The organism is Empedobacter sp. UBA7252 (assembly GCF_002472765.1).
GTDB classification, from domain to species: domain Bacteria; phylum Bacteroidota; class Bacteroidia; order Flavobacteriales; family Weeksellaceae; genus Empedobacter; species Empedobacter falsenii_B.
The window spans coordinates 1-115,343 of sequence record NZ_DKSQ01000076.1; the positions used below are offsets into that span (position 1 = coordinate 1).

The 115,343-nt window shown below is 32.2% G+C and carries 105 protein-coding genes and 5 tRNA genes (1 of these 110 running past the window's edge); 50 read left to right on the forward strand and 60 right to left on the reverse strand.

The features are described 5' to 3' along the window. Window positions 1-6 precede the first annotated feature (6 nt). Window positions 7-474, reverse strand: coding sequence for a (d)CMP kinase (cmk, locus tag B2X73_RS10605; protein ID WP_291096399.1), 468 nt, complete (start codon window positions 472-474; stop codon window positions 7-9). A 51-nt stretch (window positions 475-525) separates the two neighbouring features. Beyond that, the gene (gene porQ, locus B2X73_RS10610; RefSeq protein ID WP_291071098.1) at window positions 526-1,551 is read right to left on the reverse strand and encodes a type IX secretion system protein PorQ; all 1,026 of its coding nucleotides are present in this window, start codon (window positions 1,549-1,551) and stop codon (window positions 526-528) included. 117 nt (window positions 1,552-1,668) lie between these two features. Here porQ and B2X73_RS10615 point away from each other — a divergent pair, with 117 nt between their 5' ends. After that, on the forward strand, window positions 1,669-3,939 hold the full coding sequence (locus B2X73_RS10615; RefSeq protein WP_291096401.1) for a DUF2339 domain-containing protein: 2,271 nt from the start codon (window positions 1,669-1,671) through the stop codon (window positions 3,937-3,939). 15 nt (window positions 3,940-3,954) lie between these two features. Here B2X73_RS10615 and B2X73_RS10620 read toward each other — a convergent pair whose 3' ends face one another. Then, window positions 3,955-5,250, reverse strand: coding sequence for a mechanosensitive ion channel family protein (locus B2X73_RS10620; protein ID WP_291046380.1), 1,296 nt, complete (start codon window positions 5,248-5,250; stop codon window positions 3,955-3,957). Between the two features lie 159 nt (window positions 5,251-5,409). Here B2X73_RS10620 and zupT point away from each other — a divergent pair, with 159 nt between their 5' ends. Then, window positions 5,410-6,192: a zinc transporter ZupT gene (zupT, locus tag B2X73_RS10625; RefSeq protein ID WP_221856744.1), complete on the forward strand. Its 783-nt coding sequence runs from the start codon at window positions 5,410-5,412 to the stop codon at window positions 6,190-6,192. A gap of 55 nt (window positions 6,193-6,247) precedes the next feature. On the opposite strand, the gene B2X73_RS10630 is transcribed toward zupT, so the two are convergent. After that, the gene (locus tag B2X73_RS10630) at window positions 6,248-7,726 is read right to left on the reverse strand and encodes a glycosyltransferase (RefSeq protein ID WP_286496152.1); all 1,479 of its coding nucleotides are present in this window, start codon (window positions 7,724-7,726) and stop codon (window positions 6,248-6,250) included. Window positions 7,727-8,081: 355 nt separating this feature from the next. On the opposite strand from B2X73_RS10630, the gene B2X73_RS10635 reads away from it, so the two are divergent. Further along, the gene (locus B2X73_RS10635; protein ID WP_219034235.1) at window positions 8,082-8,405 is read left to right on the forward strand and encodes a hypothetical protein; all 324 of its coding nucleotides are present in this window, start codon (window positions 8,082-8,084) and stop codon (window positions 8,403-8,405) included. Between the two features lie 37 nt (window positions 8,406-8,442). Here the strand turns inward: B2X73_RS10635 and B2X73_RS10640 are convergent. Together B2X73_RS10640 and B2X73_RS10645 are read right to left on the reverse strand one after the other, a co-directional pair. After that, window positions 8,443-8,523, reverse strand: a tRNA-Leu gene (locus B2X73_RS10640). Between the two features lie 60 nt (window positions 8,524-8,583). Further along, window positions 8,584-9,366: an MBL fold metallo-hydrolase gene (locus B2X73_RS10645; RefSeq protein ID WP_291046347.1), complete on the reverse strand. Its 783-nt coding sequence runs from the start codon at window positions 9,364-9,366 to the stop codon at window positions 8,584-8,586. A gap of 42 nt (window positions 9,367-9,408) precedes the next feature. On the opposite strand from B2X73_RS10645, the gene B2X73_RS10650 reads away from it, so the two are divergent. Continuing rightward, window positions 9,409-10,851: a TonB-dependent receptor gene (locus B2X73_RS10650; protein ID WP_219034246.1), complete on the forward strand. Its 1,443-nt coding sequence runs from the start codon at window positions 9,409-9,411 to the stop codon at window positions 10,849-10,851. A gap of 243 nt (window positions 10,852-11,094) precedes the next feature. Here B2X73_RS10650 and B2X73_RS10655 read toward each other — a convergent pair whose 3' ends face one another. The 3 genes from B2X73_RS10655 to scpA all read right to left on the reverse strand — a co-directional run bounded on the left by B2X73_RS10655 (window position 11,095) and on the right by scpA (window position 16,611). Further along, a complete protein-coding gene (locus B2X73_RS10655; RefSeq protein WP_291096403.1) occupies window positions 11,095-13,833 on the reverse strand; it encodes an outer membrane beta-barrel protein in 2,739 nt (912 codons plus the stop codon). 59 nt (window positions 13,834-13,892) lie between these two features. After that, entirely contained in the window at window positions 13,893-14,402 is a 510-nt protein-coding gene (locus tag B2X73_RS10660) for a hypothetical protein (protein ID WP_038334805.1), read from the reverse strand. 76 nt (window positions 14,403-14,478) lie between these two features. After that, entirely contained in the window at window positions 14,479-16,611 is a 2,133-nt protein-coding gene (gene scpA, locus B2X73_RS10665) for a methylmalonyl-CoA mutase (RefSeq protein ID WP_125350662.1), read from the reverse strand. 173 nt (window positions 16,612-16,784) lie between these two features. Between scpA and B2X73_RS10670 the strand changes: the two genes are divergently transcribed. Next, entirely contained in the window at window positions 16,785-17,828 is a 1,044-nt protein-coding gene (locus B2X73_RS10670; protein ID WP_219034248.1) for a hypothetical protein, read from the forward strand. A 58-nt stretch (window positions 17,829-17,886) separates the two neighbouring features. On the opposite strand, the gene B2X73_RS10675 is transcribed toward B2X73_RS10670, so the two are convergent. Further along, window positions 17,887-18,156 carry a hypothetical protein gene (locus B2X73_RS10675; protein WP_038334819.1) on the reverse strand — a complete coding sequence of 90 codons (270 nt, stop codon included), beginning with the start codon at window positions 18,154-18,156 and terminating at the stop codon, window positions 17,887-17,889. 222 nt (window positions 18,157-18,378) lie between these two features. On the opposite strand from B2X73_RS10675, the gene era reads away from it, so the two are divergent. The 3 genes from era (at window position 18,379) to B2X73_RS10690 (ending at window position 21,491) form a co-directional block, all read left to right on the forward strand. Continuing rightward, window positions 18,379-19,266 carry a GTPase Era gene (gene era, locus B2X73_RS10680; RefSeq protein WP_038334822.1) on the forward strand — a complete coding sequence of 296 codons (888 nt, stop codon included), beginning with the start codon at window positions 18,379-18,381 and terminating at the stop codon, window positions 19,264-19,266. Between the two features lie 108 nt (window positions 19,267-19,374). Then, a complete protein-coding gene (locus tag B2X73_RS10685) occupies window positions 19,375-20,163 on the forward strand; it encodes a universal stress protein (RefSeq protein ID WP_125350660.1) in 789 nt (262 codons plus the stop codon). Between the two features lie 83 nt (window positions 20,164-20,246). Then, on the forward strand, window positions 20,247-21,491 hold the full coding sequence (locus B2X73_RS10690; protein WP_286496155.1) for a DUF445 domain-containing protein: 1,245 nt from the start codon (window positions 20,247-20,249) through the stop codon (window positions 21,489-21,491). 52 nt (window positions 21,492-21,543) lie between these two features. Here B2X73_RS10690 and B2X73_RS10695 read toward each other — a convergent pair whose 3' ends face one another. From B2X73_RS10695 to B2X73_RS10715, 5 genes are all read right to left on the reverse strand, one after another. Further along, a complete protein-coding gene (locus tag B2X73_RS10695; protein WP_291096405.1) occupies window positions 21,544-22,014 on the reverse strand; it encodes an ecotin family protein in 471 nt (156 codons plus the stop codon). Between the two features lie 121 nt (window positions 22,015-22,135). Beyond that, window positions 22,136-22,209, reverse strand: a tRNA-Asn gene (locus B2X73_RS10700). Window positions 22,210-22,344: 135 nt separating this feature from the next. Then, window positions 22,345-23,019 (reverse strand): TIGR02117 family protein, encoded by a 675-nt coding sequence (locus tag B2X73_RS10705; protein WP_291096407.1) that lies wholly within the window; start codon window positions 23,017-23,019, stop codon window positions 22,345-22,347. Between the two features lie 57 nt (window positions 23,020-23,076). Next, window positions 23,077-24,648 (reverse strand): Rne/Rng family ribonuclease, encoded by a 1,572-nt coding sequence (locus B2X73_RS10710; RefSeq protein WP_291078042.1) that lies wholly within the window; start codon window positions 24,646-24,648, stop codon window positions 23,077-23,079. Window positions 24,649-24,861: 213 nt separating this feature from the next. Further along, window positions 24,862-25,158 (reverse strand): HU family DNA-binding protein, encoded by a 297-nt coding sequence (locus tag B2X73_RS10715; protein ID WP_019975652.1) that lies wholly within the window; start codon window positions 25,156-25,158, stop codon window positions 24,862-24,864. Window positions 25,159-25,262: 104 nt separating this feature from the next. On the opposite strand from B2X73_RS10715, the gene mutY reads away from it, so the two are divergent. The 7 genes from mutY to B2X73_RS10750 all read left to right on the forward strand — a co-directional run bounded on the left by mutY (window position 25,263) and on the right by B2X73_RS10750 (window position 29,713). Next, complete coding sequence (gene mutY / locus B2X73_RS10720) at window positions 25,263-26,282, forward strand: A/G-specific adenine glycosylase (RefSeq protein WP_291046325.1); 1,020 nt, start codon at window positions 25,263-25,265, stop codon at window positions 26,280-26,282. A gap of 38 nt (window positions 26,283-26,320) precedes the next feature. Beyond that, the gene (locus tag B2X73_RS10725; RefSeq protein ID WP_038334855.1) at window positions 26,321-26,773 is read left to right on the forward strand and encodes a single-stranded DNA-binding protein; all 453 of its coding nucleotides are present in this window, start codon (window positions 26,321-26,323) and stop codon (window positions 26,771-26,773) included. Between the two features lie 15 nt (window positions 26,774-26,788). Then, window positions 26,789-27,397, forward strand: coding sequence for a gliding motility lipoprotein GldD (locus B2X73_RS10730; RefSeq protein ID WP_260391997.1), 609 nt, complete (start codon window positions 26,789-26,791; stop codon window positions 27,395-27,397). Window positions 27,398-27,472: 75 nt separating this feature from the next. Continuing rightward, complete coding sequence (gene rseP, locus B2X73_RS10735; protein WP_221854425.1) at window positions 27,473-28,783, forward strand: RIP metalloprotease RseP; 1,311 nt, start codon at window positions 27,473-27,475, stop codon at window positions 28,781-28,783. Window positions 28,784-28,848: 65 nt separating this feature from the next. Continuing rightward, a tRNA-Asn gene (locus B2X73_RS10740) sits at window positions 28,849-28,922 on the forward strand. Window positions 28,923-28,980: 58 nt separating this feature from the next. Continuing rightward, window positions 28,981-29,054: transfer RNA gene (locus B2X73_RS10745), tRNA-Asn, on the forward strand. Between the two features lie 233 nt (window positions 29,055-29,287). Further along, the gene (locus tag B2X73_RS10750; protein ID WP_286496160.1) at window positions 29,288-29,713 is read left to right on the forward strand and encodes a lipocalin family protein; all 426 of its coding nucleotides are present in this window, start codon (window positions 29,288-29,290) and stop codon (window positions 29,711-29,713) included. A gap of 56 nt (window positions 29,714-29,769) precedes the next feature. On the opposite strand, the gene recA is transcribed toward B2X73_RS10750, so the two are convergent. Together recA and bcp are read right to left on the reverse strand one after the other, a co-directional pair. Then, on the reverse strand, window positions 29,770-30,831 hold the full coding sequence (gene recA / locus B2X73_RS10755) for a recombinase RecA (RefSeq protein ID WP_038333157.1): 1,062 nt from the start codon (window positions 30,829-30,831) through the stop codon (window positions 29,770-29,772). An 11-nt stretch (window positions 30,832-30,842) separates the two neighbouring features. Beyond that, window positions 30,843-31,298, reverse strand: coding sequence for a thioredoxin-dependent thiol peroxidase (bcp, locus tag B2X73_RS10760; protein ID WP_286496165.1), 456 nt, complete (start codon window positions 31,296-31,298; stop codon window positions 30,843-30,845). Between the two features lie 287 nt (window positions 31,299-31,585). On the opposite strand from bcp, the gene nth reads away from it, so the two are divergent. Then, window positions 31,586-32,206 (forward strand): endonuclease III, encoded by a 621-nt coding sequence (nth, locus tag B2X73_RS10765; RefSeq protein ID WP_286496167.1) that lies wholly within the window; start codon window positions 31,586-31,588, stop codon window positions 32,204-32,206. A gap of 34 nt (window positions 32,207-32,240) precedes the next feature. Here nth and B2X73_RS10770 read toward each other — a convergent pair whose 3' ends face one another. Both B2X73_RS10770 and B2X73_RS10775 read right to left on the reverse strand, forming a co-directional pair. Continuing rightward, on the reverse strand, window positions 32,241-32,693 hold the full coding sequence (locus B2X73_RS10770; protein ID WP_286496161.1) for a lipocalin family protein: 453 nt from the start codon (window positions 32,691-32,693) through the stop codon (window positions 32,241-32,243). Window positions 32,694-32,781: 88 nt separating this feature from the next. Beyond that, window positions 32,782-33,228: a lipocalin family protein gene (locus tag B2X73_RS10775; protein WP_221855703.1), complete on the reverse strand. Its 447-nt coding sequence runs from the start codon at window positions 33,226-33,228 to the stop codon at window positions 32,782-32,784. 52 nt (window positions 33,229-33,280) lie between these two features. Between B2X73_RS10775 and B2X73_RS10780 the strand changes: the two genes are divergently transcribed. After that, entirely contained in the window at window positions 33,281-33,805 is a 525-nt protein-coding gene (locus tag B2X73_RS10780; RefSeq protein ID WP_291078491.1) for an alpha/beta fold hydrolase, read from the forward strand. A gap of 141 nt (window positions 33,806-33,946) precedes the next feature. After that, window positions 33,947-34,126: a hypothetical protein gene (locus B2X73_RS10785; RefSeq protein WP_291078493.1), complete on the forward strand. Its 180-nt coding sequence runs from the start codon at window positions 33,947-33,949 to the stop codon at window positions 34,124-34,126. A 34-nt stretch (window positions 34,127-34,160) separates the two neighbouring features. Here the strand turns inward: B2X73_RS10785 and B2X73_RS10790 are convergent, their stop codons facing one another. After that, the gene (locus tag B2X73_RS10790) at window positions 34,161-36,299 is read right to left on the reverse strand and encodes a TonB-dependent receptor (protein ID WP_286495439.1); all 2,139 of its coding nucleotides are present in this window, start codon (window positions 36,297-36,299) and stop codon (window positions 34,161-34,163) included. 206 nt (window positions 36,300-36,505) lie between these two features. After that, on the reverse strand, window positions 36,506-37,447 hold the full coding sequence (locus tag B2X73_RS10795; protein WP_286495440.1) for an endonuclease/exonuclease/phosphatase family protein: 942 nt from the start codon (window positions 37,445-37,447) through the stop codon (window positions 36,506-36,508). Window positions 37,448-37,509: 62 nt separating this feature from the next. Between B2X73_RS10795 and B2X73_RS10800 the strand changes: the two genes are divergently transcribed. From B2X73_RS10800 to B2X73_RS10810, 3 genes are read left to right on the forward strand one after another with little or no spacing between them, the layout of a single operon-like run. After that, on the forward strand, window positions 37,510-38,640 hold the full coding sequence (locus B2X73_RS10800; protein ID WP_286495441.1) for a 5-(carboxyamino)imidazole ribonucleotide synthase: 1,131 nt from the start codon (window positions 37,510-37,512) through the stop codon (window positions 38,638-38,640). A 5-nt stretch (window positions 38,641-38,645) separates the two neighbouring features. Continuing rightward, entirely contained in the window at window positions 38,646-39,149 is a 504-nt protein-coding gene (gene purE, locus B2X73_RS10805) for a 5-(carboxyamino)imidazole ribonucleotide mutase (RefSeq protein ID WP_286495442.1), read from the forward strand. An 18-nt stretch (window positions 39,150-39,167) separates the two neighbouring features. Continuing rightward, window positions 39,168-39,455 (forward strand): hypothetical protein, encoded by a 288-nt coding sequence (locus B2X73_RS10810; protein WP_286495443.1) that lies wholly within the window; start codon window positions 39,168-39,170, stop codon window positions 39,453-39,455. Window positions 39,456-39,532: 77 nt separating this feature from the next. Here the strand turns inward: B2X73_RS10810 and B2X73_RS10815 are convergent, their stop codons facing one another. The 3 genes from B2X73_RS10815 to B2X73_RS10825 form a co-directional block, all read right to left on the reverse strand. Further along, complete coding sequence (locus tag B2X73_RS10815; RefSeq protein ID WP_291096410.1) at window positions 39,533-41,692, reverse strand: SurA N-terminal domain-containing protein; 2,160 nt, start codon at window positions 41,690-41,692, stop codon at window positions 39,533-39,535. A gap of 114 nt (window positions 41,693-41,806) precedes the next feature. Further along, the gene (gene lptC / locus B2X73_RS10820; RefSeq protein WP_286495445.1) at window positions 41,807-42,391 is read right to left on the reverse strand and encodes an LPS export ABC transporter periplasmic protein LptC; all 585 of its coding nucleotides are present in this window, start codon (window positions 42,389-42,391) and stop codon (window positions 41,807-41,809) included. A gap of 17 nt (window positions 42,392-42,408) precedes the next feature. Next, window positions 42,409-43,692 (reverse strand): OmpP1/FadL family transporter, encoded by a 1,284-nt coding sequence (locus B2X73_RS10825; protein WP_286495446.1) that lies wholly within the window; start codon window positions 43,690-43,692, stop codon window positions 42,409-42,411. Window positions 43,693-43,939: 247 nt separating this feature from the next. Between B2X73_RS10825 and B2X73_RS10830 the strand changes: the two genes are divergently transcribed. Beyond that, window positions 43,940-44,012: transfer RNA gene (locus B2X73_RS10830), tRNA-Phe, on the forward strand. 140 nt (window positions 44,013-44,152) lie between these two features. Here the strand turns inward: B2X73_RS10830 and B2X73_RS10835 are convergent. Together B2X73_RS10835 and B2X73_RS10840 are read right to left on the reverse strand one after the other, a co-directional pair. Next, window positions 44,153-46,417 (reverse strand): aconitate hydratase, encoded by a 2,265-nt coding sequence (locus B2X73_RS10835; protein WP_125349916.1) that lies wholly within the window; start codon window positions 46,415-46,417, stop codon window positions 44,153-44,155. A 204-nt stretch (window positions 46,418-46,621) separates the two neighbouring features. Beyond that, window positions 46,622-49,384: a bifunctional aconitate hydratase 2/2-methylisocitrate dehydratase gene (locus B2X73_RS10840; protein ID WP_286495447.1), complete on the reverse strand. Its 2,763-nt coding sequence runs from the start codon at window positions 49,382-49,384 to the stop codon at window positions 46,622-46,624. 718 nt (window positions 49,385-50,102) lie between these two features. Between B2X73_RS10840 and argH the strand changes: the two genes are divergently transcribed. Both argH and B2X73_RS10850 read left to right on the forward strand, forming a co-directional pair. Next, window positions 50,103-51,404 (forward strand): argininosuccinate lyase, encoded by a 1,302-nt coding sequence (gene argH / locus B2X73_RS10845; protein ID WP_219034266.1) that lies wholly within the window; start codon window positions 50,103-50,105, stop codon window positions 51,402-51,404. 225 nt (window positions 51,405-51,629) lie between these two features. Beyond that, on the forward strand, window positions 51,630-51,848 hold the full coding sequence (locus tag B2X73_RS10850) for a hypothetical protein (protein ID WP_219034267.1): 219 nt from the start codon (window positions 51,630-51,632) through the stop codon (window positions 51,846-51,848). Between the two features lie 76 nt (window positions 51,849-51,924). Here B2X73_RS10850 and B2X73_RS10855 read toward each other — a convergent pair whose 3' ends face one another. Beyond that, window positions 51,925-53,790: a GNAT family N-acyltransferase gene (locus tag B2X73_RS10855; protein WP_219034268.1), complete on the reverse strand. Its 1,866-nt coding sequence runs from the start codon at window positions 53,788-53,790 to the stop codon at window positions 51,925-51,927. Continuing rightward, the gene (locus tag B2X73_RS10860) at window positions 53,791-55,032 is read right to left on the reverse strand and encodes an aspartate kinase (protein ID WP_219034269.1); all 1,242 of its coding nucleotides are present in this window, start codon (window positions 55,030-55,032) and stop codon (window positions 53,791-53,793) included. Window positions 55,033-55,225: 193 nt separating this feature from the next. Here B2X73_RS10860 and fbp point away from each other — a divergent pair, with 193 nt between their 5' ends. After that, window positions 55,226-56,242, forward strand: coding sequence for a class 1 fructose-bisphosphatase (fbp, locus tag B2X73_RS10865; RefSeq protein WP_114998305.1), 1,017 nt, complete (start codon window positions 55,226-55,228; stop codon window positions 56,240-56,242). Between the two features lie 70 nt (window positions 56,243-56,312). Here the strand turns inward: fbp and B2X73_RS10870 are convergent, their stop codons facing one another. From B2X73_RS10870 to B2X73_RS10890, 5 genes are all read right to left on the reverse strand, one after another. Continuing rightward, the gene (locus B2X73_RS10870; RefSeq protein ID WP_286495448.1) at window positions 56,313-57,884 is read right to left on the reverse strand and encodes a G-D-S-L family lipolytic protein; all 1,572 of its coding nucleotides are present in this window, start codon (window positions 57,882-57,884) and stop codon (window positions 56,313-56,315) included. 7 nt (window positions 57,885-57,891) lie between these two features. Continuing rightward, the gene (locus B2X73_RS10875; protein WP_221854422.1) at window positions 57,892-59,124 is read right to left on the reverse strand and encodes an OmpP1/FadL family transporter; all 1,233 of its coding nucleotides are present in this window, start codon (window positions 59,122-59,124) and stop codon (window positions 57,892-57,894) included. Window positions 59,125-59,262: 138 nt separating this feature from the next. Next, window positions 59,263-60,474: an NAD(P)/FAD-dependent oxidoreductase gene (locus B2X73_RS10880; RefSeq protein WP_286495449.1), complete on the reverse strand. Its 1,212-nt coding sequence runs from the start codon at window positions 60,472-60,474 to the stop codon at window positions 59,263-59,265. A 69-nt stretch (window positions 60,475-60,543) separates the two neighbouring features. Beyond that, window positions 60,544-61,380: a universal stress protein gene (locus tag B2X73_RS10885; protein ID WP_291046264.1), complete on the reverse strand. Its 837-nt coding sequence runs from the start codon at window positions 61,378-61,380 to the stop codon at window positions 60,544-60,546. Between the two features lie 107 nt (window positions 61,381-61,487). Next, window positions 61,488-62,315 carry a universal stress protein gene (locus tag B2X73_RS10890; protein WP_114998314.1) on the reverse strand — a complete coding sequence of 276 codons (828 nt, stop codon included), beginning with the start codon at window positions 62,313-62,315 and terminating at the stop codon, window positions 61,488-61,490. 165 nt (window positions 62,316-62,480) lie between these two features. Between B2X73_RS10890 and B2X73_RS10895 the strand changes: the two genes are divergently transcribed. The 3 genes from B2X73_RS10895 (at window position 62,481) to B2X73_RS10905 (ending at window position 64,836) form a co-directional block, all read left to right on the forward strand. Beyond that, entirely contained in the window at window positions 62,481-62,987 is a 507-nt protein-coding gene (locus B2X73_RS10895) for an acyl-CoA thioesterase (protein ID WP_114998316.1), read from the forward strand. Between the two features lie 4 nt (window positions 62,988-62,991). Then, window positions 62,992-64,047 (forward strand): thiamine-phosphate kinase, encoded by a 1,056-nt coding sequence (gene thiL / locus B2X73_RS10900; RefSeq protein ID WP_125349928.1) that lies wholly within the window; start codon window positions 62,992-62,994, stop codon window positions 64,045-64,047. 198 nt (window positions 64,048-64,245) lie between these two features. Then, window positions 64,246-64,836 (forward strand): hypothetical protein, encoded by a 591-nt coding sequence (locus B2X73_RS10905; RefSeq protein ID WP_038334889.1) that lies wholly within the window; start codon window positions 64,246-64,248, stop codon window positions 64,834-64,836. A gap of 73 nt (window positions 64,837-64,909) precedes the next feature. Here the strand turns inward: B2X73_RS10905 and rpmA are convergent, their stop codons facing one another. Then, entirely contained in the window at window positions 64,910-65,167 is a 258-nt protein-coding gene (gene rpmA, locus B2X73_RS10910) for a 50S ribosomal protein L27 (RefSeq protein ID WP_038334883.1), read from the reverse strand. A 43-nt stretch (window positions 65,168-65,210) separates the two neighbouring features. Further along, a complete protein-coding gene (rplU, locus tag B2X73_RS10915) occupies window positions 65,211-65,516 on the reverse strand; it encodes a 50S ribosomal protein L21 (RefSeq protein ID WP_019975660.1) in 306 nt (101 codons plus the stop codon). Window positions 65,517-65,693: 177 nt separating this feature from the next. Here rplU and B2X73_RS10920 point away from each other — a divergent pair, with 177 nt between their 5' ends. The 5 genes from B2X73_RS10920 (at window position 65,694) to meaB (ending at window position 70,097) form a co-directional block, all read left to right on the forward strand. Continuing rightward, window positions 65,694-65,933, forward strand: coding sequence for a FeoA family protein (locus B2X73_RS10920; protein WP_114998322.1), 240 nt, complete (start codon window positions 65,694-65,696; stop codon window positions 65,931-65,933). Beyond that, a complete protein-coding gene (gene feoB, locus B2X73_RS10925; RefSeq protein WP_286495452.1) occupies window positions 65,933-68,032 on the forward strand; it encodes a ferrous iron transport protein B in 2,100 nt (699 codons plus the stop codon). Before B2X73_RS10920 ends, feoB begins: the two co-directional genes overlap by 1 nt. Window positions 68,033-68,036: 4 nt before the next feature. Then, on the forward strand, window positions 68,037-68,201 hold the full coding sequence (locus tag B2X73_RS10930; RefSeq protein ID WP_114998326.1) for a FeoB-associated Cys-rich membrane protein: 165 nt from the start codon (window positions 68,037-68,039) through the stop codon (window positions 68,199-68,201). A 134-nt stretch (window positions 68,202-68,335) separates the two neighbouring features. Beyond that, a complete protein-coding gene (locus B2X73_RS10935) occupies window positions 68,336-68,950 on the forward strand; it encodes a helix-turn-helix domain-containing protein (protein ID WP_114998328.1) in 615 nt (204 codons plus the stop codon). A gap of 169 nt (window positions 68,951-69,119) precedes the next feature. Next, a complete protein-coding gene (gene meaB / locus B2X73_RS10940; protein WP_125349934.1) occupies window positions 69,120-70,097 on the forward strand; it encodes a methylmalonyl Co-A mutase-associated GTPase MeaB in 978 nt (325 codons plus the stop codon). 59 nt (window positions 70,098-70,156) lie between these two features. Here meaB and B2X73_RS10945 read toward each other — a convergent pair whose 3' ends face one another. Beyond that, on the reverse strand, window positions 70,157-70,879 hold the full coding sequence (locus B2X73_RS10945) for a GLPGLI family protein (RefSeq protein ID WP_291096412.1): 723 nt from the start codon (window positions 70,877-70,879) through the stop codon (window positions 70,157-70,159). 84 nt (window positions 70,880-70,963) lie between these two features. After that, a complete protein-coding gene (locus B2X73_RS10950) occupies window positions 70,964-71,806 on the reverse strand; it encodes a siderophore-interacting protein (protein ID WP_125349936.1) in 843 nt (280 codons plus the stop codon). A gap of 176 nt (window positions 71,807-71,982) precedes the next feature. Between B2X73_RS10950 and B2X73_RS10955 the strand changes: the two genes are divergently transcribed. Further along, window positions 71,983-72,738: a tyrosine-protein phosphatase gene (locus tag B2X73_RS10955; protein ID WP_280050893.1), complete on the forward strand. Its 756-nt coding sequence runs from the start codon at window positions 71,983-71,985 to the stop codon at window positions 72,736-72,738. 28 nt (window positions 72,739-72,766) lie between these two features. On the opposite strand, the gene B2X73_RS10960 is transcribed toward B2X73_RS10955, so the two are convergent. The 3 genes from B2X73_RS10960 to B2X73_RS10970 form a co-directional block, all read right to left on the reverse strand. Then, window positions 72,767-74,701 carry a heavy metal translocating P-type ATPase gene (locus tag B2X73_RS10960; protein ID WP_286495453.1) on the reverse strand — a complete coding sequence of 645 codons (1,935 nt, stop codon included), beginning with the start codon at window positions 74,699-74,701 and terminating at the stop codon, window positions 72,767-72,769. A gap of 58 nt (window positions 74,702-74,759) precedes the next feature. Next, window positions 74,760-75,176 carry a Fur family transcriptional regulator gene (locus B2X73_RS10965; protein WP_291096414.1) on the reverse strand — a complete coding sequence of 139 codons (417 nt, stop codon included), beginning with the start codon at window positions 75,174-75,176 and terminating at the stop codon, window positions 74,760-74,762. 82 nt (window positions 75,177-75,258) lie between these two features. After that, the gene (locus tag B2X73_RS10970; RefSeq protein ID WP_286495456.1) at window positions 75,259-77,991 is read right to left on the reverse strand and encodes a GH92 family glycosyl hydrolase; all 2,733 of its coding nucleotides are present in this window, start codon (window positions 77,989-77,991) and stop codon (window positions 75,259-75,261) included. 89 nt (window positions 77,992-78,080) lie between these two features. Here B2X73_RS10970 and B2X73_RS10975 point away from each other — a divergent pair, with 89 nt between their 5' ends. From B2X73_RS10975 to B2X73_RS10985, 3 genes are read left to right on the forward strand one after another with little or no spacing between them, the layout of a single operon-like run. Then, complete coding sequence (locus B2X73_RS10975; RefSeq protein WP_114998363.1) at window positions 78,081-79,082, forward strand: isoaspartyl peptidase/L-asparaginase family protein; 1,002 nt, start codon at window positions 78,081-78,083, stop codon at window positions 79,080-79,082. Continuing rightward, window positions 79,079-79,756 (forward strand): copper homeostasis protein CutC, encoded by a 678-nt coding sequence (locus B2X73_RS10980; RefSeq protein WP_221854122.1) that lies wholly within the window; start codon window positions 79,079-79,081, stop codon window positions 79,754-79,756. Before B2X73_RS10975 ends, B2X73_RS10980 begins: the two co-directional genes overlap by 4 nt. Before the next feature lie 18 nt (window positions 79,757-79,774). Next, window positions 79,775-80,899 carry an ATP-binding protein gene (locus tag B2X73_RS10985; protein WP_221854121.1) on the forward strand — a complete coding sequence of 375 codons (1,125 nt, stop codon included), beginning with the start codon at window positions 79,775-79,777 and terminating at the stop codon, window positions 80,897-80,899. Between the two features lie 55 nt (window positions 80,900-80,954). Here the strand turns inward: B2X73_RS10985 and B2X73_RS10990 are convergent, their stop codons facing one another. Continuing rightward, on the reverse strand, window positions 80,955-81,209 hold the full coding sequence (locus B2X73_RS10990) for a hypothetical protein (protein ID WP_038334756.1): 255 nt from the start codon (window positions 81,207-81,209) through the stop codon (window positions 80,955-80,957). Between the two features lie 331 nt (window positions 81,210-81,540). On the opposite strand from B2X73_RS10990, the gene serS reads away from it, so the two are divergent. Next, complete coding sequence (gene serS, locus B2X73_RS10995; protein ID WP_038334750.1) at window positions 81,541-82,809, forward strand: serine--tRNA ligase; 1,269 nt, start codon at window positions 81,541-81,543, stop codon at window positions 82,807-82,809. 68 nt (window positions 82,810-82,877) lie between these two features. Here serS and rfbD read toward each other — a convergent pair whose 3' ends face one another. The 8 genes from rfbD to B2X73_RS11035 all read right to left on the reverse strand — a co-directional run bounded on the left by rfbD (window position 82,878) and on the right by B2X73_RS11035 (window position 90,708). Then, window positions 82,878-83,732 (reverse strand): dTDP-4-dehydrorhamnose reductase, encoded by an 855-nt coding sequence (rfbD, locus tag B2X73_RS11000; RefSeq protein WP_038334743.1) that lies wholly within the window; start codon window positions 83,730-83,732, stop codon window positions 82,878-82,880. A gap of 54 nt (window positions 83,733-83,786) precedes the next feature. Next, window positions 83,787-84,302 (reverse strand): OmpH family outer membrane protein, encoded by a 516-nt coding sequence (locus B2X73_RS11005; RefSeq protein WP_114998374.1) that lies wholly within the window; start codon window positions 84,300-84,302, stop codon window positions 83,787-83,789. Window positions 84,303-84,328: 26 nt separating this feature from the next. Further along, a complete protein-coding gene (locus B2X73_RS11010; RefSeq protein ID WP_286495463.1) occupies window positions 84,329-84,916 on the reverse strand; it encodes an OmpH family outer membrane protein in 588 nt (195 codons plus the stop codon). Between the two features lie 61 nt (window positions 84,917-84,977). Beyond that, window positions 84,978-87,500, reverse strand: coding sequence for an outer membrane protein assembly factor BamA (gene bamA, locus B2X73_RS11015; RefSeq protein ID WP_286495464.1), 2,523 nt, complete (start codon window positions 87,498-87,500; stop codon window positions 84,978-84,980). Between the two features lie 20 nt (window positions 87,501-87,520). Further along, on the reverse strand, window positions 87,521-88,264 hold the full coding sequence (locus B2X73_RS11020; protein WP_221854130.1) for an isoprenyl transferase: 744 nt from the start codon (window positions 88,262-88,264) through the stop codon (window positions 87,521-87,523). An 11-nt stretch (window positions 88,265-88,275) separates the two neighbouring features. Continuing rightward, complete coding sequence (locus B2X73_RS11025) at window positions 88,276-89,049, reverse strand: DUF6089 family protein (protein ID WP_221854116.1); 774 nt, start codon at window positions 89,047-89,049, stop codon at window positions 88,276-88,278. Between the two features lie 118 nt (window positions 89,050-89,167). Beyond that, entirely contained in the window at window positions 89,168-90,052 is an 885-nt protein-coding gene (locus B2X73_RS11030; RefSeq protein WP_280049239.1) for an NAD kinase, read from the reverse strand. Then, entirely contained in the window at window positions 90,052-90,708 is a 657-nt protein-coding gene (locus tag B2X73_RS11035) for an HPP family protein (RefSeq protein WP_291096416.1), read from the reverse strand. Before B2X73_RS11035 ends, B2X73_RS11030 begins: the two co-directional genes overlap by 1 nt. A gap of 243 nt (window positions 90,709-90,951) precedes the next feature. Between B2X73_RS11035 and B2X73_RS11040 the strand changes: the two genes are divergently transcribed. From B2X73_RS11040 to B2X73_RS11050, 3 genes are all read left to right on the forward strand, one after another. After that, entirely contained in the window at window positions 90,952-91,869 is a 918-nt protein-coding gene (locus B2X73_RS11040; RefSeq protein WP_280049240.1) for a mevalonate kinase family protein, read from the forward strand. A 25-nt stretch (window positions 91,870-91,894) separates the two neighbouring features. After that, window positions 91,895-92,830 (forward strand): UbiA family prenyltransferase, encoded by a 936-nt coding sequence (locus B2X73_RS11045; protein ID WP_291096418.1) that lies wholly within the window; start codon window positions 91,895-91,897, stop codon window positions 92,828-92,830. Then, entirely contained in the window at window positions 92,827-93,771 is a 945-nt protein-coding gene (locus tag B2X73_RS11050; protein WP_038334708.1) for a pseudouridine synthase, read from the forward strand. The genes B2X73_RS11045 and B2X73_RS11050 overlap by 4 nt, the downstream gene beginning before the upstream one ends. A gap of 54 nt (window positions 93,772-93,825) precedes the next feature. Here the strand turns inward: B2X73_RS11050 and B2X73_RS11055 are convergent, their stop codons facing one another. The 3 genes from B2X73_RS11055 to rluF form a co-directional block, all read right to left on the reverse strand. Next, window positions 93,826-94,548, reverse strand: a complete 723-nt coding sequence (locus B2X73_RS11055; RefSeq protein WP_291059439.1) for a GLPGLI family protein — start codon at window positions 94,546-94,548, stop codon at window positions 93,826-93,828. 84 nt (window positions 94,549-94,632) lie between these two features. Further along, on the reverse strand, window positions 94,633-97,077 hold the full coding sequence (locus B2X73_RS11060) for an alpha/beta hydrolase family protein (protein WP_291046205.1): 2,445 nt from the start codon (window positions 97,075-97,077) through the stop codon (window positions 94,633-94,635). Between the two features lie 114 nt (window positions 97,078-97,191). Then, complete coding sequence (gene rluF / locus B2X73_RS11065) at window positions 97,192-98,106, reverse strand: 23S rRNA pseudouridine(2604) synthase RluF (RefSeq protein WP_038334704.1); 915 nt, start codon at window positions 98,104-98,106, stop codon at window positions 97,192-97,194. 110 nt (window positions 98,107-98,216) lie between these two features. Between rluF and B2X73_RS11070 the strand changes: the two genes are divergently transcribed. Both B2X73_RS11070 and B2X73_RS11075 read left to right on the forward strand, forming a co-directional pair. After that, entirely contained in the window at window positions 98,217-98,564 is a 348-nt protein-coding gene (locus tag B2X73_RS11070; protein ID WP_038334703.1) for an arsenate reductase family protein, read from the forward strand. Between the two features lie 9 nt (window positions 98,565-98,573). Then, a complete protein-coding gene (locus B2X73_RS11075; protein WP_291096420.1) occupies window positions 98,574-100,712 on the forward strand; it encodes a S9 family peptidase in 2,139 nt (712 codons plus the stop codon). Window positions 100,713-100,803: 91 nt separating this feature from the next. Here the strand turns inward: B2X73_RS11075 and B2X73_RS11080 are convergent, their stop codons facing one another. The 8 genes from B2X73_RS11080 to B2X73_RS11115 all read right to left on the reverse strand — a co-directional run bounded on the left by B2X73_RS11080 (window position 100,804) and on the right by B2X73_RS11115 (window position 109,564). Next, a complete protein-coding gene (locus B2X73_RS11080; protein WP_291096422.1) occupies window positions 100,804-103,005 on the reverse strand; it encodes a M1 family metallopeptidase in 2,202 nt (733 codons plus the stop codon). A 201-nt stretch (window positions 103,006-103,206) separates the two neighbouring features. Then, a complete protein-coding gene (locus B2X73_RS11085; RefSeq protein WP_114998393.1) occupies window positions 103,207-103,818 on the reverse strand; it encodes a DUF4254 domain-containing protein in 612 nt (203 codons plus the stop codon). 81 nt (window positions 103,819-103,899) lie between these two features. After that, window positions 103,900-104,082, reverse strand: a complete 183-nt coding sequence (tatA, locus tag B2X73_RS11090) for a twin-arginine translocase TatA/TatE family subunit (RefSeq protein WP_038336575.1) — start codon at window positions 104,080-104,082, stop codon at window positions 103,900-103,902. Window positions 104,083-104,119: 37 nt separating this feature from the next. Beyond that, window positions 104,120-105,787 (reverse strand): murein hydrolase activator EnvC family protein, encoded by a 1,668-nt coding sequence (locus B2X73_RS11095; protein ID WP_291096424.1) that lies wholly within the window; start codon window positions 105,785-105,787, stop codon window positions 104,120-104,122. Then, window positions 105,787-106,587, reverse strand: coding sequence for a DUF4292 domain-containing protein (locus B2X73_RS11100; RefSeq protein WP_291096426.1), 801 nt, complete (start codon window positions 106,585-106,587; stop codon window positions 105,787-105,789). Before B2X73_RS11100 ends, B2X73_RS11095 begins: the two co-directional genes overlap by 1 nt. Before the next feature lie 5 nt (window positions 106,588-106,592). Then, window positions 106,593-107,615, reverse strand: coding sequence for a sugar nucleotidyltransferase (locus B2X73_RS11105; protein WP_291046185.1), 1,023 nt, complete (start codon window positions 107,613-107,615; stop codon window positions 106,593-106,595). Between the two features lie 93 nt (window positions 107,616-107,708). Further along, on the reverse strand, window positions 107,709-108,143 hold the full coding sequence (gene dut / locus B2X73_RS11110) for a dUTP diphosphatase (RefSeq protein ID WP_038336568.1): 435 nt from the start codon (window positions 108,141-108,143) through the stop codon (window positions 107,709-107,711). Between the two features lie 2 nt (window positions 108,144-108,145). Beyond that, window positions 108,146-109,564: a lipopolysaccharide biosynthesis protein gene (locus B2X73_RS11115; RefSeq protein WP_125349197.1), complete on the reverse strand. Its 1,419-nt coding sequence runs from the start codon at window positions 109,562-109,564 to the stop codon at window positions 108,146-108,148. Between the two features lie 96 nt (window positions 109,565-109,660). On the opposite strand from B2X73_RS11115, the gene B2X73_RS11120 reads away from it, so the two are divergent. The 7 genes from B2X73_RS11120 to B2X73_RS11150 all read left to right on the forward strand — a co-directional run. Further along, the gene (locus B2X73_RS11120) at window positions 109,661-110,662 is read left to right on the forward strand and encodes an NAD(P)H-dependent glycerol-3-phosphate dehydrogenase (protein ID WP_038336564.1); all 1,002 of its coding nucleotides are present in this window, start codon (window positions 109,661-109,663) and stop codon (window positions 110,660-110,662) included. Between the two features lies 1 nt (window position 110,663). Continuing rightward, entirely contained in the window at window positions 110,664-111,077 is a 414-nt protein-coding gene (locus B2X73_RS11125; protein ID WP_038336563.1) for a hypothetical protein, read from the forward strand. Window positions 111,078-111,201: 124 nt separating this feature from the next. Next, complete coding sequence (locus B2X73_RS11130) at window positions 111,202-111,624, forward strand: hypothetical protein (protein ID WP_286495472.1); 423 nt, start codon at window positions 111,202-111,204, stop codon at window positions 111,622-111,624. Window positions 111,625-111,774: 150 nt separating this feature from the next. Next, a complete protein-coding gene (locus tag B2X73_RS11135; protein ID WP_125349219.1) occupies window positions 111,775-112,650 on the forward strand; it encodes a bifunctional 5,10-methylenetetrahydrofolate dehydrogenase/5,10-methenyltetrahydrofolate cyclohydrolase in 876 nt (291 codons plus the stop codon). Between the two features lie 4 nt (window positions 112,651-112,654). After that, window positions 112,655-113,302: a 7-carboxy-7-deazaguanine synthase QueE gene (locus tag B2X73_RS11140; RefSeq protein WP_291096428.1), complete on the forward strand. Its 648-nt coding sequence runs from the start codon at window positions 112,655-112,657 to the stop codon at window positions 113,300-113,302. A gap of 96 nt (window positions 113,303-113,398) precedes the next feature. Further along, on the forward strand, window positions 113,399-113,920 hold the full coding sequence (locus B2X73_RS11145; protein WP_125349193.1) for a plastocyanin/azurin family copper-binding protein: 522 nt from the start codon (window positions 113,399-113,401) through the stop codon (window positions 113,918-113,920). A gap of 234 nt (window positions 113,921-114,154) precedes the next feature. Continuing rightward, a protein-coding gene (locus tag B2X73_RS11150) for a thiamine pyrophosphate-dependent enzyme (protein WP_291096430.1) crosses the window boundary here: on the forward strand, window positions 114,155-115,343 show its 5' portion. 545 nt of this gene lie beyond the right edge of the window; only the first 1,189 of its 1,734 coding nucleotides appear in the window; the start codon lies at window positions 114,155-114,157; its stop codon lies beyond the right edge, outside the window.

Genomic DNA, 115,343 nt, shown 5'->3' on the forward strand with positions numbered 1-115,343 from the left:
ACGAACTTAAGGTGAAGCTGTAACAAAAATTTTGATATCTGCATTTGGAAAAACTGTTGTCCCAATATCGCGACCATCCATCACAATACCTCCTTTTTCTCCCATTTGCTGTTGAAGCGCTACACAATAATCGCGAACAGCAGGAATCTCAGAAATTGGACTAACCATTTTAGAAACTTCCATCGTACGAATATCAGCTTCTACATTTTCACCATTCAAAAAGCTAAGATTCTTTTGAGTTATAAGATCTTGTTTAAATTCTATCTTAATGTCAGATAAATTGATTATTAATGCTTGCTCATCAATTTTATTATCGACAATATACTGATGTTGAAATGCATACAAAGTCACAGCGCGATACATTGCGCCACTGTCAATATGTGTATAACCAAGATTTCTTGCAATAATTTTTGACATCGAACTTTTTCCTGTAGAAGAATATCCGTCGATTGCAATAATTAAATTTTCTTTCATCTATATAGAATTGAAGACAAAGATAAGATTTTATAGTTGTTTGAAAAGTTTTTATAACCAAGGATTACTTCTCCAATAATCTCGACCTTGAATAATTCGGTCTAAATTGAGAATCAAACCAAAGTGATTAGAACCTCCAGATTTGTGGTAATTCGCATGACTAAACTCGAATCGAAAAGCATTTATACGGATTCCAAAACCATACGTTAAACCAGATAAAGAGCGAATTCCTTCGGCTGCTAATTCATTTCCACGTTTGAAATTATAACCTAAACGCATATTAAAATCTGATTCTGGAAATAATTCTGCTCCAACCGAAAGGTGATCAATCATTTTTCTTCCAGCAGAAACTTCTTGTCCGTTTTTATTATAAGGTTGGGAAATATCAAACTTCTGTAAATCGTGCAAAGAAAACGTAAATTCTAACGGAACATGTTCTAATCGATGAGAAATTCCCAAATTAACTTGCGTTGGCATGTCTTCTTTTTTGCCATTATACGTTTGAATTTGTTGACCGATATTGCGCACAACCAACGAAACATTGATATTTTTATCGAAATCGTGGTACGAAAGACCTATATCTCCAGCAATTGCCGAGGATTTATATGATTCTATTGTAGAATTAATGTATTTTAAATTTGCTCCTACTGTCCAATAATCGCCCAAAACACGTGCATAACCAACTGTAATTGCGGCATCATTTGCTTTGAAATTCCCTGTCACATTTCCATTTTCGTCAGTTCCAATTAATTTTCCGTAATCAACATATTGACCATGAACAGAAATAAAGTTTTCTTTATCGGTTTCATAAACCGTCGAAAATGTTCCAAAATCTACATCCGCAATATAATTGACGTAATTGATTCCGAATTGACCATGCATTTCTCGATTCATCAAGGCTGGATTCCATAAAGCAGAATTGGGATCAGCATCCCAAGAAGTTGCTGCATTTCCTCCCAAAGCCGCTTGACGTGGAGAAGTTGTAATGTTCAAAAACTCGTAAACACGCGTTCCATCTTGCGCAAAAATCGAAGTCGATAGCGCGATAAACAATAATGTACTTAGCTTTTTAAACATTTAGCAAAAATAAAGATTTTGTAGAATAACGAAAACAGAATGATTTTGGTATGTATGAAACAAAATTTTAGGCTTTCTGAAAAAAAGCTTAACTTCAATTTACCTAAAAAACACTTTATGGAATTTTTAATTGCCATTATTATATTCGTATTGATTGTGATTTTGTTTAATAAAGTTTCGCAACTAAAAAAACAACTTGATTATCAAGAAACTAAGCTAAAATATTTGCAAGAGCAATTGGATGCGAAAGAAATTAAAACTGAATCAAAACCAATTGTTGAGCAACCAAAAATAGTTGAAGAGAAAAAAATTGAACCTCAACCAGAAGTTGTTTCCTATCATAAAGTTGAAATGCCAAAAGGTATTTTTGACAAAATTCCACCAAAACAAACAACTGAAATCAGTTTTGATAAAAATCTCAACAGCGCAATTGCATTTATCAAAGACAATTTCTTGACGATTTTCGGAATTGTAACCTTAGTTCTAGGAATTGCTTACTTCGTAAAATATGCAATTGATCAAAATTGGATTAACGAAACTTTTCGCGTGATGATTGGAATTGGAGTTGGTTTAGGAATTATTGGAATTGCTCATTTTATTCGGAAAAATTTTGAAATCTTTTCTTCCATTTTAATTGGTGGCGGATTAACCGTTTTATATTTCACCTTAACCATTGCCTTCCGAGAATATCATTTACTTTCTCAAAATACCACTTTTGGGTTATTAACAATTGTGACTATTTTTTCTATCGTGATGGCAATGTTATATAATCGACAAGTTTTAGCCATTTTTTCGATTATTGGTGGTTTTATCGCTCCATTGATGATTAGTACAGGCGAAAGCAATTTTGTATTTCTGTTTGGTTATTTAACGATTCTAAACTTGAGTATGCTGTACATGGCTTGGCGAAAAGATTGGCAAGTTATTTCGTTTATCGCATTTGGCTTTACCTTTATATATAGTATCGCATGGATCGACAATTCTAAAATCTCAACGCAATATCTTTTCTTTGGCTTGCTTTACGTTATTTTCACTATTACAAGTTTAATTAACTACGTCAAAAAAGGAGAATTTTCGGTTTGGAATTGCCTTTTACTAATTTTCAATACCATTTTATCAACCGTTTTAATTTCTTCAGTTTATTATTTTATTGTTGGAAATAACAATGGTTTAATAGCTTTCTTATTTGGATTGATAACCGCTTTCGGTGCATTATACATCTACAAAACACCTAAAAATAATTTATTACAAAATACCTTAATCGGTTTGAGCATTGCGCTTATCACAACTGCGGTTGCCTTACAATTTAAAGCAAATGTCGTTTCGATTTGTTTCGCGATTGAATCAACCTTGTTACTGTTTCTTTGGAAAAAAAGTAAAGAAAACATTTTCAAAATCTTTTTCATTGCGATGTTTCCATTTTTATTGATTGCTTTATGCGCTAGTTGGTTTGATTATATCGATACTAAAAAACATTTAGCCGTAATTTTTAACCATGTTTTTATCACAAGTTTTATTGCATTGATTTGTTCTATTGCAAATATATATTTGATGAAAGATTTCAAAACCGAAGAACAATTTTTAGGTTTTAAGCTCAATCATTCCAAATTTATCTTCATATCAACATCACTTTTATTGATGTACACAGGAATTTTGTTCGAATTAATTTATCAGATCGAACCTTATTTCAACTTTATGATGATTGTAAGTTATGTATTGATTTATACATTATTCTTTATTGCTTTTATTTTAACGCTACGCGAAAAACTAAATTTAGGAAATACCTTGCAATTTGTTTTACAAATTTCTGCGGCTTTTTGCATTCTATTTTTACCAATGTTTGCCGAAATTCCATTATTACCAAACAAAACAAATTATAACATCGGTAGTTATTTTCTTTATTTGAGTTATCTCATTCCAACCGCTTATATTATTTATTTAGTTGTGAAAAGTAGCGATTTCCAAAGCTCCAAAGCAAAACAAATCATCAGCATGCTTGTCTTGGTTTATGTGATTAGTTTCGAGAAATACAATGGTTTTATGTTGATAACACTTGACGAAAGCTCTTCTAATTTCTCGCATCAAGCCGATATTTTCCGAATGATATTATTACCAATTATTTGGGCAGTTTTAGGATTTGTATTGATTTATTTCGGATTAAGAAAACAATTGAAAGGTTTTCCTATTGTTGGAATTATATTATTTGGATTGATTATTCTAAAATTATATTTCGTAGATGTTTGGGAAATGAGCAATATTTTCAGAATAATATCTTTTATTGTTTTAGGAATTTTAATCTTATTAACTTCTTTTATGTATCAAAAACTAAAAAATTTGATGGTTAATTTGATGGAAAAACCGAGCGAAAACAAAGAAGCTGAACAATAATGTTCAACTTCTTTGTTAATTATTTCTTCTCAATGCTTCAGCAATGACACGCATATCATCCGAAGAAGGTAACTCGAAAATTTCTAAATGGAAATATGGAACAACCGCAATAATATGATCGAAAATATCAGCCATAATCACTTCATATTCGTTCCAAACCGTTGTATTTGTAAACATAAATAACTCAATTGGCAAACCGTGTTCGGTTGGTTGAAGTTGCCGAACCTCGAACATCAAATCTGTTCTAATTTTTGGACTATTATAGGTATATGTCTTGATATATTGTCGAAAAAGACCAATATTTGTCATTCGTCTTCCATTCGCCAAAATCGTTGGATCAACTTTATTCGATACATTATATTGATTGATTTCATTAGTTCTATCCACAATAAAATCGTGTAACATGCGGATTTTTTTTAATTCTTCAATTTCTTCTTCTGTCAAAAATCGAATCGAATTCATTTTAATATTTATCGAACGTTTAATGCGGCGTCCACCAGCATTTTGCATACCGCGATAATTACGAAACGAATCTGAAACCAAGGCATACGTCGGAATTGTTGTAATTGTTTTATCAAAATTCTGAACTTTTACCGTTCCTAAATTAATCTCGGTAACATTTCCGTCTGCGCCATATTTTGTCATTTCAATCCAATCTCCAACGCGCACCATATCATTCATCGAAACCTGAATACTCGCCACAAAACCTAATATTGAATCTTTAAAAACCAACATCAAAACCGCCGAAGCCGCTCCCAAAGAAACCAAAAATGTAATAGGCGATTTTCCTGTCGCAATCGAAAAAATTAGAATTCCGCAAACAAAGAAAACTAAAATATTCATCACTTGCAGATAACTATCAATTGGTTTATCCGAAAAAGATTTATTACCTCGAAGAAAATCCCTGAACGTTTTAAAAATTGCATTAAACAACAATCCAACAGCAATTACCAATGCAATATCTGTAATTTGCATCGCAATTTTGATCCAATTAGGAAATCCTTTGAAGATAAGTGGGATCGCTTCTTTGGCGACAATTACAGGAACAATATGTGTTGCGAATTGTAAAACCCTGTTCTTGATTAATAAATCGTCAATCTTTGTTTTACTTTTTGCAATAAAGTTTGTTAAAACAAGTAATAGCACTTTTCGCAATAAAAAATCGATCGCATACAATATAATAACTAACAAAATTGATAGAACAATTGTTGTCATTATTGTGGTAGAATAACTCGAAAGTCCCAATTTGGCAATCATTTCGAGCATTGAGCGATACACATCGCTTTGAATATTTTCGTCTAAAAGTTCCATCTGAATAAAAACTAATACAACAAAAATAAGTTTATCCTTTTCATAATTTACAACAACTGATAAATTACATTGAAATTTGTTGGTTTCTTAATTTATCTTGGTTCAAAACAATGAAAAGATTATATTTGTTAGATTAATCTAACTTAATTATTAAAATTAATGTTTTCAAATCCGTTAATATTTGCTTTTAGTTTAACCTTTCTTGCCGGAATTAGCACTGGAATAGGAAGTATTTTATGTTTATTATACAAAAAATTCAATCCAAAATTCTTAGGCGTAATGTTGGGAATTTCTGCTGGTGTAATGCTTTATGTCTCTTTTGTAGAAATTTTAACAAAAGCTAAATTATCATTATCAAGTGTTTTTGGAGAAAAATTAGGTTACACTTATACATTATTGGGATTTTTTGCAGGAATTTTAATCATTATTTTAATCGATAAAATATTGCCTCATCATCATTGCGATGAAAATAAAACAGAGACAAACGATCAGAAATTATTGCGTTTGGGTTTGTTTTCTGCTTTAGCTTTATCAATTCATAATTTCCCTGAAGGATTAGCAACTTTTTTGTCAGCATTAGAAAATCCAACTTACGGAATTTCTATAGCTTCAGCTATTGCTATTCATAATATTCCAGAAGGAATCGCCGTTGCTATACCAATCTATTACGCTACAAAGAATAGAAAAAAAGCATTTCTATATTCCTTTTTATCAGGATTAACAGAACCTATTGGCGCATTAATTGGCTATTTTGTATTGTTACAATTTTTTGATGAATCAATTTTCGGAGCAATCTTCGCAAGTGTCGCAGGTATGATGGTTTATATTTCGATTAATGAATTAATTCCGACCGCAAACGAATACGCTGGAAAAAAATTATCAACTTACGGAATTGTAATCGGAATGTTTGTAATGGCTGTTAGTCTTTTACTTTTTATGTAAAAACAAAAAAACTTCCCAATGAGAGAAGTTTTTGTATGAATTAATATTTAAAATTTTAAGTTGCCTGAGGTAATTCTCTCGTTAACCAACCACTTCTTCCTGCTGTTACAATGGCATAAGGCGTAATCCAAAAAAGCGTGAACATATAGAAAATACTGTAAACGTATGCTAATAAAGCTTCTTTAAAATTGTATTTTTTTGCATAAAAAATCATCTGAATACTTGAAAAAACTAAAACGCCAGACAATGTACTTGTGATGAATAAAATTGGATGTGTTGCGACAAAAAAGATTAAAATTAAAAATAATGGAATTGCCATGATTAATTTTATCCATTGCATCATCAGAATTATACGAGTTCCTACTGTAGAACCTTCTCTAAAGTTGGTGAAAGCAAATTTTGTCATCATAATATTCTCACGAACATTACTTCTCTCCCAACGAATAAACATTTTGTATAAATTCTTATAACGCTCTGGAGTATTGGTATAAACCATTGCATTTTTCTGAAAATAGACATGTTTACCTTGTTTCAAAATCATATTTGTCAAAGCTCTATCCTCCCCGATTGTACTTGGTTGCCCTAAAAAAGATTGATTTATCCATTCTTCCAAACAATTATGTACAACATCTTTTCTGTAAGCTGCTAAAGCTCCAGGTGTACAAAACACAGAACCTAACACACTTTGAGCAGATCGCACAAACTCGAAACTAAATGTAAAACTAACACTCAACATTTTTGGAATCAAACCTTTTTCTTTATTCAATACACGAACATTGCCAGCGACAGCACCACAATTTTCATTCACTACAAAAGGGCTTAACAAGTTTCTAAGCGTAGATTCATCTACAATAGAATCACTATCAACCGTCACAAAAACTTCCCCTTTTCCAATTTTGAATCCTTTATATAATGCATGACGTTTTCCCATATTTTTTGGCTGTTGAAAAAGTGTAACGCGATCTCCTAATACTTTCTTCGCTTCAAGAAGCCATTTCCATGTATCATCTTTACTCCCATCGTCAACGGCTAAGATCTGTAATTTTTCGGATGGATAATTACTATCAGCTAAACTTAACAAAGTATCATATACTAATTTTCCTTCATTATACGCCGGAACAATAATGGTACAAGTTGGTAAATCTACATCAGCAACATTTTTGACCGGTTTATATTTTATGAATAAATAGCCTAAATAAAAAAGAAAAGAAGTTTTAAGAATAAGAAGTGCCAATCCAAGGCTATAAATAATAACACCCCACCAGGTAGATAATTTAGTGCTATGCCATTGTAGAAATTCACTTTTATAAATAAACAAAAAAAGAATAGAAGTTAGCATAATCACAAAAGTTGTAGCAATTACTAGATAATCTTTCTTTGTAAGACAGTTTTTAGAAATTCTCTCTATGAATTTATTTCTTAAAGACTTTTTTTCATGTTCATCCGATCGAATAACCTTTAACACTGTTTTAGGCTCCGTGGTGGATAACAAAATCGTGTTTGCCAGATTTTTTTTTGAATCTATATTAGTCATCTGAGTAATTTTAAGTTTTAATTAAAAAGTGAATAAAATGACAACTACTATGCCACCTAACGTTAATATAAAACTCAAGAAGTTAAATCTTTATTAAAAATAAAACACTTATAAACGACTGATTATTAATAAAATTTCAATATGTATTATACTTAAAAATTAGGCGTATAGTACGTTACATTTTAATCTGATTTCTTAATAAAAACAAAAAAACTTCCCGAAAAGAGAAGTAATTTTGAGAAATGATATAAATTAACACATGAGGATTTTGTTACTGCAAATGTATGCAGCAAATTAAATTCAAAGCTTAACAGAATATCAATAGATTGTTAAGCGAAGATTAAATAAAAAGATGATGAAAAATATACTTTTACTTTTTTGCTTTACTATTATTTATAGTTGTTCCTCATCTTCAGATTTTCATAATATAAATGATCACATTGAAGATGGAAAATATTGCGCAAATGTCAAGGTTAAAACGAATAAGTCAACAAAGACATATCGAGTAACTATAACAACGAAAAATAATTATCTGCATAAAATTGATTGGCCAAATGGTGGTTGGCTGGATAATACGCATTACAAACTTCCTGAATTTTATGAAAACGAAGTTACTTTTATAGATGATAGAGCCCGAAAATTTGAAGTAAAAATTATACAAAAAGGAGAATGTAAATAAAAAAAGCTCGAAACTAATGTTTCGAGCTTTTGCTTAGTACTCGGAGTGGGAATCGAACCCACACTCCAAAGGAACACGAGTTTGAGTCGTGCGCGTCTACCAATTCCGCCATCCGAGCCTTTATGGACTGCAAATATAATGTTAGTTTATTTATTTTTCCAACTATTTTTTAAACTTTTTACAGAATTATTTCTAACGTATCGTAAGCCAAATGTTTACCTTCTGGTAATTTTTCCTCTACTTCATCATGAAATCCCAAATGATGCGAAATATGTGTAAAATATGTCTGCTTTGCACCTATCAAATCCGAGTATCGTATGGCTTCATCTAATAATATATGCGAAAAATGTTCTTGTTCTACTCGTAGCGCACTAATGATTAAAACTTCTACTCCACGTAATTTCTCAAGCGATTCTGTCGGAATTGTTTTTACATCTGTCAAATAAGCAATTTTATCATCAATCAAATAACCCAAAATAGGCAAAGGTCCATGCAAAACTTTTATTGGTTCAATCGTAAATCCAACAACCAAAAATTTTTCATCTTCCACAACATTCTCTATCACCGTTGGCACTCCAGGATATTTATGTTCAGCAAACATATATGGAAATCGATTATGTAATTCATCCAACACTCGTTTCAAACCATAGACATTCATATCTTCTCCAGATTTGAAAACCAACGGGCGAATATCATCCAATCCTAAAACATGGTCATTATGCTCGTGTGTATACAGGATTCCGTCCAATCTATGCGCATTATAACGTAACATTTGTTGTCTAAAATCTGGTCCACTATCTATCGTAATAATCTTTCCATCCTTTTCTAACAACAAAGAAGAACGCAAACGTTTATCTTTTTGATTTGTTGACAAACATACCGGATGATCGCTACCAATAATCGGAATTCCTTGTGAAGTCCCTGTTCCTAAAAAATGTATTTTTATATTTGATTTAGCCATAATGATTTGGTAAATTTACCACAAACTATTTGAAATTAAAATATGGCATTAGAACAAGTTCTTACTCCTAAACAAAAAGCTTTAGAGATCAATTTGAATCCGAAAATATACGGTTCTTTTGCAGAAATTGGAGCAGGTCAAGAAACCGTTCGTTTTTTTTATCGCGCAGGTGCTGCTTCGGGTACTGTTGCAAAAGCGATGAGTGCTTATGACAAAGAAATGTCCGATTCTATATATGGTGTAGAAGAAAATCGTCGTTATGTGACACAAGCTCGCCTTAAAAAAATGTTGGATCATGAGATGGAATTGATGAAAGAGCGTCTAGTCCACGATCACTACAAAGAAAAAGCATTTTTCACCTACGCAAATACGGTAACAACAATTGATTATTCAAAGAAAAATGAAGGTCAAGGTTGGATAGGTTTACGTTTCAAGTTAAATGCAGAAGATGAAAAAGCAAACGAGATTATTTTTCATGTAAAATTCAAAGAAAATACGGCTCAATTGCAACAAGAAACTTTAGGTGTTTTGGGTGTTAATTTGATTTATGGCGCTTATTATTACTACGATAATCCCCGAAAATTAATAAAATCTTTATACGATACGTTGGATAAAGATCAATTAGAAATTGACATGATTAATTTCCGTGGACCACAATTCAAATATGTTGATAATCGTTTGATGTCGCTTCAATTGGTTAAAAATGGAATGACTGATGTTGCGGTTTTCAATCCACAAGGAAAAAATATTTTACCTGCCGATTTATTATACAAGAAAAATATCTTCGCTGTTCGTGGCTCTTTCCGTCCTTTTATGAATGTAAATATGGATATGTTCAAAGGTGGTTTAGAAATTTTCAAACAAGAAGATGATGTTAGAACAGATAATACCGAAATTTTATTTGAGATTACGCTTTCTAACTTGATTGCTTCTGGTTTTGAAGGCGAATTGAATGAACGAGATTTTTTAGATCGCGCTGATATTATTGGTAGTTTAGGTTACAATGTTATCATTTCTAACTTTTCTGAATATTATAAATTAGTTGATTATTTCTCGAAATTTACTCGAAATCAAACCAAAGTTGGTTTAGCGATGGGTGTTAATAATTTGGTCGAAATTTTCAATGAGCAATATTATGCCGATTTACCTGGCGGAATCATGGAAGCTTTCGGAAAATTATTCAAGAAAAATGTAAAAGTTTATTTGTATCCATATTTAGACAAAGAAAAAGATATTTTGTTGACGTCGAAAAATCTACAAGTAAGTGATAGCGTACACGAATTGTACAAATATTTCTTGTATAATGGAAGAATTCAAGATATTTTGAATTACAACAGAGGTTATTTAGATTCTTATTCGCGTCGAATTTTAGAAAAAATTGCAAATGCTGAGCAAGATTGGGAAAATGAATGTCCAGAAGGTGTTGCTGACATGATCAAAGATCGTGGAATGTTTGGCTATAAATTGAAATATATTTTAGAATAAATTATTCGTATATCAATCTGAATTCGTTTCACATTCTCATCATAAACAATATTCGATTTTGAAATAAATTCAACATGACAAAACAAAACCCACGAAAGGAAAAGTAATTTCGATATCAGAATTTGATAAAGTAGAAGAAGAATATTATCAAAAAATACAAGAAAAAAACAGGAGTTGATAAAGATAATTAACAAAAAAAACGGTTCAAAATTGAGCCGTTTTTTTGTTATTTTACTACTGCATTTACATTCTTCGCATTCCGCCTTCTCTTGGTCGGTCTCTGTCTCCACCTTTTGTAGATTTTCCACCAAACTGATTTAAGTTGAATGTTAACGAGAACATCACAAAACGAGTCAGAATATTATTGCGTTGATCGATTGTTGATTCCGCTGTAATTGTACGCGTATAACTGTTATTTTGATTCAATAAATCGTAAACTTTAACACCAGCCTCCAATTTATCATCGAAGAAACGATACATCAAACTTGTATTCCACAAAAAGAAATCACGCTTGAAACCTGCTGCCATTCTCGAGTTATAATTGTAACTGAAATCATTTGTCCAAGTCAAATTTTTAGGAAAAGTAGAAATAGTTTTAATTCCGAAATTGTGCGTAATATTATTTTGATTATCAATTGAGTAATTGACATATTTAGAATTTGTGAAGTTCAAACGATAAGAAGGTGAAATCGTTAAATAATCACCATAATCCCAGTTTAATCTCAATGTAGGTGATAAAGTTGTATTGTATTGCTCATATTTCACCGCATCTCTAAAACCTTGCGTTAAAGCATAACTCGCCGACATTCCTACATTTACTCTAAATTTATTGATCCCTTTTTGATATTGTTTATTAAAGAAAAAGTTACCATTCAGACGATAATTTCCTTTTACATTTTCATATGTTGTTGTTCGTTTATAAATCGAATAATCCATTTCTGTGTAATTCACAATATTTGATTCGTTGTACGTATAACCTAAGTTAGCATTAAATCCTTGACGAGTTTTACGATCGAAATTGCTAAACATCAAATTGATTCGATGTGCTTTATTGGGATCAAGATCTGGATTACCTTTGAAAACATCTAACGGATCAGTTTCGTCTAAAATTGGTAAAACTTGTGATGTCGAAGCCAAACTTGTCTGATAATTATACATTAAGGAAAGTGAGTTGTTTCCGTTTTGATAACGAATATTTCCCGAAATATCTGGTAAAGTTTTGTTCTGAGTTGAGCTGTAATCATCTGCTTTAAACGTTCCAAAATTTTGTTGATTGTAGATGTTTGCTCCAAAACGAACTGTTGCCGAAATTTTATTTTTGTTCAATAATAATTGAGCATACGGATTAAATTCATTCAATTTGGTTGAATAAAAACGCGTCAAATCATTGTTCAAATTGTCATATTCTCCCGTTACATCATTATAATTCCACGTTCTATTATTGGTTTCAGAATCGGTTAAATTATAAGCAGAACCAACGGCGATTTTCAAAGAATCTGTAATTGGATACGTATATTTTACATCAAAATTGTATTGATTATTTTTCGAAATATTTTTCTCATTGATGTTTCTATAAATATCCGCAATAGTATCATTTGTATATAAAGTTGTCGAATTGATGAACGAATTTCGATCTGTTTTACCAATCGAAATACTTGAATTAAAGTCTAAATAAGATTTATTTTTGAATTTCTGATTAAGTGATAATAATGTATTAAATGTATTCGAGCTTGATTTTCCATTTGAAGTTTGATTCATTTGATTTCTCAAATCACCCAAATCTGAATATGTTTTACTATCCGAAATTGATGAATTTGTAGACGAAGAATTACTAAACGATGGATAAAAATAAATTTTTGTATTGTTTTTCGTCCATTCTAAATTTGTTCCAAAATTATGACCATACGTTTCACTTTTAGTTTTAGAATTCGCATCAGAAGTATAAATATTTTTTGGAGAAAAGTTTTCTACATGTTGATATTGATCGTTTTTCGTAAAGGAATGATTCAAACGATAATCAGCTCCAATTTTCAAATTATCAGTTAATTGATCGTTATAATTCAATCCAATTGAAGTATTTGTTATTACACCATCAGAACCTCTTCTTCCCATTCCACCACGACCACGCGAACCTTCACCGCTTGTCATTCCAGAAGCTGCAATATCTGTCGAAGAACCAATCAAACTAATTTTCTTTTTATCTTTAAAATAGTTCGCCATCAAATTGCCTTCGTAATGATTATCCGTTCCATTACCCGCCGTGGCTTTGAGCATATAACCTTTTTTTTTATCTTCTTTCAAGGTAATATTTAGCGAAGACTTATTCGATTTCGAACGTTCCCCAGAGAATTTTTCATTTTTCGTTTTATAATCCGAAACCTGAATTTTTTTGATAATATCTACAGGTAAATTTTCTAACGCAACTTTTCCGTCCGTTCCAAAAAATGGTTCACCATCAATCAAAATCTCATTAACATCTTTTCCATTTACCGTAATATTTCCGCTGTCATCCATCTCAAAACCTGGTAATTCTCTCAACAAAGCTTCCAAATTTGCATTCGGTTTTACTTTGTAAGAATCAGCATTATACTCGATTGTATCTTGTTTTACAACAATAGGTTCCACATTTGTTACCACAACCTCATCTAAATCATAAATCATCGGATTAATGATAATTATTCCAAGATCAATATTGTTTTTGATGGATTCGAAACTTTGTTTGAAAACGCCTTCTAAAGGATCATCAATGATTAAATAAACAGGTTTATCTTGTAGATTAACTTCAATTTTGAACGTACCATCATCATTTGTAGATGTAGTAGAAATTTGTGCAGAATCGACTTTGTTGCCTAAAATAACTTCAGAATCAGTTAAAGGAAAATTAAGCACATCCGTTACTTTTCCTGTAATTGTGACTTTTTCTTGTGCAAAAGAAAAAATTGTAATCAAACTAAAAAGAAATGATAGAATATATTTTGTCATGAGATGAATTGGTTTCTTCATCTGTTAGACATCAAATTTTGAGCAAAGTTTAATTTTGATTAAAGTTTTTTCCAACTTTTATCCGAAATTTTATTTAGATCAATTTCAGAAGTTGTGATAAAAAGAGGTGTAATTTCTACAATTCGCTTTACCTGAGTTGTTTTTAGGTTAGATTCAGGACAAAATGTTTCGATTAAAACAATTTTTTCTGAATCAGAAGAATTGGATTTATAAAGCGTTTTTTGAATTTTTTTATCAATTTTCCAATTTGTACAACTTCCAATACTATAATATTCGAAGGTTAGAAGTGGAAGAAATCCGAAGATAATTCCAAAGATAAATTTCATCACATTCATAAAACTCCATCCGTCTTTCTTTTTGATAGAAAGTAGAAAAAGTACATAAATACTAACTGCCGCAGCAAATGTTAAAAGCTTTGGAAATAGTTTCGCAAAATCATGATTCGCGAATTCTAAACTGATAAAATCTCCAATCAGAAAGTATCCAATAAACCATATAATAAAAATTGTACAGATGATTAAGATAATATTTCGAAGAGTTTTATTCATTTCGCTTTAAGGTTTGTGTGGTATAAATATAAAAATATTCCTGTCAATAGACAGGAATACTCATACTAAAATAGATTTATTTATAAGATTTCAATAAATTCTCTAAAATTTCGCAGGCACATTCCGCCAAGTTTGTCCCTGGACCAAAGATTGCATCTGCACCATTTTGATAAAGATAATCATAATCTTGACGCGGAATAACACCTCCGACTACGATATAAACATCGTCTCTACCTAATTCTTTCAATTGTTTTACAACTTCCGGAACCAACGTTTTGTGTCCTGCAGCCAAAGAAGAAATTCCTAAAATATGAACATCATTCTCTACAGCTTGTTTCGCAACTTCTGCTGGCGTCTGGAACAATGGAGAAATATCCACATCAAATCCCATATCCGCAAAAGAGGTTGCAACGACTTTCGCACCACGATCGTGACCATCTTGTCCCATTTTAGCTACCATAATACGAGGACGGCGTCCATCTTCTTCGGCAAACTCGTCAGCTAAATTACGAGCTTCCTCAAATTTATTCATTTTACCTGCTTCCATAGCATAAACTCCTTGAATTCCTCTTGTAATTGCTTTATGACGACCAAAAACAGCTTCTAATGCATCAGAAATTTCACCTAAAGTAACACGACGACGAGCCGCTTCGATAGATAATTCTAATAAATTTCCTTCGCCTGTTTCAGCAGCTTTTGTTAATTGTGCTAAAATATCTTTTACAGCTTCGCTGTTACGCTCCGCTTTAATTTGATTTAATCGATCAATTTGTTTTTGACGAACAGCAGTGTTGTCAACTTCTAAAATTTCGAACTCTTGTTGTTCTAATTTCGAGCGGTAAGCATTTACACCAACAATTGCGACTTCACCAGAGTCAATTTTGGCTTGTTTTTTTGCAGCAGCTTCTTCAATACGCATTTTTGGAATTCCAGCTTCTATGGCTTGCGTCATTCCACCTAATTCACGAACTTCTTGAATATATTCCCACGCTTGATTTGCCATTTCATTTGTCAAAGATTCAATCATAAAGCTTCCTCCAAAAGGATCAGCCGTTCTACAAATTTGAGTTTCCTCTTGTAAAATGATTTGTGTATTACGTGCAATACGAGCCGAGAAATCTGTTGGCAAAGCAATTGCTTCGTCCAACGCATTGGTATGCAAAGACTGCGTTCCTCCTAAAGCAGCAGCTAACGCTTCTATCGCTGTACGACCAATATTGTTATAAGGTTCTTGCTCTGTTAAACTCCAACCAGAAGTCTGACAGTGCGTTCTCAACATTAATGATTTTTTATTTTGAGGCTCAAATTCTTGCATCAATTTTGCCCATAACATACGAGCAGCTCTCATTTTTGCAATTTCTTGAGGGAAATTCATTCCAATCGCCCAGAAAAATGATAAACGAGGAGCAAAATCATCAACTTTCAATCCTGCTTCCAAACCAGTTTTTACATATTCGTAACCATCTGCAAGGGTATAAGCCATTTCCAAAACAGGCGTAGCTCCAGCTTCTTGCATGTGATAACCCGAAATAGAAATCGAATTGAAGCGAGGAATTTTTTGAGAAGTATATTCGAAAATATCTGCAATAATTTTCATTGAAGGAGTTGGCGGATAAATGTATGTATTACGCACCATGAACTCTTTCAAAATATCATTCTGAATTGTACCAGAAAGTTGATCTTGCGAAACACCTTGCTCTTCTGCAGCTACAATGTAAAAAGCTAAAATAGGAAGAACAGCTCCGTTCATTGTCATCGAAACCGAAATTTTATCCAATGGAATTTCATTGAACAAAATCTTCATATCTTCTACAGAATCTATCGCAACGCCAGCTTTACCTACATCTCCTACAACACGTTCATGATCTGAGTCGTAACCGCGGTGAGTAGCCAAATCAAAGGCAACAGAAAGCCCTTTCTGACCAGCAGCTAAATTTCTTTTATAAAAAGCATTCGATTCTTCTGCAGTAGAAAAACCTGCATATTGGCGAATTGTCCAAGGTTGACGAACATACATTGTCGTATAAGGACCGCGTAAATATGGGGCAACTCCGGGTAAAAAGTTAATCTGTTTCAGATTTTTTACATCATCGTAATTGTAATCACTTTTGACTTGTAAACTATCTAATTCAAATGACTCTATATGTGATGGATTAGAATTTAGATTTCGTTTAAATCTTAAATTCGAAAAATCTGTTTTGTGATTCATCTTGCTAAGATAAATAATTATCCATTAAATTTTATAAAATTACCAATTTTTGAAACTGCTTTTTTCAACTTTTTGTCAACAAAAGTTGAAAAAACATTTTAATCGAGTTTTTTGGTAAAATTATTGATTTAATTTGATTATCAGTAAATTAAAAACACACAAAAGTAATTATTATGAAGTTAGATTTTAACAATAAAAACATTCCAGAGATTTTAAGTGAATTTCAGGATAAAAATACCTTTCAATGGCAAAATGATATTTTTGATTTGATGAAAAAGATCGATTCAAAAGAAGAAAAAGTTAATTTTCATTATTCGAGAGAAGATAATGTTTATGTATCGAATTTTGATCCTCGATTTGTAAATGAAACGTTTCATTCGTTAAATAATTTTTTAGGATTGAAAAAAGGAGATTCTACACTTTTAAGTTCATCGGTTTTAGAAAATGAAGGAGAAATTTCATTGGTTCAAGCCATAGAAGGAGGTTTTGATTTGTATTGTCATGAAGATTCGGATAAAGTGAAGATTCCATTAACAGACGAAAGTCAAGACGAAATAGGATACGCATTAAATTATGCTTATTTGACAAAGAAACAGATTGAAAATTCTTTTGAAGATTTGGCTAGAATCGAAAAAATTGCAATCGAAAGTGATGATTTGTCAAATGATTTGAAAAGTAAATTGAATGATCAAACGAAAACCAGTTTTTATCAAGTTTTTACCGCGAATGGATTTCCAATTGCAGTAAAAAAAATAGATGAAACAGATTATACAGTTTTAGATAAAATAGAACTTTCGGAAGATGAAAAAGGTAATTTAGTCTTGAATTCGCCTTACGAAAAAGAATCACTAAATTTATATAGACAGGCTGTTGTTTCGGATGATCAGAAAAAGTTTAGATGGATTTCTGGAAATGAATGTAAGTTGAATAGGAAAGATGTGGTGAATTTAGAATTGATTGAAGAAAAATTAAAACCATATATCGATTATAACTTTATTGTGATTGCTTTTCCGAAAAAAGGATCTACAGAAGATGTAATTTCTTTGGTAATAGAAAGTCGATTTGCAGAACATGTTGATATTCCAAAAAGTGAATTAGAACCTTATGAAGTTCCGCAACAAACATTTTTTATCGGAGATTTTCCGAAAAGTAATGATAAAGCTGCTATACGTGCAGAGTTAATTAGATTGCTGAAAGAATCCAATAAAAATAATTAATTAAAAAAGGGATACGACATCGTCGTATCCCTTTTTTAATTTAAGCAATAAACAATTTTTAGTATTGAATATCAATTAAAGATTTTAACGGAATCAAAACTCCATTCTTAATTTGTAGAAATTTATCCGTAACAGACCAAACAGTTGTCTCAATTTTTTTAGGACCTTGATCTGTTTGAAATGTAATATATGCTTTCGATTTGAATTCGTTTCCTAATCTTACTGCGCCATTCAATTTGTTTGCCTCTACCGTTACTTCGTCTTTTGGCGCGTCTAAAAATTTATAGTTTCTTACTTCTTCTTTTTCGATAAGTTCTGCTTTCATCATTTTTTTAAATTTTGGTTAATTTAATCTTCCATAACACATGTATGAAATTAATCATATTTTTCAATAAACCATAACTTTCGTCATATTTTTTTGAACTTAATTAGAATTATTCAAAATACAGACCAAAATCAATTTTATGAAATTAAAATTTCATTAGAATATTAATCTTTTCTTCAACATATTAATCTGAAATAATATTATAAAAATCACTAAATTTGTAGAATGTCAGACGAAAAGAAATTTAAATCCGGTTTTGTAAATATCATAGGAAATCCAAATGTTGGAAAATCTACTTTGATGAATATGTTGATGAAAGAGCGTTTGGTTATCGCAACACACAAAGCGCAAACTACACGTCATCGTATCAAAGGTATTTTAACGGGAGAAGATTATCAGATTGTATTTTCGGATACGCCTGGTGTTTTGGATCCTGCTTATGAACTGCAAACAAAAATGATGGATGCAGTAAATGAATCGTTGGTGGATGCTGATGTGATTCTTTATGTTGTAGAAATTGGAGAAAAACGATTGAAAAATGAACAAGTTTTCGAACGTCTGCAAAAAACATCTACACCAATTATTTTATTATTGAATAAAATTGATACAGCTACGCCAGATCGATTAAATGAAGCAGTAGAATATTGGCACGAATTATTACCAAAAGCAGAGATTTTACCTATTTCGGCAAAAGAAAACGTGAATGTAGATTTGTTGATTAATAAGATCAAAGCAATTATTCCAGAAGGTCCGCAATATTATCCAGAAGATCAATTAACAGACCGTTCGGAGCGTTTTATTGTAAATGAAGTAATTCGCGAAAAGATTTTATTAAACTATCAAAAAGAGATTCCATATTCTGTTGAGGTAGTTACAGAACGTTTCAAAGAAGATTTGAATTTAATTTCTATCGAAGCTGAAATTTTTGTTGAGCGTGACTCTCAGAAAGGAATTATTATTGGACATAAAGGAGAGTCTTTATCGAAAGTAGGAAAAGAAGCAAGAGAAGAGTTAGAGAAATTCTTTGATAAAAAAGTATTCTTGAAACTTTTCGTGAAAGTGCGAAAAGACTGGAGAAGCAAAGAGAATGATTTGCGTCGTTTTGGTTATTAAAAACGGTTAAAAAATAGATAAGTCTTGAGAAATCAAGACTTTTTTTGTGGCTTTACCTAAATTTTAGTTGTAAATTTATAGAACAATCTATTCTAGAATTTAATTATTATGGCTAAAATATTATTTCCAACCGATTTTTCGGAAACAGCGAACAATGCTTTTTTGTATGCGTTAAACCTTGCAAAAGTTCTCAAAACTAATATTAAGTTAGTCTCGGTACAATCAAATCTTAAAAATTATCTTGAAGTTACAGAAGAAAATTTCGAAAATTATATCAATAAACTTAAGAATATTGCAAAAGAAAATAATCTTGAACACGTTAAAATAGAGAGTTCTTTGGTTGTTGGCGATTTGTTGTTGATGATTTTGGATATTATCAACAAAGAAGATATACAATACGTGGTGATGGGAACGAATGGACAAAATAGTTTAGGCAAAAAGTTTTTTGGTTCTAACACGGTAAATGTCATTAACAATTCGCCTGCACCTGTGTTGGTTGTTCCAAATAATGTAAAATTTAAAGAAGAAAGAAATTTTGCTTACGCTACATTGTTCAATCAAAAAGAAGCAAAAGCTTTATCGCAAATGGAAGAAGTGACAAAACGTTACGATAAATTGTTGAACATTGTACATGTTGATGATAAATCGATTACTCCACAAATGTTAAGCGTGAAAAAAGAATGGGAAGAAGAATATCCTGAAGCGATGATTACAATTGAACCGAGTAAAGATGTAGAAGATGGTTTAATCAATTATTGTACAAAAAACAACATCGATGTTTTAGGTGTTGTTCACCGTGAATTATCGTCTTTCGAAAGATTATTTACAATCAATCATAGCCAACGATTATTATCGAGTGCAAATGTTGCATTATTGGTTTTTCAGGAAAGTAAATAAATCAAAAACACAAAAATTTGAGCGGAGAATTCTCCGCTTTTTTGATTGGCTAAATTTTTGCAACAAATTTTCAAAACACTTTTATGACGGAACTTCAGAAAATACAAAACCTCAAAAAACATAAAGCTATTGCGACAGGATTATTCATTTTGATGGCTTTTATTTACTTTTTGATGGTTTATCTAAGTCAACATTCACCTGTGAAATGGATCGGATATGTGGAAGCATTTGCCGAAGCAGCGATGGTTGGTGCGCTTGCCGATTGGTTTGCGGTTACAGCTTTGTTCAAATATCCGCTTGGACTTAAAATTCCGCATACAAATCTGATCGAAAATAGTAAAAATGCAATCGGAGATAATTTAGGACAGTTTGTAACTGAGAATTTTTTGACGCCATCTACAATTCGTCCATATATCGAGAAATTAGAAGTTGTAAAATATGCAGCAGATTGGTTGAATAAACCTGCTAATCAAGAAATGTTGCAAGAAGAGTTGATTAATTTCTCCAAGAAAATTGTCAAAGACTTAGATGATAAAGATGTCGTTGATTTTATAACCTTGAAAGGTGATGAAATTTTAAAACAGTTTGATTTACCTGAATTAGTATCATCAAGTTTAGAGTATATTTTAGAAAAGGAAAAACACAACGAAATTTTAGAAGCAATTATTCCAAAAGCGAAAGAATATATCTTAGAAAGTGATTTGATTATTAAAGATAAATTAAACGAAAAACATCCTGTGATTTCATTTTTTGCTGGTAAAAAAATATCGAAAGGAGTAGTAGAAGGCGTGGTGAGTTTTTTGGATGAGGTTGAAGAAGATAAAGAACATCCAGTTCGTCATAATATCGAACGAATTATCCGAGAAAATATTCAGAATATAAAAGAATCTCCCGATTGGAAATTTAGGTTAGAATCGCTTCGAGATGATTTTATCACAAAAGAACGATTGAATGATTATGCTTTGGATTTGTGGTTGGCGATTAAACAAAATCTGACCGAAAGTTTTGATGATGAAAATTCTGCAATGCAAGTTTACATTAAGAAAAACATTAAAAAGTTAACCGAAAATTTGAACGATAACCAAGAAATGATTGATAAAATTAATGGTTGGGTGCGTCATTTTATTTACCGTATGATTTTACGAAATGTCAAAGAAATGGAAAGCTTGATTAGTAATACGGTTGATAAATGGGAAGGAAAAGAATTGAGCGAAAAGCTAGAATTGGAAGTTGGAAAAGATTTGCAATTTATTCGGATTAACGGGACGCTGGTTGGTGGACTTGTTGGTTTGGTTATTTACACGATTACGCAATTGGTATTTCATTAAAATATAAAAGCTCGAGAATTTCTCGAGCTTTTTCAATTAACAACTATAAATATTACTTAACTATGTTAAGTTTTTCATCTGCTTTCCAAATTCTATATTCTAAAGTATAGCCTTTTGGTACGTAAACTACGATTGGTAATTTGCTATTGTAACTCGTCTGCAAAGATTGAGCATGTACAATTTTTTCGACAGATTTATTGTCAAAACATCCCATTAAAGTTCCTGATATATTTCCATCAGTTTCGAAATTAAAATAATCATAACCCCAACCATCAACAGTTTTTTGATCAAAATTTCCACTTAAGAAAAATTGATTACAAGAATCAACCTTTGTTTTTTTCCCAGCAAATATTTCAACTAAATAGTTTTCTTCATTGGCTTGTGGTTTTAAAGTGATAATTTTCTGTTCATATCCATCTTTTGCTTTTGGATACATTGAATAATCTATTTTCATATTTTTTTGTGCGAATGTTACCATAACCATTAATAATGCTAAAACGCTAAATACTTTTCTAAATTTCATACTAATCTGATTTTATTTGTTTTTCTATTAGTAAGATGCAAAAGTTAGGTGAATGGTTGTGTGAGGAAATGTTAAATATTTGTGAAATAAAAAAAGACAATCAAATTGATTGTCTTTTTTGCTCCTCCTCTTGGGCTCGAACCAAGGACCCTCTGATTAACAGTCAGATGCTCTAACCAACTGAGCTAAGGAGGAGTATCGTTATCGATATTGTGTTGCAAATATAGAGCAAATTTTATTACTTCCAAATCTTAAAAGTATTTTTTTTCGTTCTACAAGTCGCATTAATAGACAACTCTTTGAAAATGAATCAGAAATAATTTAAAAAAATTATTCATAATGACGAAAAATTCCTTGTTGTGTTGCCGTCCACAAGGGGGCTTCTTTATTTGCTGCTTTTAACGCGCTTGCAGCCCACGTATTACACGTAAAAAATAAACTATAACTTCCTTTTGCTTCGTAAAACGAATCACTATCTCCATAAACAGCATCTGTTTTTATTAATTCGACTTTGTTATTTAGATCCAAATCAAATGATTGCTTGATGTAAACAATTAATTTTTGATACTCTTCTACACTCAAATCAACTTTTTTACAATTGTCATCTATCGTCATATTATCATAAAAAGTAGTATGCATCGCCGAATCTCCTAACCAAAACGCAGCGTTGAAAGCTGTAGAGAATTTAAGATCTTTCCATTCCGGTGTATCCAAATAGAAACCTTTATCACCCCAACCAAAGGCAATATATTTGTATTCTTTTTTCGATTTTGTATCCAAGAAAGGTACAAAAGTCGACCAATCAATCGCTTCAGATTTTACTGGAACCACAATATCCGTATGTACGCCATTTGTCAAAATATACGCTGTGATTTGATCATTAGACTTCTCTTTTTGTTTGTTTACTGGAATTAATGGCAGCAAAACTACTGCAAGTAAATACACCACAATTAGTAAAACTAAAGCTTCTAAAGTTTTGAGAAGAATTCGGAATATTTTTTTCATAGTATTTTGTTGTGTAACGAATATAAAACAAAAAACCTCGCAATTGCGAGGTTTTTCTTAATTTGATTCGTTGTAAAGTGTATTATGATCTTTGTCCAAGAAATTAAATTGTAAGTATTTGTACGCATCTCTTGGTACAATCTTAATCCACTTTTTATGCTTAAAAAACCATTTCATCTGAATGCTTGGCAATCCATGTTGTAAATAAGCAGCTACGAAAGGATGCACGTGCAACGACATTTTTCGTAAATCCTTATCTTTTCTATCAAGGATATTCAAGAGCACTTGTTCAATTTTATCAATTGTAACGATAGGTGCTTCAACTTCATTCGATTCTTGGTTAGGATTTTCTTCAGTTGTAACAAAATTCACCTCTGGGCGAACACGTTGTCTTGTAATCTGAATCAATCCAAATTTACTTGGTGGCAAAATCTTATGTTTTGCTTTATCTTTCGCCATTTCAGCTCTCAGATGCTCGAACAATTCTTTTTTATGTTCTACATCCGTCATGTCAATAAAATCGACCACAACAATTCCTCCCATATCACGTAATCGCAACTGACGTGCAATTTCAGAAGCAGCAATTTTGTTTACGGCAAAAGCTGAATCTTCCTGATTTTTAGAATTACGAGAAATATTTCCCGAATTCACATCAATTACGTGTAACGCTTCTGTATGTTCAATCACAAGATATGCACCTTTAGATTGTGGAATAGTTACCGTTTTACCAAAAGCTTGTTTAATTTGTCTTTCGACATTAAACTTCTCAAAAATTGGAACAAATGGATCGTCGTATTCTTTTACCAAATTAATTTTATCTGGTGCAATAACTTCCAAATATTCGCGCATTTCGTCAGCTAATTCATCATCATCAACAGAAATTTTAATAAAATCATCATTAAAATTATCTCTCAAAATAGAAGAAGCTCTGTCCATTTCGCTAAGAATTTTAGCTGGCGCTTTCTTTTTTTGAAGATTTTTGAAGATTTGAGACCATTTGTTTAACAAATAAGCCAAATCTGCTTGTAATTCTTCTGCATTCTTCTCTTCGGCAACTGTTCTGATAATAACTCCGAAGCCTTCTGGTGTTAAACCTTCTAAAATTTTGATTAAACGATCGCGTTCTGGTTTTTGTTTGATTTTTTGCGAAATCGAAACACGTTCCGAAAATGGAACTAAAACTAAATATCGACCAGCAATTGAAATTTCAGAAGTAATTCTTGGTCCTTTCGTATGAATTGGTTCTTTTGTAATTTGAACCAAAACGGAATCACCTGGAGCAAAGATTTCTGTAATTTGTCCATCTTTGTCAATCGGTTCTTCCATACGGAAGTTCTTCAATTTTTCGGTTTTGTACGTGCCATATGCTACAATTTTGTTGTACGCATTTGACGAACGTATTTGTGGACCTAAGTCATGATAATGTAAAAATGCATCTTTCGAATAACCAATGTCAACAAAGGTTGCATTTAAACTAGGAGCTAATTTTTTGATTTTACCCAAGTAAATGTCGCCAACTGCAAAGCCATCATTTGCAGTATCTTGATGAAATTCCATCAAGCGACCTTCATCTAAAACTGCGATGCGTACTTGATCAGCTAAGGCTGAAATCACTAATTCTTTACTCATCAAAAAATTATGTTTTTAAAAATGATAAAAGCACTTTCCAAAATTTCCATTGAAAAGTGCTATCTTGTAAAAAGACTAAATTATTAATAGCTTAGCTACTAATTATTTTTTCTTTTTGTGTCTGTTAAGACGACGACGTTTTTTGCGTTTGTGCGTCGCTACCTTATGTCTTTTACGTTTTTTTCCGCTTGGCATGATACAATTATTTTATTGTTATTTGATTACGTTTGCTTCGCTAGTCTTTACATCTTCGATGAAAGTCTTAGCTGGTTTAAATGTAGGAACGTTGTGTGCTGGGATAATGATAGAAGTACCTTTTGTAATGTTTCTACCTGTTTTTTCAGCTCTAGTTTTAATAGTAAAAGAACCAAATCCTCTTAAGTATACATTTTCTCCTTCTACTAATGATTTAATCACCTCCTCCATAAACGATTCTACCACTCTTTGAGTATCGCTCTTTTCAAGTCCTAATTTACCTGAAATGTTATTTACTATTTCTGCCTTTGTCATAATTCCTCTTATTATTCTTAAATTTGAAAGCGGGTGCAAATATAACGATAGTATCCCAACAAAAAAAGATTTTTTCAGTTTTTATGAACTTCAACTATCTGATTTTGTCATATTTTGACAAAAATAAACGAGATTTACCTTGGCGTCATACAAAAGACCCATTTCACATTTGGTTGTCGGAAATTATTCTCCAACAAACAAGGGTTGACCAAGGTATGAAATTTTACAATAATTTCATACAAGAATTTGAGACTATTTTCGATTTGGCAAATGCCGACGAACAAAAAGTCCTAAAACTCTGGCAAGGACTGGGTTATTATTCCCGTGCCAGAAATTTACACTTCACAGCAAAGACGATTGCTGATGAGTTAAATGGACAATTTCCGAATAATTTCAAAGATTTAAAAAAGCTAAAAGGCGTAGGAGATTACACTGCAGCTGCAATTGCATCTATTGTATATAATGAAAATGTACCTGCTGTAGACGGAAATATGTTTCGAGTTTTTGCGCGATATTTTAATATTACAGATGATATAAGTTCGCCAAAAACAAAGAAGATTTTCTGGGATTTGGGTTTAGAAATCATTGATAAAAAACGTCCAGGTGATTTTAATCAGGCGGTAATGGATTTGGGTGCAACAATTTGTACACCAAAACAGCCAAAGTGTGAAATTTGTCCACTTAATGAGTCTTGTGAAGCGCTTCGATTAAATAAAGTCAACGAATTGCCTATAAAATTGAAAAAGACAAAAGTTTCGAATCGTTTTTTACATTTTATTCTCATCGAAAATGAAGATAAAATTGCCTTGTCTAAACGAATTGGAAATGATGTTTGGAAAAATTTATTCACTTTTCCAAAAATAGAAACCGAAACTGACTTGTTGGATAAAGGTTGGATTTTAGATCAAAATCTTGAAAATAATCTAACTTTTATCGAAGAGGAGAAACATATTTTGTCGCATCAAAATTTATTTATAAAATATTGGAAATTAAATGTATCTTTAATAGATATAACAAATTTGAAAGCCGAAAATGATTTTGAAATGATTGCTTTAAATGATCTCGAACATTATCCGCTGCCAAAACCAATAGAAAAATTTATAAATAAACATTATTTGGATTAACTTTGTAAGTAACAAGCCACTAAAAACCTATTACAACTATGAATGGAACAACGAATAAAGTACTTTTGATCGGAAATTTGGGTGATGATGTAAAATTGCATCATTTCGATGAACAAAATTGTATTGGACGATTTCCTATTGCAACGACAGAATCTTACATTTCGAGAACAGGAGAACGAATTACAGAAACAGAATGGCACAATATTGTGACACGCAATAAATTGGCAGAATTATGTGATCGTTATCTGAAAAAAGGAGATAAAGTTTTTGTTGAAGGACGCATCAAAACACGCAAATGGGACGATAACGGACAAACGCGTTATACAACAGAGATCGTAGCAAATTCAATCGAGTTTTTGACACCAAAAATTGACAATGAACAACGTCAAGCCATGCAAAATGATCAGAACAAAGTTCAGCAAAGTCAACAAAACACAACAGTTGTCGAGCCACCTTTTATAGATGAAGGAGAAGACGATTTGCCTTTTTAGAAATTAAAAAATTAAATGAATTTTACAAAATTTAACGTTTTACGTTATACAATGAATTTTAAAACTATAATAGCATTATGTAGTAGTGCTATTTTTTTTGTGTCGTGCAATAAAAGCGAGGAAGTTGCCAAACCTTTAGGACAAGTTCGCCTCGAATATCCGCAACAAACTTATCTGTCTTTCAAAGAAAATGTACCTTATACTTTCCAATATTCAAACTTTGGAAAGGTCGTAGTGGGCAAAAAACCAAACTCTTTCAATATTGTTTATCCACGAATGAAAGCGACAATTTACCTGACATATTTTCCAGTTCAGTCTCCACAAGATTTAATCGTTCAAATAAAAGAAAGTGAGAGTTTTGTGCAAGAACAGACGGTTAAAGCCAGTTTTATCTCGCCACAAGAATTTTCTTTTCCAGAAAAAAAGGTTTTTGGTACTATGTATGAATTAGGAGGAGAATCAGCGATTAATATTCAGTTTCATGCGACGGATAGTGTAAAGAATTTTTTAGCAGGTTCGGTTTATTTCAAAACTCAACCAAAACCCGATTCTTTAGCTCCAGCAGTTGATTACATCAAAAAAGATGTAAAAAAATTGTTAGAAACCTTAGAATGGAAAAAATAAACCGCTTTGATAAATAAATTCGATTAATTTTGTAATCGTTTAATAAAATTAGAACATAAATAAATTTAAAACAATATGTTAATACAGATAGCTACCTTAATGCTTAGTTTGATGCTTTTAGTAATGTTGCACGAACTAGGACATTATGTAACAGCGCGATGGTTTGGCGTTCGTGTTGAACGTTTCTTTTGTTTTTTCGATGTGAAATTTGCCATTTGGAAAAAGAAAATTGGTGATACTGTTTACGGTATCGGTTGGTTGCCTCTTGGAGGATACGTAAAACTTTCGGGAATGATTGACGAAAGCATGGATTTGGAACAAATGAAACAAGAGCCAAAACCGTGGGAATTCCGTGTAAAACCAGCTTGGCAACGATTAATCATCATGTTAGGAGGTATTATTGTAAATATCATTTTAGCGATGATTATTTATACTATTTTATTCATTTCTCAAGGAAAAAGCTTTGTTGATGTAAACAAAATGCAATATGGAATCGAAGCGAATGCAACGCAAACTAAATTCGGCTTGCAAAAAGGTGATATTCCAGTTGGTGTAAATGGTGTTAAATATCAAGCATTAAATGAAATAGGAAAAGAAGCCTTGTTGGGTGGTGAAACTTTAGATGTAAAACGTCAAGGAAAAGAAGTTTCTTTACCAATTACAGAAGATTTCAGAACTGAAATTTTAAACGCTAAAGGCGCTTTCTTTATTCCTCAAATGCCAACCGTTGTGGATTCTGTTGTTGAGAATAGTGCAGCACAAAAAGCAGGTTTATTAAAAGATGATAAAGTAATTGCTATTGATGGTTTCACAACACCTCTATTTTCAGATTTAACAAATAAATTAAAAGAATACAAAGGAAAAACAGTTTCTTTAAGTGTTGAAAGAAAAGGCGAGCCTGTAGAGTTGATGGTAAATGTAGATAAAGATGGAAGCATTGGATTCCTAAGATCAACAGCATATTTAGATTCATTAATTTCTAAGGAAGATTATACAATTGGTGAAGGAATCGCAAAAGGAATTGTAGAGCCATTTGAAGCGATTGCAACGCAAGTTCGTGGAATTGGGACATTGTTCCAAGTAAAAGACGGTCGTAAGCAAGTTGCTGGACCAATTGGAATGGTAAAACAAATGCCAAAAGAATGGAACTGGTTATTTTTCTGGTCATTTACGGCAATGATTTCTGCTTGGTTAGCATTTATTAACTTATTACCAATTCCAGGTTTGGACGGTGGACATGCTGTTTTTGCCATCTATGAAATGATCACAGGTAAAAAACCAAGTGAAAAAGTTTTAGAAAAAGCACAAATGGTTGGCGTTGTAATTATCTTAGGATTAATGGTATTCATCTTCGGAAACGATATTGTGAATATGATTTTTAAATAAAATTTAAAATATTTTTTGTGGGTGTAAAAAATACTTCTATATTTGCACCCACAATTAAGCAACATTCCTCCTTAGCTCAGTTGGTTAGAGCATCTGACTGTTAATCAGAGGGTCCTTGGTTCGAGCCCAAGAGGAGGAGCTTTTTTAGTGAAATGTCAAACAAAGACTTAAAAATAAAATTTTAAAATATCGGATTTTCCTCCTTAGCTCAGTTGGTTAGAGCATCTGACTGTTAATCAGAGGGTCCTTGGTTCGAGCCCAAGAGGAGGAGCAAAAAAGATAATCAATTTGATTGTCTTTTTTTATTATTAAAAGTTTTACTATTTAAATAATAAATATGAATATTCTGAACTCGTTTCAGATTCTCATCATAAACAGTATACAATGTTGAAATAAATTCAACATGACAAACCACTTCTACAGAAGTGTTTTTTTTATTATAAATACTTAAAAACGTTTAATTAATATCATTTTTCATATTATTGCCAATCAAAAAAATAACTTATGAAAAAACTATTATTATTTGCTACACTTTCAGCGACTACATTTTTCGCATCTTGTAATAACGATGATGATTCTAATGTAGAATCGCATGAAGAATTATTAATTGGTAAATGGCAGATTAAAAACTCTGGATATTATTTGAATGGAAAAGAAATAATTGAAGAATACAATGAATGTGATTCTAAAACAAGTATAACTTTTAATAAAAATTTTACTTATTATAATGATTTTTATGAAGGAGGAGGAAATGACCCTTGTTATCATAGCCCGTCTGAAGGAAAATGGAGTTTAAAAAACAAACGAATTACCTTAACAGAAAATAACACTAATGATACTGAAATAGAAAATATCGAAATATTAACAAAAAATAGTTTAAGAATTTCATTTGGAGATGAGGACGCCTTTTTTATTAATTATACAAAATAACAAAAAAACCTCTCAAAATTGAGAGGTTTTTATCATTATATAAAAATTCTTTCGAATTAATCTTCAGCAAATAATTCTGCTTCGTCAGCTGGATTATCAACTGATGGTTTTCCATCTACTGGCTCACCTTTGATTAATGCGACAATTTTAGCTTCAATTTCTTCTGCCAATTCAGGATTATCTTTCAATACTTCTTTTACAGCATCGCGACCTTGTCCTAATTTGCTATCATTGTATGAATACCAAGAACCAGATTTGTTTACAATTCCTTTCTCAACACCCATATCCAAAATTTCTCCAACTTTAGAAATTCCTTCACCATACATAATATCAAATTCTGCTTGACGGAATGGAGGAGCAACTTTATTTTTAACCACTTTTACTTTCGAATGATTTCCGATTACCTCATCTCCATTTTTGATTTGAGTTGAACGACGGATATCCAAACGTACAGATGCGTAGAATTTTAAGGCGTTACCACCAGTTGTTGTTTCTGGATTTCCAAACATTACCCCAATCTTTTCACGTAATTGATTAATGAAAATCGCTGTACATTTCGTTTTATTAATTGTACCTGTCAATTTACGTAAAGCTTGAGACATCAAACGCGCTTGTAATCCCATACGAGAATCTCCCATTTCACCTTCAATCTCCGCTTTTGGAGTAAGTGCCGCAACAGAATCAATTACGATAATATCTATCGCTCCCGAACGAATTAAGTTATCTGCAATTTCTAATGCTTGCTCACCATTATCTGGTTGAGAAATAATTAAGTTTTCTACATCAACACCCAATTTCGCTGCATAATAACGGTCAAATGCATGCTCAGCATCAATAAAAGCAGCGATACCACCAGCTTTTTGCGCTTCAGCAATAGCGTGTAACGTTAATGTTGTTTTACCTGAAGATTCAGGTCCGTAGATTTCTATAACACGTCCGCGAGGATAACCTCCTACTCCTAACGCTAAATCTAATCCCAAAGATCCAGAAGGAATTACTTCTATTTTATCATCAACAGCCGAATCTCCCATACGCATTACAGTTCCTTTCCCGTAAGCTTTGTCCATCTTATCTAAGATTAGCTGTAACGCTTTCTTTTTATTGTCTAAATCGCTCATTATATTATTTTTTATTTTTCTAAAATTTGTTTTGCGTGTTCTTTTGTTTTCACTTTTTCGATTACATCTGTAATCACTCCTTTTTCATCAATGATGAAAGTTGTACGATGAATTCCATCAAATTCGCGTCCCATAAATTTCTTTGGTCCCCAAACGCCGAAAGCATTCAAAATTTCGTGATTTTCGTCTGCAAGCAAAGGAAAAAGTAAATTGTTTTTCTCTGCAAAATTCTTTTGTCTTTTCACAGAATCTGCACTTATTCCAACCAAATGATAACCTTGAGCTTTCAACGCATTTTCGTTATCGCGCAAATCACATGCTTCTGCTGTACAACCAGGCGTACTTGCTTTTGGATAAAAGAAAACGACTAATTTTTTTCCTGCAAAATCATGGTACGAAACTTCGTTTCCATCTTGATCAATTCCTTTAAAATCTGGAACTTTATCTCCTATTTTTAACATCTTGATTTGTCTTTAGAACTTCTCGTAAAAATAATGATTAAATCTTGAATCGTAACTGATTTAACTAATTAATCTTTTATTTATACTACAAATGTAATGTTATATAACGCCAAAATAAGTCGCTTAAACTTTACTTTTTAAAATGAAGGTAAAAAAAGGAAAAGCTGTTATTTAAAAACTTACGAAAAATATTCGAACTTCAATTTTCTAATAGCGAACTTCGCATTTCGTAATACATAAAGCATAATTAAAGATGTTTCATTATTTTTACACAAAAAGTCTCAGAACTTATGATGTTAAAGAAAGAACGCGTCCAATTTGTGATTGATGAATTGGAAAAATTATATCCAGTTCCACCTATTCCATTAGATCATCAAGATGCTTTTACATTATTGATTGCCGTTTTATTATCTGCCCAAACAACAGATAAAAAAGTGAATCAAGTAACACCCGAATTATTTGCGAAAGCTGCTAATGCAAAAGCAATGTCGTTATTAGAAGTAGATGAAATAAAATATTATATCCGCGAAATTGGTTTATCAAATACAAAAGCCAAAAACATCAAACGATTATCCGAAATTTTAATCGAAAAATACGATGGAGAAGTTCCAGAAGGTTTTGATGAATTAGAAGAATTACCTGGCGTTGGACACAAAACTGCTTCGGTTGTGATGTCACAATGGTTTGGTCATCCAGCTTTTCCTGTCGACACACATATTCATCGTTTGATGAAATTATGGAAATTGACAAAAGGGAAAAATGTTGGAGAAACAGAAAAGGATGCGAAGAAAATATTTCCAAAAGAATTGTGGAATAAATTACATATTCAAATCATTTATTATGGACGTGAATATTCTCCTGCACGCGCTTGGAGTTTAGACAAAGATTTTATTACACGAAAAATGTTCGAATAAAAAATACCTTCCAAGATTGAAGGTATTTTCATTATTATTTTACAATTTCAAAAACTTGCAAACGAAGCTTTATCGTATCTACTTTACTCAACGTATCTTGCAAAATCAAATATTTTGGATCTAACTGCTTCACATAATAATTGTACGTTGTATCATTCAGAGACATCGTTAACAAACGTTTTGTTTTAGACGTATTATACACATACGTTCCTATCGTTTGTTCTTGTACACAATTTCCTTTTTCGGTTTTATACATGTTAGAATTATAATTCGTAACATCCGAAAAATCTAATGTAGACTGTCGCTCACAAGCCAACAACTTGTCTGTTTCCGTTATATTCCCTTTCGTTTTTCTAATTTCTTTCAATTGCCATTTTCCAGATCGCAACAATTGATCTTGCGATATTGCCAACGAATCGTCTTCTTTGCACGAAAAAACTGAAAGCAATAAAATTGATGCTAAAAATAGGCTGAATATATTTTTCATTCGGTTCAATAATTATGTGGTAAAAATAAAGATTTTGAATGACGTAAAGTGAATATAAAAAATAAACCTGAAAACTTATTTTCTTTATTTATTGTTTACGTAAAATATCATAACTGATTGTATTTGCTATTTTCTCAAATTTCTTATCAGAATCTACAATTTTTTTATCAATATATGTTTCAAAAGTTATCGTTTTATCTTGATTAATTTTCACAATTCTATCCTCAAAAATATAATCATCAATGTAAAATTGAATTCTATTATCAACAATTCGCCACAATGTTAATCGAGGCTCACTAGGAAAACAATTGCCATTACTTCCTTCTACATAGTTATAAATAGCATATCCATTATCCCAAATTGTATAATTTCTCATTAACCGACAATCATCAAATTCTTTAGACACTTTTTTGCCATTTTCATAAAAGCCCGATTCTTGTAATTTCCAAAAACCAATCACATTATCAGGTTTTAATTGTTGAGAAAACATTTTTGAAGAGAATAAGATTAATAGAATTAAAATAATTTTTTTCATAAGATTGATTTACCTTGTAAAGGTATATTTTTTACCTTATCAAATAAAAAGAATGAAAAAATTCATACTAGAAACTTCCGACAAATATCCAATTGCCGTAACCTCTTTTGGCGAAAACAACGCAACCAAAAAAATCATTGTCATTTCGTCTGCAATTGGTGTTAAACAAACTTTTTATGCCAAATGTGCAACGTATTTAGCTAATAAGGGATATTTGGTTTTTTCGTTTGATTATCGCGGAATCAGCGATTCTAAACCCAAAAAGTTAAAAGATTTTAAAGTGCATTTTACAGATTGGGCCGACAAAGATTTTTTAGGTTTGACACAATATATCGAAGAATTTTATCCCAATCACGAAAAATTTTTAATTGGTCATAGTATCGGTGGAATTATGATTGGTTTGACACGCGCTTACAAAGTTTATGATAAAATTGTAACAATTGGTTCTCAATATGGTTATATCAAAAATTTTCATCAAAAAGATAAACCAAAAGTAAATTTCTTTTTTCGTATTGCAATTCCTATTTTATCTGCTTTTTACGGATTTTTTCCTTCTCAAAAGGTTGGAATGGGTTAACCAGTTCCAATCGGAATTGCGAAAGATTGGCGAAAGTTAATTCTGAATGAAACTTCGATTTTAGGTTATGCAGATGAAACACAGAATTTATATGATGAGATTACAAAACCTGTTTTAATCATTAGTTTGGATGATGATTTTATGGCAACGCCAAAATCTGTAGATTTATTTGCTGAATTAGTTTTGAAAAATGTGAGGAAAAAACGTTTGAATATCATTCCTAAAGAATATGGATTGGATGAAATTGGACATTTGGATTTCTTTCGAGAAAAAAATAAAACCGAAATTTGGCATATTCCTCTTGATTATATTGAAGAATAAAAAAAACTCGAGAAGTTCTCGAGCTTTTAGCTTTTTATAAACGAATTCCAACTCCGCCCAAAACATTAATTCCGGCTTGTGGAAAATAATATCCTCCTCCATAATAATAACCGTTTGATTCGTATTCTACATCAAATAAGTTATTAATCAAGAACGAAAATTCAAGGTTTTTAATTCCTTTTACTTTTGTCGAATATCGAATCAAAAGATCCGAAACCAAATAACTATCTAATTTACCATCTGCTGGTTCTGTATTTGATAAATATTGTTCACCAACATACTTATTCGTCAAATTAATCAATACATTTTTGAAAGGAACAGCTTCAAAACCGAAAGCAGAAATCACATCTGGTGAAAGCGAAATTTTTGTTTTTCCATAATTTTTTATAGAAGAAATTCCTTTTTCATCCCAAACCTCCTCTTCGTAATTTATATTTCTATTTTGACTTAAAGTTAAATTTCCAAAAATATTCAAGTGATTCGGAATAACTTTATAATTCGCATCCAACTCTATTCCTCTTCTATAGCTATTTCCAGAGTTAACACGCTTTCTTGCACCTACTTCATTTAACTCTCCTGTTGCAACCAACTGATTCTGGTAGTCCATATAATACAAATTTGCATTCAAAGAAAGTTGTCCTACTTTTCTATAACCAAATTCATAATCTTGTAGAAATTCTTCTTTTGGTTTAGATTTAGAATCTACATAATCATTTCTCAAAGGCTCACGATGTGAAATACCATAAGAAGCATACAATACATTTGAAGAATTGATTTTAAAATTTATTCCAGCTTTTGGATTCACAAAATTGAATGTATCCGAAAATGGTCTGAAATCTTCCTCATCATTTTTCCCATTTGGCAAATATTTCGCATCATATTCAACATAACGGTATTGCAAATCACCAAACAATTCAAATTTATTCAATTGATACAATACTTTTGCATAAGCAGCCAATTGCTTTTTCACAGAACGATTGTTGTAATATTTGAAATCTTTATCCTTAAAATCTGTGCCTTTTACCCATAAGACATTTCCATAATGATCGCCATCATATTCGTTTGCAGATAATCCGAAAAATACTTTAAAATCATTTAGACGTTGATTTTCAACTTCAAGATTAAAACCATAAAAATCATTATCAAGATATTCACGATTAATTAAATTTCTTTTTTCTGAAGTTAAATAATCCAATTTATAACGTTTCAAACTGCGATTATTTTTATAGCTCTCGTAATAACCTTTACCTTTTGTGTAATGAAGTGTTAAATTTGATTTCCAATTATTCCCAAAATCTTGTAACCACGAAAGAAAATAATGATTTTGACGGTAATTATCGGTGTGATTTTTATAAAAACCTTCAACTTTTCCATTTTCGTCTAAAATTTCTCCTTCAAAATTATATGTTCTATCTTTTTTTAAAGTTTCAGCATCTACACCACTCCATGCCTGATACGTTTGTTCTTTTCCAAACATATTCTGAAATCTAAACTTTGTTTTTTCATTCAATTCATATAAGGCAGTAAAATCATAAGAGATTAAATCTGACCAAGATCTGTCTACATATCCATCCGAATTTATCTTAGAAAAACGTCCATCAATACTCAACTTATTATTTAGTATTTTTCCCGTACCAGCCTGAACTGTATATTTTTGCGTTTTATAATTTCCGAAAGAAACATTTGCTTCTGCAAAAGGAACGGTAGACGGATTTTGAGATTCGATATTAACACTTGCTCCAAAAGAAGCCATTCCGTTTGATGAAGTTCCAACTCCTCTCTGAATTATCATAGAGCTTGTAGATGAAGCCAAGTCTGGCATATTCACCCAAAAAACACCTTGAGACTCAGGATTATTAAGCGGAATTCCATTTAATGTAACGTTGATTGATTGTTCATTAAGTCCACGAATTTTGATAGACGAATAACCAATTCCTGTTCCTGTATCGGAAGTTATAGAAACAGACGTAGCAGAATTTAACAAAGTTGGAACATCTTGTCCCAAATTCTTCTTTTGTAACATTTTATCAGTTACCTTTTCAACTGTAATCGGAAGTTTTTCGACAATTGAAACTTCTCCTAATTGAATTTCTTCTTTTTGAATAGAATCTTTTTCTTGTGCATAAAGAATAGATGCACCAAAAAATGACAATAAAAAAATCGACCTTTTCATAATTAATTTTAAAAAATATTATGAAAGGAGCCATCTTACACTTTTATAATTTACGCGCGAATGTAATTTGGTGAAGTACCAGTTCCCTTAGCAGCATTACCTGCCCAGGTTCTTTGGGTATAATCTCAGCCTCTTAAAGAAGCACCCCTTTCGATTGAACTTCAAAGGTAATCTTTTTTTTGAAATTTAAAAATTAACCCAAATTCTTAATCTATTTTCAGTTCTGCAACAATCGGAAAATGATCTGATTTTATGTCATCTCCACGATAAAAATTGGTCACTTTTATTTTCTTTGAAACCCAACATTGGTCAATATTTGTACGGAAAATTGGAATAAAAGCATTCCAAGAATTATTCAATCCAAAACCAGAGCGCGCATCTTTCATTTTATCTGATTGCACCAATTTGAAATTCGGTGAATAAACTGTTGAATTCAAATCTCCAACTAAAATGATATTTTCATTCGGTAAAGCATCAATTTCCTGCTTCATCAATTCGTATTGTTTATTTCGTCTTTCAAAACGCGCCTGATTTGGTAAAGGCGGAACAGGATGCGTTACCAAAATGCTTAATGGTTTAGCGTCTACAATAATTTCCGCTAAAATAGAAGGATGCATTTCATCAATATAATTTTTTGTTGATACTTTAGAGAATGGAATTTTAGAATAAATCGCAATTCCAAAATTGTTACTTCTCACCTCTTCTTTATAATATGGATATTCTTTTCGGATAAACTCTACATGTTTTTGCCAAGCAGGCGTTAATTCTTGTAAAACAATTACATCACTTTTATCTTTACTTAAATATTTTTTCAAGTGTTGAAACTCTTCATTTTGAGAAAAAATATTGATTGACGTAATTTTAAAATTCGATTTTTCTCCTTTTGCATTTTCTCCAAAATAGAAATTCCCTATGTTTTTGTACGTAATAATTGGAATCGCAACCAAAGGAATCAACCATAAAATATTTTTCTTTTCTTCTTTACGAATCGAATAATTGTAAATCATACACAAGAAAAAGGCAATAATCAACGCATAAATAGAATATTGTGCCAACATATCGAAGACGAAATATTGATAAAAACTTTTACTTGTTAAATAAATTCCTAAAAATACAAAGAATAAAACTCTGCTCCATTTTGTTAACATCTCGTCAATACTTTTTTTGTTCTCGTAAAAATAGAAATTATATTATTCATTAACTTCGCAATATGATAAAAATCGGAATTTTAGGAGGAGGACAATTGGGGTATATGTTTTTGCAAAATGCATTGCAATATCCTTGCGAGATTAGTATTTTAGATCCAGCTGCTGATGCACCTTGCGGGCCACATGCGCATCATTTTGTACAAGGCGATTTCAAAGATTATGAAACGGTTGTTGCATTTGGAAAAGATTTAGATGCAATCGGGATTGAAATTGAACACGTAAATGTTGAAGCATTACGTTATCTAAAATCAATCGGAAAACGCATTGTTCCAGATCCTGAAGCTTTAGCTATTATTCAAGACAAAGGAATTCAAAAAGAATTTTATGTCAATAATAATATTCCGACTGCGCCTTATTTTGGATTAGATAATTGGGAAGATTTAAAATCAAAACAAGATATCAATTATCCGATTTTTCAAAAATCTCGAAAAGATGGTTATGATGGAAAAGGTGTACAATTCTTAAAATCTGAAGCTGATTTGGATAAAATGCTTCAATCTCCTTCAATTTTCGAAACGCCCGCCGATTTAGATCGTGAAATTGCGGTTGTTACGGTTGCCGATCATTTAGGAAATATTGTCACCTATCCAACCGTAGAATTTGTCATCAACGAAGAATATAATTTATTAGATTATTTATTGATGCCTTCTACACTTTCGAAAGAAATCACTGATCGAGCGGAACAAATTGCGCGTGATGTTGTAAAAGCATTGAAATCTCCAGGAGTTTTCGCAGTTGAATTATTCTTGAACAAAGATCAATCGATTTGGGTAAACGAAACCGCTTCTCGTGTTCACAATTCTGGACATTCAACAATTGAAGCTGCTTATTCATCACAATTCGATCAAATGTTAAGAACGTTAATGCAATTACCACTTGGTTCTACAAAATTGTTTACTACTTCTGCTATGGTTAACTTAATTGGTGCTGAAGGACAAACTGGACAAGCAGAAATCGAAAATATTGAAGAATTATTGACGATTCCAGGAACATTTTTGCATTGGTACGCAAAAACTATCACAAAACCAGGTCGAAAAATGGGACACGTTACATTGGTGAATGATGATTTAGAACAATTAAAACAAAACATAAAACAAGTTAATGCAACGGTTAAAGTCGTGGCAAAAAAGTAACAACTATGGTAGGAATTATAATGGGAAGTGATAGCGATTTGCCTATCATGAAACAAGCTGCTGATCTATTAACAGAATTAAATATCCCTTTCGAATTGACAATTGTTTCGGCGCATCGTACGCCAAAACGTATGTTTGATTATGCAAAAACAGCGCACGAACGTGGAATAAATGTTATTATTGCTGGTGCAGGAGGTGCTGCGCATTTACCAGGAATGGTTGCATCTATTACGCCTCTTCCTGTTGTTGGTGTTCCTATTAAATCGTCAAATTCTATTGACGGTTGGGATTCTATTTTATCTATTTTACAAATGCCAAATGGTATTCCAGTTGCTACAGTTGCAGTGAATGCGGCGAAGAATGCAGGGATTTTGGCAGCGCGTATTTTAGGTGCGACTAATCCTACTTTACAAGAAAGATTAATCAAATATCAAGAAGATTTACAAAAAGCTGTAGAAGCGAAAATTGAAATCGTGAAAGGCGAATATCCGAATGAGTTTGATAGGTAAGTTAATTTATTAAAAAATATGGAAGAAAATAATTTTTGGATATATTCAACTTATTTTAGTGAATTTATCAAACTCCTTATACAAGAATTTTATTTTCAAAAGGATTTAGATTTAATAAAATATAATCTTTTTCAAACTAATTTTGATAAAGATATATGGTTTGAATTATCGGAACCCGAATCTTATCATAAAATTGAAATTTCTAAAGACAATGATGATCGCGATATTATTTTCTTCAAAATCATAACAACTAAAGATAAAATGGATTTCGTTCAATCTTTTTTATCAGAAATTGAAAAAGAATAAATAATTATTTCCATAAACAAAAACTCCCAAACTATACAACTTGGGAGTTTTTTTTATAAAAAGAAATTTTTTAAATCTTAACGTAAAGCTCTATCGCGGTTATCAACCACATCAGCAGCTTGAATCAATGATTGTAACAATGTTTGTTGAAATTTACCTTGTAATTGACGGTTTAAATTATCCAAAATCATTGAACCTTTTTGATTCTTTTGAATTTGTTGGTTTGAAGGAATAATGTAGAAAACTCCAGCATTTCCTGCAATCGCCTTAGAAGATTGATTTGGTTTTACACCAAACGCAGCTCCTACAACTTTAGGTTCTAAACCAATTCCAGTTAAATTAGAATTAGAGAAGTTAACCGTAGCATTTCCTTTTTTCGCTCCGAATTTAGATGCAAAAGCATTCAATCCACCGTTTGCAACTTGCTCATCAACCAATTTAGCAACTTTTTCGTGCATCAAAACTGGCTCTACATATTGACGAACAACACTTGGATGTGCTAAACCTTTGTCAAATTTTTCAACTAAATGAACAACAATGTAATCTCCTGTAGAAGATGTAAACAAGTTTGTTGCTCCTTTATCTGTTTTCTTGTCAAAAGCCCATTTTAAGATATCTCCGTCCTGATCGTTTGGAATATCTTGACCAATCGCAGCATAACGCTCAATTCCTTCTGTTGTATTATTTAAATAACCACCTTTTTTCGCAGTATTTTTGAAATCATTCAATGATTTTCCTTCAACATTCTGAACATACGTTCTTGCATTTGTAAATGCTTTTTCTGTTGTCGCTTTAGAAGGCTCAATTGTTTTTACAATATTTGCAACTTGATAAGCTGTTTTGTTTTTCGCGTCATCAACTTTGATGATATGAAACCCAAATTGAGATTCTACCAAATCAACTGTACCAACTGGTTTTGTAAAAATAAATCCGTTGTAAGTTTGATCTAATTGATTGTTTTTTCCAACCCAACCAATGCTTCCTTTTTGTACAGCAGATGATTTATCATCCGATTTTGTTGAAGCAACTTCTCCAAAAGAAGCTGGATTAGCTTTTACCTCAGCTAAAATTTGTTCAGCTAATTTTTTTGCTTCGTCTTTTGTACGTTTTACTCCGTTTCCAGCAGCGCTTCCTGTATAAGAAACTAAGATGTGACTAGATTTTACAGAATCTTTTACTTCTTTCGATTTCGAAAGTTTGTATAATTGGTATGTATTTCCAATTTTGAAAGGTCCACCAATTTGTCCAACTGTAGCAGTTTTCAAGAAGTTTGTTGCTTCTGGTCCTAATTGAGCTTGTTCCAATTCTGCTTTTGTAAAATAATTTGGAATAAATGGTTTCTCAGAATTTTGAGTCACATAAACCGAATCACTTTTTGCAGAACCAAATGCTGCAATTGTATCTGTAACATTGTTTACTTCGTCATGAACAATTTGAGTTGACAAATACTTTTTGATGTTTGCTAAAGCAACAGCGTCATCAGCAGTCGAAGCTCCAGCAGGGAAATAAGTGTAGCTTAATTTTACTAAACCTTCTGCTTTGAACAATTTTGGATATTTCGCTTCGTAAGCAGAAATTTCTTCGTCTGTTACTTTTACATTTAATTTTTTAGCCAAAGTTGCGTAATCTACAAATGCATACTGAATATTTGCATTCGAAATATTGTATCCTTGTTGAATATCCGCTTCTTTACTTGTAACCGCTGTACCAGCCATTACATAACCAAAATATTTTTGAGATAAAATCTGTAATTTTATTTGTTCAGCAGTTTGCAACCAACCTCTATATTGTTGTTGCGTTTCTGGGCTTGATGCCGCATTCGCTTCTAATTGAGCAATCTGTTGTTGTGCTTCTGCACCAGATGCCATTCCGAAGTTTTGAGCTGTATAGCTCCAAAATTCATCATCAGAAACTTTTAAACCTAATTTTTCAGCATGTTGTTTCAACACTTTCTGACTAACTAAGCTGTTCCAAGTTTGTTGAGCAATTTGATTTGGAGTTGCAGTTTGACCTTGATTTTCGTACATCTTTTGTGTTTGATCGTACGCACTCTGATATTCTGCAATACCAATAGGTTCTCCGTTCACTGTACCAACTACAGACGGATCTCCAGTAAATAATTGTTTTATTTTTGAATTCTCTCCGAATAAATCTCCTGCAACGAAAGCTAACATTGCAACTCCGATTACCACGAAGATCAGCCAAGTTTTTTTACGAATTTCTCCTAAAACTGCCATTGTTTTATTTTAATGTTATTTCTATAATAGGTGGCGAAAATACGACAATACATTGAATAATAAAATAGAAGAAGCGACAAGTATGCGCTTTTTTGTTAATTTTTTTAACGCTCTTTAGAATTTTTGATTATCATCAACATACTTAAATCCTTGATTATTGAATAAAGTATAGGTTTCTAAATCGTCAGTAGCTTGCAAACCGTTTTTCGCTGTTAACGAATCGCCTTCCTTGCTAATTAAGTAAACTTCTTTCGATGTATAAACTGTTTTATTTTTCTTATTCCAAAATAATTGCTCGCTTTTCAACGAATCACCTTTCTCATTTACGATAATTACATTTCCTCTACCTTCGTAGATTCCTGTTACATCACTTAATCTTCCCCAATCTGCTTGAAAATAACCTGGTTTTACGCTTCCTTTTTGATAAAAATCAAGGTTTAAACCTTTTCTAAAAATCGTGTAAGGAGAATCTACCGTTTCGTATATTTCAATCAAAGGAGAACGCAAATTACCCGAAATTCTTCCAGAATCTTTGTTGATAATATTTGCATTGATAAGTGTTCGTGTTGGGAATTCTACCTTCTTTTTACTGATAGGTGGAAGTTCTTTTTTACAAGAAAAAAGCAAAACGAAAACGCTAATCAGACCAAATACAATACTCGGTTTAATTAAAAATTTTTCGTTTGCTTTTTTATACAATTTTTGTTTGTCCAAAATTAGTCAATAACTCTTTTTCTAAACCAAATATCGTTAATATCAAATCCAACTTTAACTCCGAAATAATTTTCTTTGATTAAGTTGTTTGTTGTTTTTCCTTTTTGTCCGTACTCTAACGAAATATTCATCATAGAACCATCATTTTGTTTTCCAATTGGAAATCCAAAACCTAAAGTTGCTCCATAAGCATTAATATCTGTTCCGTGAATAGAATACTGAGCTGATTGATAATACATACCAGCGCGATACGTTACACGATTAAAATAACTTTTGTAACTGTTATAATCTGGAATCCAATATCCTCCAACTGCCAAACGTACATTATTTTTGTAATCTACTGCAGAAGACATTGTAGTATTTTGACCTTCTAATGGTTGAGAGAAATCGTTCCAATTATTATATTTCGCTTCTACAGCTAACGACCACGTATTATCTTTAGAATATGATGCTCCTAAAGTAAATTGTTGTGGAATCTTAGTTTTTCCTTTATCAATTCTAATAATAGAAATTGTATCTACAGAAGATTGTGTTGTTCCGATATATGTGTAAGAAGTTGTAAGATCTGTAACATCTGTTCTTAACTCAGTTCCTAATGTATAAGTAGCACCAATGTTTAAATTGTTATTTTTTCCAATTTTCTTCGTATACATAGATCCTAACGTAAATTGAGCACCACGATAGTTCGATTTATCGCTATAATCTACAGCTAAACTTGCTCCATCTACAGCTAAAATCTCGTTACGTTGCAACTCTCCGAAAAGATAATTAACACGCAAACCTAAAGAAAATCCTTTTGAAAGATTTCTTGAATAAAAAGCATGAAGACTATTTAACCCTCCATCACCTTTCATCTGTACAGTTTGTTTGATATTATTTATCTCAGAAGTATTCATAATATCATATCCCAACGCTGTGTAAGGTTGAAAACCAACTCCGAAACTTCCTTTTTCACCAACTGGAAAAGCCAATGAAATATTAGAAACATTGAAACGACCTGCATTTTCTTTATCTGTTCCAGATTTGAAATTATAATTAGTTCCACTTCCACTTGCATTGAAAGTTGTCATACGCAAGTTTTGGTTTGCCGCCGGATTCGAAAAATTCGCACTTTGTCCAAAAGGATTCGTAGGAACCGTTGAGATACCGCCCATACCAGCTTGTTCAGTATTATTATCAAACAATTGCTCCCCTACTCCGTATGCCGAATAAGGTGAAACTGATATTGACTGAGCTTTTATTGTTACCACGCTAAATAGTGATAAACTACAAATAATCCACTTCATTATGAATGTATAATAGAATTCTAAGACGCAAATATGATGATTTGTTGCGAATTGTAAAAATTAGATTGCAAAAATGAGTTGTTAAATCTCTATTAAAATATTAAAACCGCTCTTTTTTTGCAAAGATAAAAATATTTTAAAATTTATTTCTCGGTAAATGAACAAGATAGCTTTTTCGTCTAAAAAATATTTTAAATAATGTTTGGTAGAACAGATTTTCGCTCTATATTTGCATCACAATTAAGGCGGTGCCTTAGCTCAGTTGGTAGAGCAAAGGACTGAAAATCCTTGTGTCCCTGGTTCGATTCCTGGAGGCACCACTGCTTAAAACCTCAATCATTTGATTGAGGTTTTTTTAGTTTTAATTTTTAAATGTTAATAATATATTAAAAAATATTTTCAATTAAAAAAAGCCGATGTAGAAATACATCGGCTTTTACTTTTTATGTTGAAATAATTATTACGCTTGTTGCGCTTTAATTAAATTTAATGCTGAACCAGCTTTGAACCATTCAATTTGTTGTGTATTGTATGTATGATTTGCTACAACTAAATCTTTAGATCCATCTGCATGAACAAACTCGATTGTTAAAGGTTTTTCTGGCGCAAATTCCGTTAAATCAATAAAGTTGATTGTATCATCTTCTTGTACTTTATCATAATCTGCTTTGTCAGCAAATGTCAACGCTAACATTCCTTGCTTTTTAAGATTTGTTTCGTGGATACGTGCAAAAGAACGTACTAAAACTGCAACAGCTCCTAAATGACGTGGTTGCATCGCCGCATGCTCACGAGAAGAACCTTCTCCATAGTTTTCGTCACCAACAATTACAGAAGGTACACCTGCCGCTTTATATGCACGTGCAGTATCTGGAACTGGTCCGTATTCTCCTGTTAATTGATTTTTAACTGAATTTGTTTCTTGGTTGAATGCATTTACGGCACCAATCAATGTATTATTCGAAATATTATCTAAGTGTCCACGGAAACGTAACCAAGGTCCAGCCATAGAAATATGGTCAGTTGTACATTTACCAAATGCTTTGATTAATAATTTAGCTCCAGTAATATTTTCACCATTCCAAGGTTTGAAACCTTCTAATAATTGTAAACGCTCAGAATTTGGATTTACGATCACTTCTACACGAGAACCATCTTCTACAGGTGCTTGATATCCATTATCTTCATAAGCATAACCTTTTGTTGGTAATTCCTCTCCTTTTGGAGCATCTAACATTACTTCTTCACCAAATTTATTGATTAATTTATCTGTTAATGGATTAAAATCTAAACGTCCAGAAATTGCAATCGCCGCAACCATTTCAGGCGATGTTACGAAAGCATATGTATTTGGATTTCCGTCCGCACGTTTTTTGAAATTACGGTTGAATGAATGAACGATTGTATTTTTTTCTTCTTTATCCGCACCTTCACGATCCCATTGACCAATACAAGGTCCACAAGCATTTGTAAAGATAACCGCATCTAAATCCTCGAAAGTTTTTAATAAACCATCACGATCCGCAGTATAACGAACTACCTCAGAACCAGGATTAATTCCAAAAGATGATTTCACTTCTAAACCTTTATCTAAAGCTTGTTGCGCAATCGAAGCTGCACGTGTTAAATCTTCGTAAGAAGAGTTTGTACAAGACCCTATTAATCCCCATTCTACATCTAAAGGCCAACCATTAGCTGCAGCAGTTTCTTTCATTTTAGAAACTGGTGTCATTAAATCTGGCGTAAAAGGACCATTCAAACGAGGCTCTAATTCAGATAAGTTAATTTCAATTAATTGATCATAGAAGTTTTCTGGATTTGCATAAACTTCATCATCAGAACGTAAATAAGATTTGTGAGCATTTGCAGCATCAGCAACATCATTACGATCAGTCGCTCTTAAATATCTTTCTGAAGCATCATCATAAGCGAAGATTGAAGTTGTTGCTCCAATTTCTGCACCCATATTACAAATTGTTCCTTTACCTGTTGCAGATAAAGACTCTGCTCCTTCTCCAAAATACTCTACAATTGCTCCTGTTCCACCTTTTACAGTTAAACGTCCAGCAACTTCTAAAATAACGTCTTTTGGAGCAGCCCAACCAGATAATTTACCCGTTAATTTAACTCCGATTAATTTTGGCATTTTTAATTCCCAAGCCATTCCAGACATTACATCAACAGCATCAGCACCACCAACACCAATTGCTACCATTCCTAATCCACCTGCATTTGGCGTGTGAGAATCGGTACCAATCATCATTCCTCCTGGAAATGCATAGTTTTCTAAAACTACTTGGTGAATAATTCCTGCTCCTGGTTTCCAGAATCCAATTCCATATTTATTAGAAACTGATTCTAAGAAATTAAATACTTCTGAAGATTTATTGATTGCCTCTTGTAGATCGGTTTTTGCACCAACTTTAGCTTGAATCAAGTGATCACAGTGAACCGTAGAAGGAACAGCCGTTTTGGTTTTTCCAGCTTGCATAAATTGCAACAAAGCCATTTGAGCAGTTGCATCTTGCATTGCTACACGATCTGGCGCAAAATCTACATAAGATTCTCCTCTTGTATACGCTTGTGTAGGTTTTCCGTCAAACAAGTGAGCATATAAAATTTTCTCTGAATAAGTCAAAGGGCGACCTACGATGGCTTTCGCAGCATCTACACGTTCTTGCATTTTTGCATAAACGCCTTTAATCATATTTATATCAAATGCCATAATAATTGATTTATTTAATTGGTTTTAATTTATCAAAAAACATACCCCAATATACTGAATTATTTGTAAACTACTAACTCTTTACCGTGCTAATAATCTTATTTAAAACAATTCTAACTTATTTATTTGCAATATTATATATTTATCACAAAAAAAGGCTAACACCGAAATGTTAGCCTTTATTATATCATTTTCTACAAACAATTAGTTCATTGAAATTGGTTTAAACTTTGTTAAGTTAATACCTTCAACTGCAGTTTTGTACTCTTCGATAGAAGGAATACGTCCTAAAATCGCTGATAAAACAACTACTGGAGTTGATGCTAATAAAGATTCTCCTTTTTTACCATCACGGTCCTCAACCACACGACCTTGGAATAAACGTGTAGATGTAGCCATTACTGTATCTCCTTTTTCTGCTTTTTCTTGGTTCCCCATACAAAGGTTACAACCAGGACGCTCTAAGTACATAATGTTTTCGTATTCTGTACGTGCAGTAGATTTTGGCAATAAGTCGCTAAACTCAAATCCTGAGTATTTTTGTAACATTTCCCAATCACCTTCTGCTTTTAATTCGTCGATGATGTTGTAAGTAGGTGCCGCAACAACTAAAGGAGCTTTAAACTCAACTTTACCATTTGCTTTTTCTACATTACGTAACATTTGAGAAACGATTTTTAAATCGTCTTTGTGTACCATACAAGACCCTACGAAACCTAAATCTACGTGTTTATCACCACCATAGTAAGTTAAATCGCGGATTGTATCGTGTGTATAACGTTTAGAAACATCAGCATTATTCACGTCTGGATCGGCAATCATTGGCTCTTCGATAATATCTAAGTCAATTACTACTTCAGCGTAATATTTAGCGTTAGCATCTGGTTGTAAAGCTGGTTTTTCACAAGATTTAATTTCCTCGATACGTTTGTTTGCTTTGTTGATTAAACCTTGTAAAACTGCATTTTTGTTATCCATACCTTTATCAATCATGATTTGGATACGAGATTTAGCAATTTCTAAAGATTCAATTAAGGTATCATCTTGAGAAATACAGATAGAAGCTTTCGCTTTCATTTCTGCAGTCCAGTCAGTAAATGTGAAGGCTTGGTCAGCTAATAAAGTTCCGATATGAACCTCGATTACACGTCCTTGGAATACGTTTTCACCGTCAAATTGTTTTAACATTTGAGCTTGAGTAGCGTGAACCACATCACGGAAATCCATAAATGGTTTCATTTCACCTTTGAATGTTACTTTAACAGATTCTGGAATTGGCATAGACGCTTCACCAGTTGCTAAAGCTAAAGCTACCGTACCTGAATCGGCACCGAAAGCAACACCTTTTGACATACGTGTGTGTGAGTCACCACCAATAATGATAGCCCATTCGTCAATCGTGATATCATTTAAAACTTTGTGAATAACGTCAGTCATTGCATGATATTCACCTTTAGGGTCACGTGCTGTGATTACCCCAAATTCGTTCATGAATTTCATTAATTTAGGGATGTTAGCTTGCGCTTTTTTATCCCATACAGAAGCAGTATGACAACCAGATTGGTAAGCACCATCAAGAATTGGAGAAATAACTGTAGCAGCCATAGACTCTAATTCTTGCACAGTCATTAAACCAGTTGTATCTTGAGAACCAACGATATTAACTTCAACACGAACGTCTGAACCTGCGTGTAATACTTTTCCATCTGCAACACCAACTGCATTTTTGTTGAAGATTTTTTCAACAGCAGTTAATCCTTGTCCTTCGATAGAAACTTCTTTTGAAGGAGCGAAAACTACAGGAGCTTCAATTCCTAAAGTTTTAGCTGCGAAAGTTTGGATTTTTTTACCAAATACGATAGCGTAAGAACCACCAGCCTTGATAAATTCCATTTTTTGTGGAGTTAAAGCTTTAGAGATATCAATTAATTCTTGATCTCCGTTGTATAACTTTTTCTCTCTTGTATTGATAGTTAATACAGTACCTGTTGCTACTGAATAAACTTCTTCTAAAATTGGGTCACCGTTTTCGTTACGAACAACTTCTCCGTTAGCGTCAACTTTTTTAGTCCAGTTTTTTAAATCGATACCGATACCACCAGTTACATCAACAGTAGTTAAGAAGATAGGAGAAATACCATTTGTACCCGCTACAATTGGAGCAATATTTACGAATGGAATATATGGAGATGCTTGTTTACCTGTCCATAAAGCCACGTTATTTACACCCGACATACGAGAAGACCCAACTCCCATTGTACCTTTTTCAGCGATTAACATTACTGAAGCGTCTGGATGTTTCGCTTGTAAAGCTTTAATTTCAGCTTGAGCTTCAGGAGTAATCATACATTTCCCGTGTAATTCTCTATCAGAACGAGAGTGTGCTTGGTTACCTGGAGATAATAAATCTGTAGAAATATCACCCTCAGCAGCAATGTAAGTCACAACTTTTATTTCTTCAGCAACAGCTGGCAATTCTGTAAAGAACTCTGCTTTTGCATAACTTTCTAAAATATCTTTTGCAATTGCATTTCCTGCTTTGTAAGCATCAGCTAAACGAGCTGTATCTGCATCGTATAAGAAAACTTGTGTTTTTAAAACTTCAGCAGCTTGTTTTGCAATTGCTTCATCATTTCCTAAAGCTAAGTCTAAAAGAACCTCAATAGATGGTCCTCCTTTCATGTGAGATAACAATTCGAATGCAAATGTTGGTGTAATTTCAGCAACTGTTGCTTCTCCTAAAATAATCTCTTTTAAAAATTTTGCTTTTACACCTGCAGCAGAAGTTGTTCCTGGCAACGTGTTATAGATAAAGAATTTAACAGAATCCTCGCGGTATTCGTTGTTAACATCTTTAATTTGATTAATGATTTCACTTAGTAATTCTGCACCATCAATTGGTTTTGGATGTAAACCTTGACCTTTTCTTTCTTCAATCTCGTTAAGATACTCTTGGTAAAGACTCATAATTATCTATCTTTTCTTTTTAATATTAAAGATTGTTTAAAACCAAGCTACTTACACCTGATTTCATCCAATCAAAATGAATTATATAATAACACTTCGCTGTATCGTCACATCTTATGCAAAAATTATTTTCAACAAAAATCATTTTTGGCATAGGTAACCACTGTTATCAGAATACAAACTAAGTATGTAATTTTTTCGAAGGGTAATTTTTAATAATTTAACTCACACAAACTCAACACTCATAAGCATTTGAGTCAGAGTTTTATTCTAAAACTTACATTAACAATCATCTAAACAAATACGCGTTTAGCTATAAATTGGTACACAAAATTACGTTTATAGTAAAGATTTTTCATCAAAGAATGATATATTTTAGTTATATTTCAATAATTTAGAATTATTATAAAAAAGGTCTAAATTTCACTTTAACAATGTTTTAAACGTAAATAAATAGAAGTTAAAAATTAAAAGGTTCTTAAAATATCAACTCCATAATTTTTGGGTCATTTTTTTACGAAATTGAATTATTTCGAAATATTAATAAACATTCAATAATCAATCTTTCAAAATGCTATCAATCGTCTAAACATTCTCAAAAAACAATCAAAAATATTCAATATGAATAAATATTTATGAATATTAATAATTATACAAGTTTAATGAGATATTATGCAACTTTTTACTAACTTTGCGCCCTTAATTCATTATTATAGATATGAAACTTTGGGATAAAGGTTTTACCATTAATGATAAAATCGAAAAATTTACTGTTGGAAAAGACAGAGAATTAGATGCTCATCTTGCGAAATACGATGCATTAGCGTCGAAAGCGCAGGCAAATATGCTGGCAAAAACAGGTTTGATTACCAATGAAGAAAATGATGCGTTGCAAATTGCTTTGGATGAAGTTTTGGTTCTGATTGCGGAAAATAATTTCGAAGTCGACGAAAATTTCGAAGATATACATTCAAAAATTGAAGCTTATTTAATTGAAAAAACTGGCGATGCTGGAAAAAAAATTCACGTTGCACGTTCTCGAAATGATCAAGTTTTGGTTGCAATTCAACTTTTTAAGAAAGAGTATTTAAAACATACAACTGAAAAAATTGTCAATTTAATTGAGATTTTCTTACAAAAAGCAGACGAATTCAAGAATCATCAATTACCAGGATACACACATTTTCAGGCGGCAATGCCAAGTAGTTTTGGAATGTGGTTTTCGGCATATGCAGAAAGTTTGTTGACGGATTTATACTTTTTTGAGGCTGCATATAAAATTTCTGATCAAAATCCTTTGGGTTCTGGTGCAGGTTTCGGAACAAGTTTCCCAATTGATCGTTTGCAAACAACACAAGAATTAGGTTTTTCAGAAATCTTAGTTTCTTCTGTTGGTGCACAAATGCTTCGTGGAAAAACAGAAAAATCTGTCGCAACAGCTTTGGCAATGATTTGTGGAACGTTGTCTAAAATGTCGTACGATTTGGTTTTATACAATTCACAAGATTTAGCTTTTGTGAAGTTGCCAAACGAAATGACAACAGGTTCATCGATTATGCCGCACAAGAAAAACCCAGATGTGTTTGAGTTAACTCGTGCGCATTGCAATAGAATTCAGGCGTTGCCGAATGATATTATGATGACGATCAATAATCTTCCAAGTGGATATCACCGTGATTATCAAATATTGAAAGAAATATTATTCGAACCAATGATGCAATTTGATAATATTATTGACATCTTAACATTTGCGATTCCTCAACTTCAGATTAAAGATAACTATATGAATCAGGATAAATATGATCCGATTTATACCGTTGAAAATATTAATGAAGCGATTAAGAATGGAACACCTTTCCGTGATGCTTACAAAGAAGTTGGTTTATCTGTAGAAAATGGAACATATATACCACACAAAGAATTTCAGACTTCGCATATCGGAAGTATTCATAATTTGAGATTGGATTTAATTTCAAATAAAATCGAAAAATTCAAATTAGAAGCACAAGTTTTAAAATAAACACTTGTAATAAGTCAAAAATCATCCTCAAAATTATAGAATTTGAGGATTTTTTTGTCTTATAAATTTTATAATTTCGGAAAATATAAACGTTTAAATAATTGTAATTCTATATTTTGTAAAATAAAAAATGTTTTACAAAATAATTACAATCATTTTTTATTATATCAGGTCAAAATCATTCTAACTTTGACATATCAAATTAATCGATTAAAATTTAAAAAGATGAAAAAATTTTTCGCAGTAGTTGCAGTAGCAGCTTTATCATTAGGAGCAGTATCTTGTGGAGAGAAAACTGAAGAAGCACCAGTAGAAGAAGCACCAGCAGTTGATTCTTTAGCTACAGCAGCTAACGATTCTACAGCAGTTGATTCTACAGCAGTTGCTCCAACTGATTCTACAGCAGTTGCTCCAGTAGCTGATTCTACAGCAGTTGCTAAATAATTTATAGCGAAGCTAAAATATAAATGCGCTCAACTAGGTTGAGCGCATTTTTTATGTTATAAATTCATCATGAATCTTAAAGTAGATTTCCGTCAAATTTTCCTGATTGTATTTTTTTATCAAGTTCTGCTTGAATATCCTCTAAAACAGGGCGAACAGTAGATTCTGGAATATCAGAAACTCTAATATACATTAAGCCATCAATTGCATCATTAAATTTTGGATCAACATTGAAAGCAATCACTTTTGCGTTTTGTTTGATGTATTTCTTAATCAAAACAGGTAATCTCAACATATTTGGCTCAAGCTCATCAATTAACTTATCAAATTTATTCAAATCAGCTTCAGATTCATCGAAAATAAATTCTTTATCTTCCTCTTTCAGCTTAACCTTAAACTCATTTTTTGCTCTCACATACTGCGCTACAGTAGAATCGTAATAATGAGATTTCATAAATTCGATCATCAAAGATTTTGAGAAATCAGAAAACTGATTACTAATACTCACTCCTCCAATAATAAATTTCTGATTTGGATTTCTCAACGTTACATGCACAATTCCTCTCCATAATAAGAACAATGGCATCGGCTTTTGTTGATATTCAGCTGAAACGAAAGCACGTCCCATTTCGATACATTTCTTGAAAAATGGATGAATTTCTGGATCAAAATTGAATAATTCATGAACATAAAATCCATTAATTCCATATTTTTCATACACTTCCGAACCAATCGCCATACGATATGCTCCAACAATTTTATTCGTATCCTTATCCCACAAAAATAAATGGTGATAATGATTATCAAATCGATCAAGGTCAATTTCATCATTTGTACCTTCACCTATCGCACGGAATGTTATCTCGCGTAAACGACCAATTTCCCTTAATATATTTGGAATTTGTTGAGCTGTAGAAAAGAAACATTCGTAATTATTATTTGTAAACAATAATGCTTGTTCATCTTTTCGTAAAGTTTCAATATCTTGAATTAATAAGTCTAAAGCTGTTTCCGAAATAATCGGCTTAACCTTTTTACTAGAAGAAGATAAGCTTGGTAAATTCGGCATTTTCAACTCAATATTCGAAGGGTTTTTCAATACTTGAGTTAAACTTCTTTTTTGTTTGTAATAAGACGAAAGCATGTATGTTTTCTTTCTCAAAAACTCAGAATAATCTTCTATAGACACATGCTCGTCTTGTTGTTTTTGTAAAATTGGTTTTCCAATACGAATCTGAATTGGTCGTGTTCTTTTCTTCATCATTTCAGCTGGCAACATTGCCGTTTGAAAATCTGGATGAATCTTCGCTACACGGTAAAAAATATTACTATTTCGCGCTCTAAAAAACATTGGAACAACAGGAACTTTCGCTTTTTTGATCAACTTCATCGCTGATTCTTGCCATTCTCTGTCAATAATTCTACTTTCGTCATCTCGATAAGAAACTTCTCCCGCAGGAAAAATCCCTAAACAACCTCCAGCTCTTAACAATTTTAATGCATCGCGCATTCCTGAAAGGCTACTGTATGCATCTTTACGTGTTTCGAAAGGATTAACTGGAATAATCATAGGTTCTAATGGTTTAATTTTTTGCAATAAAAAATTACCCATTACCTTGAAATCAGGACGAATTTTTGACATAAAATGCATCAAAATAATTCCATCCAACGCTCCAAGCGGATGATTAGAAATAATAATAAAAGGTCCTTCTTTTGGAATACGTTTTAAATCTTCTTCATGGATTTCGTAATCCATTCCCAAATCATCAATCAAATAATCCAAAAAAGGTTCGCATTGCAAATGCTTTCCACGATTGTACAAATCGTTTAACTGATCTATACTGAAAATTTTTTTCAATGCCCAAGCCACAGGTTTTCCTAAAACACCAATTTTAGAAAGACCCGAAGCTGAATAGATATCTTGTGTCGTGATTAAACTCATTTAAGCTTTAACAACTATTTGTAATGTTTCGCGTACTGTTTGTCGCAATAATTCTTTTTCTTTTGAAACAACTTTGTCAGAATCTGCATCAAAATGGCGAATTGTGTACAATAAAACATTGTTTTCTTCTTGCACTTTATACTCTTCGTTCATATCTGCAACAAACTTTTCTAAGTTGTCATATTTATCCTCCAAACATAAAGATAATGAAATTGCTGAATTTTGCATCAAATTTACTTTGATTTGATAATCATATAGTTTATTGAAAATTCCGCTCAATTTATCTTCTGTAATAAAAGAGAAATCTTTACTTGATAAACGAATCAAATGTTGCTCTCTTTTTAGGATAAAACAAGGTACTTTCGGATCTAATGGTTGACCTTTCGCTACCTCTGTTCCTGCTTCTGTAGGATTAATAAATGATTTTACGAAGAAAGGAATTTCTTTTTGTTGAAGCGGCTGTAACGTTTTCGGGTGAATAACAGATGCACCATAATACGCCAACTCTATTGCTTCTTCATATGAAATATGATTTAACAGCTCAGCATTATCAAAATAACGTGGATCAGCATTCAAAACTCCAGGAACATCTTTCCAAATCGTCATGTTATCCGCATTTAAACAATAAGCAAAAATCGCCGCAGAATAATCTGAACCTTCACGCCCTAAAGTTGTTGTGAAAAAGTTAGGATCAGAACCTAAGAAACCTTGGGTAATAAACAAACCTGTGTTTGGTAAACGTTTAATACTTTCTTCTGTTAATGCCCAATTTACTTTTCCTTCACGATATGTATTATCTGTTTTGATATAATCGCGAACATCTAACCATTCGTTATTAATTTGTATCGAATTAAGATACATACTGATGATTTTTGTCGAAATTAATTCTCCACAACAAACCACTTGATCATACACATAGCTATAATTTGGTGATTTGTTACGTCTTAAAAACGAAACAATATCATCAAAAAATTGCGAAATTTCGTTAGAAACCTCAGCTGGATTATCAAATAATTCTGTCGCTAAAGCAATGTGCTGTTCTTTTACTTCGTTAATTGTTTTTTCGAAATCTTGTTTTTCAAAATAGCGTTTGACTACCTCTTCCAATGCATTTGTTGTCTTGCCCATAGCAGAAACAATGATACATGTATTTTCGTAACCAACAGATTGCAATAAACTCGCAACATTTCTAACGCCGGCTGCATCTTTCACCGAAGCACCACCGAATTTGAAAACTTTCATTTCTATAAAAACTTTTTTTTGTAAATATTTAACTTGCAAATATAACCAAACTACACTTTATATGTTGACCGATTTTAATTAAAATAAAAAATAAATTTGAATGATGATTTTCACGTATTTAGATTAATTTCAAACGTTTGAAATGATATAAAATTGAGTTATTATTCCGATATTTGACCAGCAAAACATAATTATGAATACTAATTCTCATCAAACTCTTGGAGAGTTTATCATAGAAAATCAAGCAGATTTTATTTACTCATCCGGAGAATTATCTAGATTACTGAGTTCTATTAAATTAGCTACAAAAGTTGTTAATTATAAAGTAAACAAAGCAGGACTTGTAAATATCTTAGGCGAATTCGGAAATGAAAATGTCCAAGGAGAAAAACAACAAAAATTAGATGTTTTCGCAAACGATACGTTTATCGAAACGTTGTCGCAACGCGAAGTTGTTTGTGGTATTGCTTCGGAAGAAAACGAAGATTTTATCGCGATTCAACCTTCAAAAAATTCAAAAAACAGTAAATATGTTGTGTTGATTGATCCACTTGATGGCTCATCAAACATCGACGTAAATGTTTCTGTTGGAACAATTTTCTCAATCTACCACCGTGTTTCTGAACCTGGAACACCTGTTACAAAAGCAGATTTCTTACAACCAGGAAATAAGCAAGTTGCTGCGGGATATGTAATTTATGGAACATCGACAATGTTAGTTTATACAACAGGAAATGGTGTAAATGGATTTACATTGAACCCAGGAATCGGAACGTTCTATTTATCTCATCCAAATATGTGTATTCCAGAAGATGGACACATTTATTCAGTTAACGAAGGTAATTATGTAAAATTCCCTCAAGGGGTTAAAAATTACATCAAATACTGTCAGGCAGATGAGGAAGATCGTCCGTACACTTCTCGTTACATTGGTTCTTTATGCTCAGATTTTCACCGAAACATGCTGAAAGGAGGAATTTATATTTATCCTTCTGGAACAAATAATCCGAACGGAAAATTACGTTTATTGTACGAATGCAACCCGATGGCTTTTATCGCGGAACAAGCAGGAGGAAAAGCTTCTGACGGTTTCCAACGCATTATGGATATTGAACCTACAGAATTACACCAACGTATTCCTTTCTTTTGCGGATCGAAAAATATGGTCGAAAAAGCAGAAGAATTTATGCGAAATGAAGAATTGAAATAATCATTTCAAAAAACATAAATAATAAAAAATCCGCTCGATGAGCGGATTTTTTTGTTATCTAAACATTCAATTAAGGAATTGCAATACCTGGATAATTTCCTGGGTAAACGTGTCTTAAAGTTGAATGATATTTTTGGTTGATTGCATCAGCAAACATATTTGCGACAATTGCATATCCAGTTCCAGTTAAGTGAACTCCATCTAATGAGAACGCTCCACCAGAAACGAAAGTTGTTGTATATGTTTGTCCGTAATATTTAATCCCTGATTGAGAACTTAATTTTTTCATTTCAGAATATGCATCAACTAAAGCTAAATTATAAGCAGTTGCTAACTCCGCAATTGCTGCATTGTATTTAACTACAGCTGCTTCTGCTTTCGCAGTTTCTTTTGCTGTTAATACATAATTATCTGTCATTGGATAACTAACACCTACTACTGATAATTTACCAGCTTTCTCTTGAGTTAACCCTAACTTCATTAATTCTGCAACTCTATTTGTGTCAACTTTTCCAATTACAGATGAAGAAGTCAAAACCAATAAATCTTTTGCTGTTGCTTGACGAGCTTGTCCATAAGTAATTCCAAACAAAGTTGCAGTACCAGTATCATATCCTGCTTTAATTAATGCAGCAGTAATCGTTGTTGATAAATCCGCTAAATCTTTATCTTTAATTACTACAGCACTTGCAGCAGTCTTAGAAAAAGAAATTTTTCTTTCTGAAGCACCAACTGCATCAAATACTTGATTTAATCCTGCATAAGTTGCATTCAATTCATCAATCATTGGTGCAAAACTTGGATTTGCTGGTGATAAAGGTGCGTATGGAACCGTTGTAAAATATGGAATAGATGTTACAGAAGGAATATTTGCAATAACTCCTTTTGCTCCTACCGATGTTAATGCTTTTAATCCATCATTAATTGTAGATTTTACCACATTTACATTAGAAATATCATTACTTCCATAAGTTCTTGGATCAACATTATTTGTTTCATTATGATCTACTCCAACTCCTCCAGATGTTGCATAACCTAATACATCATTGTTCCCAATCCAATAAGAGAAAAATGTTGGCTTTTGAGCAACTGCATCTGCAACTACAGAAGTTGTCGCACCACTTGCAAAACGTACAAAATAAGGATTCGCTGTTGCTGGATCAGTTTTTAAGCCTGCTGGATTTCCATAACCTGGCGCAACTAAATGATAAGACTTAGCACCTGGAACTCCCATATTTTGAAACTTTCCTTTATCTGCTAAGATATCTAAAGCTCCACCCGCAGCACTTGGAACTGGTGTTAAAGCTCCATTTACAATTTGTAAATTCAATTTACCTGGAAAACCTGGTAAATCAGTAAATCCACCTGTATCATTTGACATATATGGAATTTTAAATTCTCCTCCTCCTGCAGCTTTCATCAATCCAGCTAACATGTTTGGGTAAGAATTTTCTTGTCCAGATTTGTACAATGCATTATCTCTATAACCAGAAGTTAACGAGTTTCCTAATGCGATATATGTAGAAAAGTTTGCTTCACCAGCAGAAACTTGAATATCTTCAATTGGATGTTCGAAATCTTCGCTACAGTTAAACATCGTAGCAGCTAATGCAACTAATACTATTTTATTTAAGTGTTTCATTTTTGTCTTATTTTAAGTTGTACGATACGCCTAAACCAAAGTTTATAGCACGCATTTTAACATCTCCAGAGAAGTTTTGTTGAATATTATCAATATGTCTTTCGTCTCCTTTTACATATGATCCAAATAAATCAACATTAAATCCTGACTCGAATCTAAATCCTAATCCAGCTGAAACTGAATTTAAGTTAGAACTTGGTGTTTCTGATGACCAATAAGCTGATGGCACTGGTGATTTATCGTGATAATAACCAACACGTCCAACAATCATCTCGCTGAAAGTATACTCAGCTCCAAAACGGAATAATGTATTGTCTTTCCAGTTTTTCGTAGAAGATGATGTGTAGAAAGTATTAGAAGCATCATTATATAAATTGATATCTAAACTTTTGTAACGTGTCCAGTTTTGCCAAACTACATCTCCAAAAAGTTCTAATTGTGGTAAAACTTTGTATGACATCCCAAATGTAAACTCTGATGGTAATGGTAAAGTTGTATTCCATTTATCTGTATTAAAAGGTACATTAGATGCAATTCCAGAAGGAACATTCGACCATGTAACATCACCTTTGTTTGCAGAAACATCTACATTAGAACGGTACGCAATTCCAACTCCAAATTTATCTGTTGGCTTGAACATTGCTCCAACATTAAATCCTAAACCATGGGCATCTTTATCCTCTAATTTAAGTTTAATATCATTTCCAGCAACTGTTTGTACTTTCTCTAATTTAGCTGTTCCGTGTGTATAAATGAAACCTACACCCAAACTAAACCAGTCAGAAAAACGATATGCAACCGTTGGCTGAATATTGAATGCTTTCAAGTCAATATGTGTAATATTTGCTTTGTTTTGCCAATCTTCTGGCCACGTAACCGAACTACCAAAAGGCGTCGTAACACTCAATCCAATTGCTAAATCATCTACAGGCTTGTAACTAACTGCCAAATACATTGGTGTTCCTAATTTACTATCTGTTTCTGCTTTTTGTAACGTCATTGGATCTTGCCATTTTACGTCAGTTTTTACACCAAAACCTCCGACAGCAATACTCAATTTACTATCAACAAAAGCTAAACCTGCAGGATTATAAAACGCAACACTCGCATCGTGAGTTTGTGTTGCAGAAGTTCCCCCCAATGCTGCTTGGCGAACTCCTTGTAAAGCAACTCGGTATCCACCTGCAAATGCAGAAGAAGATAAGCCGATTAATGCTAAGGTTAAGAAAATTTTCTTCATATTTTTTGTTCGTTTTTAATAATTCCTTTAAACAAAAATAACATAATTTTATAATAACGTTATGTTAACATAATAAATTTTGAAAAAATCTTTACTATTAAGGCTTTCAGCCAGAATAACATTCGTGTAAAATATACACTATTGATAAATTTCTTTGATTTTTTCAGATATAATATAACCTTCAGACCAACATGCCTGAAAATTGAATCCACCTGTTATAGCATCAATATTTAAAACCTCTCCAGCCATAAACAATTGTGGGATTTTTTTTGCTTGCATCGAATGAAAATCAATTTCTTTCAAATCGACACCGCCTGCCGTTACAAACTCATCTTTGAACGTACTTTTTCCATTAATTTGGTATTTTCCTTGCGTCAATTCTATTGCAATTGCTTCGATGTGTTTTTTCGATAAATCTGCATAAACCTTGTTTTCATCTATATTACAATAGCTCAGAATACTAAACCAAAAACGCTTCGGAAAATCGAATGGATTATTTTTATGCACATTTTTCTTAGCATCAACTTGTTTTTTATCATTCAAAAATGAAATGATTTCGTCTTTAGATTGATTTACAAAATTGATTTCAGTTTCGAATTTATAATTGCTTTCATTCAATTTTAAAGCACCCCAAGCCGATAATCTCAAAATCGCTGGTCCACTAAATCCCCAATGCGTAATTAGTAACGGACCTTCTTCTTCTAATTTTTGTTGATTGATTTTGACTTCAGCATTATCGAAAGAAATTCCCATCAATCCTTCAATTCGAGGATCTTTGCAATTAAACGTGAATAAAGAAGGAACTGGTTGAACGATTTTCAAACCTATATTTTTCAAACTTTTCCAAAATTTAGGCGTACTTCCTGTTGTCACAATCACCGTTTCGAAAAAATGTTTTCCTGATTTTGTTATCAATTCATAACCACCATCAACTTTATTAATTTCTTGCACACCGTCTGAGAAATTAAGCTGAACTTTATTTTTATCAACCGCTTTTGTCAAAGCCTCTATAATCGAAAGTGAAGAATCGCTAACTGGAAAAATACGGTTATCGTCTTCTATTTTCAATTCTACTCCGCGCTCATCAAACCAAGCCATTGTATCACCCGGTTGAAACGTGTAAAAAACACTTAATAATTCCTTTCTTCCACGCGGATAAAACTCGACCAAATCAAGCGGATCAAAACATGCATGCGTAACATTACATCTTCCTCCGCCCGAAATGCGTACTTTTTGAAGCGGTAAATTTGCTTGTTCAAACAATATAGTTTGTTGTCCTACAGTTTTTCCAAGGTTTGCAGCAACAAAATATCCTGCGGCACCACCTCCTACTATGGCTATTCTTTTCACGAGACAAAGGTAAAGTTTTATTTTTAACAGAATTTTTGATAAAAAAAGGAAATGTTTTCACATCTCCTTCTAAACTTTTTGTTCATGAAAAACGAACAAAGGTGTAATATTTTTATTTGCAATTTTCTTTGTAAATCCTGGTGAAAAAATCTTATCAAAAAACCCTTTATTGCGGCTTACAACCGTCAACAAATCTATTTGTTTTTCCTTGATAAAATCCAACACCGCATTTACAGGATCTGCATCATGATAAACTTCAAATACAATTGGATCTCCAGCAAACTGATCTTGCCAATCTTTCATCGCTTGTTGATTAAATTTTCCGTCTTTCGAAACGTGCATGCAATGAATTTTTGCATGATGACGATTTGCAATTTCGATCAAATACTTCAATGCATCTTTATCTTTTTGATCAAAAACAGTAGTAAAACCAATATTCTTAAATCCTTTGAAAGACATTCCATGCGGAATACTAAGAATTGGAACTTTCATCGACGTAATCGCATTTATCGTATTCGAACCGAAAAGCATTTTTTCTATTCCTGAATTTCCGTCTGTTCCCATCACTACAAAATCAACGCTTTCTTCTCCAATAATTTCACGTAAAATATATAAGAAATTTCCTTCTTCTAAGATAAATTTGATTGGAATTTCATTCAAATCATTTTCAACAGCTATTTGTCTTAATTGCGGAATATTATCTTTGAAGTTGTCAAAACTTCCTAATTCTACCGTTTCATATACATTCTGAATCAATCCAGCACTCAAACTTCCTGTAATCATTGGCAATTCGTAAACATGCAACACATAAACTTGTGCATCGATACTTTTTGCAAGATTTAGTGCATATAAAAAGGCGTTATTAGCTGTTTCTGAGAAATCTGTCGGGAACAATATTTTTTTCATCTTTTCGTGTTTTGTACTCAAAAGTTACGAATAATTTTATTTCAACACGAAAAAAGCTCAATCTATTTCTACAGATTAAGCTTTTTGTATATTCAGTATAAATTATCTTATTCGTGGAAAACAAACAAAGGCACGTTATGTTGTGTCAAAATTTTCTTTGTAAAACTTGGTGAAAATAATTTCTCGAAGAAGCCTTTGTTACGGCTAACTACTGTCAACAAATCAATTTTTTCTTCTTTAATAAATTCCAAAACTGCATCTACAGATTCATCCGCAGTATAAATAAAAAAATCTACAGGTTCATCTTTATAATATTCTTTCCAATGATTAAGCGTCGGAATATCGTAATTTCCATCTTTCGAAACGTGTAAGCAATGCACTTTTGCTTTATAGCGATAAGCAATTTCGGTTAAATAATCTAAGGCTTTGCGGTCTTTATCTTGGAAAATTGTCGTAAATCCAATATTATTTATTCCTTTGAATTCGTAACCATTTGGCACGCTCAATACCGGAATTTTAAGATGTTTTATTGCATTCATCGTATTCGAACCAAAAAGGACTTTATCAAATCCTGTATTTCCAGTCGTTCCCATTACTACAAAATCCACTTTTTCATCTTCGATAAATGTTGGCAATACAAACGAAAGCATTCCTTCTTTTACGAAAAATTTCAAATCAACATTTGCAAAACCATTATCCTCAGCCATTTTTCTCAAGAACGGAATATGATCTTTTAAATTCTCGAAATTATTTAATTCAATTGTATTATAAACATCTTGCAAAATACCAGCATCGATTCCTCCACTTACCATTGGATACTGAAAAGCATGCAAAACATATAATTCTGCATTTTGATTTTCGGCTAAATTTAACGCATACAAAAACGCATTATTTGCTGTTTCTGAAAAATCTGTTGGAAATAATATTTTTTTCATAATCTGTCTGTTTAATAGCTTTTTAAAGATACAAATTATTAAATATCTATATTTTAATTTGATGTTAAATCTTATTGTTTTTTATTATTTACGATGATTAAAAATATTATCATTTTCGTATAAATAGTAATCCGTAACTTTGTACCTTAAATAATTTTTCAATTCATGAATAATAAATATTTTCAAAAAACCATTATTCGATGGTCAGATTTGGATGCTAATCGCCATTTAGCGAACGCTTCGTATATGAATTTTACAAGTTTTGCACGTATTGCTTTTTTGAGAGATTATGGCATTTCGATGAAAAATTTGGAGGAATATGGAATTGGACCAGCTATTTTGCACGAACAATTTTCTTTTTTTAAGGAAGCTATGGAAGGTGAAGAAATTTATATTTCGGTAGAAATTGGTGGAATGTCGGAAGATGGAATGATTTATCAATTTATTCATAATTTATATAACCAAGATGGTGTACATCTTTGCCATTCTGAATTGACAGGTGTTTGGTTTTCGATGTCGAAAAGAAAAATGCAAGCACCACCAACAGAAATGTTAGAAAATATTAAAAAATCATTTGAAGGACAAACCGTCAAAACAATGTCGAAACAGGACATTATCAATTTACCTTTTCGTTCAGAAAATATAGATCCTTCAATCTTTACTCAAAAATAAAATCATGTTAGAAGATAAAAACGTTTCAAAAACAAGTTTAGCCGAAATTGGAGAATTTGGTTTAATTAACCAAATCAAAGAAGGTTTTCCAATCAAATTAGAAAGTTCTATCAAAGGAATTGGTGACGATGCGGCTGTTCTTGATTATAAAAAAGAGAAAATTGTGGTTTCTACTGATATGTTAGTAGAAGGCGTAAATTTTAGCTGGTCGTATATGCCTTTACGTCACTTGGGGTACAAAGCGGTTGTGACGGCAATTAGTGATATTTTGGCGATGAATGCTATTCCAAAACAATTGTTGATTTCGATGGCAATTTCGAATCGTTTTACGATAGAAGCTGTGGACGAAATTTACAACGGAATGAAATACGCTTGCGATAAATACAATATCGATATTGTGGGAGGCGATACAACTTCTTCTGTTAGCGGACTTGTTTTGAGTATGACTGCAATTGGCTCGGCTCCAGAAAAAGATTTGACTTATAGAAATGGTGCGAAGGAAAATGATTTGGTTGTTCTTTCTGGAGATTTAGGTGCTTCTTTTCTTGGTTTGCAAGTTTTGGAACGCGAAGCGCAAGTTTCAAAAGTGAATCCTAATAATCAACCAGATTTCGAAAATTATTCATATTTAATTGAACGTCAATTAAAACCTGAAGCGCGTTTGGATATTATCAATCTTTTGAAAGAGTTGAAAGTTAAACCAACTTCTATGATTGATATTTCGGACGGATTATCTTCTGAAATTATTCATATCTCAAAAGAAAGTGGTGTTGGAATTAATATATACGAAGAAAAAATCCCGTTAGATTCTGTTGTTATTCGCACAGCCGAAGAATTCAAAATCAATCCAATCACATGTGCTTTAAGCGGTGGAGAAGATTACGAATTATTGTTTACAATTGATCAAAAAGATTTTGAAAAAATCAAAGGAAATCCACATTTAACGGTAATTGGTCATGTAACTGGTAAAAACGAAGAAAACTATTTGATTACTCGTGGAAGTGAGCAAATGGTTCCATTAACTGCACAAGGTTGGGGAGTTGAAACGGAAGAAGAATAGGTTAATGAGATAATTCGCTAATTAAAAAATGTGATCCTTAAACGAGTTCAGATGACTTAACGAATTATCAAAACAAAACGTGTCAAGCTGATTTCATTTCAGCTTCTCTTCAAAATAATAAAATCAAAAAGCATTCAAGAAATTGGATGCTTTTTTAGTTGAAATAAGTTGTAATTTAGTTCTATTAATTAACCACTTATGAAATACTTTTTACTTTCATTTATTCTATTTTTTTGTTCATGTTCATCAACATTCAATTCTACTTATAAGAGCAAACAACTAAAAAAAACAGTTGATACTTTTATTGAATTAGGAGAAAAACATAATGAACGTATTAATCCTAATAATTCTTATTTAATTCTAGGTTTTGATAAATTAAAAAGTCCTGATAGAAAAGTTTTTTTTAATAATGCTGAATTTGGAGTTGGAATTACTTTTATGGCATACTTAGGATCTTGTAACACAAATGAGAAAACTCAACAATATGAGTATAAAAACTATACAATTGCTATTATAGATTCTGCTGACATTAATTTTAAAAGGTATAAATTTTTAAAACCAATAAATTCTAAGAAATTAAATTTAAACGAAAATACCTTCCAATGTAAACATGGTACGAGTAATCCATTGTATTATTCATTTTATTTTGATAAAAAAGGAATTATCCAATCTATTGATCCTTGGGGAAAAAGGAAATTAATTCGAGATAAGTTAATTGAAAAAGGATTCAACATAAACTTAAATTCTGATGAAGTATACTCTAAAGGAGCTGTAGACTTAGAAGAATAAAAATCATAAAAAAAGCTCGAAGTAATAAGTTCGAGCTTTTATATTGTTAGCATTTTCGCTGTCGAATTATCAATTAAGATAATGGTTCAACTGAAACGTAAGATCTATCGTTACGTTTTTTAGTGAAAACTACTTTTCCGTCAATTAAAGCGAATAATGTGTGATCTTTACCGATTCCTACATTATCACCAGGATGATGTTGAGTACCTCTTTGACGAACAATAATGTTACCAGCGATTGCTGCTTGTCCACCAAAAATTTTAACACCTAAACGTTTCGAATGTGATTCACGACCATTTTTCGAACTTCCGACCCCTTTCTTATGTGCCATTTCGTTTTGTTTTTAAGAGTTAATAATTAATCTCAGCTCAATCTTAACCGATTGAAGCTACTTCAATTTTAGTGAATTGTTGACGATGACCGTTAGACTTTTGGTAACCTTTTCTTCTTTTCTTTTTGAAAACGATTACTTTGTCTCCTTTCACGTGTTCAACGATTTTAGCTACTACGGTAACTCCGTCTATAACTGGGGCGCCGACAGTGATTGCTCCGTTATCTGTTAATAAAACACGGTCGAATTTTACTTCGTCACCTGCTTCACCAGCTAAACGGTTTACAAACAATTGTTGGTCTTTTTCAACTTTGTATTGAAGCCCTGCTATCTCTACAATTGCGTACATAAATTAATGTTTATAAATGAAAATTGAGTGCAAAGATAATCAAAATTTTGAATTTAGATACTTGAATTCATTGAAATTTAATTAGAAAGATAAAAAAACTATGACATATCTTCTATTTGGATTAATTAAAAATAAGTATCTTTGCCTTTGAGATAATTCATAGATAGATTGGTAGAAATGATTGAAAATTATTCTTTAAAAGATTTAAAAATTGGCGAACAAGCAGTTGTAACAGGGTTTAGTACCGAAGATATTCCTGCAAAGTTTTATGAAATGGGCTTTATTCCTGGAACAAGTTTATTGGTAAAAAATAAGGCTCCATTTGGTGGTCCTATTTGCATCAGTATCATCTCTAATAAGTCTGTTTTAGCTTTAAGAAGAAACGAAGCCGATAAAATTTTGATAACAAAAAAATAATGAATCATTATAAAATTGCCTTAATTGGTAACCCAAATGTTGGTAAAACTTCGTTATTTAATAAATTAACAAATCTTCGTCAAAAAGTTGGGAATTATCCTGGTGTGACGGTAGAAAAGCGCGAAGGTAAAATAGAACGAAATGGAAATAAATTCCAAATTACAGATTTTCCCGGAACGTATACAATTTATCCAAGTTCTTTGGATGAAGAAATTGTATTCAAAACTTTAGGAGACAAAACCAATAGTCATTACCCAAATTTAGCAGTTGTTATTGGTGAGCCATCTAATCTAAAACGATCGATTTTGTTGTATCAACAAGTTCGAGATTTAGACGTTCCTGCAATTTTTGTCATCAATATGAAAGATGAAATCAAAAGCAAGGGACTTAATATTGATTTGAAAAAGTTAGAAGATTTTCTTCAAACAAAAATATACTTAACAAACGCGCGTACAAGCGAAGGAATTGATGAATTAGTAGAAGCTTTTACAAAAGACGCAACTCCATATAATCGTCATTACGAAATTCCGAAAGAGTATCTTTCTATTGTAGAAAAAATCAAGAATGAATTTAATCTTAAATCTGATTATTTAGCTTGGCAATATCTTTCACAGAAAGAAGTTCCGTTCGAATCGAAAGAAAATCTAAGTAAATTAGATACAATTAAAAAAGAAAATTCTATTGTTTCGAAACGATTACAAGTCAAAGAAGCCTTAGATCGAAATAAAATTTTAGAGGAAAAATTAAACGATATTATTTCATATAATTTTGACGGAAATGAAACCTTAACCGATAAAATTGATAAAACATTGATTCATCCAGTTTTTGGATACATCATCTTTTTAGGAATTTTATTATTAATCTTTCAAGCTGTTTATGCGTGGTCTGCACCATTAATGACAATGGTCGAAGATTTATTTGGTTGGATCGACGAAAAAGCAATTAGTTTAATACCTGAAGGACCTATCAACGAAATCATTGGAGGTGCAATAATCCCAGGTATAGAAGGGATTGCCGTTTTCGTTCCGCAAATTGCCATTTTGTTTTTATTCATTTCAATAATGGAAGAAACGGGCTACATGAGCCGCGTGGTTTATTTAATGGACAGATGGTTAAAACCATTTGGATTAAGCGGAAAAAGTGTTGTTCCGTTAATTTCTGGAGTTGCCTGTGCCGTTCCTGCAATCATGTCTGCACGTAATATCGAAAATGACAAAGAGCGTCTATTAACGATACTTGTAACGCCTTTTATGACGTGTTCGGCTCGTTTACCAATTTACATCGTTTTAATTGCTTTAGTAATTCCCGACGAACATATTTTTGGATTAAGTTACCAAGCTTTGGCGTTATTTGTGATGTACATTTTAGGTGTTTTAGGCGCATTAGGAAGTGCTATTTTATTGGATTTAATCATTAAAGCAAAACATAAAAGTTACCTAATTTTAGAAATGCCAACGTACAAACTTCCTGATTGGAAAAATGTTGGAATTAATGTTTGGGAAAAAACGTTAGGATTTTTAGTTGATGCGGGTAAAATCATATTTGCAATTTCGATTATTCTTTGGGTTTTAGGAACTTTCGGACCTGGAGAACAATTCAGAAATGCAGAAGAAATTGTAACTGCTCATCATCCAAAAATGAATGAAGAAGATTTAGCAAATGAAATTGCTTCTTATAAATTAGAACATTCTTATTTGGGTAGATTAGGTTCAGTTATAGAGCCAGTTGTAGAGCCATTAGGATACGATTGGAAGATGGGAATTGGTTTGATTTCGTCATTCGCTGCGCGTGAAGTTTTTGTCGGAACAATGTCAACGGTTTACAGTTTAGGAGAAGTTGATGTAGAGGACAATGGTCAAAAAGATCGTTTACTTCATCGTATGAAAAATGAGATCAACCAAAACACAGGAGAACCAGCATATAACCTCGCTACAGGAGTTTCATTGTTGTTATTTTATGCATTCGCAATGCAATGTATGAGTACAATTGCGATCGTAAAACGCGAAACAAATTCTTGGAAATGGACATTGATTCAGACAGGGTTTATGACAGGTTTGGCATATGTAGTTGCATTTATTGCATATCATTTTTTAAAATAATAGTATGGACAATATTTGGATACAATATATTTTTATCGCTTTCCTTTTCGGATTTGCAGTTTGGTATGTTGTAAAATTAATTAGAAACTCATTTAGTTCAAAAGGAGGCGGATGCTCAAAAGGCTGTGGTTGTTCTCCAAGCAAAGATGAATTTCAAAAAAAAGGCTAACTCTTAAAAGTTAGCCTTTTTTATTTCAAAATTTCGGAGTATTTTTACAAATAGTATAATCATTGAAAATCAATTATTTTAATGATTATCAATTGGTTTTATTTTATTAATTCGGAATATAAATTTTACAAAAAATGGAAACTTGGTTAATCATTTTATTATTAATTTCAGCGATAATTATCTTAGGATTAATTATTTACTTTGTTTCCAAAAAAACTAAACAATCAACTGAGATTTCTGTCGAAGAAATAAGTTCTGTAAAAGAGATTAAAGAAATTCCTTCTGAACCAATCAAAGAAGAGGTTACAAATAAAATCATTTCTCCAACTCCACCAACAGAGGTTATGATTGAAGAAAAACCAACGAATAACCTTAGCATTTCATCTAAAACCGAGAATGACTTACTTCGAAAATTAGAGTTATTTGAGAAGAATAAAGGCTTTACTAAGAAAGATATTAACCTTGCTTCATTATCAAAACAATTTGAAACGAATACAAAATATCTTTCTGAAATCATTAAAACTCATCGTCAAAAGCAATTTAATTCTTATTTGAATGAATTGAGAGTAAATTATATCGTCAATCGACTTCAAAATGAGCCGAAATACATTAACACGAAAGTAAGCTATTTAGCAAGTGATTGCGGATTTGCTTCTCATAGTACTTTTACAACAACTTTTACTCAAATCATGAATGAATCTCCTTCTGCTTTTATAAAAAGAATTAAAGAGGAACAAAAAAATTCATAATTACGAATTAATGAAGTTTATATAATTGAATTTAAAATATATAAACAATTATATTTGTTTTATTTTTTATACCAATCAATGCAAGAGCTATATAAAATACATTCACAAATTTCGATTGTATTTTTTTATTCTTAATTAAGACTTTATCTTTAATCTAAGATTGTGTCTTATGCGAAAAATTGACCCCGAAATACTTGCTCAAAAAATAAAAGAAGGCGATCGTTTTGCCTTATCAAGAGCTATTACACTAGCCGAAAGCAATCGTTTAGACGATTTGAAATTAGCGCAACATATCATTAGTTTATTACCTGTTTCCAAAACTTCAAAAAGAATTGCCATTACAGGAATTCCCGGTGTTGGTAAAAGTACTTTTATCGAATCTTTGGGGAAATATATTCTAAGTAAAGGTGAAAAAGTAGCGATTTTAGCAATTGATCCAAGTAGTTCCCTTTCAAAAGGAAGTATTTTAGGCGACAAAACACGCATGGAGGACTTATCGCGAGAAGAGAATGCTTATATACGTCCAAGCGCTTCTAACGGTTCTTTAGGTGGTGTTACCTCACGTACATATGAAGCAATTTTATTATGCGAAGCAGCAGGGTTTGAAAATATTTTGATTGAAACTGTCGGTGTTGGACAATCTGAAACCTTAGTAAATGAAATTTCAGATCTCTTCTTATTTCTTCAACTTCCGGGTTCTGGAGATGATTTACAAGGAATAAAACGAGGAATTATGGAAATGGCTGATTTAATTTTTGTCAATAAATCAGATTCGTTTCAAGAAAAATTAGTGAAAGATGCAAAATTGGATATTGTTCGTTCATTGCAATTTTTACCAACCAAATCTTCTCAATGGAAAAGAAAATCAATTATCGGTTCTGGATTAATCGGAAAAGGAATTCCTGAACTTTGGGAATTGGTCAATGATTATTTCAATTTTATTAATGAAAATAATTATTACGCATCAAACCGAGAAAAACAACAGCTTAATCAAGCGGAACGCTACACAATTGATTTGATTAATCAACAATTTTTAAAATTACTTAAGGAACACCCACTAGAATTAAGCAAAAATTTATCTGCATTCGAAATGGCAAAAGATTGGTTGAATAACCACACTGAAATTGATGAATTTCTTAATAAGTAAGTTTACGATTATTGAATCAAAATAACAAAAAAACGGCTCAAAATTGAGCCGTTTTTTTGTTAATCATCTTTATCAACTCCTGTTTTTTTGTTGATATTTTCTTGTATTTTTTGATAATATTCTTTCTCAATTTTATCAAATTCTGGTGTCGAAATTACTTTTCCTTTCGTTGGTTTTTGTAGTTTCAGCTTATCGTCAATCGAAATTGATTCTAACTTATAAGTTGTATACTGATTTTCATCTTTCAAAGAAGTTTTCTTCAGTTCTAATAATAATCCTGGCAAACCATTGTATTCATCTGGTCCACATTTTGATTTTATCGAAGGAACATACCACGCTTCTATGTTGAAATTAGCGTCAACAGCTACTGCTTTTCGTACATCATAACCTTTTATTTTTTTGGATTCTCGCGTAATACTCCATTTATAAGTTGCAATGGAATCAGAGATATTATACAATTTGGAATCCATTTCTCTCATGATTATTTTTGAATTCGTATCGAAATCATAAAAGCTTTCCAAATCTTTAAAACCACCTAAAACTTTCATCGAATATTTTGGTCCTTGCGAATTATCAATTCGTTCTATTTCTTGTGAAAGACATTGATTTGCATCGATAGAAAGAGCAATATATTTTGGTTTCGAAAACATTTCCTCTCTTAATCTTTTCGATTCTGGATTCGGATCATTCAAATTAATAAAATTCCGTCTTTCATATTCTACTTTAAATTTTTCTTGACCAAAAACTGAAACTGAAAACAACAACAATAAGATATACTTCATTTTAATGCAATTAGAAATTTAAAGATAACAAAAAAAGCTTCACCATTTCTGATAAAGCTTTTTGATTAAATATCCCTCTTGTTTTTAGAAAACTCTTACCAACAATTCTTGTTCTATTTTATCGTGACAATTTTCTAATGCATTTTTCTCTGCTTTTCCTGCTTTCCAATGCGATGTACAATAAAATTCGTCTTTTTTCCATTCTAAATCATCTTTAAAAAATGATTTTATTTCCTTTACAGATTTAGATTCCCCCGCAACATAAGCAAATCGTTTTCCGTCTTTGCGTTTCGGAAATTTCTGATTTTTTGTCAAACTATATAAAGCTATTCCGCTTCCTACATTTTGATTCACAATCCATTTAAATTCTAAATTTGCTTTCGTTTCAATTTGGTGAATATCATCTTCTGTTGGGACTTCCACACAAACAATTCCGTTTGTTTTAGCAGGAAGCGACTCTATAATTGCTGAAATTACAGGCAAGCCTGTTAAATCTGCAGCCAAGAAAATGAAATCTGTTTTTGGAGCCAAATCTTTTTTTTTCGACTTCATCGAAACTCCAATCATATCTCCAACTTTCGCCTCATTTGCCCAACGCGATCCTGGACCATTCAATCCATGATTTGCAATATCAATCACAATCACATTGTTTTTTGCATCAATATCGCGCAACGTATAGGTACGAGAAACTGGTTTAAATTTTTCTGATGGCGAAATCCATTTTTGATTCTCTTCATCATACTCAGCATAGTGAATATCACGGATCCCAAGCGGTGGAAAAAGTAATTTACATGTTCCGCCCAACGTTGTATCCTTAAAAAAAGATACATCATCATTTTCCAAATGAACGCGAATAAGATGTGGTGTCACAAATTCTTTCTTTTTTAAGATGAACTTCTCCTTCGCAATTTTCACTTTATCTCCCATCAGATTATTTAGATTTATTCTAATTCTATACGAATATAAAGTAAATTTAGATTGAATAAGAATAATAAAATGTTAAAGTAAAAAGTTATACTTTTTTTAATACGATTTTAATATGATAACTAAATAATTAACCTTAACTTTTACATATTAAAAATAACCTAAAAAACGAACAGAAAATGGAAAATACTTTATGCGAAATCTCGCTCGGACAAAGAACTCTTCCACTTGAAGGCGGATTTAATTGCAGAGATTTAGGTGGAATAATTAACACAAAAAATGAAGTCATTAGAAAAGGATTGTTAATTCGATCTGATGATTTAGCAAATTTGACAGATGATGATTTGGAGATTTTAAACGATTTTCCAATTCGAACAATTATTGATTTACGCACGACTTACGAACGTTTAAAAAATCAAGATCGCATTCCAAATAGTTGTAATCACGAAGTTCATTTGGATATTTCTTCTGGACATTTCGAAAATTTAGTGAAACAATTCAAAGCTGGAATTTCAAATCCGAAAGAATTTATGTGTAAAATCTACGAGGATTTTGTTTTAGATAAAACATGTCAAACGCAATACAAAAGCTTTTTTGATATTATTCAACATAAAAATAGAACGCCAATTTTATTTCATTGTACTGCAGGAAAAGATCGAACTGGATTTGCAACAGCAATGATTTTATCTGCTTTGAAAGTCGATTTAGATACAATTATGGATGATTACTTGGCTTCTAATATCTTTTTGGAACAAAAATATGCACACATCTTAAAGATCGATCCGAATTATAAATATCTAATTGATGTTTTACCTGAATATTTGGAAAGCTCTTATGAAGCGATTAATAAGAATTTTGGTTCAGTCGAAAATTATTTAACTGATATTTTAAAGGTTGATTTAGATTTGATGAAAGATTTATACATAAAAAAATAAGCGATCAATTGATCGCTTTATTTTTTATCTAAAATTTCATTCGTTGAATTCGAACAGCATTCAAAATTGCTAATAAAGCAACACCTACATCTGCAAAAACAGCTTCCCACATATTGGCAATTCCTTCTGCTCCAAGGAAAAGCACGATAATTTTAACGCCCATTGCTAAAATGATATTCTGAATCACAATCTTTTTTGTTTCACGACCAATTTTTATCGCCGTTGCAATTTTAGAAGGTTGATCGGTTTGGATTACAACATCTGCAGTTTCTATCGCAGCATCGCTTCCAAGTCCACCCATCGCAATTCCGACATCAGAAAGCGCTAGAACAGGCGCATCATTGATTCCATCACCTACGAAAGCCACCACTTGATTTTGATCTTTTTTCAATGCTTCAACTTTCTCTACTTTTCCTTCTGGTAACAATCCACCAAAAGCTTCATCAACACCAACTTCTTTTGCAACTTTTTGCGTAATGGTATTTTTATCTCCACTCAACATAATCGTTTTCGAAACACCTAAAGCTTTCATTTTCTGAATTGCTTGTTGCGCATCTTCCTTGATTTTATCAGCAATTGTAATATATCCTGCATATTTTTCATCAACTGCAACCACCACAATACTTTCTACAATATCATGAATTTCTTGTGGATATTGAATCGAGAAATGATCTAATAATTTAGTATTTCCAGCTAAAACTATTTTTCCATCAACTTTTCCTTTCAAACCTTTTCCAGAAATTTCTTCCACTTCTATCGCTTTCAATTCTGAAGGATGACTTGCCACAATCGCTTTCGCAATTGGATGCGTAGATTGCTTTTCTAAAGCCGAAACAAGATTTAAAAAATCGTTTTCAGGAAGATTAGTTTCAATTTTTTGAACTTCGAAAACCCCTTCCGTCATTGTTCCTGTTTTATCCATCACAACTGTGTTTACTTTCGCCATTAAATCTAAAAAGTTAGAACCTTTTACTAAAATTCCGTTGCGTGAAGCTGCCCCAATTCCTCCGAAATAACCCAATGGAACCGAAATTACTAATGCACAAGGACAAGAAACAACCAAGAAAACTAAACCTCTGTATAACCAATCATTAAAATCGTAATTATCAACAAAGAAATAAGGAATAATCACCAAAGCAGCCGCTAAAAAGAAAACAATTGGCGTATATATTTTTGCAAATTTTCGGATAAATAATTCAGTTGGAGCTTTGCGAGAAGCTGCATCTTGAACCATTTGTAAAATTTTTGCAATCGAACTATCTTCAAATTTTTTAGTCGTTTGAATTTCGATTACATTTTCAAGATTTAACATTCCTGCCAAAGCAGTTTCTCCAGTTTTATACGTTGAAGGTTTACTTTCTCCTGTCAAAGCCGCAGTATTAAAACTTCCTTTATCTGAAATCATAATTCCATCTAACGGAACTTTTTCCCCAACTTTTACCTGAATTGTTTCTCCAATTGCCACATCTTGTGGTTTTATTGTTTCGAAATTACCATTTCGTAAAACATGCGCTGTATCTGGACGAACATCTAATAAGGCTTTAATATTTCCTTTTGCCTTATTAACCGCCGCTTCCTGAAACATTTCGCCAATTGTATAAAACAACATTACCGCTACACCTTCTGGATATTCGCCAATAATGAAAGCACCTAAAGTCGCAATTCCCATCAACGAAAATTCATTGAAGAAATCTATTTTTTTTGCTAATTTAAACGCTTCTCCCCAAACAGGAAATGCTACTAAAATATAAGAAATGCCAAACCATATCAAACGAATAGTTTGATTATCAACAAACCAAGTTGGTTTTAAAACATATTGAACAAAAATTCCGGCAAAGAAAATAGCTAAACTGGCACCTAATAAAATTTTACTATTATTGTGTTCGTGGTCATGACCTTCGTGATTATGATCATGAGTATCTTTATGTTTGTCATTTGACGTACTACAACAAGCTTTAGACATAATTCAAAAATTTATATTTCAAAATTATAAAGTTATTGCTGCAATCTGGTTGCAAAGTTTAGGATTTACATTGATCGCAAATTCCTTTCAGAATAAATGAAGATTGTTCCGCCTTGAAATTTTTGGGTAGATCGATTTCTGGCACATGAATATTTCGCAAACAAAACGTTTGATTACAATTATTACAATGAAAATGAGCATGTGTAAATTCGGGCGTACATTTGCAACTCGACTCGCAAAGCGCATATTTTATAGAGCCCGTTCCGTCCTCGATTGAATGAATTAATTTATTTTCTTCGAAAGTTTTTAAGGTTCTATAAATTGTTACTCGATCTGCCTGATCCATTTCAATTTCTAAATCAGCCAAGCTCAGCGCAACTTCTGCATTCATCAATTTATCCAAGACCAACAATCTCATCGCAGTCGGATTAATAGAACGATTTTGTAATGTTTTGTTTAAAATTTCTGTTTGCATTTTCTTTAATTTCGAATATAAAGTTACGAAAAAAGAGGCAAATCGTATTGATTTACCTCTTTATATAAGTTTAAAAATTATCTTATTTAATCATAATCTCATCAACAAAAATATAGGATTTTCCTTGAAAAGGTTCTGCTAAATGACCTTTCGGGAAAGCACCATAATTTGTCGCTTTTACATTGATATAACGTGCTTTTTCTGCTTTGAACTGAACTTTCCATGAATCAGAAAACACATTATTATCAAATGCATCAACTTGTTTTTCTAACATTCCAACCAATTTAAAATTCTGATTATCTTTCGATGTATAGACTTCTAATTTTGTAGGTAAGACAATCCAAGAACGAGAATCTTGCAAGAAATTCATGACAACCGAAGAAACGGATTTCGTTTTTTTCATGTCAACAATTGCATCAAAATTTTGATCATATCCACCTGCATGATATTGCGGTGTGTAGGTAGAATTCAACTGAATTGTATAATCATTTGGTTTCTTAGTAAATGTTCCAGAAATTGTTTTACTTTTCTTTCCATTCACTTCCACAAAAGAAGAAATTGTAGTTGTTTCTTTGATTGAAATTGGTTTTTTATAGATTTCTGCTTTTTTACCATTCACAGAAACATAGATTTTCGCATTTGGTTCAGAAGATTTTACTTCAACATTCATTTTATTTTGAAATGATCTGTCTTCAGCAACCAAAACTGGAATTGTTACAATTTTTTCACTTTCAGAAATAGGTTTAATCTCTCTATCTTTCAAAAATTCAAATCCTAAAAATTGATTTTCTTTGTAATTATTTTTCGTGATTATACGCTTCGTTCCATCTTCTAGATTAATCGTGATTTCATCAAAATACGGCTCAACAGTCGTCCACATTCCCGAACCTGGCGTAACGCTATAAATTCCCATCGAAGCCAAAACGTACCACGCGCTCATCTGCCCACAATCTTCATTTCCAATCAATCCATCTGGCGAGTTTTTGTAATGTTCATTCAAAATTTTATGAACCAATTCTTTTGTTTTTTTTGGCTTATCAATGTAATTGTACAAAAAAGCCACGTGATGACTCGGCTCATTTCCTTGCGCATATTGCCCGATAAGTCCCGTAACATCCACTTGCTCCCGACCTGTTGTTTCTGATGGTGCATTAAATAATTCATCTAATTTTGCATCAAAACCATCTTTTCCACCATAAAAATCAATCATTCCATTAATATCTTGCGGTGCAAAAAACGTGTATTGACAACCATTCGCCTCTGTGTAATTATTGTTTACTTCACGCGGATCAAAAGGTTTTAGCCAACCTCCATTTTTCTTTGGCTGAATAAATTTTGTCTCATGATTGAATAAATTTTTCCAATATTGAGAACGTTCGATAAAGTAATTATAATCGTCGTGTTTATTTAAAATCAATGCCATTTGCGCAATACACCAATCATCGTACGCATATTCTAATGTTTTAGAAACTGATTCGTGTTCATCGTCAATCGAAATAAATCCGTTTTGTTTGTAAGCTTTCAATCCCAAATGATCTAACATTGCCGAATGTTTTGCTGCTTCATAAGCTTTCTCATAATCAAAGCCTTTGAAACCTTTTACCATTGCATCAGCAATCACAGAAACCGAGTGATAACCAATCATACAATCGGTTTCGTTACTCGCTAATTCCCAAACAGGTAAACGTCCACCTTGTTCGTAATGCTTGATAAATGTGTTAATAAAATCAATCGTTCTTCTCTTCTCAATCAAGGTATACAAAGGATGCGCAGCACGAAAAGTATCCCAAAGTGAAAAAACCGAATAATAATCGAAATTATTTGCCAAATGAATTTGATCGTCCATTCCACGATAATTTCCATTCAAATCTTGCGAAATATTTGGTTGCATCATCGTGTGATACATCGCTGTATAAAAAATAGTTAGTTTATTCTTATCTGAAGATTTCACTTCAATCTTCGATAATTCTTTGTCCCAAGCCTTTTCAGCAGCGGCTTTCGTTTTAGAAAAATCAAAAGTTGTTAATTCTTTGCTATTAACATCCGTTCCATTATATCCAGTTGTAGATAAGGTCACTTTTACCATAATCTTCTCACCTTTCTTTACTTTTTTACCAAAAGCCAAGGCAATTTCATTTCCTTTAAATGTTTTAGATATTATATTTCCGTCTTTTGAAGCAGTTAATTTCAATGGAACATTAAATTCTATCTTGGCAAAAATCTTTTGATTCTTCGCCCATTCTTCCGAATTTCTGTAAACATAAAGTGTTTTAGCGTCTACAATTTTCACTTCTCCGTCAACTAATTTATCACGATGATTAAGATCTAAAATGATATTTGCGTCACCAGCTTTATTAAAAGTATATTCATGCAAACCAACGTGAGTTGTTGCCGTTAATCGAACATTGACATTATATTTATCTAACAAAACTTGATAATATCCTGCTGTTGCTTTTTCATTTTTATGCGAAAATTTAGAACCATAATCAGTCTGATTAAATCCTTTCTGATTAAGCGTTGGCATCAACATAATGTCACCATAATCAGAAACTCCTGTTCCATTTAGATGTGTATGTGAAAAACCATAAATAAAATCATCAGAATAATGATAACCACCACAACCATCCCAACTTCCATCAATTCGAGTATCTGGAGAAAGTTGAACCATTCCGAATGGTAAAGTCGCTCCAGGAAATGTATGTCCATGTCCACCTGTTCCAATAAACGGATTAACATATTGTGCATAATTATTTTTCTGAGCAAAAATTAATGATGAAAACATCATCAGAATAAATGATAGTAAAGTTGATCTCATTAGTTTTTAGTGTTTTGATTGACAGAAATTCTGTTATACAATAATATGGATTATATTTGTTTTAACACAATTTAGAAATCGATTAACACATGAGTAATAGAAGAAATTTCATAAAAAATCTTGGAGCTTTAGGCTTACTTTTAGGTACAACAAAACTTGATCTTAATGCGCAAACTACATCTAAAAGATCAACTACTTCAACAAAAATCAATAAACCAATTGTTCTTTCTACTTGGCGTTTTGGAATTGAAGCTAATGCCGAAGCTTGGAAAGTTTTAGGTAATAATGGAACAGCTTTAGATGCTGTAGAGCAAGGCGTAAAATTGGTCGAAGCTGATCCAAATGAACGAAGTGTTGGTTATGGTGGACGTCCTGATCGCGATGGAAAAGTAACTTTAGATGCATGTATTATGGACGATCAAGCAAATATTGGTTCTGTTGCTAGTTTAGAGTATATCAAACATCCAATTTCTGTTGCGCGAAAGGTAATGGAAGATACACCACACGTGATGTTAGTTGGAAATGGTGCACTTCAATTTGCGTTGGAAAAAGGCTTCAAAAAAGAGAATTTATTAACTGATGTTTCCGAAAAAGAGTGGAAAGAATGGTTGAAAGATACTAATTATCAGATGCCTATCAATATCGAAAATCATGATACAATTGGAATGATTGCCTTAGATTCCTATGGAAATCTTTCTGGAGCTTGTACTACGAGCGGAATGGCGTACAAAATGCACGGACGTGTTGGTGATTCACCAATTATCGGCGCAGGTTTATATGTTGATAACGAAATTGGTGCAGCAACCGCTACTGGTCATGGTGAAGAAGTGATTCGTATTGCGGGAAGTCATTTGGTTGTGGAGTTGATGCGTCAAGGTTATTCGCCAGAAAATGCATGTAAGGAGGCTGTTCATCGAATCATTAAATTAACAAAATCGCGTAAAAAAGATTTATCGGCGATTCAAGTTGGTTTTATTGCAATTAACAAACAAGGCGAATATGGTTCATATTGTATTCATCCTGGCTTTAACTTTGCGGTTTATGATGAAACTGGAAATCGTTTAATTGACGGAAAATCTATTACAAAATGAAAAAAATAGAAATTGCTTGCTTTAATTTAGAATCAGCTTTAGTTGCAGCAAAATCAAATGCAGATAGAATCGAGTTATGTGCTGATGTTTCAACAGGCGGAATTACACCTAGTTTTGAAGATATCAAAACATTAAGAAAAGAAACAGATAAAGAAATTATGGTGATGATTCGCCCTCGTGATGGAGACTTTTGTTATTCTGATGAAGAATTTGAACAAATGAAATCTGAAATCATCATGATTAAAAATTTTAGAATTGATGGTTTTGTTTTTGGAATTTTGAATGAAGATAACGAAATCGATTTTGAACGAAATCATGAATTAATTGAACTTGCAAAACCTTTTCCTTGTACTTTTCATCGCGCTTTTGACAGAACTTCTGATGCCGAAAATTCACTTCAAATCGTGATTGATTTAGGATTCAAAACTATTTTAACTTCTGGTTTAGATAGTAATGTTTATGATGGAAAACGTGAATTAAAAAACCTTGTTAAAAAAGCAGAAAATCAAATCACAATTATGCCTGGAGGTGGTTTGCGCTCAACAAATATTGAAGAAATTGATTCATATACAAACGCTACTTACTTTCATTCATCAGCGATGATTGATGATTCTGGAATTGCTAATTTAGAAGAAATCAATCGATTAAAAAGTATGATAAATTCTGAAAAATAAAAATAGTAACTTTGGACTATGCTTTGGGAAAATATAATTGGACAACAGGAGATTAAAAACAAGCTTCAACAATCTATAAAAGATGGTCGTATAAGTCATGCTCAGCTTTTTTCTGGTCCAGAAGGTTCGGGAACTTTGGCTTTGGCAATTGCTTATGCACGTGAAGTTTTGTGTGGTTTGAATAACGAACAATGCAATCTGAAAGTTGATAAATTACAACATCCCGATTTACATTTTTCTTTTCCTTATTCAGCAACAGAAAGTGTAAAAAAGCCACTTGCTAAGTATTTATTAAACGATTGGCGAACTTTTGTAGACGAAAATGTCTATGGAAATTTAACGGATTGGATGTCTCATCTTGGTATTGAGAAAAAACAAGGCGTTATTCCTGTTGATGAAGCGGATGAAATCGTCAAAACATTAGCGCTAAATAGTTACGAAGGAGGCTATAAAATCATGATTATTTGGCAAGCTGAGGAAATGACTACTGCAGCTGCAAATAAATTGTTGAAAATAATTGAAGAACCGCCTCAAAAAACACTTTTTTTATTGGTAACAGAACGTGAAGATTTGATTCTACAAACTATTACTTCTCGTTGTCAATTGGTTAAAATTCCTCGTTTATCGCAATCGGATATAAAGAATTATCTAATTGAGAAGAAAAATATTAATCCAGAAAAAGCGCAACATATCGCTTTTTTATCGCAAGGAAATGTACGAGAAGCGTTGCATCAATTGAATGATGACGAACATTTATTCGATAAGTATTTTGTGACTTGGGTTCGAAAAGCCTTTATGGCAGCCAAAACGCCAACCGTTTTAAAAGATTTGATTGATTGGTCGAATCAAATTGCAAGTTGGTCGAGAAGTGAACAAAAAGATTTTTTGAATTATTGTTCAGAGATTTTTCGTCAAGCTTTGTTAAAAACGTATCAATCTGATGATTTAGTTTTTTTACAAATTAATGCAGAAGGTTTTAAATGGCAAGGTTTTGCGCCTTTTATACATGGAGCTAATATCGAAGATATTTTAAATGAAATTAATGAAGCGTCGTATCATATCGAGCGAAATGGTAATTCTAAAATTATACTTTTAGATTTATCTATCAAGTTAACTCGCTATTTACATCGAAAAACAGCATAAAAAAACCACTTATCTAATAAGTGGTTTCTTTATATGATCTGAATGTTATTTCAAATTATTTTGCTGGAGCTTCAGTAGCTGGAGCTACTTCCTTAGCTGCACCTTCAACTTTAGTTGCTAAAGAATCAGTTTTTTCTACTAAAGAATCAGTTTTAGCTGCTAAAGAATCAGTTTGAGCTGCTAAAGAGTCAGTTTGAGTTGCTAAAGAGTCAGTTGTATTTTCTACTGCTTCTTCTGCTTTTTTCTCACCACAAGATACTGCTCCTAAAGATAAAGCTGCTACTGCAACTACTGCGAAAAATTTTTTCATTGTTTTATTGTTTTAATTATTAATAATTTTCGATTAATTTTCTTTGACAAATGTATTTCGAAACGTAAACAACAGCATGTAAAATCAATGTAATATAATTGTATTAATCAATTCTCAATAAATAAAATTTAAACTATTGATTTTTAATCAATTATAAATAGTTTTACAATTTTTGAATATTTTTTGTAAAAAACATTGTGTCAATTATTTATCTAATGAAGACAGTTAAATTTAAAAATTAATTGATTTTGATTAATTTTTGATCCTAAATCATTTAATCTTTATTCTAAAAAATTAATTATTTATACATTTGTATAAATTTAATAAAAGTATGCTAGTAGTTTCTTACATTCAAGAAAACAAAGATCGTGTAATTGAAGGACTTAAAAAACGTAACTTCAAACAATTAGATCTTGTTGATGAAGTTTTAAATGTGGATGAACTTCGTCGTAAAACACAATTTGAATTAGATAATGTATTAGCTGAATCCAACAAATTAGCAAAAGAAATTGGTAATTTGTTTAAAGATGGAAGATCGGAAGAGGCTAATGAATTAAAAAACAAAACGGTTGATTTAAAAACTCAATCAAAAGAGTTACAAGATTTATTATCGTCTTACGAAACATCCGTTAAAGATATTTTGTATCAAATCCCGAATATTCCGAACGAAATCGTAAAAGCAGGAAAAGATGCTGATGATAATGAAATCGTTTTTGAACACGGAGATGCAACTGCAAAACCAAACAATTTGCCCCACTGGGAAGTTGCTAAGAAATTTAACATCATTGATTTTGAATTAGGTGTTAAAATTACCGGAGCTGGTTTCCCTGTTTACAAAGGAAAAGGTGCTCGTTTGCAACGTGCTTTAACACAATTTTTCTTAGATAAAAATTCTGATGCTGGCTATACAGAAATTGTTCCTCCCTTCGTTGTGAATGAGGCTTCTGGTTATGGAACTGGACAGTTACCAGACAAAGAAGGACAAATGTATTATATTGGAGAAGATGATTTGTACTTGATTCCTACTGCGGAAGTTCCTGTGACGAATATTTACCGTGATACAATTGTAAAAGCAGAAGATTTACCAATTACGTTGACTGCATATTCACCATGTTTCCGTCGTGAAGCGGGTTCTTATGGAAAAGATGTTAGAGGATTAAATCGTTTACACCAATTTGAGAAAGTTGAGATTGTACGTATCGAAAAACCAGAAAATTCTTACGCTGCTTTAGACGGAATGATTGAGCACGTAAAAGGAATTTTAGAAGATTTAGAATTACCATACCGTATTTTAAGACTTTGTGGTGGTGATACAGGATTTACATCTGCAATTACATACGATTTTGAAGTTTTCTCTGAAGCGCAAGAAAAATGGTTAGAAGTTTCATCTGTATCTAATTTTGAGACTTTCCAAGCGAATCGTTTGAAATTACGTTACAAAGATGAAAACGGAACTCAATTAGCACATAGTTTAAATGGTTCTGCTTTGGCTTTACCACGTATTTTAGCCTCAATTTTAGAGAATCACCAACAAGCTGATGGAACAGTAAAAATTCCGAAAGCGTTGCAACCTTATACTCGTTTTGAGATTTTAGATTAATCAATAATCTGTCAGATAAATAAAAGCTCGAGAATTTCTCGAGCTTTTTTATGTTATTAAAATTGAAACTAAATCAGGTGTTTCAATTCTTTTTTCAAACTATCTTCCCAAGTCGGAATATCAAATTGATAAACTTCTTTTATTTTCGATTTATCCAATAAACTATACGCAGGACGTTTCGCTTTTGTCGGATAAGCTGAAGTTGGAACAGGATTAATTTCGATTGTTGAATTAGACAATTCTTTAATTTTTTGCGCAAATTCAAACCAAGAACATTTTCCTTCATTCGAATAATTAAAAATTCCATAGGTTAAATCATCTTTCAAAATAATCGTTAAGATTACATCAGCCAAATCAATTGCATTTGTTGGCGAACCAATTTGATCTGCTACAACAGAGATCGAATCTTTGTCATTAAACAACCTAAGCATCGTTTTAACGAAATTATTTCCAAATCGAGAATAAACCCAAGCTGTGCGTAAAATAATCGTTTTAGAATTGTTTTCTAATGCTAAATTTTCGCCATCTAATTTTGTTTGACCATACACCCCTATAGGATTTGTTTGATCTGTTTCTAGACGAGGTTGAGCTTCAGTTCCATCAAATACATAATCTGTCGAAACGTGAATAAAAGGAATTCCTTTTTGATTCGTGATTTTTGCTAAAAATTCTGTTGCTTTTGCGTTTACTAAATAAGCATTCTCTTGATCATCTTCAGCTTTATCAACCGCTGTATAAGCTGCACAATTGACAACAAAATCGAATGATTTATCTTCGAAATAATGATTAATTAATTCTTCATTCGTAATATCTAATTCATTTCGAGTGACAAAAAAACATTCAATTTCCTTGTAGTTTTTTGATTGCTCTAAAATCGATTGACCTAACTGACCATTCGCTCCGGTAACTAAAATTCTTTTCATATATAAAAAAAGCCACTAAAATAGTGGCTTGAAGGTATTATTAATATCTTAAAATTATAATCCTAATTCTTTTTTAACGTCATTTAATAAGTCGTATCCTCCAGCTTTGTAAACTAAAACACCTGCAGGTAAAACATATTTAACTCCTTTTTTTGCAGCAGCAGCATTAATTGCATCCATTACTCTTTTCTCGATTGGATCCATTAAAGCTTTCTCTTTTGCTTGCATTTCATCTTGAGCAGCTTTTGCATACGTTTCGTATTTCTTTTGCATTTCTTGCTCTTTCTCTTGGTATTTGTTCGCTGCAATTAATTTTTGAGCCTCTTCTTGAGATTTACCAGCTAAATCTTTTTGAGCAGTTTCCATAAAAGTTTTATAGTCTGCTTGTAATTTTGCGATAGCATCTTCGTGTTTTTTACCTAATGCTTGTAAATCAGCCTCTGCTTTTTTGTAAGCTGGCATTGATTCAATTACTGCTTGCGTATCAATATGTGCAATTTCTTGAGCGAAAGATAAAACGCTTCCGAAAACCATCATTGTAAATACTGCTATCAATCTAATTTGTTTCATTTCTAGTCTAATTTGTTTTTTAAAATTTATTTTCTTGTTTTATTGCTACTATTACTAGTTTTATTATTTCCAGAAGTTGATGTTTTTGAATTATTTGGTTTCAACTCTGGTCTTAAAGTCATTAATACTTCTCTACTTATGTCAAACTTTGGATCTGTATAAATCATGATTAAATCACTTCCTTTATCAAATACAAAACCATATCCTCTTTTATCTGCAACTTCTTTTGTCGCATTATAAATTTGATCTTGTAAAGGCTTTACCATTGATCTTCTCAGATTAACTAAATCACCATTTGGTCCATAACGTTTATCTTGCAAAATTCTTACAGCCGCTACTTCATCAGCTAGCTTTTTCTCTTGCTCTTTCACCTGTTCTGCCGTTAATAAAATCTTTTCGGCTTCGAATTCGGCTTGTAATTTAGCTAAATTTTCTTGTTTTTGCTCAATTTCTTTTTGCCAAGACTCTGTTTGAGATTTTAATTTGTTTTGAGACGATGTATATTCTGGTAAATTTTCTAAAATATACTGACTGTCTACATAACAAAATCTTTGCGCAAAAGAGAAACTTGCTAATCCAAAGAACAACGCTATAAAACTAATCCATTTTTTCATATTTGTGGTGTGTTAATTCTAAAATTATGCCAAAATGTTCTAAGCAAATTTATTCAATTTATTAGAATTGTTGTCCAATAATAAAGTGAGTTTGCCATCCTGAGCGTTCTGTTTGTCCAAATCCTTTATCAAATCCATATCCGAAATCGAATCCTAATAAACCAAATGCTGGCATGTAAATACGAACACCTGCCCCTGCAGAACGTTTTAATTCAAACGGTTTAAATTCACTTGTATTGTTCCAAACGTTACCTCCTTCCGCAAAAGTTAATGCATAAATTTTAGCTGTTTGGCTCATTGTGATTGGATAACGCAATTCTAATGAATATTTATTATAAATCGTACCACCTCCTTCTGGCGTAATATCTCCTGTTTGTCCACCAGAATTTGTTGCATCTTCGTAACCTCTTAATGAAATAATCTCACGTCCATCGAAACGATTTTGTGTAAGACCTGTTCCTCCTAAGTAAAAACGTTCGAAAGGAATTGTTCCAATTTTACGGTTATATGTTCCTAAAACTCCAAACTCTCCACCGGCTTTTAAAACTAATTTACCAGTTAATTCTTTGTAGAAATATGCTTTAGCTTTGAATTTATAATATTCTAACCATTTGAATTTTTCTACATCAGACATGTTTGTATAGTCTTTGTTATTAAAAGCTGAATAAGGAAATGTTGTCGTAAACGATAAACTAATTTCTGATCCTGATTGTGGGAAAATAGGGTCTGGTCCAGCAGAATTACGTGTTAAACCTAATGTGTAGTTTAAGTTGTTTGACGAACCATTTTCATATTGCATATTACCAACAGACATCGCATAATTATCGAAGTTATATAACTGATAAGAAATTGAGTTTGATAAACGGAAATAATCATCTGGCCAAGTTAATAACTTAGTTAACCCAACTGAAGCTCCTAAGATATCCAATTTCGCTTTTTCTCCATAATTATCACGGTAATCATATTGCGAATAATAAAAAGACGTTGATAAAGCTGTAGGGCGTTTTCCTCCAATCCAAGGTTCAACAAATGATAAACTATAATTTTTATATCCGTTACCAGCTTGTGCTCTTAATGATAATTGTTGTCCATCTCCCATTGGAATTGGTTTCCAAGCTTTTTTATTGAAAAAATTCTTTAATGAGAAATTCCCGAAAGTTAATCCTAATGTACCAATGAAAGTCCCTGCACCATATCCTCCTTGTAATTCTACTTGAGAAGATGATTTTGGCGCAACTTTCCACTCCACATCAACTGTATTATTATCTTGATTTGGTTGAATATCTGGAACTATTTGCGTTGGTTCTAAGTATCCCAAAGAAGCTAACTCCATCATCGTACGCTTAATGTCCGATTTAGAGAATAAATCTCCTGGTTTAGTTCTTAACTCACGGTATAAAATATGATCGTGTGCTTCTGTATTACCGTTAATCGTTACTTTATTAAGTGTAGCTTGTGTACCTTCGAAAACTTTAATTTCAAGATCGATTGTATCATTTTTTACACTTTTTTCTACAGGAATAGCACGAGCAAACAAATACCCTCTATCCATATATAACGTAGAAATATCATCGTCTTTTTCTGATCCAGAAATCTTTTTGTTGATACCTACTGCGTCATAACGATCTCCTGTTTTGTAACCAAAAATTCGCTGTAACTGTTCAGAAGTATAAATTGAGTTTCCAGAAAACGTTACATCTCCTAAGAAATATGGTTTTCCTTCGTTAACTTTAATCTTAACCAATAAGTTTTTATCATCAACTTTTTCGATATTGTATGACTCAACTTTAGCATCTCTAAAACCAACAGATTTGTATTCTTCAACCAATGTTTTTAAATCTTCCTGGAATTTTTCAGGAATCATTTTAGATGACTTGAAGATATTGATAGATTTCTGTTTGGTATTTTTCATCCCTTTTTTACGTAAACGAGCAGCAGTTAAGTTTTCATTTCCTTCGAAAATGATTTTCTTAATCTTTACACGCTCTCCACGATTCACATTTAATGTAATGTTTTCTTCGTCTTCTTTACCAACAATTGGCTGACGTTCTACATTAATTGTTGTGTTAGGATAACCTTTTCCAGTATAATAATCTTTGATTTTATTATTTGTCGTATTGATTAAACTTTGTGTAATCTTAACACCTGGATTTAATTTATTTTGTTTGATTAAATCTTCGCGTTGCGATTTTTTCACACCATTAATCTTAATTTCTCCTAAACTAGGAACTGAAACCAAGGCAAGTTCTAATGTAACTTCGTTACCTTCTATTTTATCTACATACAAGTCGATGTCAGAGAAAATATTAGATCTCCATAATTTTTTTACAGCATTATTTACCTTCGTACCTGGTAATTCTATCTCTTCACCGATAGCAAAACCTGCATAACGGATAATTTGATTCTTAGAATATTTAGAGTCACCTGTTACAACGATATCTTTCAATTTGAAAGTTCGTGCATTGTTATAATCTAAGACAAAATTATCTTGTTGTGTTGAATCAATGGTTTTCGTAGAATCTACGACTTGCGCTTGTGCCATGTAAGCTCCAAGCATACACATTGTCCAAAAAATTTTCTTCATAATCCTCTATTTCAGTTCGATTAGTTCGTTAGTTGCTCGCTTATCTTACCAAATCTACGTTCTCGATTTTGGTAATTTAAAATTGCTTTATAAAATTCTTCCTCGTTAAAATCAGGCCACAAAACCTCTGTAAAATATAATTCTGCGTAAGCAATTTGCCACAACAAGAAATTACTAATTCTGGTTTCGCCACTTGTTCTAATCATAAGATCTACCATAGGTAAATCGTGTGTATATAAGTTTTGATGAACTAATTCTTCATTAAAATCATTGTCGGATATTTCTCCGTCTTTATATTTTTGCGCAATAGATTTCATCGCGTGTAATAGTTCTTCTTTCGAACCATAACTTAATGCTAATGTCAAAACACAAGCTGTGTTGTCTTTCGTTTTTTCTATTGCTTGAGTCAAATCTTTGAATGCTTTTTTTGGTAATTTTGATAAATCTCCAATCACATTCAAGCGAACTCCATTTTTGTGTAATTCATTTATTTCGTCCTTAATTGCAGAACTTAATAAAGTCATTAAAACATTGACTTCTAATTTTGGACGGTTCCAATTTTCAGTAGAAAATGCGTAAAGTGTAAGATGTTTTATACCTAATTTTCGACAAGTTTCGATTGAAGATCGTACAGCTCCCAAAGCACTTTTGTGACCAAAAGTTCTTTCTTTACCGTTCTTCTTAGCCCATCTTCCATTACCATCCATAATGATTGCAACGTGATTAGGTATATTATTTTTATCTATTTGTTCTACTAAACTAATTTCCATTCTTTTTAATCACAATAACAAGCAGGTCGACCAAAACTGTACGTTAAGGAAATTCCTGTTAAAACATACCAATCTTTGTTTGATGTGTTTCCATATATACGTTTATCATATTCAGATTGAGACAAAGTACCTGTTTCTACAGCATCTACAAAATTTTGAGTAAATTTTCCAGTGTTATAATCTAAATAATCAACATTTGTATATCGAACACCTGTCTCAAAAGATAAAATCCAATTGTAATTGAATCTTACTTTATATCCAACTCCAAAAGGAATTGTTAAATCGGTATTATATTTTGTTTTTTCGATAATTACGTTGTTTGTTCCATCGTAATCATATTCTTTTCCTTTTGCAGAAAAAGCTCCAACTCCTACAAAAATATAAGGTGATTGCGCTTTTTCTTGATCATCATTGATGTTAAAGAAATTATACTCAAACATCAAAGATCCTTCTACAATATTATTTCGAAAATTTTTATTTCTTTTTAATTTATAATATTCTTTCGAACGATGATCACTTGCTCCAACTTTTGAATAAGATATATTTGCTCTAAAACCCATTTGTGGATTTATATTAAAACGATATAATCCTCCTATTGAAATTGGTAAATATATTTTACCTCCTGCTTCAGTTTTAGTAGGAAATGGATTGATATAACTGGCTTTACCAACATCTCCAATCACATTTGCTCCACCAGCAAAAATTCCGAGTTCATGTCTTTGCGCAAAAGTTAATTGCGAAAAACATAATATAAAAACAAACAAAAATAATCTCCTCATAAGTTGTGTTATTTTTTCGGCTTTTGCTTTTTATCTTCTTTTAAATTCGAACAAATATAAACAAAAGTCAATTCAACGTAACTGATTTAACAAAAATTAAGAAGTTTTATTGTAAATTTTAATTCCTTTTATCTGAACCCCAAAGCATTTTTTCTCTCAAAGTTGTGAAATAAGTCGCGTCAATAGCTTCAACGATTAAGATTTTGAAGTCAGCTTTTTGTATTGTCAATTCGACGTCAGTTGTTAAAGGAAAGTTACGAGAATCTAACGAAAGGAAATATTCATTAGCTCTACTGCGTATTTTTAAGTCAATTTTTTCGTTTTCTGACACAACTAATGGACGCACATTTAGATTATGTGGCGCAACAGGTGTAATGACAAAATTTTGATTAGACGGATGAACAATTGGTCCACCACAACTTAACGAATATCCTGTAGAACCTGTTGGCGTAGAAATAATCAAACCATCAGACCAAAAAGAATTTAAAAATTCATTGTTTAAATAAGCATCAACCGTAATCATACTCGTTGTTTCACGGCGAACTACAGTCACTTCGTTAATCGCAAAATTATTTTCAATTTCTACACCATCACTTCTTTTAACGGTTAATAAAGTTCGTGGAATAATGTTATAATCATCATTGAAAAAACTATCCATTTGCTCCAATAACACACTTTTATTAATTGTTGCTAAAAAGCCTAAACGTCCCGTATTTACACCAATAATTGGAATATTAGAATCCCTAACAATTGTAGTTGCTGATAAAATTGTTCCGTCTCCACCAAAACTGAATAAGAATTTAACCGATTTGTCTAAATCATCATGAGAAGTATAGGTTTCTACATTATCAGTATCAAAATCAGTTGTTTCTTTTAAGATTTGAAGAAAATTTTGCTCAACACAAAAAGCAATTTCGTTCTGAATTAAATAATTAATAAATGGTGGAATAATATCCGTTAAAGACGTACTTGTTTTTTGTCCAAAAAGTGCAACTTTTATCATTAGGTATTCATGTATTTTAACAATTGTGCATAACGACTTTGCAGAAGTTCTTGTTTTTCGTCGTTATAAAATTTTTGAATCACTTGATATCCATATCGCTCAAATGTTTCACCAATTGTTAACAAGTTTGATGAACTAAATTTCAGCAAAACATAAACGCTATCTTCTTTATTTCCAACAATCATCATTCCCAATATTTTTCCGTTATTCACTTCTATAATATTAGAAATCGCCGTCATCGACAAGTCTTTTTCCGCAATCGAAACTAACATCGAAACGCCTTTTGCAGCGACAAAAGGGAAATTTGCAAACGTGTTGATAATATCCGTTTCCGTAATAAAACCAACATAACGCGATTGTTCATTAATAATCGGTAAGATATTCGCCTGATTCGTATACATCATCTGAATTGCATCTAAAAGCGTACTCGATTCAGAAAGATAAAAACTCTCCAAATACGAAGTATAATCTACTTTTTCATCATCAATTGATAATTCAATCAAATCTTCTTCCGAGATATTTCCAATAAAATCCAACCCTTTAAACAAAGGTAAATGCGTCAATTTATTCTCTTGCACAACTTCTAAAAGCTGACTTGGAGAAGAATTAACTTTCCCTGGTTTTATCTCATTCGATAGATATTCGGTGATATACATGGCACAAATTTATATATTTTAATACATTAATTCTCTATTTTTAATGCTAATTCGGTTAAAATCATTGATTATTAATTGAAATTTAACCAATTTATTCTAAATTATTTAGTCAAAATATATTCCAAAATCTACTAATAATCAAAAAATAATGTGATTTACAATTTTTTAAAGCAAAACTCTTCCTCAAATTCAAAAAAGAATGGCTTAAATTTTGTAGATTTGCAGTACCAATTTTAGCATTGAATGAAGAACCCATTATTTTATGCCAAAATCTTACTTTTTGGCGAATATGGAATTATTGAGAACTCGAAAGGATTAACAATTCCTTATAATTTTTACCAAGGTGCATTAAAATTTGAGCCTTCTGAAATTGCAGAAGAGTCAAATGCTCACTTGAAAAATTATGCGAAATTTTTAGAAGAGAATTTTGCGGACACTTTTGATACAAAATCTTTTTCGGAAGATGTTGCAAACGGAATGTACTTCGATTCTAACATTCCTCAAGGATATGGTGTAGGTAGTTCTGGCGCTTTGGTTGCAGCTATTTATGACAAATATGCCTTGAATAAAATTGATATCAATCAAAATCTAAACAAAGAAAAAATTAGCAAATTAAAAGCTCTTTTCGGAAATTTAGAATCTCATTTTCATGGAAAAAGTTCTGGAATTGATCCTTTGATTTGTTATATGAATATTCCTTTGTTAATTCAATCAAAAGATGATATTTCGACAATTGGTTTACCTTCTGCAAACGTAGACGGAAAAGGAGCGGTTTTCTTAATCAATTCGGGTACACCAGGAGAAACGGCGCCAATGATTCATATTTTCTTCGAAAAAATGAAAAAAGAGGGTTTTCGTAAAACATTGAAAGAAGAATTTATTAAATACAACAACGCATGTATCGAAAACTTTGTGAAAGGTGAATACAATCCACTTTTTTCAAATCTTCAAAAATTGTCAGCTTGGGGTTATGAGCATTTCAGACCAATGATTCCTCAAAAACTGGTGAATGCATGGAAAACTGGAATTGATACAGATACGTATTACCTAAAACTTTGTGGATCTGGCGGAGGCGGTTATGTTCTTGGTTTTACACAAGATTATGACAAAGCGAAAAGCTACTTAAAAGACTTCCAGACCGAAGTTATTTACAAATTCTAAAAAATAATTTATAAAAATATAATCAATGAACGTTCAGAAAATAATCTTAAAAGTTTTTGCATTATTTTCTGTTGTTCGTGGCTATAATTTAATTGTGTTAATATTGGCACAATATCTTGCTGCACTTTTTATTTTTGCGCCAGAAGTTGGTCATCGTCAATTGTTGACAAATCCAAAGTTGGACGGGCTTATTCTTTGTTCGATACTTTGTGTGGCCGCGGGATATATCATCAATAATTTTTACGATTTAGAAAAAGACGAACTCAAACGTCCTTTACAAGTTTATCTTCAGAAACAAGTTTCGCAAGGTTTCAAACTAACTGTTTACATTGTTCTGAATGCTTTAGCATTGATTATTGCAGCTTTAATTTCGTGGAAGGTTTTCATTTTCTTTTTGATTTATCAATTTCTGGTTTGGTTTTATAGCCACAAAATCAATCGATTTGCATTGATCAAAAACTTTTATTTGGTTATTATTCGTGTCATGCCATTTTTCGCCTTATTGGTTTATTTTGATCATTTCACGTTCAATTTGGCTTTACATGCTACTTTTTTGAGTATTTTATTATTGATTACTGATATTGTAAAAGATTTGAGTTCTCAAAAAGCAGATTTGATTTATAATTATGATTCAATTCCAATCAAATATGGAATAGATTTTACAAAAGTTTTGATTTCATGTTTAATTATTACAGAATTAATCATTGGAATTATTATCATTATGAAAAATGATGTTGGTGCGATGAAATACTTTTTTATTGCTGCAAATATCGCTTTCACAGTGATTTTATTTATAATTTGGAGAATAAAATCGACACAAGCATATAAGATTTTACATTATTTTTTTAAGGGAATGATTGTTGCGGGTGTATTTAGTATCGTATTAATCGAAATAAATCCCTTAACTTTGCAAACTATTGCGCAAAATTTTAATCANNATAAATTAATCAAATTCAGATGAATAACAGACGAAATCAATCCAACGACAGAAATTCCCAAGGCGGGAACAATCGTGGAAAAGGTGGAGCAAGAGGAAATTCTTCTTCTAAACCATCTTCAGGGAAAGGAAAACCAACTTTTGGTGGAAAACCATCAGAAGAAGGAAAGAAAAGTTTTGGACCAAAGAAACCGTTTAACAAACCAGGTGAAAAACCATTTGTTAAAAGACTGAAAAAAGCACCAGTTGATGACGGGACTATTCGTTTAAATAAATATGTAGCGAATGCAGGGATTGCATCCAGAAGAGAGGCCGACGAGTTGATCAAAACTGGAATCGTTACAGTGAATGGTCAAGTGATTACTGAAATGGGTTATAAAGTACAACCCGATGATGAAGTTCGTTTCGATGGTCGTAAAATCTCTTCAGAGAAAAATGTATATTTTGTGTTGAATAAGCCAAAAGGTTTTATTTCAACATCAAATGATGAAAAAGGACGTAAAACTGTGATGGACTTAATGTCTACAGCAACTACAGCGAGAATTTTCCCAGTAGGACGCTTGGATAGACAAACAACAGGAGTTTTATTGTTTACAAATGATGGTTATTTAACTAAGAAATTAACGCATCCAAGTCATGATATCAAAAAAATATATCACGTTACATTGGACAAAAAGTTAACAGCAAATGATTTAGCTGACATCAAAAAAGGTGTTCGTTTAATTCCTGAAGGAATTGCAGTTGTTGACGAAATTTCTTTTATCGAAGGTAGACCGAAAAATGAAGTTGGTGTAGAATTACATATTGGTTGGAACCGCGTTGTACGTCGTATTTTCGAAACAAAAGGATACGAAGTAGAAGCGTTAGACCGCGTTTCTTTTGCAGGACTTACAAAGAAAACTTTACAAAGAGGTGATTTTAGAAGATTAACAGAATTAGAAGTTAACTTCTTGAAAATGTTATAATACCTCAGCTATAAAATTTAAAAACCACTTCGAAAGAAGTGGTTTTTTTATGTTTTAATCTTTCGAAACCTTGTTATTATAAGCTTCCATCATCTTTTTATTTGCTTCTTTCACAAAATCATCTTTCTCAATTTGTGTCATTTTCTGACCTTTTGTTGGAATTTTAATCACTTCGTTTTTAGATGCTTCTTTTATATTAATTGCTCTGAAAATCGTTTCATAACTCTCGTCTTTCATTGTTGTTACAGCTTTCAATTCTAAAATTAAACCTGGTAACCCATTGAAAAATATTGGTCCTCCTTTTGGTTGTAAAGTTGGCGCAAACCAAGCTTCTATCTTAGAATCTTTGTATTCGGTTATTGCTTTTTTTACTTTAATTCCCAACATTTCTTTTGATTCTCTACTAATTGTCCAAGTGTATTTAGGCAAATTATCTATTATTAAAATATTCTTGTTCACATAATTTCCTTCAATTTTATATTGTGAAGTTTTATAATCGATGTAAATATTATCATCAATTGTACTCATCGACATAGATGATTGATTTTGACTATTATCAATTCTTACAATTTCAGAAAAAAACGACTGATTTTCATTAAAAAGTAATTGATAGTATTTTGGTGTAGAATTGTTTTTATCTAATTCTGCCTTAAAAACAGGATCTTTTTCGTCAAAAAACATTTTATCATAGGTTTCATATTCTACTTTCCACAAATTTTGAGCAAATAGAAATGGAGAAAAAATCGTTAGAAAGAAGAGTAAAGCTTTTAATTTCATAGTTGATTAATTATGAACTAAATATAATAATTATTTACAATAAAAAAGCGATTCAAAATTGAATCGCTTTTGTAATATTGAGAATTATTTCTTTTCAGAATTTTTCCCTTTGTTTTTCACATATTTCTCTAACCATTGATCTTGTTCCCACAACATGTGAAGAATATTTTCTCTGGCTGCATATCCGTGAGATTCTTTTGGTAATAAAACCAAACGAGTTGTCGCTCCCAAACCTTTCAATGCATTGAAATAGCGCTCAGATTGCATCGGGAAAGTACCTGTATTATTATCTGCTTCACCATGAATTAATAACAATGGTGTTTTCATTTTATCTGCATTTTGGAAAGGCGCCATTGTGTTGTAAACATCTGGAGCTTCCCAATAATTACGTTGTTCAGATTGAAATCCAAAAGGCGTCAATGTACGGTTATAAGCACCTGAACGTGCGATACCTGCCGCAAATAAATTAGAATGTGTTAATAAATTTGCTGTCATAAATGCGCCATAAGAATGTCCACCAACCGCAACTCTTTCACGATCGATAAAACCTAATTTATCCACCGCATCAATCGCAGCTTTTGCATTGGCAACCAATTGAGGAACGAACGTATCATTTGGCTCCTCTTTTCCTTCTCCAATAATTGGGAAAGCCGCATCATCTAATACCGCATATCCTCTCAATGCCCAATAAATAGGACCTCCATAAGAAGGAGAAGTAAATTTATTTTCAGAAGTTGTAACCTGACCAGCCGTAGATGCATCTTTGAACTCACGAGGGTAAGCCCACATTAACATTGGCAACTTTTCCTTTTTCGTTTTATCGTAATTTGGCGGCAAATATAAAGTTCCTGATAATTCTACACCATCAGCACGTTTGTACGTAATTAATTCTTTCGAAATTTTGTTCATTGCCTCAAAAGGATTTTTTGTAAACGTTACTTGTTTTGGCTTTCCTCCTTTCTGAAAAATATTACGAACATATAAATTTGGATAATCTGTTTTCGATTGAATCTGTTCTAAAATGATCCCTTTCTTCGGATCGATAACTCGAGCAATCGCTTCTAGTTTATCTGATTTCTGTGCTCTCCATAAACGAGAAGTTTTTTGCGTTTTGATATCAAAATCATCTACAAAAGGTAAGATTCCTTCCGCAGAAACTCCTTCTCCAACTAACATCAATTTTCCTTTGTTAATTGCTAAAACATTGTAACCATAATCATTCATTTCAGTTACAAAACTTCCAGGATTATTGTAAGCATCTTGCGAGTTTCTACTAAAAAAGCGTATCGGTTCTTGATTTGGATTTGACGGATTGAACAAATAACTACTTTCGTTACGTGTATTATACCAAGCATCTCTCACAATCGCAACCTCATCATTCCCCCAAGTCACTCCTCTATAGCGATCTTTTACTTTTACCAACAACTCTTTATTCGCTGTAAATGGCGCCGTTACTTGATAAAGCGCATCGCGATATTCCGCAGGCTTGTTTGCATCACCACCATCTAAAGCCTCAACCCAATATAAAGTATTTGGTTTATCTGCTCTCCAATTCAAACCTCTTTTTCCCATAATCGTAGAAGAAAATCCTTTCGGAACAACTTCTTGTAACTCTTTATGATCAACTTCTTTTATTAATTTTCCGTTGATATCATACACAATATTGGTTGAAGGAAAACTATTGTACGTTACTAAATATGAAAAAGGTTTTTTGATTTCGTTCACCAAAACATATTGTCCATCTGGAGAAGTCGAAATATCTGTGTACATCGCAGCGTCTTTCCATTTCGATTTTGCACCTGTTTCGATATTTACTTTTACTAATTCAGAAATTGCTAATTGTTCGAAGTTAAACTCATCATTTTTATTTTGTAATAAATCTTGATAGGTTCTGTTTTGCGCTTCTTTTCCGTCAGCAACAGAAACTGTAGGTCCAGTTGCAATCGCATCTTTCGTGTCAATCAAAGCTTTTTTAGAAGCTGGAATTACATTCACAATTAATTCTGTATCTGAAATCCAATTGAAAGGACGACCTAAGTTTGCGTTTAATTTATCTTCATAAACTTTTGTTGCAGCTTGTGTTTTTACATCAACAATCCATAGTTCTACACCTTTATTTGTTGTATTTGTAACGGCAAATTTCGATTGAGAAGTGTTCCAAGATTGATTAGAAAAACGACCTTTTGCAGGTAAACCAGCAATCGTTTTTTCTTTTGAAGTTTTTAAATCAAAATAAGTAATTTTCTCGCTGAATGTTTCACGTGAATTAATATTTGTAACTGGATTAATTCGTAATCCTGCTAAACGTAATTCTTTTTCTGACAATTCATTAATCGTTTTATAACGACTTCTATAAGACAAAAATGCATTTTCTGCCTTGCGATCTGTACTAATTGAGGGTGGCATATCCGCGTCTGCCAATTGTAAAATTTCTTGCGGAGGCAATTGATAAGTAACATTTTCTTGTGCTTTTACCGATGCACCAAAAGTCATCGCTATAAAAAGCAACGAATAAACAATTTTCTTCATGTGTTTTTAAGATTTTACTTTATAAAGATATTGAATCTTTGGTAAAATGACATGATAGAAGTTAGTTTTGACTAAAATGTATAAAAAAAGACGAAAAATATTCGTCTTTTGATTTTATCTTCTTTTACCAAATTTACCTCCTTTCGTATTTGTAGGTGGTTTACTTTTTCCTACTCTGGCTTGAGTTGTTGATTTTTTTACTGGCTTTTTAATTGATTTTCCTTTCGAATCTTTAAAATCTGGAGAAATTTCTTTTGTTTTTTTCGCTGATGATTTTTTTGATTTTGAAGCTGGTTTCTTTTCTTCGTGTTTTTCCGAATCTTTCGTCAAGCGATTGATTTCTGCTAATTCTTCTGCCGTTAAATCTCGATGTTGACCAATTCCTACATTCAACGTTAAATTCATAATTCGAACACGTTCTAATTTTTTTACACCATATCCAAAATATTCGCACATACGGCGAATCTGTCTATTCAAACCTTGGATTAATGTAATTTTGAAAACATTTGTACTTATTTTTTCGATCTTACATTTCTTCGTAACCTGATTAAGAATCGGAACACCTTTCGACATTCGTTCGCAAAATTCATCCGTAATTGGTTTATCAACGGTTACAATGTATTCTTTTTCGTGATTATTTCCAGCACGTAAAATCTTATTCACAATATCACCATCGCTTGTCAATAAAATCAATCCTTGCGAATCTTTATCTAAACGACCAATCGGAAAAATTCGTTCTCCAAACGAAAGAAAATCGATAATATTATCTGGATCTGTAGGATCTGTTGTACACGTAACGCCCACAGGTTTATTCAGCATAATATAAACCGCATGCTCCTTTTCGCGCGGTTCTATTTCGACACCTTTTACAGTCACCACATCATTTGGTCCTACAAATTGCCCAATTTTAGCAACTCGTCCATTAATTTGTACCAAACGATTTTCGATGTATTGATCTGCTTCACGACGCGAACAAAAACCACTATCGCTAATATATTTGTTTAAACGCAAAAAATTAGTTTCTTCCATACTTGCAAAGATAGTTTTTTATCGATTTGAAATATATTTTGACAAAATTCTTTATCATTCTGCAAAACGATGAAACTTATTTATCTTTACAAAACCAAAGATTTTGAGAAATGAAAAAAATATTTTTTTTGAAAACTTGCGATACGTGCAAACGTATTATGAAAGAGTTTGATTTTACAGGTTTTGATTTGCATGAAATAAAATCGACTGCGATAACAGCAGAAGAATTAGAAGAAATGAAGAATTTAGCTGGCAACTACGAAGCTCTATTTTCACGTCGTGCACAGAATTACAAAAAATTAGGATTGAAAGATCAACAGCTTTCTGAAGATGATATCAAAAATTATATTTTATCAGATTATACTTTCCTAAAACGTCCTGTCGTGGTAGATGGAGACAAAATTTTTATTGGGAATGAAAAGAAAAACTTAGAAGCACTTGGGCAATATTTGAAATAGAAATCACACATGAAAAAAACAATTTTATTGACTACACTTTTAATGAGCGCTAGTTTAATTGCTCAGAAAAAGAATGTCACAATGGAAGATGCTGTACTTGGATTATCGACGAATTTACGTATCGAAAATCTAAATCAAGTTCAATGGATTCCGAATCAAAATGCGTACACGCAAAATGTAAAAACATCATACGGAGAAGCTTTAATCAAGAAAGAAGTTCCATCTCTTAAAACTGATACAATTTTTAGAAGTTCTCAATTTGAGAATAAAAGAATTCCTTCTTTGAATTGGATCAATGATAAGCAAGCTTATTTTTCTACAAAAACAGGTTACAAAACAATTACAACTGCTGGTCAACAAAACGATTGGTTGAAATTACCTGAAAATGCAGAAAATATAGAATTTGACGCGACGAATAATCAAGTTGGATATGTAATTGACAACAATTTATTTTTTGTTGATAAATCTGGAAAAACACATCAAATTACCAAAGACGGAAAATATGAAATCGTGAATGGAAAATCGGTTCATCAAAATGAGTTTGGGATTCACAAAGGAATTTTCATCTCTCCAAAAGGGAATTTAGTTGCATTTTATAGAATGGATCAAACAGCGGTTACAGATTATCCAATTATCGATTGGTCTGTACAACCTGCTGTAAACAAAAATATCAAATATCCGTTTGCTGGAACAAAAAATCATACGGTTACGTTAGGTGTTTATAATCCAACCACTCAAAAAACGACTTTCTTAGAAACTCACCCAGAAGTAGATCATTATTTAACTTCGGTTACGTGGTCGCCAGACGAAAAACATATTTATATTGCTTTACTTTCTCGTAATCAAAAGCACATGGAATTGAATCAATATGATGCAGTTTCAGGGAAATTGATTAAAACATTATTCAAAGAAGATGATGCAAAATATGTAGAACCTCAAAACGAATTGCATTTTATTCCAGGAAAAACGAACGAGTTTGTTTGGTGGTCGCAACGCGATGGTTTTATGCATTTGTATCGTTTCAATACAGACGGAAAATTATTAAACCAAATCACAAAAGGAGATTGGATTGTAACGGATCTTGTTGGAGAAAATGCGAAGAAAAAAGAATTCTTAATCATGACAACAAAAGATTCTCCGAAAGATCGTCATTTATATGCGGTGAATTGGGAGAATGGAAAATTGCGTAAAATAACAACTGATGCTGGAACGCACAATGTTTCGGTTTCAACGAACGGAGAATATGCAATTGATAATTGGAGTAATGATAACACGCCTCGTAAAATTGATGTGTTGGATGCAAACGGAAAATTCAAACAAAATATCTTAAATGCTCAAAATCCTTTAGCAAATTACAATACGGCGAAAGTTGAAAATGTAACATTAAAAGCAGATGATGGAACAGATTTGTATGGAAAATTAATCTATCCAACAAACTTTGATTCTTCGAAAAAATATCCAGTTATCGTTTATTTGTACAATGGTCCTCACGCGCAATTAATCACAAATCGTTTTCCTGCAACAGGAAATCTTTGGTACGATCATTTAGCGGAAAAAGGTTATATTGTCTTTACAATGGACGGACGCGGATCGGCGAATAGAGGTCTTAAATTTGAACAAGCGATTCACGGAAATGTAGCAACTACAGAAATGAATGACCAAATGAAAGGTGTCGATTTCTTGAAAACTTTACCTTTCGTAGATGCGGAACGTATGGGAATTCATGGTTGGTCTTATGGTGGATTTATGACAACATCATTCATGTTACGTAAACCTGACGTTTTCAAAGTTGGTGTTGCTGGTGGACCAGTTTTAGATTGGACGCAATACGAAATTATGTATACGGAACGTTACATGGAATCGCCACAAGATAATCCTGAAGGTTTCAAAAACACGAATTTAATTAACCGTGTAAAAGACTTAAAGGGTAAATTATTGATGATTCACGGAGCGCAAGATAATGTGGTTGTTTGGCAACATTCAATTGATTTTATTCGCGAAGCAGTGAAAAATGGTGTACAAATGGATTACTTTGTTTATCCAGGTCACGAGCACAATGTTCGCGGTAAAGACCGTGTTCATTTGATGCAAAAAATTACAGATTACTTCGATTTGTACTTAAAACCAGAAGGTACATCTCAAAAATAATAATCAACAAAAAACCACTTCTTATGAAGTGGTTTTTTATATTTTATGATGTGATGCTGAAACGAGTTCAGTATGAAAATTTAGAACAAATTTACTTCTTTGTAAACTCAAACTTTTGTCCAGCTTCTTCTACAGAAAATGTCTTTTTATCTTTTGCAAAAGTCAACTCCAAACCGCCTTGTTCATTCACAAATTTACCATCACCTTGATAATCTAATGGAATAGTTTGTCCACCAAAAACTAAATTCAATTTATCGTTTTCAGCTTTCAACACAAATTCTGAATTAATTTGTTTATTCGTAAATGTACCTTCGTATTCTTTTGGATTAATCTTTTCAACAGGTTTTACATCCGCCATATTGAATGTATTATTCTTCAAATCATTATCTGGTAAAGCTCCATTTGGATCTAATTTTACAGTAGCAACTTCTTTTGTAGATGGTACTTTAAATGTCCATTCTGTATTACGCTTCCATACTTCGATTGGTAATTTTACCTCTTCCGAAGTTCCGTCTTTGAAATTAACCTGAACGGTTGTTGGCATTGGTAATTGACCAAAGTTTTCAACTTTTAATACCAAGCCTTTTTTGTAATCTCCATCCACATATTTAGCGCTATTTATCCCTTGATCGATTGTCCATTTATTCAAGAACCAACCTCTCCAAAACCAAGATAATTCTTCTCCTGAAACATTTTCCATCGTGCGGAAAAAATCTTCTGGCGTTGGATGTTTATATGCCCAATATTTGATGTATTGGCGCAATGCTTTATCGAATTTTTCTTCACCCAAAATTGTTTCACGCAAAACTTTCATTCCAGCACCTGGCTTATAATACAACAATGCACCGATATTTCTTTCGCGCATATTATCTGGTTGAGTCGTTACAGGCTCAAGATTATCGCTGAATAAATAACCCGCCATTCGTTGTGCAGATTGCTTTTTGTAATATTCGCCATTGTTGAAATTCTTCGTCGAAATATCATTGATAAACGTATTAAAACCTTCGTCCATCCAACCATGAACACGCTCATTAGAACCAACAATCATCGGGAACCAAATATGTCCAAATTCGTGATCTGTAACACCCCAAAGTCCTTCACCTTTCGAAGTCATATGACAAAAAACAATCCCGGGATATTCCATTCCACCCTCATTTCCTGCCACATTTGTCGCCGCTGGATAAGGATACTCTAACCATTGTTTCGAGTAATGCTCAATAGAAGCTTTTGTATATTCTGTCGATCTTCCCCAAGCATCATTTCCGTCACTTTCTACTGGATAAGCCGAAATTGCCAACGATTTTTGACCACTTGGAAGATTAATTTTTGCTGCATCTAAGATGAACGAAGATGATGAAGCCCAAGCAAAATCACGTGTATTCTGAATTTTAAATTTCCACGTTTTTGTTCCTTTTGCAACTTTTGTCGCTTTGTTTACCTCATCAGCAGAACGAATAATAACGGTTTTATCACTCGCTTTTGCTTTGTTCCAACGATTCACTTCTTCTTTCGAGTAGACTTCGTTTTCATTCAATAATTTTCCTGAACCAACCACATAATGCGTAGACGGAACTGTAATATTTGCTGTTACATCTCCATATTCCAGATAAAATTCTCCTGGTCCTAAGTATGGTAATGTATTCCATCCCATGATGTCATCGTAAACCGCCATGCGAGGAAACCATTGCGCCATCGTAAAAATCTTTCCATTTTTAGTTGGTTCTACACCCATTCTATCGGCTCCATAATCTGGTGAAACAAATGAATATTCGATTTTTATTTTTGTTTTTCCTCCACGAGCTTTCAAATGATTAATCAAATCAATTTGCATGCGTGTATCCGAAACAGTGTATTTCGCTTCTTTTCCGTCTATTTGAACAGATTTAATTTTATAACCTCCTTCAAATTCAGAAGTTGAATCACCATAACGGCTTCCAGAAATCGGTAATAAAGCACTTCCTCGAGATTCTTTTTTGAATAAATTTTGATCCAATTGTAACCACAAAAAGTCTAAATCATCAAAACTATTGTTGGTATATGTAATTTCAGATGTTCCCGAAATTTCATTTTTTTCTTCATTCAAACTAACATTCAGATTATAATCTGCACGATTTTGCCAATAATTATGACCTGGTTTTCCACTCGCCGAACGAGTTTCTGTTGCATTATTCTGATAAAAAAATGGTTTGAAAGCTTCTTGATAATCGTATTTTGGTTTTTCTTGTTGACCAAAAACCGAAATCGAGAATAAACTTATTCCTAAAAGTAAGGGTTTGAAATAATTTTTCTTCATGTGTGAAATTTTACAGTAATTATAAAATTACCTCATATTTTTCAATACGAGGTAATTTCAACTTTATAATTATTCTAAAATTTTAGTTTGAAGTTTTTTCATTCTAATATTTTGATTAGATAAAATTAACACATTTGTAGGCAATAAAAAAACTCATCTAAAAAAGATGAGTTTTCTATATTTTATTAATTTTTCTGAAAATTATTTCTTGTTTGCATAAAGAACTGGATTCAAATCCTCGTCATTATACATTTTCATTTGTTTATACACTTTCATGTATTTTTTACCTGCTTCAAAATCAGCCAACAATTCTTCAATCGCTGTTGATAAATCTTGATGTTGTTGATTCAAAACATCTAATTTCACTTGACAAGCTGCTTTATGCTCCGGTGTTGCATCTTCACGTTCTACCTCTTGTTTCATGTGATAAACCTTAAGCGATAAAATAGAAAAACGGTCTACAGCCCACGCAGGAGATTCTGTATTGTAAGTTGCATCTGCTTTTACTTCTACATTCGCATATTGTTGTAAAAACCAGCTATCCACATATTCTACCATATCTGTACGTTCTTGGTTTGATTTATCAATCCAACGTTTTAAGCTTAATGCTTCTACTGGATCAATTTGTGGATCACGAATAATATCTTCTAAATGCCATTGAACTGTATCAATCCAATTTTTTTTGTACAATAAATGAGCGATTAAATCTTCTTCGCTATATGGATTTTCGATTTGACGATTTACATCATCATATTTGTGATAATCATTGATACTTTGATTAAAAATAGACCAAGCTTTATCTGTGAATTTCATGTTTTGTTTTAGTTTATAAAATAAAAGCATTGTAATTGTATACGCAACTACAATGCTCTATTATCTAATTAAAAATATATTTTAATTTTCTTTTTTGTCAGAAGTACTTTCTGTAGCTTCTGATTTGTTATCATCTTTTGTTGCTTTCTTGAATTCGTTTAATCCAGAACCTAATCCTTTCATTAATTCAGGAATTTTCTTTCCTCCGAATAATAATAACACAACAAGTACGATTACGATCCATTCTTTACCTCCTAATCCCATACTGAATTGATTTTAATGCAAATATATAATTAATTTATTACATTCCCGCTACCCAAGAAGCAGGATTTTGTTTTGTTATTCCGCTCCAAATTTGGAAATTCATGACTGTTTCACCATTAGGAGTTGTATCAATTATTCCTATAGATTGACCTCGTTTTATTTCATCTCCTTGCGAAACACTTACACTTGATAAATTTGTGTACACAGAGAAATAAGATCCATGGCGTATTAAAACAGATTTATTTCCTCCTGGTACAGCCATCACTTTTGTAACGACTCCTTCATAAACTGCACGCGCATGAGCACCGCGATAACTCGAAATATCAACACCGCTATTCATAGTTGTAATATTAGATAAAATTGGGTGTGAATTAGCTCCAAATCTACTTACAACCGTTCCTTTATCAACAGGCCAAGGTAGACGACCTTTGTTTGATGAGAATTCTCCCGAAATACCTTCAGAATCTGGACGTTCTGCAAAAGTCTCAGCCGGTTTTACTGCATCAACTTTTACAACACGTTCTTTTTCTGGCACTTTTACAACAACTTTCTGCTCAGCTTCTATCTTCGCTTTACGCTCAGCTTCAGCTTTAGCTGCTGCAATTTTACGAGAATCTTCTTCTTTTTGAGCTTTTAGACGAGCATCTTCTTCTGCTTTACGTTGTGCAATGATGCGTTGACGTTCTGCTTCAGCTTCGCGTTCTAATTGTTCAAATTTAGCAACTTCTGTTTTTGCTGTAGATACGAAACTTCCTGTTGGATGATGATTTAAATAAGATTGATACGCTTGTTTTGTATGCGCTGAACGTGCAATATTCCATGCTTTGGCATCATTTTCAATTCTTAAAATAGCTGTACGAGCTGATTTCGCATAATCTCCTTTTGGGTTATCTCTTAAATACTCATTATAAGATGCAATTGTATTTCCTCGTTTGGCTTCGTTCCAATCTTTTAAATCTTTTTCTGCACGAATTTTCGCTTGTCGAATCTCTTCTTCAATAATTGCTTTAATCTGTGCATCAATTTGGCGTTGTTGTGCTTCTTTTGCATTAATTTCAGCAGCAATAACACCTTCGTTTTTACGGAATTCTTCGACCGCTTTCTCTTTTGTTAATCGTTCTTTTTCAAGATTTTGACTAAACAAAGTTTGCTGAGAAAGTACTTTTTCTTTTTCGTCTTTCGCTTTTTCTTTTTTTGCTTTTTTCGTCTGAATATCAGTTTGTTTACCGATAATTTCATTTGCTTGTCCTAATTGAAAAGCCGAATATTTTTCTAAATATTTGATACGACGATATGCTTCTCCCAAACTTTTAGAAGAAAGCACAAAAAGTAATTTATTTTCAACAGATTTGTTCTTATATGCTCGAACCAAAACCTGTTTGTAGTCTTTTTTTAGCTCAACCAACTCGCGCGAAAGTTTATTAATCTCTAATTGAATTAAATAAATTTCGTCCTCGATAAAGCGTTTTTCTTTCGATAAGTTGTTAACTAATTTTGTTTGTACCTGAATTTTTTTCGTCAAATTCTGCACAAAATCAACATTTAACTTCGAATTTTGCTTATTAACCTCGAGTTGTTTGTTTAAGTTTATAATCTCTTTTTTAAGCTGAGCATTCTGTTTTTGTAAGTTCGCTTTATTGTACGGAACCTGCGCAAACACTGATAATGACAACGTTAAAAGTACAGTTGATAAAACAAACTTCATTATTTTATTTCTTTTTTCTTATACCCATCTGGAATTGAGAACGGTGTGTTCGTTTCCTGAAACGTAAAACTATTATATTCCAAGTCTATTTGACGCGTTTTTTTCTCTTTTATAATAATTTTAACATTTTTCGGAAATTCCTCTGCTCCAGCTTTTACCCAATTGTCGTAAGCCAAATCAACTTCCATTTTTCGTTTTGGATCTTTCAGATGTGCTTCTTTCAATCGGAAACCGTTATCAAAAACATATGTTTGTATGTATTCGCCTTCTTTTGGAGAAGTCGCAATTGCTTGATTTTTATTATATGTAATCGTATATTGATTATTTGTAAAAGTAGCTGTATAATCTGTTGGATTTAGATCAACGAAAACTTTTCCTAACATCAAATTTTGTAATTTTTGATAATCGACAAAATCAACTTTCAATAATTTATTTGCAATAGAAAAATCTCCTTCATAATATGTTCCACCTAACTTTTCAAAAGCTGAAAAACCATCAGGCGTAATCAATGCGCGAGCACCTGTAAATCCAAATTTTGTTGCATTAACCCATATCTTTTGCCCATTTTTCACAGCAATTGTAGCGTTTGCATCTCCAGAAATCTCTTCTAAATCTGCTGTTACTTTTGCCTTAATCGTCAAATCTTTGAATGATGATTTTTTTGACAAGGTTTGCTGAATAATTTTTGAAGAAGCCGAAACAACTTCTGTATTATCTTTATCTACTTTTGCTGCTTTCTGAGTGTTACAAGCTGTTGCAAGAACCCCTAAACAAAAGATATACGTTAATTTTTTAATCATAATTTTTATGCTTTGTGTGATTTGAAATCCAATTCTGAATAATCTCCTAAACTGATACTTCGCGAAACACCATAATATTTGGCATTGTTTCCGATCATTGTATCTGTAAGATTTGCATTACTGATGATTGAATTTTCTTGAATCAAACTGTTATCAATATTCGAGTTTTCAACAACCGTTCCATTTCCTAATGAAACAAAAGGTCCGATTTTCGAATTTTTAATCACGACATTTTCTCCAATAAAACATGGTTCAATGATTAATGAATTGTCAATTTTTGCAGAAGAATGAATCGTTTTGAAATCTTCTTTATCCAGATTCAACACACGTGTATTGGTGTCAACTGTAACCGCTTTATTACCACAATCCATCCATTCGTCCACTTTTCCAAGCGTAAATTTATCACCTGCAGCACGCATATTTTCTAATGCATCTGTCAATTGATATTCTCCACCTTTTTGAATATCATTTTCTAATAAATATTCAATTTCTTTATATAACTTTTGTCCATCACGGAAAAAGTAAATCCCAATAATCGCCAAATCCGAAACAAATTCTTTTGGTTTTTCAACGAAATCTGTAATAACACTGTTATCATCTAATTTCACAACGCCAAAAGCCGAAGGATTATCGACCTGTTTTACCCAAACAACGCCATCCGATTCCATATCTAATTTGAAATCTGCACGAAATAATGTGTCTGCATACGCCACAACCGTTGGTCCATCCAAAGCTTCTTTTGCCATCCAAATAGAATGCGCTGTTCCAAGCGGCTCCAATTGATGACAAATTGTTCCTTTTGCTCCTAATTTTTCTGCAATTGCAATTAAATCAGCTTCAACCTCAGCTCCAAAATCACCAATTACAAAAGCAATTTCGTCAATTTTTTCTGAACAAACCTTCGCAATATCTTCTACCAAACGATGCACGATTGGTTTTCCTGCAATTGGAATTAATGGTTTTGGTGTTGTTAATGTATGAGGGCGTAAACGTGAACCACGTCCTGCCATTGGGATAATAATTTTCATTTTATTTCTAAAAATATTTTTTGTTAGATTGATATTTTATAATTGAATTACTTCTTTTTTAGATTCTTCGACAAGCTCAGAATGACAAAAAAATTATTGTTTTCCTGTACTTCCGAAACCTCCAGCTCCGCGTTCAGTTTCATTTAAAGCGTTAGATTCTTCCCACTCAACCGTTTCGTGTTTCGCGATCACTAATTGTGCAATACGCTCCCCATCGTTGATTGTAACGGCTTCGTTTGAAACATTAGCTAAAATAACACCGATTTCTCCACGATAATCTGCATCAATTGTTCCAGGAGAATTCAAACAAGTTAAACCATATTTTAACGCCATTCCACTACGAGGACGAACTTGTGCTTCGTAACCTGCTGGTAATTCGATGCTCAATCCTGTTGGAATTAATCTTCTTTCCAAAGGTTTTAATTCGATTGGTGCATCAATGTTAGCTGTTAAATCCATTCCAGCCGATAAAGCTGTTTTATATTCTGGTAAAGCGTGTTTCGAGATGTTGATAACTTTTACTTTCATCTTTATTTTCTTAGTTTTTTAAGTGTATTTTTTTCCGCAAACGCAATAAACGCAATGTACACGATAAGAATCAGATTACCAATAATCAAATTAGAATCGAGAATGTAATAATTTGTACATGCTAAAGCAATTGCAATTCCCATGTAAAGTACAATTTTATTGACTTTATACGGAATCGGATAAACTTTCTGACCCCAAATGTACGAAATCACCATCATTACACCATACGCCAATAAAGTTGTCCAGGCAGAAACCATAAAACCATATTTTGGCAATAAAAAAACATTCAAAATAATAGTAATCGCACCACCAACCAATGAAATTATAGTTCCGATACTTGTTCTATCCGTTACTTTGTACCATGTTGAAAGGTTATAATAAATTCCGAAAAATAAATTCGCAATTAAAATAATTGGGACAATATCTAAAGCATTCCAATACGTTGAATTTGGAACAAATATTTTCTTAATCCAGTCAATATTTGCTAAAATTCCAAGAATTACAATATTACAAATGATACTGAAAAAGAACAAAATATTCGCGTATGTCTGTTTTGCATCTCCTTTTTTGGCAACTTTAAAGAAAAATGGTTCTATTCCCATTCGATAAGCTGTAACGAAAAGCGTCATTAATGTTGCTAATTTGTAACAAGCACCATAAGAACCCGCTGCTGCTGGATCTATTAATTGTCGTTGAACTAATTTATCGAAATTTTCATTTAAAATATACCCCAAACCAGCAATCATAATCGGATAACCGTACAAAAACATTTGTTTGAAAAGTGATTGATCAAATTTGAATTGAACATGACGTACAACGCCTATTAATAATACAAATCCTAAAATACTCGCTAATAAATTCGCTATAAAAGGATAGGAAATCGCATTATCAAAACCTAAACCTAGCATAAAATCTTTCGAAACATAATACAACAAACCAATTGTCAAAACTGCTTGAAAAACATTCTGAATTACGCGAATTGTTGTATATAATATTGGTCGATTTTTAAAACGTAGAACTGCAAAAGGGATCACACAAATTGCATCAAAAAAAGCAATCCACGCAAACCACAAAATATATTCTGGGTGATCGCTATAATTTGCAGAATCTGCCAGAGGTTGTAAAAAAAGAAAAACTAAAACGAGCATTGCAGTAGAACTCATCACCATAAACCAAAAAGCTGTATTCAACACTTTTTGATACATTCCTTCTTCGGTTGCATAACGGAAAAATGCAGTCTCGAAACCAAATGTTAAAATGACATTCAGGAAAGAAACCGCAGAATATAATTGAGAAAACATTGCAAAATCTGAATTATCAACTTGCTTGATAATAAAAAAATTCAATGCTAAAATAATTACCCTCGGCAATATAGAGCCAATACCGTAGATAATGGTCTCACTAAAAAGCTTTTTATACAAAGTCGTTAAAATTTTTACAAAATTGAGTTTCTTTTCGTAAAATTCAAAATACCTAAGCTACAAATTAATTAACTTTGTCTATTCAATACATATATTATGATAGAGTTATCTAATCGTAAAGTTGGATTAATAGGGAATGGAAGCTGGGCAACTGCGATTGCAAAAATGCTGAATAAAAACCTTGAAACTTTCAACTGGTGGGTAAAAGATGAATACGTAAAAGGATATTTGGAGCGAAATAGACATAATCCAAATTATTTAACTGATGTCGAATTTAAGTCAGAAAAGCTTAAAATTTCAACGGATATCAACGAAGTTGTCATGAATTCGGATATAATCTTTTTGGTTGTGCCATCTATTTACGTTGCCGATTGTTTAAGTAAATTAACTGTTCCGTTGACAGATAAATTTGTAGTAACATCAATCAAAGGAATTATTCCAGATCATTATCAATTGGTTGGACAATATTTGTTTGATAAATTCGATGTAAAAGAAGAACAATTAGGAATTGTAAGTGGTCCTTGTCACGCTGAGGAAGTTGCTTTGGAGCGTCTTTCTTATTTAACAATTGCGGCGCAAGACGAAAACAAAGCACAAGTTGTTGCGGATTGTTTAGCATGTGATTTTATCAAAACGAAACTTTCAAACGATATTTACGGAACTGAATTTGGCGCGGTATTGAAAAATATTTACGCGATTGCAGCAGGTATAGCGCATGGTTTGGGTTATGGAGATAATTTCCAAGCAGTTTTGATGAGTAATGCGATTCGAGAAATGAATCATATTTTAAAAACTGCAAGTCCAATGAAGCGTAAAATTAACGATTCGGCTTATTTAGGCGATTTGTTAGTAACAGGATATTCGTTCTTTTCACGAAATCGAATGTTCGGAAATATGATTGGAAAAGGTTACACCGTAAAATCTGCTATTTTGGAGATGAATATGGTTGCCGAAGGTTACTATGCGACAAAAGGTGTGGCAATTATGAATGAGCAATACCAAATAAAAGCGCCAATTATCAACGCTGTTCATAAGATTTTATACGAAGATAAAAACGCAAAAAAAACTTTCGAAAAGTTGTCTAAAAAATTAGATTAAGATGATTAAACAAGATTTTATTTCAAAATATATTCAAGAATTAAACAAAACATTGGCTCGAATCATTTCGTTAGAAGTTGGAAATGCAGATGAAGGTTTTTTGATTATTTTCAATCAAATGTTACAATCGTATTACAAAATTGATGATAATAATTTGTCGACTTTATTGGAAGCAAACGAAGAACGCGATCAATTTTTGTTGGCAGATGAATTGAAAAAGAAAAATATTTTGACGTTTATGAAAGCGATTCGTATTTATCTCAATCGAGAAGATTTTACAAAAGCAAAAGCATCTTACGAAGTCTTGAAACGCATTGAAAGCATCAATTCTGGAATTTTTCAATTTCCGACAGAAGAAGATCATTTGATTGTACAAGAACGAAAAGTTGTAGAAGAAAAAATGAGTAATTTGTAATAAAATCAAACTTTATAAAATTTCAAAAAAGCTGTTAGAAAACTAACAGCTTTTTTTTTGTATCTTAACACAACCTAAATCAACCTACTATGGATAACATTCTTTCATTACTATCATCATTATTTTGTTTTTTTCTCCATTTGCACTACTTCTTGGAATAACTTTTTGGGCAAGTAAATCACGCGAAAAGAAACAAAATGCTTTGTTAACACAAGTTCCTCCAAATGTAGAATTTAAAGCAGTTTTGCGTTATAACTTTGGAAATCTACAATCAAAATTCTTAAAAATGAAAGCGTTTCAAGGAAGTGGTGTTTTATATGTTTTGGACGACAAAACACATTATATCACCACAAATAATCCGAATGATAATTTTATTTTCGATCTGAAAACTTCACAAATCAATTGGATTGGTGTTAATCTTACAAATGGTTTGTTGGAATGGTTTCAATTGAAAAATGGAGAAAAAGATTATTATTTCAATTTCGAAACTGGCATGTTTATTTTTAATATAAATTCTAAAAAAAATGAACACAACACAAGTTTTTAATTACTTAAAAGAATCGCAGAAAAAATATCAATAATGCTAAAACCACTTCACAACGAAGTGGTTTTTCTATTTAATCAGAAAATCATCAACTCAAAACTTAATGATTTATTTTCCAATTTGTCCGTATCTTTGCGCAAACACAACAAAACAATGCAAATTTTAGACGGTATTAAACTGGCAAAAGAGATCAAACAAGAGATCAAGGAGCTGGTGCAGAATTACAAGGACCAAGGAGTTCGTGTACCACATTTGGGTGCAATTTTAGTAGGAAGTAATGGTGCTTCTCAGACCTATGTTGACAATAAAATCAAGGATTGTCATTTTGTAGGTTTCGAGTCATCAGAATTACGTTTGCCTGATACAATTTCTCAAGAAGATTTGATTGCAGAAATTGAAAAATGGAACAATGATGATACATTGGACGGGTTTATCGTGCAATTGCCATTACCAAAACACATCGATCAAGAAGCGGTTATCAATGCAATTGATCCTAAGAAAGATGTAGATGGTTTTCATCCGATGAATTTTGGTAAAATGGCGTTAGAAATGGAAACATTTTTACCTGCTACACCTTACGGAATTATGGAAATGTTAGAGCGTTACAACATTGATACAGCTGGTAAACATACAGTTGTGATTGGTCGTTCTCGCATCGTTGGTCGCCCAATGAGTATTTTGATGAGTAAAAACGGAAATCCTGGAAACAGTACAGTAACATTAACTCATTCGAAAACTCAAAATTTAGAACAATTTACAAAAGAAGCTGATATTGTGATCACTGCATTAGGTGTTCCTGGTTTCTTAAAAGCTGATATGGTAAAAGTTGGAGCGGTTATCGTTGACGTAGGAATTACACGCGTTGATGACGAAACTAATCCACGAGGATTTAGATTAGCTGGTGATGTAGATTTTGATAATGTAAAAGAAAAAGCATCGTGGATAACGCCAGTTCCAGGAGGAGTTGGACCAATGACACGCGCTATGTTATTAAAAAACACATTGTTGGCATACAACAACAAAAAATAAAATTATGATACACATTGCATCAACAACTGCAGAAGAACAACAATTGATACAAGAAGGGAAATTATTGCCTGTTATGGAGCATTTTTACACAATTCAAGGTGAAGGAATGTACACAGGTGTGGCTTCTTATTTTATTCGATTAGGAGGTTGTGATGTTGGTTGCCATTGGTGCGATGTAAAAGATAGTTGGGATGCTGAAAAGCATCCCTTAACTAATGTGGATGAATTGGTGGATTTGGCAACTTCTCAAGCCAAAACAATCATCATTACAGGAGGAGAACCTTTAATGTGGGATTTGACTTATTTGACAAAAAAACTACACGAAAAAGGTGCAAGAATCCATATTGAAACTTCGGGTGCCTATCCGTTGAGCGGAGAAATTGATTGGGTTTGTCTTTCTCCTAAGAAATTAATGTTGCCGTTAGACGAAGTTTGCGAAGCTGCAAATGAATTGAAATGTATTGTGTTCAATAATCACGATTTTCAATTTGCTGAAGAACAAGCTGCTCGAGTTGGAAAAGATTGTACGCTTTTCTTACAAACAGAGTGGAGCAAACGCAACAAAAACCTTCCATTGATTGTGGAATATGTAAAAGAAAATCCAAAATGGCGTTATTCTTTACAAACACACAAATATTTGGATATTCCTTAGAAATTTATCTGTTTAAAATCAGTTCTATTTAGACTGAGTAAATTTTTTTAAGTTACTGAATTTCATTATTTTTACATCAAACAAAAAATTGAAATAATGAAAAAAATAGCTTTGATGAGTTTCGCGGCAATTTTGATGATGAGCTGCGGAGATTCTAAGAAAGATGAATCAACTCAACCAGAAATAGATTATAGTACAGCTCCATCAGAAGATGCTGAAACTTCTACAGCTACGCCTGCTACAAACAATCATATTGTTTTGAAAGCGAGTGATGATATGCGCTACGATAAAACTGAATTTACAGTAAAAGCTGGTGAAGAAGTAACTTTAATCTTAATGAATGCTGGTGAAATGTCAAAAGAAGCAATGGGACATAATTTTATTTTGTTAAAACCAGGTTCTGATGCTTCTGCTTTTGCAAATACAGCGGCTTCTGCTAAGGCGACAGATTATATTCCGACAGAATTACAATCAGAAATTATTGCGCACACAAAATTGTTAGGTGGTAAAGAAAATGATCAAATCAAATTTACCTTAGAAGAAGGTACTTATGATTTTTTATGCTCTTTCCCAGGACATTTTGCAACAATGAATGGAAAAATTAAAGCAGTTAAATAGATTGTGCAATTATTTTTTATGTCAAATATAGTTTTGGCACAAATATTGAAATATTCATGTACGTATAAGATTTAGTAGAGTAAATTTTGTCCTCATGTGTTAATTTTAAGCCTGTTTTTCAACAGGCTTTTTTGTTTTTCAACAATTTAATATTCAAATATTTAACACTTATTTTAAACATTTTTATCCTATAATTTCATAACTTGTTAGTCACAATCAAAAAAATACTTTATTATGGGAAAGAATGTAGCACATCAAATTGTAGAATTACTAGAAAAAGCGAATATAAAACGTGTTTATGCAGTAACTGGTGATAGTCTCAATTTTTTTAATATTGCAGTTAAACAAAGTGACAAAATTGATTGGGTTCATGTAAGACATGAAGAAGCTGGAGCAATAGCTGCTACTGCCGAATCAGAATTGAATGGGATTGGATGTTGCGCTGGAAGTTCTGGTCCTGGTCATGTACATTTGATTAACGGAGTTTATGAAGCGCATAAATCAAGAACTCCTTTAGTTGTAATTGCCTCTACTCTGCCTACAATAGAATTTGGTACAGATTATTTTCAGGAAACGAATACTATTAAACTTTTTGATGATTGTAGTTGTTATAATCAAATTATAACTCGAGCAGAACAAGTTCCTAGAATGGTACAAACAGCAATACAACATGCTATTTCAAAAAAAGATGTTGCAATTATTGGACTTCCAGGAGATATTGCAGAAATGGAAGCCGTTGAAAGTAATTATACCTCGAATTTCTATTTCAATCAACCTATTATTACTCCAAATAAAACTGAATTAAGAGAAGCTGCTTCTATTATAAATGATGCTAATAATATTACCTTATTCTGTGGAATTGGCGCATCTCAAGCAAATGAAGAAGTTATAAAACTTTCTCGTCATTTGCATGCTCCAGTTGGATATTCGTTCAAAGGAAAAATGAGTATTCAACCCAATAATCCAAATGAAATAGGAATGACAGGATTACTTGGTCAACCATCTGCTTATCATGCTATGCACAAAGCTGATTTAATTATTTTGATTGGTACCGATTTTCCTTATAAAGATTTTATTCCAACAGATAAAAAAATCATTCAAATTGATTCAGATGGCTCTAAACTTGGACGAAGAGCTAAAATTGATTTAGGATTAGTCGGAAATGCAAAAGAAACAATTAACGAATTAATTGAGTTATTAGAACCTAAGCAAGACAAAGATTTTTTGGATAGTCAATTAGAAATGTACAAGAAAGTTCTTGAAAGCAAAATGACATTTGTTCATGAAAAAGGAAAAGAAAATGCCATTCAACCCGAATATGCAGCTTATTTATTAGATGAGTTAGCTACAAAAGATGCTATTTTTACAGTTGATACAGGAATGTGTTGTGTTTGGGGAGCACGTTATATAACGGGTACGGGGG

What these genes read in the sequence shown, in the direction of transcription:
- rpmA (WP_038334883.1), bottom strand. Translation starts at nt 65,167, where the DNA reads ATGGCACATAAGAAAGGGGTCGGAAGTTCGAAAAATGGTCGTGAATCA.
- B2X73_RS10705 (WP_291096407.1), bottom strand. Translation starts at nt 23,019, where the DNA reads ATGAAAAAAATATTCCGAATTCTTCTCAAAACTTTAGAAGCTTTAGTT.
- B2X73_RS10990 (WP_038334756.1), bottom strand. Translation starts at nt 81,209, where the DNA reads ATGAAAAAATTTTTCGCAGTAGTTGCAGTAGCAGCTTTATCTTTAGGA.
- B2X73_RS10690 (WP_286496155.1), top strand. Translation starts at nt 20,247, where the DNA reads ATGACGGAACTTCAGAAAATACAAAACCTCAAAAAACATAAAGCTATT.
- B2X73_RS10950 (WP_125349936.1), bottom strand. Translation starts at nt 71,806, where the DNA reads ATGGGAGATAAAGTGAAAATTGCGAAGGAGAAGTTCATCTTAAAAAAG.
- B2X73_RS11030 (WP_280049239.1), bottom strand. Translation starts at nt 90,052, where the DNA reads ATGATAAAAGTTGCACTTTTTGGACAAAAAACAAGTACGTCTTTAACG.
- B2X73_RS10790 (WP_286495439.1), bottom strand. Translation starts at nt 36,299, where the DNA reads ATGAAAAGGTCGATTTTTTTATTGTCATTTTTTGGTGCATCTATTCTT.
- tatA (WP_038336575.1), bottom strand. Translation starts at nt 104,082, where the DNA reads ATGGGATTAGGAGGTAAAGAATGGATCGTAATCGTACTTGTTGTGTTA.
- B2X73_RS10750 (WP_286496160.1), top strand. Translation starts at nt 29,288, where the DNA reads ATGAAAAAACTATTATTATTTGCTACACTTTCAGCGACTACATTTTTC.
- B2X73_RS10695 (WP_291096405.1), bottom strand. Translation starts at nt 22,014, where the DNA reads ATGAAATTTAGAAAAGTATTTAGCGTTTTAGCATTATTAATGGTTATG.
- B2X73_RS10775 (WP_221855703.1), bottom strand. Translation starts at nt 33,228, where the DNA reads ATGAAAAAAATTATTTTAATTCTATTAATCTTATTCTCTTCAAAAATG.
- recA (WP_038333157.1), bottom strand. Translation starts at nt 30,831, where the DNA reads ATGAGCGATTTAGACAATAAAAAGAAAGCGTTACAGCTAATCTTAGAT.
- B2X73_RS10800 (WP_286495441.1), top strand. Translation starts at nt 37,510, where the DNA reads ATGATAAAAATCGGAATTTTAGGAGGAGGACAATTGGGGTATATGTTT.
- B2X73_RS10920 (WP_114998322.1), top strand. Translation starts at nt 65,694, where the DNA reads ATGATTGAAAATTATTCTTTAAAAGATTTAAAAATTGGCGAACAAGCA.
- B2X73_RS11005 (WP_114998374.1), bottom strand. Translation starts at nt 84,302, where the DNA reads ATGAAACAAATTAGATTGATAGCAGTATTTACAATGATGGTTTTCGGA.
- B2X73_RS11025 (WP_221854116.1), bottom strand. Translation starts at nt 89,049, where the DNA reads ATGAGGAGATTATTTTTGTTTGTTTTTATATTATGTTTTTCGCAATTA.
- B2X73_RS10635 (WP_219034235.1), top strand. Translation starts at nt 8,082, where the DNA reads ATGAAAAATATACTTTTACTTTTTTGCTTTACTATTATTTATAGTTGT.
- B2X73_RS11050 (WP_038334708.1), top strand. Translation starts at nt 92,827, where the DNA reads ATGAATAACAGACGAAATCAATCCAACGACAGAAATTCCCAAGGCGGG.
- feoB (WP_286495452.1), top strand. Translation starts at nt 65,933, where the DNA reads ATGAATCATTATAAAATTGCCTTAATTGGTAACCCAAATGTTGGTAAA.
- B2X73_RS10870 (WP_286495448.1), bottom strand. Translation starts at nt 57,884, where the DNA reads ATGAAACACTTAAATAAAATAGTATTAGTTGCATTAGCTGCTACGATG.
- B2X73_RS11135 (WP_125349219.1), top strand. Translation starts at nt 111,775, where the DNA reads ATGCAAATTTTAGACGGTATTAAACTGGCAAAAGAGATCAAACAAGAG.
- argH (WP_219034266.1), top strand. Translation starts at nt 50,103, where the DNA reads ATGAAACTTTGGGATAAAGGTTTTACCATTAATGATAAAATCGAAAAA.
- B2X73_RS11075 (WP_291096420.1), top strand. Translation starts at nt 98,574, where the DNA reads ATGAAAAAAACAATTTTATTGACTACACTTTTAATGAGCGCTAGTTTA.
- B2X73_RS10650 (WP_219034246.1), top strand. Translation starts at nt 9,409, where the DNA reads ATGGCATTAGAACAAGTTCTTACTCCTAAACAAAAAGCTTTAGAGATC.
- B2X73_RS11095 (WP_291096424.1), bottom strand. Translation starts at nt 105,787, where the DNA reads ATGAAGTTTGTTTTATCAACTGTACTTTTAACGTTGTCATTATCAGTG.
- B2X73_RS10840 (WP_286495447.1), bottom strand. Translation starts at nt 49,384, where the DNA reads ATGAGTCTTTACCAAGAGTATCTTAACGAGATTGAAGAAAGAAAAGGT.
- cmk (WP_291096399.1), bottom strand. Translation starts at nt 474, where the DNA reads ATGAAAGAAAATTTAATTATTGCAATCGACGGATATTCTTCTACAGGA.
- B2X73_RS11085 (WP_114998393.1), bottom strand. Translation starts at nt 103,818, where the DNA reads ATGAAATTCACAGATAAAGCTTGGTCTATTTTTAATCAAAGTATCAAT.
- B2X73_RS10935 (WP_114998328.1), top strand. Translation starts at nt 68,336, where the DNA reads ATGGAAACTTGGTTAATCATTTTATTATTAATTTCAGCGATAATTATC.
- B2X73_RS10615 (WP_291096401.1), top strand. Translation starts at nt 1,669, where the DNA reads ATGGAATTTTTAATTGCCATTATTATATTCGTATTGATTGTGATTTTG.
- B2X73_RS10965 (WP_291096414.1), bottom strand. Translation starts at nt 75,176, where the DNA reads ATGCAAACAGAAATTTTAAACAAAACATTACAAAATCGTTCTATTAAT.
- B2X73_RS10875 (WP_221854422.1), bottom strand. Translation starts at nt 59,124, where the DNA reads ATGAAGAAAATTTTCTTAACCTTAGCATTAATCGGCTTATCTTCTTCT.
- B2X73_RS11010 (WP_286495463.1), bottom strand. Translation starts at nt 84,916, where the DNA reads ATGAAAAAATGGATTAGTTTTATAGCGTTGTTCTTTGGATTAGCAAGT.
- porQ (WP_291071098.1), bottom strand. Translation starts at nt 1,551, where the DNA reads ATGTTTAAAAAGCTAAGTACATTATTGTTTATCGCGCTATCGACTTCG.
- B2X73_RS11125 (WP_038336563.1), top strand. Translation starts at nt 110,664, where the DNA reads ATGATTAAACAAGATTTTATTTCAAAATATATTCAAGAATTAAACAAA.
- B2X73_RS10850 (WP_219034267.1), top strand. Translation starts at nt 51,630, where the DNA reads ATGAAAAAATTTTTCGCAGTAGTTGCAGTAGCAGCTTTATCATTAGGA.
- zupT (WP_221856744.1), top strand. Translation starts at nt 5,410, where the DNA reads ATGTTTTCAAATCCGTTAATATTTGCTTTTAGTTTAACCTTTCTTGCC.
- B2X73_RS10860 (WP_219034269.1), bottom strand. Translation starts at nt 55,032, where the DNA reads ATGAAAGTTTTCAAATTCGGTGGTGCTTCGGTGAAAGATGCAGCCGGC.
- B2X73_RS10670 (WP_219034248.1), top strand. Translation starts at nt 16,785, where the DNA reads ATGAAGTTAGATTTTAACAATAAAAACATTCCAGAGATTTTAAGTGAA.
- B2X73_RS10655 (WP_291096403.1), bottom strand. Translation starts at nt 13,833, where the DNA reads ATGACAAAATATATTCTATCATTTCTTTTTAGTTTGATTACAATTTTT.
- B2X73_RS10645 (WP_291046347.1), bottom strand. Translation starts at nt 9,366, where the DNA reads ATGGCTAAATCAAATATAAAAATACATTTTTTAGGAACAGGGACTTCA.
- rplU (WP_019975660.1), bottom strand. Translation starts at nt 65,516, where the DNA reads ATGTACGCAATTGTAGAGATAGCAGGGCTTCAATACAAAGTTGAAAAA.
- B2X73_RS10710 (WP_291078042.1), bottom strand. Translation starts at nt 24,648, where the DNA reads ATGAGTAAAGAATTAGTGATTTCAGCCTTAGCTGATCAAGTACGCATC.
- B2X73_RS10975 (WP_114998363.1), top strand. Translation starts at nt 78,081, where the DNA reads ATGAGTAATAGAAGAAATTTCATAAAAAATCTTGGAGCTTTAGGCTTA.
- thiL (WP_125349928.1), top strand. Translation starts at nt 62,992, where the DNA reads ATGTTAGAAGATAAAAACGTTTCAAAAACAAGTTTAGCCGAAATTGGA.
- B2X73_RS10970 (WP_286495456.1), bottom strand. Translation starts at nt 77,991, where the DNA reads ATGAGATCAACTTTACTATCATTTATTCTGATGATGTTTTCATCATTA.
- B2X73_RS10885 (WP_291046264.1), bottom strand. Translation starts at nt 61,380, where the DNA reads ATGAAAAAAATATTGTTCCCGACAGATTTCTCAGAAACAGCTAATAAC.
- dut (WP_038336568.1), bottom strand. Translation starts at nt 108,143, where the DNA reads ATGAAAGTAAAAGTTATCAACATCTCGAAACACGCTTTACCAGAATAT.
- B2X73_RS10815 (WP_291096410.1), bottom strand. Translation starts at nt 41,692, where the DNA reads ATGGCAGTTTTAGGAGAAATTCGTAAAAAAACTTGGCTGATCTTCGTG.
- B2X73_RS10855 (WP_219034268.1), bottom strand. Translation starts at nt 53,790, where the DNA reads ATGAGTTTAATCACGACACAAGATATCTATTCAGCTTCGGGTCTTTCT.
- B2X73_RS10675 (WP_038334819.1), bottom strand. Translation starts at nt 18,156, where the DNA reads ATGATGAAAGCAGAACTTATCGAAAAAGAAGAAGTAAGAAACTATAAA.
- B2X73_RS10930 (WP_114998326.1), top strand. Translation starts at nt 68,037, where the DNA reads ATGGACAATATTTGGATACAATATATTTTTATCGCTTTCCTTTTCGGA.
- B2X73_RS10890 (WP_114998314.1), bottom strand. Translation starts at nt 62,315, where the DNA reads ATGAAAAAAATATTATTTCCAACAGATTTTTCAGAAACAGCAAATAAT.
- B2X73_RS10960 (WP_286495453.1), bottom strand. Translation starts at nt 74,701, where the DNA reads ATGTCTAAAGCTTGTTGTAGTACGTCAAATGACAAACATAAAGATACT.
- B2X73_RS10985 (WP_221854121.1), top strand. Translation starts at nt 79,775, where the DNA reads ATGCTTTGGGAAAATATAATTGGACAACAGGAGATTAAAAACAAGCTT.
- B2X73_RS11035 (WP_291096416.1), bottom strand. Translation starts at nt 90,708, where the DNA reads ATGTATATCACCGAATATCTATCGAATGAGATAAAACCAGGGAAAGTT.
- B2X73_RS10660 (WP_038334805.1), bottom strand. Translation starts at nt 14,402, where the DNA reads ATGAATAAAACTCTTCGAAATATTATCTTAATCATCTGTACAATTTTT.
- B2X73_RS10620 (WP_291046380.1), bottom strand. Translation starts at nt 5,250, where the DNA reads ATGGAACTTTTAGACGAAAATATTCAAAGCGATGTGTATCGCTCAATG.
- nth (WP_286496167.1), top strand. Translation starts at nt 31,586, where the DNA reads ATGTTAAAGAAAGAACGCGTCCAATTTGTGATTGATGAATTGGAAAAA.
- B2X73_RS10945 (WP_291096412.1), bottom strand. Translation starts at nt 70,879, where the DNA reads ATGAAGTATATCTTATTGTTGTTGTTTTCAGTTTCAGTTTTTGGTCAA.
- B2X73_RS10780 (WP_291078491.1), top strand. Translation starts at nt 33,281, where the DNA reads ATGAAAAAATTCATACTAGAAACTTCCGACAAATATCCAATTGCCGTA.
- B2X73_RS11070 (WP_038334703.1), top strand. Translation starts at nt 98,217, where the DNA reads ATGAAAAAAATATTTTTTTTGAAAACTTGCGATACGTGCAAACGTATT.
- B2X73_RS11140 (WP_291096428.1), top strand. Translation starts at nt 112,655, where the DNA reads ATGATACACATTGCATCAACAACTGCAGAAGAACAACAATTGATACAA.
- B2X73_RS10715 (WP_019975652.1), bottom strand. Translation starts at nt 25,158, where the DNA reads ATGACAAAGGCAGAAATAGTAAATAACATTTCAGGTAAATTAGGACTT.
- B2X73_RS10630 (WP_286496152.1), bottom strand. Translation starts at nt 7,726, where the DNA reads ATGACTAATATAGATTCAAAAAAAAATCTGGCAAACACGATTTTGTTA.
- purE (WP_286495442.1), top strand. Translation starts at nt 38,646, where the DNA reads ATGGTAGGAATTATAATGGGAAGTGATAGCGATTTGCCTATCATGAAA.
- B2X73_RS10685 (WP_125350660.1), top strand. Translation starts at nt 19,375, where the DNA reads ATGGCTAAAATATTATTTCCAACCGATTTTTCGGAAACAGCGAACAAT.
- B2X73_RS10795 (WP_286495440.1), bottom strand. Translation starts at nt 37,447, where the DNA reads ATGTTAACAAAATGGAGCAGAGTTTTATTCTTTGTATTTTTAGGAATT.
- B2X73_RS10785 (WP_291078493.1), top strand. Translation starts at nt 33,947, where the DNA reads ATGGCAACGCCAAAATCTGTAGATTTATTTGCTGAATTAGTTTTGAAA.
- B2X73_RS10725 (WP_038334855.1), top strand. Translation starts at nt 26,321, where the DNA reads ATGAATGGAACAACGAATAAAGTACTTTTGATCGGAAATTTGGGTGAT.
- B2X73_RS11105 (WP_291046185.1), bottom strand. Translation starts at nt 107,615, where the DNA reads ATGAAAATTATTATCCCAATGGCAGGACGTGGTTCACGTTTACGCCCT.
- B2X73_RS11145 (WP_125349193.1), top strand. Translation starts at nt 113,399, where the DNA reads ATGAAAAAAATAGCTTTGATGAGTTTCGCGGCAATTTTGATGATGAGC.
- rfbD (WP_038334743.1), bottom strand. Translation starts at nt 83,732, where the DNA reads ATGAAAAGAATTTTAGTTACCGGAGCGAATGGTCAGTTAGGTCAATCG.
- B2X73_RS10825 (WP_286495446.1), bottom strand. Translation starts at nt 43,692, where the DNA reads ATGAAGTGGATTATTTGTAGTTTATCACTATTTAGCGTGGTAACAATA.
- B2X73_RS10905 (WP_038334889.1), top strand. Translation starts at nt 64,246, where the DNA reads ATGAAATACTTTTTACTTTCATTTATTCTATTTTTTTGTTCATGTTCA.
- B2X73_RS10895 (WP_114998316.1), top strand. Translation starts at nt 62,481, where the DNA reads ATGAATAATAAATATTTTCAAAAAACCATTATTCGATGGTCAGATTTG.
- B2X73_RS11080 (WP_291096422.1), bottom strand. Translation starts at nt 103,005, where the DNA reads ATGAAGAAAAATTATTTCAAACCCTTACTTTTAGGAATAAGTTTATTC.
- B2X73_RS11060 (WP_291046205.1), bottom strand. Translation starts at nt 97,077, where the DNA reads ATGAAGAAAATTGTTTATTCGTTGCTTTTTATAGCGATGACTTTTGGT.
- B2X73_RS10730 (WP_260391997.1), top strand. Translation starts at nt 26,789, where the DNA reads ATGAATTTTACAAAATTTAACGTTTTACGTTATACAATGAATTTTAAA.
- era (WP_038334822.1), top strand. Translation starts at nt 18,379, where the DNA reads ATGTCAGACGAAAAGAAATTTAAATCCGGTTTTGTAAATATCATAGGA.
- rseP (WP_221854425.1), top strand. Translation starts at nt 27,473, where the DNA reads ATGTTAATACAGATAGCTACCTTAATGCTTAGTTTGATGCTTTTAGTA.
- B2X73_RS11120 (WP_038336564.1), top strand. Translation starts at nt 109,661, where the DNA reads ATGATAGAGTTATCTAATCGTAAAGTTGGATTAATAGGGAATGGAAGC.
- fbp (WP_114998305.1), top strand. Translation starts at nt 55,226, where the DNA reads ATGAATACTAATTCTCATCAAACTCTTGGAGAGTTTATCATAGAAAAT.
- serS (WP_038334750.1), top strand. Translation starts at nt 81,541, where the DNA reads ATGCTAGTAGTTTCTTACATTCAAGAAAACAAAGATCGTGTAATTGAA.
- B2X73_RS10955 (WP_280050893.1), top strand. Translation starts at nt 71,983, where the DNA reads ATGGAAAATACTTTATGCGAAATCTCGCTCGGACAAAGAACTCTTCCA.
- B2X73_RS11055 (WP_291059439.1), bottom strand. Translation starts at nt 94,548, where the DNA reads ATGAAATTAAAAGCTTTACTCTTCTTTCTAACGATTTTTTCTCCATTT.
- B2X73_RS10810 (WP_286495443.1), top strand. Translation starts at nt 39,168, where the DNA reads ATGGAAGAAAATAATTTTTGGATATATTCAACTTATTTTAGTGAATTT.
- rluF (WP_038334704.1), bottom strand. Translation starts at nt 98,106, where the DNA reads ATGGAAGAAACTAATTTTTTGCGTTTAAACAAATATATTAGCGATAGT.
- B2X73_RS10980 (WP_221854122.1), top strand. Translation starts at nt 79,079, where the DNA reads ATGAAAAAAATAGAAATTGCTTGCTTTAATTTAGAATCAGCTTTAGTT.
- meaB (WP_125349934.1), top strand. Translation starts at nt 69,120, where the DNA reads ATGCGAAAAATTGACCCCGAAATACTTGCTCAAAAAATAAAAGAAGGC.
- B2X73_RS10770 (WP_286496161.1), bottom strand. Translation starts at nt 32,693, where the DNA reads ATGAAAAATATATTCAGCCTATTTTTAGCATCAATTTTATTGCTTTCA.
- bamA (WP_286495464.1), bottom strand. Translation starts at nt 87,500, where the DNA reads ATGAAGAAAATTTTTTGGACAATGTGTATGCTTGGAGCTTACATGGCA.
- B2X73_RS11100 (WP_291096426.1), bottom strand. Translation starts at nt 106,587, where the DNA reads ATGATTAAAAAATTAACGTATATCTTTTGTTTAGGGGTTCTTGCAACA.
- scpA (WP_125350662.1), bottom strand. Translation starts at nt 16,611, where the DNA reads ATGAATCACAAAACAGATTTTTCGAATTTAAGATTTAAACGAAATCTA.
- B2X73_RS10835 (WP_125349916.1), bottom strand. Translation starts at nt 46,417, where the DNA reads ATGGCATTTGATATAAATATGATTAAAGGCGTTTATGCAAAAATGCAA.
- B2X73_RS11040 (WP_280049240.1), top strand. Translation starts at nt 90,952, where the DNA reads ATGAAGAACCCATTATTTTATGCCAAAATCTTACTTTTTGGCGAATAT.